At 40.3% G+C, this 115,343-nt stretch carries 98 protein-coding genes, 2 tRNA genes, 2 pseudogenes and 1 riboswitch (1 of these 103 running past the window's edge); of the genes and pseudogenes, 50 read left to right on the plus strand and 52 right to left on the minus strand.

Translation table 11 applies throughout. The features are described from left to right. Positions 1–236 precede the first annotated feature (236 nt). The 3 genes from M1381_01355 to M1381_01365 are packed head-to-tail and all read left to right on the plus strand — an operon-like array spanning position 237 to position 7,353. Positions 237–2,261, plus strand: a complete 2,025-nt coding sequence (locus tag M1381_01355) for an NAD(P)/FAD-dependent oxidoreductase (GenBank protein MCL4477736.1) — start codon at positions 237–239, stop codon at positions 2,259–2,261. A gap of 22 nt (positions 2,262–2,283) precedes the next feature. After that, positions 2,284–6,024, plus strand: coding sequence for a S8 family serine peptidase (locus M1381_01360; GenBank protein MCL4477737.1), 3,741 nt, complete (start codon positions 2,284–2,286; stop codon positions 6,022–6,024). Further along, positions 6,025–7,353, plus strand: a complete 1,329-nt coding sequence (locus tag M1381_01365; protein MCL4477738.1) for a glycosyltransferase family 39 protein — start codon at positions 6,025–6,027, stop codon at positions 7,351–7,353. A gap of 133 nt (positions 7,354–7,486) precedes the next feature. On the opposite strand, the gene M1381_01370 is transcribed toward M1381_01365, so the two are convergent. Next, positions 7,487–7,633: a hypothetical protein gene (locus tag M1381_01370; GenBank protein ID MCL4477739.1), complete on the minus strand. Its 147-nt coding sequence runs from the start codon at positions 7,631–7,633 to the stop codon at positions 7,487–7,489. Beyond that, positions 7,630–7,746: pseudogene (locus M1381_01375) on the minus strand (four helix bundle suffix domain-containing protein). Before M1381_01375 ends, M1381_01370 begins: the two are co-directional and overlap by 4 nt. Positions 7,747–7,905: 159 nt before the next feature. Here M1381_01375 and M1381_01380 point away from each other — a divergent pair. From M1381_01380 to M1381_01430, 11 genes are all read left to right on the plus strand, one after another. After that, positions 7,906–8,688 carry an AAA family ATPase gene (locus M1381_01380; protein MCL4477740.1) on the plus strand — a complete coding sequence of 261 codons (783 nt, stop codon included), beginning with the start codon at positions 7,906–7,908 and terminating at the stop codon, positions 8,686–8,688. 1 nt (position 8,689) lies between these two features. Further along, positions 8,690–9,544, plus strand: a complete 855-nt coding sequence (locus tag M1381_01385; protein ID MCL4477741.1) for a ParB/RepB/Spo0J family partition protein — start codon at positions 8,690–8,692, stop codon at positions 9,542–9,544. Between the two features lie 8 nt (positions 9,545–9,552). Continuing rightward, positions 9,553–9,927 (plus strand): polymer-forming cytoskeletal protein, encoded by a 375-nt coding sequence (locus M1381_01390; protein MCL4477742.1) that lies wholly within the window; start codon positions 9,553–9,555, stop codon positions 9,925–9,927. A 14-nt stretch (positions 9,928–9,941) separates the two neighbouring features. Continuing rightward, the gene (gene ispE / locus M1381_01395; GenBank protein ID MCL4477743.1) at positions 9,942–10,784 is read left to right on the plus strand and encodes a 4-(cytidine 5'-diphospho)-2-C-methyl-D-erythritol kinase; all 843 of its coding nucleotides are present in this window, start codon (positions 9,942–9,944) and stop codon (positions 10,782–10,784) included. Between the two features lie 18 nt (positions 10,785–10,802). Next, on the plus strand, positions 10,803–11,090 hold the full coding sequence (gene spoVG, locus M1381_01400) for a septation regulator SpoVG (GenBank protein ID MCL4477744.1): 288 nt from the start codon (positions 10,803–10,805) through the stop codon (positions 11,088–11,090). Positions 11,091–11,106: 16 nt separating this feature from the next. Continuing rightward, positions 11,107–11,178: transfer RNA gene (locus M1381_01405), tRNA-Gln, on the plus strand. Positions 11,179–11,193: 15 nt separating this feature from the next. Continuing rightward, the gene (locus tag M1381_01410; protein MCL4477745.1) at positions 11,194–12,135 is read left to right on the plus strand and encodes a ribose-phosphate pyrophosphokinase; all 942 of its coding nucleotides are present in this window, start codon (positions 11,194–11,196) and stop codon (positions 12,133–12,135) included. Between the two features lie 54 nt (positions 12,136–12,189). Then, on the plus strand, positions 12,190–12,903 hold the full coding sequence (locus tag M1381_01415; protein MCL4477746.1) for a 50S ribosomal protein L25: 714 nt from the start codon (positions 12,190–12,192) through the stop codon (positions 12,901–12,903). 9 nt (positions 12,904–12,912) lie between these two features. Further along, positions 12,913–13,515, plus strand: a complete 603-nt coding sequence (pth, locus tag M1381_01420) for an aminoacyl-tRNA hydrolase (protein MCL4477747.1) — start codon at positions 12,913–12,915, stop codon at positions 13,513–13,515. Between the two features lies 1 nt (position 13,516). Further along, a complete protein-coding gene (ychF, locus tag M1381_01425) occupies positions 13,517–14,626 on the plus strand; it encodes a redox-regulated ATPase YchF (GenBank protein MCL4477748.1) in 1,110 nt (369 codons plus the stop codon). Between the two features lie 134 nt (positions 14,627–14,760). Then, entirely contained in the window at positions 14,761–15,633 is an 873-nt protein-coding gene (locus tag M1381_01430; GenBank protein ID MCL4477749.1) for a CPBP family glutamic-type intramembrane protease, read from the plus strand. Here M1381_01430 and M1381_01435 read toward each other — a convergent pair. From M1381_01435 to M1381_01480, 10 genes are all read right to left on the minus strand, one after another. Continuing rightward, positions 15,630–16,301, minus strand: a complete 672-nt coding sequence (locus M1381_01435; GenBank protein MCL4477750.1) for a hypothetical protein — start codon at positions 16,299–16,301, stop codon at positions 15,630–15,632. The genes M1381_01430 and M1381_01435 overlap by 4 nt on opposite strands. A 6-nt stretch (positions 16,302–16,307) precedes the next feature. Further along, entirely contained in the window at positions 16,308–17,240 is a 933-nt protein-coding gene (locus tag M1381_01440) for a diacylglycerol kinase family lipid kinase (protein MCL4477751.1), read from the minus strand. Between the two features lie 11 nt (positions 17,241–17,251). Next, the gene (locus M1381_01445) at positions 17,252–18,484 is read right to left on the minus strand and encodes an MFS transporter (protein ID MCL4477752.1); all 1,233 of its coding nucleotides are present in this window, start codon (positions 18,482–18,484) and stop codon (positions 17,252–17,254) included. 97 nt (positions 18,485–18,581) lie between these two features. Further along, complete coding sequence (locus M1381_01450; protein MCL4477753.1) at positions 18,582–21,206, minus strand: insulinase family protein; 2,625 nt, start codon at positions 21,204–21,206, stop codon at positions 18,582–18,584. A 140-nt stretch (positions 21,207–21,346) separates the two neighbouring features. Then, positions 21,347–22,078 (minus strand): hypothetical protein, encoded by a 732-nt coding sequence (locus M1381_01455; protein ID MCL4477754.1) that lies wholly within the window; start codon positions 22,076–22,078, stop codon positions 21,347–21,349. 3 nt (positions 22,079–22,081) lie between these two features. Continuing rightward, complete coding sequence (locus M1381_01460; protein ID MCL4477755.1) at positions 22,082–22,750, minus strand: ABC transporter ATP-binding protein; 669 nt, start codon at positions 22,748–22,750, stop codon at positions 22,082–22,084. Positions 22,751–22,817: 67 nt separating this feature from the next. Further along, positions 22,818–23,843, minus strand: coding sequence for an iron ABC transporter permease (locus tag M1381_01465; GenBank protein ID MCL4477756.1), 1,026 nt, complete (start codon positions 23,841–23,843; stop codon positions 22,818–22,820). Positions 23,844–23,963: 120 nt separating this feature from the next. Continuing rightward, complete coding sequence (locus tag M1381_01470; protein MCL4477757.1) at positions 23,964–25,214, minus strand: MFS transporter; 1,251 nt, start codon at positions 25,212–25,214, stop codon at positions 23,964–23,966. Positions 25,215–25,231: 17 nt separating this feature from the next. Then, a complete protein-coding gene (locus M1381_01475) occupies positions 25,232–27,613 on the minus strand; it encodes a glucan 1,4-alpha-glucosidase (GenBank protein MCL4477758.1) in 2,382 nt (793 codons plus the stop codon). Continuing rightward, positions 27,610–28,716, minus strand: a complete 1,107-nt coding sequence (locus M1381_01480) for a glucose 1-dehydrogenase (GenBank protein ID MCL4477759.1) — start codon at positions 28,714–28,716, stop codon at positions 27,610–27,612. The genes M1381_01475 and M1381_01480 overlap by 4 nt, the downstream gene beginning before the upstream one ends. 264 nt (positions 28,717–28,980) lie before the next feature. Here M1381_01480 and M1381_01485 point away from each other — a divergent pair, with 264 nt between their 5' ends. The 5 genes from M1381_01485 (at position 28,981) to bioD (ending at position 34,486) form a co-directional block, all read left to right on the plus strand. Further along, positions 28,981–29,571 carry a TetR/AcrR family transcriptional regulator gene (locus M1381_01485; protein MCL4477760.1) on the plus strand — a complete coding sequence of 197 codons (591 nt, stop codon included), beginning with the start codon at positions 28,981–28,983 and terminating at the stop codon, positions 29,569–29,571. A gap of 116 nt (positions 29,572–29,687) precedes the next feature. Beyond that, positions 29,688–31,067, plus strand: coding sequence for a TolC family protein (locus M1381_01490; protein MCL4477761.1), 1,380 nt, complete (start codon positions 29,688–29,690; stop codon positions 31,065–31,067). Beyond that, positions 31,057–32,145 carry an HlyD family secretion protein gene (locus M1381_01495; protein MCL4477762.1) on the plus strand — a complete coding sequence of 363 codons (1,089 nt, stop codon included), beginning with the start codon at positions 31,057–31,059 and terminating at the stop codon, positions 32,143–32,145. The genes M1381_01490 and M1381_01495 overlap by 11 nt, the downstream gene beginning before the upstream one ends. A gap of 12 nt (positions 32,146–32,157) precedes the next feature. After that, positions 32,158–33,714: a DHA2 family efflux MFS transporter permease subunit gene (locus M1381_01500; protein MCL4477763.1), complete on the plus strand. Its 1,557-nt coding sequence runs from the start codon at positions 32,158–32,160 to the stop codon at positions 33,712–33,714. A gap of 103 nt (positions 33,715–33,817) precedes the next feature. Then, positions 33,818–34,486 (plus strand): dethiobiotin synthase, encoded by a 669-nt coding sequence (gene bioD, locus M1381_01505; GenBank protein MCL4477764.1) that lies wholly within the window; start codon positions 33,818–33,820, stop codon positions 34,484–34,486. 139 nt (positions 34,487–34,625) lie between these two features. Here the strand turns inward: bioD and M1381_01510 are convergent, their stop codons facing one another. From M1381_01510 to M1381_01540, 7 genes are all read right to left on the minus strand, one after another. Further along, positions 34,626–36,509 (minus strand): GNAT family N-acetyltransferase, encoded by a 1,884-nt coding sequence (locus tag M1381_01510; GenBank protein ID MCL4477765.1) that lies wholly within the window; start codon positions 36,507–36,509, stop codon positions 34,626–34,628. After that, positions 36,506–37,849: a sigma-54 dependent transcriptional regulator gene (locus M1381_01515; GenBank protein ID MCL4477766.1), complete on the minus strand. Its 1,344-nt coding sequence runs from the start codon at positions 37,847–37,849 to the stop codon at positions 36,506–36,508. Before M1381_01515 ends, M1381_01510 begins: the two co-directional genes overlap by 4 nt. A 3-nt stretch (positions 37,850–37,852) precedes the next feature. Next, complete coding sequence (locus M1381_01520) at positions 37,853–40,822, minus strand: ATP-binding protein (protein ID MCL4477767.1); 2,970 nt, start codon at positions 40,820–40,822, stop codon at positions 37,853–37,855. An 8-nt stretch (positions 40,823–40,830) separates the two neighbouring features. Next, positions 40,831–40,989 carry a hypothetical protein gene (locus M1381_01525; GenBank protein MCL4477768.1) on the minus strand — a complete coding sequence of 53 codons (159 nt, stop codon included), beginning with the start codon at positions 40,987–40,989 and terminating at the stop codon, positions 40,831–40,833. 229 nt (positions 40,990–41,218) lie between these two features. Next, the gene (locus tag M1381_01530; protein MCL4477769.1) at positions 41,219–42,445 is read right to left on the minus strand and encodes an OprO/OprP family phosphate-selective porin; all 1,227 of its coding nucleotides are present in this window, start codon (positions 42,443–42,445) and stop codon (positions 41,219–41,221) included. Positions 42,446–42,458: 13 nt separating this feature from the next. Further along, positions 42,459–44,564: an acetate--CoA ligase gene (gene acs / locus M1381_01535; protein ID MCL4477770.1), complete on the minus strand. Its 2,106-nt coding sequence runs from the start codon at positions 44,562–44,564 to the stop codon at positions 42,459–42,461. A gap of 103 nt (positions 44,565–44,667) precedes the next feature. Then, on the minus strand, positions 44,668–45,264 hold the full coding sequence (locus M1381_01540; protein ID MCL4477771.1) for an acetate uptake transporter: 597 nt from the start codon (positions 45,262–45,264) through the stop codon (positions 44,668–44,670). A 1,293-nt stretch (positions 45,265–46,557) separates the two neighbouring features. On the opposite strand from M1381_01540, the gene M1381_01545 reads away from it, so the two are divergent. Further along, positions 46,558–48,051: an NAD(P)/FAD-dependent oxidoreductase gene (locus M1381_01545; protein ID MCL4477772.1), complete on the plus strand. Its 1,494-nt coding sequence runs from the start codon at positions 46,558–46,560 to the stop codon at positions 48,049–48,051. Between the two features lie 48 nt (positions 48,052–48,099). Here M1381_01545 and M1381_01550 read toward each other — a convergent pair whose 3' ends face one another. The 5 genes from M1381_01550 to aroD form a co-directional block, all read right to left on the minus strand. Then, positions 48,100–49,512 carry a glycosyltransferase gene (locus tag M1381_01550; protein MCL4477773.1) on the minus strand — a complete coding sequence of 471 codons (1,413 nt, stop codon included), beginning with the start codon at positions 49,510–49,512 and terminating at the stop codon, positions 48,100–48,102. A 272-nt stretch (positions 49,513–49,784) separates the two neighbouring features. Continuing rightward, complete coding sequence (locus M1381_01555; protein MCL4477774.1) at positions 49,785–50,861, minus strand: NAD(P)-dependent oxidoreductase; 1,077 nt, start codon at positions 50,859–50,861, stop codon at positions 49,785–49,787. Positions 50,862–50,953: 92 nt separating this feature from the next. Beyond that, on the minus strand, positions 50,954–51,349 hold the full coding sequence (locus tag M1381_01560; GenBank protein MCL4477775.1) for a hypothetical protein: 396 nt from the start codon (positions 51,347–51,349) through the stop codon (positions 50,954–50,956). Beyond that, positions 51,346–52,422, minus strand: a complete 1,077-nt coding sequence (locus tag M1381_01565) for an NAD(P)-dependent oxidoreductase (protein MCL4477776.1) — start codon at positions 52,420–52,422, stop codon at positions 51,346–51,348. The genes M1381_01560 and M1381_01565 overlap by 4 nt, the downstream gene beginning before the upstream one ends. A gap of 119 nt (positions 52,423–52,541) precedes the next feature. After that, the gene (gene aroD / locus M1381_01570) at positions 52,542–53,264 is read right to left on the minus strand and encodes a type I 3-dehydroquinate dehydratase (protein MCL4477777.1); all 723 of its coding nucleotides are present in this window, start codon (positions 53,262–53,264) and stop codon (positions 52,542–52,544) included. Between the two features lie 253 nt (positions 53,265–53,517). On the opposite strand from aroD, the gene M1381_01575 reads away from it, so the two are divergent. The 3 genes from M1381_01575 (at position 53,518) to M1381_01585 (ending at position 58,623) form a co-directional block, all read left to right on the plus strand. Continuing rightward, positions 53,518–54,786, plus strand: coding sequence for an outer membrane protein transport protein (locus M1381_01575; protein ID MCL4477778.1), 1,269 nt, complete (start codon positions 53,518–53,520; stop codon positions 54,784–54,786). After that, complete coding sequence (locus tag M1381_01580; protein MCL4477779.1) at positions 54,783–56,054, plus strand: outer membrane protein transport protein; 1,272 nt, start codon at positions 54,783–54,785, stop codon at positions 56,052–56,054. The genes M1381_01575 and M1381_01580 overlap by 4 nt, the downstream gene beginning before the upstream one ends. A gap of 154 nt (positions 56,055–56,208) precedes the next feature. After that, on the plus strand, positions 56,209–58,623 hold the full coding sequence (locus M1381_01585) for a carboxypeptidase regulatory-like domain-containing protein (GenBank protein MCL4477780.1): 2,415 nt from the start codon (positions 56,209–56,211) through the stop codon (positions 58,621–58,623). A gap of 71 nt (positions 58,624–58,694) precedes the next feature. Here the strand turns inward: M1381_01585 and M1381_01590 are convergent, their stop codons facing one another. The 14 genes and pseudogenes from M1381_01590 to M1381_01655 form a co-directional block, all read right to left on the minus strand. Then, complete coding sequence (locus tag M1381_01590) at positions 58,695–59,624, minus strand: lysophospholipid acyltransferase family protein (GenBank protein MCL4477781.1); 930 nt, start codon at positions 59,622–59,624, stop codon at positions 58,695–58,697. After that, complete coding sequence (lpxK, locus tag M1381_01595) at positions 59,621–60,679, minus strand: tetraacyldisaccharide 4'-kinase (protein ID MCL4477782.1); 1,059 nt, start codon at positions 60,677–60,679, stop codon at positions 59,621–59,623. Before lpxK ends, M1381_01590 begins: the two co-directional genes overlap by 4 nt. Positions 60,680–60,768: 89 nt before the next feature. Beyond that, on the minus strand, positions 60,769–62,163 hold the full coding sequence (locus tag M1381_01600; GenBank protein ID MCL4477783.1) for a M20/M25/M40 family metallo-hydrolase: 1,395 nt from the start codon (positions 62,161–62,163) through the stop codon (positions 60,769–60,771). Continuing rightward, the gene (locus M1381_01605) at positions 62,145–63,737 is read right to left on the minus strand and encodes a D-aminoacylase (protein MCL4477784.1); all 1,593 of its coding nucleotides are present in this window, start codon (positions 63,735–63,737) and stop codon (positions 62,145–62,147) included. Before M1381_01605 ends, M1381_01600 begins: the two co-directional genes overlap by 19 nt. Beyond that, the gene (locus M1381_01610) at positions 63,727–64,311 is read right to left on the minus strand and encodes a class I SAM-dependent methyltransferase (protein MCL4477785.1); all 585 of its coding nucleotides are present in this window, start codon (positions 64,309–64,311) and stop codon (positions 63,727–63,729) included. The genes M1381_01605 and M1381_01610 overlap by 11 nt, the downstream gene beginning before the upstream one ends. 176 nt (positions 64,312–64,487) lie before the next feature. Continuing rightward, positions 64,488–64,691 (minus strand): dodecin family protein, encoded by a 204-nt coding sequence (locus M1381_01615; GenBank protein MCL4477786.1) that lies wholly within the window; start codon positions 64,689–64,691, stop codon positions 64,488–64,490. Next, positions 64,648–65,292, minus strand: a complete 645-nt coding sequence (gene pgsA / locus M1381_01620; GenBank protein ID MCL4477787.1) for a CDP-diacylglycerol--glycerol-3-phosphate 3-phosphatidyltransferase — start codon at positions 65,290–65,292, stop codon at positions 64,648–64,650. The genes M1381_01615 and pgsA overlap by 44 nt, the downstream gene beginning before the upstream one ends. Beyond that, entirely contained in the window at positions 65,285–66,835 is a 1,551-nt protein-coding gene (locus M1381_01625) for a tetratricopeptide repeat protein (protein ID MCL4477788.1), read from the minus strand. The genes pgsA and M1381_01625 overlap by 8 nt, the downstream gene beginning before the upstream one ends. A 3-nt stretch (positions 66,836–66,838) precedes the next feature. Then, positions 66,839–67,417 carry a lytic transglycosylase domain-containing protein gene (locus tag M1381_01630; protein MCL4477789.1) on the minus strand — a complete coding sequence of 193 codons (579 nt, stop codon included), beginning with the start codon at positions 67,415–67,417 and terminating at the stop codon, positions 66,839–66,841. 8 nt (positions 67,418–67,425) lie between these two features. Continuing rightward, positions 67,426–68,613 (minus strand): bifunctional glutamate N-acetyltransferase/amino-acid acetyltransferase ArgJ, encoded by a 1,188-nt coding sequence (gene argJ / locus M1381_01635; protein ID MCL4477790.1) that lies wholly within the window; start codon positions 68,611–68,613, stop codon positions 67,426–67,428. Between the two features lie 166 nt (positions 68,614–68,779). Next, entirely contained in the window at positions 68,780–69,328 is a 549-nt protein-coding gene (locus M1381_01640; GenBank protein ID MCL4477791.1) for a Zn-ribbon domain-containing OB-fold protein, read from the minus strand. Beyond that, the gene (locus M1381_01645; GenBank protein ID MCL4477792.1) at positions 69,325–70,758 is read right to left on the minus strand and encodes a thiolase family protein; all 1,434 of its coding nucleotides are present in this window, start codon (positions 70,756–70,758) and stop codon (positions 69,325–69,327) included. The genes M1381_01640 and M1381_01645 overlap by 4 nt, the downstream gene beginning before the upstream one ends. Continuing rightward, positions 70,748–71,002: a hypothetical protein gene (locus tag M1381_01650; protein ID MCL4477793.1), complete on the minus strand. Its 255-nt coding sequence runs from the start codon at positions 71,000–71,002 to the stop codon at positions 70,748–70,750. The genes M1381_01645 and M1381_01650 overlap by 11 nt, the downstream gene beginning before the upstream one ends. 59 nt (positions 71,003–71,061) lie before the next feature. After that, positions 71,062–71,196 (minus strand): annotated as a pseudogene (locus M1381_01655) (NADP-dependent oxidoreductase). A gap of 317 nt (positions 71,197–71,513) precedes the next feature. Beyond that, positions 71,514–71,702: riboswitch (cobalamin riboswitch) on the plus strand. Positions 71,703–71,730: 28 nt separating this feature from the next. Here M1381_01655 and M1381_01660 point away from each other — a divergent pair. The 13 genes from M1381_01660 (at position 71,731) to M1381_01720 (ending at position 85,614) form a co-directional block, all read left to right on the plus strand. Next, complete coding sequence (locus tag M1381_01660) at positions 71,731–73,632, plus strand: TonB-dependent receptor (GenBank protein MCL4477794.1); 1,902 nt, start codon at positions 71,731–71,733, stop codon at positions 73,630–73,632. 34 nt (positions 73,633–73,666) lie between these two features. Next, the gene (locus tag M1381_01665) at positions 73,667–74,785 is read left to right on the plus strand and encodes a hypothetical protein (protein MCL4477795.1); all 1,119 of its coding nucleotides are present in this window, start codon (positions 73,667–73,669) and stop codon (positions 74,783–74,785) included. 6 nt (positions 74,786–74,791) lie between these two features. Continuing rightward, on the plus strand, positions 74,792–75,421 hold the full coding sequence (cobU, locus tag M1381_01670; protein MCL4477796.1) for a bifunctional adenosylcobinamide kinase/adenosylcobinamide-phosphate guanylyltransferase: 630 nt from the start codon (positions 74,792–74,794) through the stop codon (positions 75,419–75,421). A 28-nt stretch (positions 75,422–75,449) separates the two neighbouring features. Continuing rightward, on the plus strand, positions 75,450–76,532 hold the full coding sequence (cobT, locus tag M1381_01675; GenBank protein MCL4477797.1) for a nicotinate-nucleotide--dimethylbenzimidazole phosphoribosyltransferase: 1,083 nt from the start codon (positions 75,450–75,452) through the stop codon (positions 76,530–76,532). 4 nt (positions 76,533–76,536) lie between these two features. Then, on the plus strand, positions 76,537–77,370 hold the full coding sequence (locus tag M1381_01680) for an adenosylcobinamide-GDP ribazoletransferase (protein MCL4477798.1): 834 nt from the start codon (positions 76,537–76,539) through the stop codon (positions 77,368–77,370). Further along, a complete protein-coding gene (locus tag M1381_01685) occupies positions 77,355–78,992 on the plus strand; it encodes a cobyric acid synthase (GenBank protein MCL4477799.1) in 1,638 nt (545 codons plus the stop codon). Before M1381_01680 ends, M1381_01685 begins: the two co-directional genes overlap by 16 nt. A 51-nt stretch (positions 78,993–79,043) precedes the next feature. Next, on the plus strand, positions 79,044–79,175 hold the full coding sequence (gene cbpA, locus M1381_01690) for a modified peptide precursor CbpA (GenBank protein MCL4477800.1): 132 nt from the start codon (positions 79,044–79,046) through the stop codon (positions 79,173–79,175). Positions 79,176–79,193: 18 nt separating this feature from the next. Then, a complete protein-coding gene (cbpB, locus tag M1381_01695; protein MCL4477801.1) occupies positions 79,194–80,600 on the plus strand; it encodes a peptide-modifying radical SAM enzyme CbpB in 1,407 nt (468 codons plus the stop codon). A 30-nt stretch (positions 80,601–80,630) separates the two neighbouring features. Further along, positions 80,631–81,590: an adenosylcobinamide-phosphate synthase CbiB gene (gene cbiB, locus M1381_01700; protein MCL4477802.1), complete on the plus strand. Its 960-nt coding sequence runs from the start codon at positions 80,631–80,633 to the stop codon at positions 81,588–81,590. Further along, positions 81,587–82,678 (plus strand): threonine-phosphate decarboxylase CobD, encoded by a 1,092-nt coding sequence (gene cobD, locus M1381_01705; protein MCL4477803.1) that lies wholly within the window; start codon positions 81,587–81,589, stop codon positions 82,676–82,678. Before cbiB ends, cobD begins: the two co-directional genes overlap by 4 nt. Positions 82,679–82,730: 52 nt before the next feature. Continuing rightward, positions 82,731–84,143, plus strand: coding sequence for a cobyrinate a,c-diamide synthase (locus M1381_01710; protein ID MCL4477804.1), 1,413 nt, complete (start codon positions 82,731–82,733; stop codon positions 84,141–84,143). A 1-nt stretch (position 84,144) separates the two neighbouring features. Continuing rightward, on the plus strand, positions 84,145–85,038 hold the full coding sequence (locus M1381_01715) for an ABC transporter substrate-binding protein (protein MCL4477805.1): 894 nt from the start codon (positions 84,145–84,147) through the stop codon (positions 85,036–85,038). A 147-nt stretch (positions 85,039–85,185) separates the two neighbouring features. Beyond that, entirely contained in the window at positions 85,186–85,614 is a 429-nt protein-coding gene (locus M1381_01720; protein ID MCL4477806.1) for a response regulator, read from the plus strand. Positions 85,615–85,773: 159 nt separating this feature from the next. On the opposite strand, the gene M1381_01725 is transcribed toward M1381_01720, so the two are convergent. The 6 genes from M1381_01725 to mnmE all read right to left on the minus strand — a co-directional run bounded on the left by M1381_01725 (position 85,774) and on the right by mnmE (position 93,150). Next, the gene (locus M1381_01725) at positions 85,774–86,487 is read right to left on the minus strand and encodes a histidine phosphatase family protein (protein MCL4477807.1); all 714 of its coding nucleotides are present in this window, start codon (positions 86,485–86,487) and stop codon (positions 85,774–85,776) included. Positions 86,488–86,521: 34 nt separating this feature from the next. Continuing rightward, positions 86,522–88,420: a tRNA uridine-5-carboxymethylaminomethyl(34) synthesis enzyme MnmG gene (gene mnmG / locus M1381_01730; protein ID MCL4477808.1), complete on the minus strand. Its 1,899-nt coding sequence runs from the start codon at positions 88,418–88,420 to the stop codon at positions 86,522–86,524. A gap of 187 nt (positions 88,421–88,607) precedes the next feature. Continuing rightward, complete coding sequence (locus M1381_01735; GenBank protein MCL4477809.1) at positions 88,608–89,411, minus strand: alpha/beta hydrolase; 804 nt, start codon at positions 89,409–89,411, stop codon at positions 88,608–88,610. Positions 89,412–89,459: 48 nt separating this feature from the next. Further along, positions 89,460–89,966: a peroxiredoxin gene (locus M1381_01740; GenBank protein ID MCL4477810.1), complete on the minus strand. Its 507-nt coding sequence runs from the start codon at positions 89,964–89,966 to the stop codon at positions 89,460–89,462. Between the two features lie 194 nt (positions 89,967–90,160). Next, positions 90,161–91,723, minus strand: a complete 1,563-nt coding sequence (locus M1381_01745) for an AAA family ATPase (protein ID MCL4477811.1) — start codon at positions 91,721–91,723, stop codon at positions 90,161–90,163. A 35-nt stretch (positions 91,724–91,758) separates the two neighbouring features. Further along, on the minus strand, positions 91,759–93,150 hold the full coding sequence (gene mnmE / locus M1381_01750; GenBank protein MCL4477812.1) for a tRNA uridine-5-carboxymethylaminomethyl(34) synthesis GTPase MnmE: 1,392 nt from the start codon (positions 93,148–93,150) through the stop codon (positions 91,759–91,761). 392 nt (positions 93,151–93,542) lie between these two features. Here mnmE and dnaA point away from each other — a divergent pair, with 392 nt between their 5' ends. Both dnaA and dnaN read left to right on the plus strand, forming a co-directional pair. Next, the gene (gene dnaA, locus M1381_01755) at positions 93,543–94,847 is read left to right on the plus strand and encodes a chromosomal replication initiator protein DnaA (protein ID MCL4477813.1); all 1,305 of its coding nucleotides are present in this window, start codon (positions 93,543–93,545) and stop codon (positions 94,845–94,847) included. A 194-nt stretch (positions 94,848–95,041) separates the two neighbouring features. After that, complete coding sequence (gene dnaN / locus M1381_01760; GenBank protein ID MCL4477814.1) at positions 95,042–96,139, plus strand: DNA polymerase III subunit beta; 1,098 nt, start codon at positions 95,042–95,044, stop codon at positions 96,137–96,139. A gap of 162 nt (positions 96,140–96,301) precedes the next feature. On the opposite strand, the gene M1381_01765 is transcribed toward dnaN, so the two are convergent. Further along, the gene (locus M1381_01765; GenBank protein ID MCL4477815.1) at positions 96,302–96,520 is read right to left on the minus strand and encodes a DUF2892 domain-containing protein; all 219 of its coding nucleotides are present in this window, start codon (positions 96,518–96,520) and stop codon (positions 96,302–96,304) included. A 240-nt stretch (positions 96,521–96,760) separates the two neighbouring features. On the opposite strand from M1381_01765, the gene mtnP reads away from it, so the two are divergent. Together mtnP and M1381_01775 are read left to right on the plus strand one after the other, a co-directional pair. Then, positions 96,761–97,636, plus strand: a complete 876-nt coding sequence (mtnP, locus tag M1381_01770) for an S-methyl-5'-thioadenosine phosphorylase (GenBank protein ID MCL4477816.1) — start codon at positions 96,761–96,763, stop codon at positions 97,634–97,636. After that, entirely contained in the window at positions 97,633–98,076 is a 444-nt protein-coding gene (locus M1381_01775) for a hypothetical protein (GenBank protein MCL4477817.1), read from the plus strand. The genes mtnP and M1381_01775 overlap by 4 nt, the downstream gene beginning before the upstream one ends. A 98-nt stretch (positions 98,077–98,174) precedes the next feature. Here M1381_01775 and M1381_01780 read toward each other — a convergent pair whose 3' ends face one another. Both M1381_01780 and M1381_01785 read right to left on the minus strand, forming a co-directional pair. After that, positions 98,175–98,573, minus strand: a complete 399-nt coding sequence (locus M1381_01780; protein MCL4477818.1) for a cytochrome c — start codon at positions 98,571–98,573, stop codon at positions 98,175–98,177. 81 nt (positions 98,574–98,654) lie between these two features. Then, on the minus strand, positions 98,655–100,100 hold the full coding sequence (locus tag M1381_01785) for a hypothetical protein (GenBank protein MCL4477819.1): 1,446 nt from the start codon (positions 100,098–100,100) through the stop codon (positions 98,655–98,657). A 289-nt stretch (positions 100,101–100,389) separates the two neighbouring features. Between M1381_01785 and M1381_01790 the strand changes: the two genes are divergently transcribed. From M1381_01790 to M1381_01835, 10 genes are all read left to right on the plus strand, one after another. Continuing rightward, positions 100,390–101,097, plus strand: a complete 708-nt coding sequence (locus M1381_01790; GenBank protein ID MCL4477820.1) for a cytochrome c3 family protein — start codon at positions 100,390–100,392, stop codon at positions 101,095–101,097. 1 nt (position 101,098) lies between these two features. After that, positions 101,099–101,362, plus strand: coding sequence for a hypothetical protein (locus M1381_01795; protein ID MCL4477821.1), 264 nt, complete (start codon positions 101,099–101,101; stop codon positions 101,360–101,362). After that, positions 101,356–101,976: a ubiquinol-cytochrome c reductase iron-sulfur subunit gene (locus M1381_01800; protein ID MCL4477822.1), complete on the plus strand. Its 621-nt coding sequence runs from the start codon at positions 101,356–101,358 to the stop codon at positions 101,974–101,976. Before M1381_01795 ends, M1381_01800 begins: the two co-directional genes overlap by 7 nt. 21 nt (positions 101,977–101,997) lie before the next feature. Further along, a complete protein-coding gene (locus M1381_01805) occupies positions 101,998–103,257 on the plus strand; it encodes a cytochrome b N-terminal domain-containing protein (GenBank protein ID MCL4477823.1) in 1,260 nt (419 codons plus the stop codon). Continuing rightward, entirely contained in the window at positions 103,247–104,026 is a 780-nt protein-coding gene (locus M1381_01810) for a hypothetical protein (protein MCL4477824.1), read from the plus strand. The genes M1381_01805 and M1381_01810 overlap by 11 nt, the downstream gene beginning before the upstream one ends. 250 nt (positions 104,027–104,276) lie before the next feature. Continuing rightward, positions 104,277–104,366 (plus strand) — tRNA-Ser (locus tag M1381_01815). A gap of 144 nt (positions 104,367–104,510) precedes the next feature. Next, positions 104,511–104,936, plus strand: coding sequence for an amino acid-binding protein (locus M1381_01820; GenBank protein ID MCL4477825.1), 426 nt, complete (start codon positions 104,511–104,513; stop codon positions 104,934–104,936). 71 nt (positions 104,937–105,007) lie between these two features. Continuing rightward, positions 105,008–105,838 carry a lysophospholipase gene (locus M1381_01825; GenBank protein MCL4477826.1) on the plus strand — a complete coding sequence of 277 codons (831 nt, stop codon included), beginning with the start codon at positions 105,008–105,010 and terminating at the stop codon, positions 105,836–105,838. A gap of 2 nt (positions 105,839–105,840) precedes the next feature. After that, positions 105,841–107,406, plus strand: coding sequence for a long-chain-fatty-acid--CoA ligase (locus tag M1381_01830; protein ID MCL4477827.1), 1,566 nt, complete (start codon positions 105,841–105,843; stop codon positions 107,404–107,406). A 44-nt stretch (positions 107,407–107,450) separates the two neighbouring features. Beyond that, positions 107,451–108,101: a class I SAM-dependent methyltransferase gene (locus M1381_01835; GenBank protein ID MCL4477828.1), complete on the plus strand. Its 651-nt coding sequence runs from the start codon at positions 107,451–107,453 to the stop codon at positions 108,099–108,101. 1,115 nt (positions 108,102–109,216) lie between these two features. Here the strand turns inward: M1381_01835 and merA are convergent. The 5 genes from merA to M1381_01860 form a co-directional block, all read right to left on the minus strand. Next, entirely contained in the window at positions 109,217–110,617 is a 1,401-nt protein-coding gene (gene merA, locus M1381_01840; GenBank protein ID MCL4477829.1) for a mercury(II) reductase, read from the minus strand. Positions 110,618–110,945: 328 nt separating this feature from the next. Then, complete coding sequence (locus tag M1381_01845) at positions 110,946–111,218, minus strand: hypothetical protein (protein ID MCL4477830.1); 273 nt, start codon at positions 111,216–111,218, stop codon at positions 110,946–110,948. A 191-nt stretch (positions 111,219–111,409) separates the two neighbouring features. Then, positions 111,410–114,190, minus strand: a complete 2,781-nt coding sequence (locus tag M1381_01850) for a S8 family serine peptidase (GenBank protein ID MCL4477831.1) — start codon at positions 114,188–114,190, stop codon at positions 111,410–111,412. A gap of 18 nt (positions 114,191–114,208) precedes the next feature. After that, positions 114,209–114,886, minus strand: coding sequence for a Stp1/IreP family PP2C-type Ser/Thr phosphatase (locus tag M1381_01855; GenBank protein ID MCL4477832.1), 678 nt, complete (start codon positions 114,884–114,886; stop codon positions 114,209–114,211). Between the two features lie 35 nt (positions 114,887–114,921). After that, positions 114,922–115,343, minus strand: the end of a protein-coding gene (locus tag M1381_01860) for a TldD/PmbA family protein (protein ID MCL4477833.1). Its footprint extends 928 nt past the window's final position; 422 of the gene's 1,350 nt are visible here — the last part of the coding sequence; its start codon lies off the right edge, out of view; it ends in the stop codon at positions 114,922–114,924.

Consider the following 115,343-nt stretch of genomic DNA (forward strand, 5'->3'; position numbering starts at 1 on the left):
AGCCGTAAATGTCTTAAACAGTTGTAAAGAACCAGAAGCGATCACAAAAGCGATCACACCTGAGTTATAAAGATGTGTAACATATTAAAAAATAAGGTAAAAATGATGTCTGATGACGGGTTTTAAATCCGCACTTGTTCGTTTCCTGTTTTTTCAAATGCATTGATTGTATCAATAAATTGATGGACACCATTTATTTAATAGTGTATAGAAAAAAAATAATTTCCGGAGGAAGGATGAATAAAAAATATTTTGCTTCTTTGTTTTCACCGATAAAAATAAATAAGACAAAAATAAAAAACCGGATTGTTTTTCCTGCAATGCATCTCAACTACACACCCGACGGCTATATCACGGACCAAATGACCGCTTTTTTTGAAAGAAGGGCAAAAGGCGGCGTTGGTTTGATAGTTATCGGTGGATGCACAATCGATAAGATCGGTGCGGGACCTTTTATGATCAGGCTTGATGCAGATACCTTTATACCGGGTTTAAAGGGATTTACGGATAAGATGCACAAGTATGACACGAAAGTTTTTGCGCAGCTCTATCACGCAGGCAGGTATGTTACTTCATGGATGATAGGGGGTGAGACGCCGGTTTCAGCCTCTGAAGTTGCATCACGATTAACAGGGGAAACACCGAGGGCTTTAACGATAGATGAGATCAAGAGGATACAGCAGGCTTATGTGAGTGCATCACTGCGCGCTAAAAAAGCAGGCATCGACGGTATTGAAATCCTTGCCTCTGCGGGCTACCTCATCTGCCAGTTTCTCTCCCCTCTCACAAATCAAAGGACGGATGAATACGGCGGTTCTATGGAAAACAGGATGCGGTTTGGCATTGAAGTGTATAGAAAAGTAAGAGACGCCGTAGGAAATGATTTTCCTGTTATATTCAGATTATCGGGCAGTGATTTTGTTCACGGAAGCAATACGATCAATGAAACCGTTGAGTTCGCAAAGGTGCTGGACAAGGAAGGTGCAGATGCGTTCAATATAACTGGAGGCTGGCACGAGACGCATGTACCGCAGCTTACCTTCTCTGTCCCTGAAGGTGCCTTCTCCTATCTATCAATGAAGGTTAAACAGGCTGTTCGTGCGCCCGTTATTGCATCAAACAGGATAAACAATCCTGAAGCCGCGGACAGGATAATAAACGATGCATGGGCAGACATGGTTATCATGGGCAGGGCACTGATAGCTGATCCCGATTTCCCGAAAAAGGTAATTAACGGACATCTCGACAATATCAGATTTTGCATAGGCTGTAATCAGGGATGCTTTGACAATGTATTTAACGGCATGCCTGTAACATGCCTGTTAAATCCGATAACAGGAAGAGAGCATGAGATAAAAATCGGTAAGGCAAAAAAATACAAAAAAATTGCTGTAATAGGTGCAGGGCCTGCCGGTCTCGAGGCCTCTTTAACACTTGCCTTAAGGGGTCATAAGGTGAAACTGTACGATAAAGAGCCGTGGATCGGCGGTCAGCTTAATCTTGCAAGTGCAGTACCCGATAAAGAGGAATTCGCCGGACCTCTCAATTATTATGCCTGGCAACTTGAGCAGGCTGATGTGGAGAGCCATCTTGGAAATTCTATCACAAAGTCTGACATCAAAAAGCTAAAGGCGGATGAAATCATTATAGCAACGGGCGCCCAGCCTGCTGTCCCCGATATTAAAGGTTTGAAGGACGGGCTTAAGAAAGGTTATGTTAAAACAGCATGGGAGGTCCTGTCAGAAGGATTTAACGGGGTAAGGGATAATGATGATATTGTTATACTTGGCGGCGGAGCGGTTGGATGTGATGCTGCACTTTTTTTAGCGGAGGGAGGGACCATGGATGCAAGGACAGCCAGATTCCTTCTTGAGAACGATGCAGAAGATCCATTGCTTGTTAAAGAGCTGCTGAAAAAATCGACAAGAAAAATAACCATAATCGAAATGATCGATAAGATAGGAAAAGATATCGGCAGGTCCACGAGATGGACAATCCTTCAGCAATTGAGAAGGAGAGGGATAAGAACGGCAACCTCTACAAAGGTTACAAGCATAGAACCTAATAAGGTGTATGCTGAGAAAGATGGAAAAGAAACCGTATTTGAGGCAGGTATGATTGTGCTTGCAGCAGGGGCCAGGCCAAATAATCCGTTTTCAGATTTGAAAGATAAAAGGATTCATGTTATTGGAGATGCACATTCCGTTGGAAAGGCAATTGATGCAATAAGACAGGGATTTGATCTTGCACTTAAAATATAGTTATTAAAAAGAGGAGAAGTATATGAAGAGATTTCTAATAGCACTTTCGTTAGCTCTGGTTATGGGAAGTTTTATAGCTGTAGTAGCATGGTCTCAGGGAGGAAACCCGCAATGGCCTGGTACAATAGGTGTGCCGCCAGCAAAAGACATTAACAGCTCTGACTGGGTTCCTTATCTTCCATGGGATCCAAGTTATGCACAGGCAGAACCGGGATTTAAATATTATAACTCAAGTGCAGGTGTAGGTGATGAGGATTGGAATTACTTTAGTTTCAGGCCATATCTCGCAACATCATCAAATCTTAACACACCGGAACAGTTTTACGGCGTAAGCGGGTTTAGCGCTGATAAGGCATGGCAATACTCAACAGGTAATCCGCATATTTTTATAGCTGTACTTGATTGCGGCATAAAATGGAATGATAAAGAGCTGCAGGATAAGTTTCATCTTAATTATAGGGAATTACCGCCTCCTTATAATCCTACTCTTATACCAAGTAATGGTGGTTTCATAACCGGATGTGTCTGTACGACTGCTAATGGAACAACAACCACCTCCTTAACTGCACTCACATCCTGTGTTTCCAACAACGGCCATTATAATTGGTCATGCTATGACTGGAATAAGGACGGCGCTTTCAATATAGCTGATTACGATGCATCACAGGGTGGTGCCGGATACGCATGGTTTACCGATCCTTTATATCCAACCGGTAAAGAAATACAAATAACTGATCAGAACGGCAACAATTTTATAGACCCCGAGGATTTAATTATACTCTTCGGCCAGGACGGGGTTGATGAGGATCATGATGGCTATGCAAGGGATATATGCGGTTGGAACTTCAGGGATAATAACAATGATCCATGGGATCTAAACGGTTATGGTCACGGAACAGGAGAGGCAGAGGATTCAACAGCACCGGGCAATGATACGCAAGTAGGCAGCCCAGGTGTATGCCCGCAATGTCAGGTTATGCCTGTAAGGGTAGGAGACAGCTTTGTTGCTGACGGAAACCATTTTGCAGAAGGCGTATTGTTTGCAGTGGACAGCGGTGCATCTGTAATCCAAGAAGCACTCGGAACCATCGATATGCCGGCTTTTGCACAAGAGGCAATGGATTATGCTTACGATCATAATGTTCCTATTATTGCGTCGGCAGCAGATGAGGATAGTATGCATCATAATTATCCTGCCAGCGGCAACCATACAATCATGGTTCATGCCATAGCAACCAACAACCTTGGTGCAGCATCGAACCAGCCAATAACAACATTTCTTGCATTCAATAACTGTACTAACTATGGGGCACACCTTGTTTTATCGGTTCCAGGCGACTCGTGTTCATCCGAGGCAACCGGTAAATCATCGGGCATGAGCGGGATACTTGAGTCCATGGCTTTTACAGAGGGCATCCAGCTGACCGCAAATGATATTAAGCAGATACTCACTTTAACAGCAGATGATATTAATATACCAAACTCAGTACCGGGCTCAACAAACTATGACCCTACCCTTTATGAATCTCTGCCCGGATGGGATCAATACTTTGGCTACGGGAGAAGTAACCTTTATAAGGCGGTATTATCGGTTACGACCACAGCAATCCCGCCTGACGTTGACATTACATACCCGAGATGGTTCCAGACTGTAGATCCCGTTACTTCCTCAACATTAAATGTATATGGAACAGTAAGCGCGAGATGGGCAAGCTCTTATGATTATGAAGTGCAGTATGGAATAGGTGTTACGCCGGCAACATTTGTTACAGCATGCCAGCAGTCTGGCTTAACCGTCACAAAGAGCGGGCTGCTGTGTTCTATAAATTTATCAGGTATTTCCATATATAAGGGTGTGATAAATAAGGTAGAAACATGGACGGAAGGCGGTGCTAATGACTACGCACTTACAATAAGGGTCAGGGTTTTCGATAACAGTCATAAAAATGTATATGAGTTACCAACAAGCGACGCTCAGAACAGGCTTTACGGCGAGGACAGAAGACAGATTTTTGTTCATCACGATCCGGATCTTTTCCCAAACTATCCGATATACATCGGCTCTTCCATGGAATCTTCACCGGTGCTTGTTGATCTTTACGGTACCGGCAAGGATGTGCTTTTGGTAGGCGGCTCTGATGGAAAGGTATACGGGTTTGATGATAACGGAAATCCGTTACCGGGCTTCCCTCTGTCAACCGATGTACTTGATGTGTTTAATCCATCCAATCCGGCCAATACGATAAATCATTTAAACTCTCCTGCTTACGCAGGCGGTACAATCACCCCGGCATCTCCGGCGATTTTGGCAACCATTGCGGTCGGAGATCTGCTCGGCAACGGCATAACGGATATTGTAGCAGCTACAATGGATGGACATGTATATGCCTGGGATTATCACGGCAACAGGCTGCCCGGCTTCCCTGTTCATATAAACTATGCTTATTCGGATCTTGTAAATCCTCCGAATACCAATACATTAACTACAAATGTTTTGCAGTCATTAAACTGCTTAAGCTCTGATCCAAAATGCGAACCAAATCCAAAAATGGATATACCGGATCATGCTATATTTGCATCTCCGGTACTGTACCCATTAAGCGGCAAGGGGCTTGATATTATTGTTGCGGCACAGGATCAGCACATCTATATATGGGACGGCACAGGCGCGCTCATCTCGGATTTCGCTGTTTATGATCCCGACCCCTCTCATTATAGACAGTATACAAGGATATTATCTACACCGGCAGTCGGGGACATTCTCGGGAATGGGAAGGTTCAGATAGCGGTAGGAACAAACGAACTCTACAATATGGGTGGAAGGGCTTATGTCTTAAACCTTGACGGTACCATTGCAGCCGGTTGGCCGCAGGCACTATACGGTCCTCAATCAGACATATTACCGTATGTAGGTGTTGGTATTCCTGATTCCCCTGTTGTATTTAAAGATGGAACAGCACCTGGGCTGAAAGTTGCCTTTAACGTGATCTCCGGCGACCCTGTTATATTTAATCCGGACGGAACGGTTTTTCAAAACGTCGGTGGAAAAAAGTTCCCCTCAGATGTTATAACAAAAGAGACAGGGGAATTAACACTTTTATCAAATATGTCCGTAGGCTCTTTACTCGGTACAGGCGATATTAACATAGTTTATGGTGCGGTAGGACTGAATGTCCTTAATATGGCTGCATTCGGAGGCTTACGCGAACCGTTTGATCATCTTGTAGCTGCATGGAGTGTTGATAATGATGGTTATGTTGATCACTTCCCGATGCCTATAGAAGACTGGCAGATGTTTAATGACCCTATTATTGCCGATATATCGGGTAATGGTATGCCGGATATTATAGAAGGCAGCGCAGGTTATCAGTTATGGGCATGGGATGCAAATGGAGATATACCTCAGGGCTGGCCCAAGTTTACGGGCGGCTGGATGCTTGCATCGGCAGCAGTTGGAGACGTACAGGGCAATGGGTACCTCGCTGTTGCAGCGGCAACCAGGGAAGGTAACCTATATCTGTGGAAAACAAAAGGTCCTGCAAATGATGTACAGTGGCCCAAGTTCCATCATGATCTATGGAATACGGGTAATTATGAGACCGCCCTGCCTTCACAGCATGGCCCTGCTTCAAGTTCAAGTTCGGGCTGCTCTTGTAACACAACAAGTAAGACGTCAGGGACAGATGCGATGTTGGCGTTTCTCATTGCCTTGATGCCGCTTGCTTTTGTGCTTGTTATGAAAAAGAGAAAGGCAATCCATTAAGTGAATAAGGGGACAGGCTTTTTATTTTTTGTTTTTTTGTTTTATGTAGCAATAAGGCTTGTCCCCTTTTTTTTTGTTTTTGATCACACAAACAGGTTCTTTCAATTTGATTCGTACGACTATAACGAACTTGGTCAAAACATAGCTTTACACGGTTATTATGTACCAAAACCGGTAGAGCCCGGTTTAAGAAGGTCTCCGGGATACCCGGTTTACCTTGCGATAATATACAGGCTTTTTGGTGTTAATCCTGCTATTGCATTGTTTTTTCAGATTATCTTATCCGGTTTTATACCCATTTTTTTGTATTTGAATGCGAGGTTGCTCTTTTCCAAGAGCATAGGAGCGATTGCCTCGGTCATATCCATCTTTGAACCTGTAAGCATTATCTATTCAAACATGTTATTGGCAGAAACGCTGTTTGTCTTGTTCCTGCTGATGAGTACCTATTTTTTTATCAGGTCGTTAAAATCATACAATCTAACGTTTATTGCAATTTCATCCATGTGCGCTGTCATAACTGCCTATTTGAGAGCCATTGATATGTACATAATATTTGTTTTTGCATTTCTGTATTTAATTAATCAACACCTAACCCTGGGTGAACGGATAAAGAGCATGGGGTTTTTTATTATAATATTCATAGCACTCATAATTCCATGGTTTGTAAGAAATTATGAGGTGTACGGGTATAAGGGCTTCTGTTCAATTCAGGATACCAATCTTTATAACTATAGAGCTGCCGGCGTTGTTTCCGAGATTCAGGGTATATCATTAAAAGATGCACAGTCACAACTTGAAAAAGAAGTACCCGAGGGGCTTTCTCTTGCACAAACCTATCAGTTCTACAGGGATCATGCTTTGCGGATTATTCTGCATCATCCTTATGCTTATCTTGTTGTAATGCTTAAGGGCAGCATAAATATGTTGCTATCACCCGAACGTTACACGCTGTTCAAACTGTCCGGAATAAAGCCGCGGCTACTCAATTTTATGTGGCAGGGGCATAGCATGACGAAGGCTTTAAAAATGATACTGGCAGATCCGCCCTTAATAGTTGCTATGATAAGCTATCAGATTATGTTTAACGGACTTTTACTGCTGTTTGTGTTTATAGGCATTATAGTGCTTGCAGGTGAAGGATATTATAAAGAACTCCTTTTCTTGCTTACGATTATGTCATATTTTGTTGTATTATCCGCAGGCCCCGAGGCAGAGCCAAGATTCAGACTAACCACACTACCCTATGAAATTATTACCGCTTCTGTAGCAATAGCATCCATGTATGGCAGCTTTTCAAGAAGGCACTATAAAAAGACCCTGAAGTAATCTCCCAAATAGGCTGTCATCAGACTTTTCCAGAGCTTAACGTGATTTGGTACGCTGAAGTGCAGGAGTTCATGGTTATCCCACTTACGCTTTTTGGATTATAGCATTTGATAAAATCTTTAAGGTCATCATACTATAAGGCATTTCCGCAGGCCGTTGGGAAAAAGTATGATATCAGGGCGCCTGCTGCTATCTCAGTCCCAAATTTAATTCCATATCCAAGTTCTCTTAACCAATCCAGAGCAGCCTGTTTTACCGTTGATTCAGCAACCGCACTCACTGATACTTCCTTGCCTCTGTGCGCTTTTTATACAGCCGCTCTGTAAATCCGACTTCCAGCTCAAAGGCTTTCGCCTGGGCGTCAAGCTGGCGGTCCAGCAAATAACAGCACATTTTTTGACAATTTTACACTTATTGTATGATATACTCAATGTCGTATTTTCTGATCAACCCAAATAAGCATTTGAAAAGATACTGCATTATTGGGTTGATAATGCTTACACCCTCACTAAAATTGACATATTCGGCATGTTCTGTTTAAACATAATATAAATGGGCAAAATAATCTCTATTGCAAATCAAAAGGGCGGTGTAGGAAAAACTACAACGGCGGTAAACTTATCTGCAAGTATTGCTGCTGCAGAAAAGAAGGTCCTCCTTATAGATTTTGATCCGCAGGCAAATGCGACAAGCGGGCTAAGCATTGATAAAGCAGGTCTTGATAAGACCATATACGATGTGATCATAGGTAAAGACAAATTAAAAAATATCATAAAAAAAACAGAGCTTGAATATCTTTACATCGCACCGTCCAATCAAAATCTTATTGGTGCAGAGCTTGAGCTTATAAACATAATCTCACGTGAAACGAGGCTCAAAAATGCCATTAAAGATTTAAGCGATGAATATGATTATGTCATAATAGACTGCCCGCCTTCACTCGGACTGCTGACGATCAATGCTTTGACTGCTTCTGACAGCATTATCATACCGCTTCAATGCGAGTACTATGCAATGGAAGGGCTTGGTCAGCTTATGAACACGGTAGAGCTTATTACAGAGAACATAAACAATACTTTAAAAATAGAAGGTATTTTGTTGACTATGTTTGATCCAAGGAATAATCTGTCCTATCAGGTAAAGGATGAGATTGATGAACACTTTGCTTCTTTAAGATTTAAAACAATAATACCAAGAAGTGTAAGGCTCAGTGAAGCCCCGAGTTTCGGCAAGCCTATTATACTTTACGATATCACATCAAAGGGCGCAAAAAGTTATATCGATATGGCAAAAGAGCTGCTTCAAAAACATAACAGTAAAGGTTTAAAGGTGTAATATGGCAAGCAAACACAGGGCCCTCGGTAAAGGGCTGTCTGCATTAATACCGTCAAGGACGAAAGAACTTATAACAAAAGAGGGATATTTTTTATGTCCGGTATCAAAGATTAACGTAAATGAGCATCAACCAAGAAGGACATTTTATGACAACACCATAGAAGAGCTTGCACAATCCATAAAAGAGAACGGCATACTACAGCCTCTCGTTGTAAAGCCTCACGGTACAGATTATCAGCTTATCGCAGGCGAGCGAAGATTAAGGGCGGCCAAAAGGGCGGGATTAAAAGAGGTCCCGGTTATTGTAAAAGATGTTGACGGCAAGGGGCAATTACTCTTTTCGCTAATCGAAAATCTACAAAGGGAGGACATAAACCCTATTGATGAGGCAGATGGTTTTAGAAGACTCGTAGATGATTTCGGTTTAAGTCAGGTGGATGTTGCGAAAAAGGTTGGTAAAGACAGGGCAACTATAGCGAATTCCATACGATTGCTGAGGTTACCCGGCGATGTTCAAACTGCATTAAAAAACGGGAGTATATCACCAGGGCATGCAAGGGCAATACTGTCCATTGAAAACATTGACGAACAAATAAAGTTATTCAAAAAGATTATCGGTGAGAAACTAACAGTAAGGGCTGCAGAGAGCTATGCAAAACTGAAGAAGGTAAAACACAGCCATGATGAACAATCAAGCGAGGTTAAAATTCAGATAGATGCAATTGAAGATGAATTAAGAAGGCTTTTTACTACAAAGATAAAACTTCATTTCTCAAATAAAAAAGGCAGGCTTGAAATTCATTACAACTCACTTGACGATCTGGATAGAATACTGAATATTATACGAAACAAATAGGAGGCAATATGTTTGATAAAAAAGAAACCAATATAAAGCAGGAAGAGATTCACACAATAATAGGCAAGGAAAGTGCTTTTGAAGGTAAGCTGGTATTTGACGGCATTGTTAGAATAGATGGTAATTTTAAAGGAAACATAAATGCAAAAGGTAAGCTCATTGTAGGAGAAACAGCAATGATTGAAGCCGACATTGAGGCAGTTTCCATAATACTGAGCGGTGAAATCAAAGGTAATATAACGGCGTCCGATAAGATAGAGGTAAGAAGCAAAGGAAGGTTCACGGGCAATATCTCAACTCCATCGCTTGTGATAGAAGAAGGTGCTTCGTTTAACGGCAGTTCTACAATGGGTAAAAACAATACGGCACCGCTTGCACAGTAACAGCCATCCTATTGATGAATCATAAGATCATTTTTGCCCCTGCAAAGGTAAATCTATTTCTTTACGTTCTGGGTAACATGCCGGACGGTTATCATGAAATTTTTACACTGATGCTAAAAGTTTCATTGTTTGATAAGCTCACGCTTTCCGTTTTAAAAGGCGATTCCGTTTCTATTGAAACAAACATGCCCGGTCTACCCAAAGACAGCAGAAATACCGTCTATAAAGCTATAGAATGTTTTTTTCGTAACAAACCCATTGAAAAAAAACAGGTTAATATATATATAGAAAAAAACATCCCGGTTGAAGCAGGTATGGGCGGAGGCAGCAGTGATGCATCGGCAGTGCTTAAAACCTTAAATGAGATCATGCATGCTTATTCTGAAAAAGAGCTTTTCGAGATTGCAAAACATATAGGTTCCGATGTTCCATTCTTTATGGTTGATGGGCCGGCTATTGCAACGGGTAAAGGCGGCCAAATCGATAAAGTTCAAATTAAGGATCTTATATACTTCATTGTTATCAAACCGGACTTTGGGATATCCACGCAATGGGCTTATTCACATATAAATTTATTGACAAACCATGATGTAAAGCATAAGTGTTATCATAATGTGTATACAAATAAAGAGATAGCAATGTGCCTTCATAACGACCTTGAAATTGTAGCTGAGGAATACAATCCACAGATTAAGCTGATAAAGGAAAGGATTTTATTTTATGGAGCAGACGGTGCAATGATGACAGGTAGCGGCTCAGCAGTATTTGGGCTTTTTTTTGAAAAAAAAGCTGCAGAGAATGCATACCTTAAAATTTCTAAAGAGTTTACAACTGTTTATAAATTAACAAGTATATAACATAAGGAGGTAGTGGGTATGGAAATTACAGAGGTAAAAGTATTCCCGGTGAATGAGGAAAGGTTAAAGGCTTTTGCTACAATAATTTTGGATAATTGCTTTGTAGTAAGGGACCTGCGTATAATCAATGGAAACAATGGATTATTTGTAGCAATGCCGAGCAAGAAGATGAAAGACGGCAGATATAAAGATACTGCACATCCACTTAACAATGAAACAAGGCAAAAAATAGAGGATCTTGTAATAGGTGCGTACAAAAAAGAAGTTGATAAAGATAACAGTGTACCTGCAATAGAACAGGCATAAACTATACATTTTCCCTTGGGGTGTAGACAAGTGGTAAGTCAGCAGACTTTGGATCTGCCATTCGGAGGTTCGAATCCTCCCGCCCCAGATAAAAACAATTGATATGGACAGAACATTAAAAATATTTAGCGGTAATTCCAATATTAAACTTGCGGAAAATATATGCAGCCACCTTTCCACGAAACCGGGGAAGGCGATGGTTACAACTTTCAGTGATGGAGAGAGCAGAGTCGACATCAATGAAAATGTAAGAGGGATGGATGTCTTTGTGGTTCAATCACTGTCAATGCCTGGTAATCATAACATTATGGAATTACTTATTATGATAGATGCCCTAAAAAGGGCATCAGCCCAAAGGATAACCGCTGTTATTCCATACTATGGATACGCGAGGCAGGATCGGAAAGTCAGCCCGAGAACGCCCATTTCTGCAAAGCTTGTAGCAGATCTTCTTACTACGGCCGGTACACAAAGGATATTGACAGTAGATCTGCACGCCGGTCAAATACAGGGATTTTTTAATATACCGGTTGATAACCTCTATGCTCTGCCCGTTTTACTTGAATATATTAAATCAAATATTAAAGATAATATAGTTGTTGTGTCGCCTGACGCGGGCGGCGTAGAAAGGGCAAGGGCATTTGCAAAGAGATTGGATGCAACTATAGCTATAATAGACAAAAGAAGGCCAAGCCCGAACGTATCAGAGGTAATGAACATTGTAGGTGATGTGAAAGGTAAGTCGGCACTAATCGTAGATGATATGGTAGATACGGCAGGTACGATAACACAGGCTGCAGAGGCACTGTTAAAACAGGGTGCTTCACAAGTTTATGGCTGTACAACGCATGCCGTACTATCTGGAAATGCGGTTGAAAGGATAGATAAGTCATTTATAACAGAGCTGATCGTGACGGATACCATAAAGCCCGCAGAGCGTACTTTACAATGCAAAAAAATTATCGTAATCGAGATAGCGCATCTGCTGGCAGAAGCTATACAACGTATACATGAGGAGACATCGGTAAGTTCTCTTTTTATTTAGAAGAAAAATATGTTTAAAACCTATTTATAATAAAGGTTCATGCGAGGAGAAAAAATGGAAGAGTTTACAATTGAAGCAGAGTTAAGAACAGGGTTGGGCAAAAAACCTGTCAAGGCTATAAGGAAGCAAAATAATATCCCCGGCATTTTATACAGTGCCGGCAAACAGACTATGCACATAACGGTACCTCTGGCGTCTGTAAAATCCATGCTAAAACTTGGAACAAATGAGCTTGTGAAAATCAATATCAAAACGGATTCGCAGGTTGTACAAAAAATTGCTCTTATTAAAGATGTCCAGAAGCATGTAGTAACTTATGAGCCTTTGCATATAGATTTTTACGAGATAGCAAAGGATAAGCCTATAAAGATCAACGTACCTGTTATGGTTTCCGGCAGGTCAAAGGGTGTGGAACTCGGCGGTATATTACAGATACTCGCAAGAGCACTAACTGTGAAATGCCTTCCCACAGCAATACCAAAGCATATAGAGATTGATGTAACAGAGCTTGCAATAGGTCATACACTGCATGTCAGAAACCTTACACCGATAGAGGGTTTAGAGTTTATAGACAACGCCGATATGCCTGTTGTACACGTACTTGTTCCTGCTAAAGAAGAAGTGGTTGCCACCGTCACAGCAGAGGTTGCGCCAACCGCCGCAGAGCCGGAGGTGATAAAGAAAGGCAAAGAAGCCAAGGAAGGTGCAGAACCTGAAAAGACGGCTCCGGAAGAGCATAAGGCAAGGCAGGAAAAAGAAAAGAAGTAATAGGCACTTTTGTTTAAACATTTTAAAAAAATACATAAGCCGGCTTTTCTTGTAGCAGGGCTTGGTAACCCTGAAAAAAGGTATGAACATACAAGACATAATGTTGGTTTTTTATTCGTATCCTTTTTTGCGAAAAATTCCGGCATAAAGATCAAAAAAAAAGAATTCAATGCTTTTACGGGTTATGGTGAGGTTGAGGGAAACAGTTTGCTTATTATGAAACCTTTAACCTATATGAATCAGAGCGGCATATCTATCAAAGCTTCCATATCGGCATACAAAATAAAGTATGAGGATGTTATAATAATTCACGATGATATGGATATCGATAAGGGAAGGGTAAAACTACAATACAAAAAAGGCAGTGCCGGGCATAAAGGGATCCAATCCATCGTAAATAACATTGGACAGGACGGCTTTTATAGAATAAGAATAGGCATAGGTAAACCGGATAATAATGATGATCCTTCTGATTATGTGCTTGATGCCTTTTCAGACCGGGAAATGGAAAAACTTGATGTGCTTTTTGAACAAATATCTCAAGGATTGATTATGTTCATTAAAGGAGATAGGCAAAAAGCAATAGAATTTATAAATAACATAAGGGCTTAGTATGGGTTTTAGCTGCGGTCTAATAGGACTTCCGAATGTTGGGAAATCAACCATTTTTAATGCATTAACTTCAACAAGAGTTTCTGCGGAGAACTATCCTTTTACAACCATCGAACCTAATATAGGTATAGTCGATGTTCCGGACAAAAGGCTTGAGGTTCTCGCAAATATAGATCACTCGGAGAAAAAGGTTCCCACCACGCTAAAATTTATTGATATTGCAGGACTTGTAAAAGGTGCTTCAAAAGGTGAGGGGCTCGGTAACAAATTTTTAAGCCACATCCGTGAGGCTGATGCAATTGCGTATGTTGTCAGATGCTTTGTAAATAAGGATATCATTCATGTAGAAGGCAGTGTGGATCCTGTCCGGGATATTGATATCATAAATACGGAACTTCTCCTTGCTGATCTTGAAGCTGTAGAGAAAAGACTTGATAAAGCGTCCAAATCAGCCAAGAGCGGCGACAGAAAATTAAAAGAACAGGCAGATTTTTTTCAAAGGCTTTCCAGCCATCTTGCAGAAGGAAAAAAAGCCATAACGCTCAACATGGATCCTGAGGAAACAAAGATTCTGTCGGAAATAACGCTGCTAACTGCAAAGCCCTCAATGTACATTGCAAATGTTGGAGAGGATGGACTTTCAGGCAATGGGAAAGAGGCTGATTATATAAAACTGGTTGAAGCAGAGGCAAAAAAAGAAGATGCTGGGATAATCGTTATATCAGGAAAACTCGAAACAGAGCTTGCAGAACTAACCTCTGCAGAGCGTATAGATTATTTAAAGGCGATTGGAATAGAGAGATCGGGGCTTGATGTTATGATAGAGAATGGATACAGACTATTAAACCTTTTAACCTTTTTCACATCAGGACCAAAAGAAGCCCGCGCTTGGACTATTGTAAATGGAACAAAAGCGCCACAGGCAGCGGGTAAAATACATTCGGACTTTGAAAGAGGCTTTATAAAAGCAGAGATTATTTCTTATGATGATTATGTTAGAGCAGGCTCAGATGTAAAGGCAAGAGAACTTGGGCTTTTGAGAATAGAAGGCAAAGATTACATCATGCAGGAAGGTGATATATCTCACTTCAGGTTTAACATTTCCAAATAATAGTTCAGAGAATGTAGATTATAAAGCAGACATGCAGGGGCGATTCCACGAATCACCTCTGCAATAAAATACGCATTTTGCCCTATGTAAGTTTATGTGCATGCAGTATGCATTATTTTTTAAAGGAGGAGACTATGCATAAAAAATTTGGGGTTTTTATCTTTATCACAATTTGTTTCGTGAGCACATACGTGATAGAGCTGATAATGATCCTGAAAGGCTTCAGCATGACTATAGAACACGGGTTTACCGTTTTACATTCGTTATCCGGCATGTTCATGCTGGCGGTTATCACCTGGATTCCCGCGATATCCGCCTTTGCCACCGGAGAAGGACTCAGCAGTATGGATATCAGGATCGGCAGACTTTCCACGTACATTTACTCAATGTTTTTGATCCCGGCATGTTTCATCCTTATATACCTCGTAACGTGGTTTCTGGGCATCGGACACCCTGACTGGCAGCTTACACATTTCTGGCATCTGAGCATCAATATCAATCATGGTACCTTAAATATCCCTCCGCCCAAATTTATCCTGCCGGTACTTTTCCTGTTTACGATATTTATTTCTCCATTCATCTTCAGCCTGTTTGCTTTTGGTGAGGAGCTCGGGTGGCGCGGATATCTCCTGCCAAAACTCATGCCCCTGGGAAAAAAGAAGGCTTACATCATCATCGGGATCATCTGGGGACTATGGAATGCACCCATGATTTTTATGGGGCTTGATTATCCGGGACACCCGGTTCTTGGAATCCTGATGATGATTCTTTTAACTACTTCACTGGGCATATATCTCAACGAGATGAGGCTCAAACATCGCAGTTCTGTACTTGCGTCATGGATTCATGGACTTATAAACAGTCAGGTGTACGGTGTATGGCTCCTGTTATTCCCTAAAGTCAATCCTCTAATCGGAGGGATTACAGGGATCGTGGGGATCGTTATCTTTTTCTTGCTCGGGATACTCGTGGTGAAACGGTTTTCAATATCGCATTTTCCGGGTTAATACCTTATAAAAATACCTGCTGATATATTGTTAAGTGTGTTTATATCCTGATAGTTTGATGTTGCTAATTGTAAAGGGAAGGGATAGTAAGTAAATCTTGAGTATAAAATCAACTTCCATAACCTACAATCAATCTCTGCAAACAGAACGGGATAATTATTCGGCATGGATGTAAAATAGTACATGGCTCCTGCCTCAATGCCAAGCTTATTAAGCAGTGTAAAATATAAAGAGTCATACAGTTTGAAAAAATCGTACGCATAATTATCGCTATAATAATAAAACCTTGTATTAAACGAGATTAATCTTGATATATAAACTATACCCCCAATGCTCCCAATGCCTGCATTATAACTATTGTTAAGCCCTGAAGAGCCGTTTATTGAAAGCTGCAATATAAACGGATTTGATACAGGTATGTAAAATTGCAAACCAATTGAACCAACCCGATCTCCTAAACTATCTGAATAATATGATAGATTACCAAGCAGGCTTAACCTTTCTAACGGATTCCAAAACATGCCTGCAAATACCGTGTTGAACGTATGTTTTTGAGAATCAATATTAAGATCGTATCCTGCTATACTATATATCCTCGCGTACGAAATCGAAGGGCTGAGGGACATAATAATACTGAGCAGCAGTAATTTACTTTTTTTGACAATCATAACCCATTAAGGGACTATCACATTTATGCTCTTTGGCAGTATGTCAAATGTTGCAGGCAGCATACCGGGCTGTTCACCGTCAACATCAAGCAATACCCTGTCTTTGGATGTAAGTTCCACACGAATCGCATGTGTATAGCCAACCATAGGACCGTTTATGTGCGTGCCTTTATATATTTTTGAAGAGTTTCTTATAAAATCTATGAACCCTGCCTTGCCGATTGTAACAATATCAAACATGCCGTCGTCCGGTACTGCCTTTGGAGCAATGTGCATGCCCCCGCCGAAAAACTGACAATTAGCAATGGCAAGCATACTGATCTCGGTATTATAAGGTTTGTTGTTATCAAGCGTTATTGTGATATTTTTATTCTTGTAGGTGATAAGCGTCATGATAGTTCCCCATAAAAAGGAAATAAAACCGCCGAATACCTTTGTTGTTCTGTTTACCCTGTCCACCGTTTCACCCCCAATACCAGCGTCTGCTATATTGATGAAATACCTTATTGTTTCATGTCCGTCGTGTGATACGAATTTAATTTTACCGGTATCCATGTCCATTGTTTTTGCATTTTTTATAACCTTCACTGCATCCCGATACGGTTTTGGTATACCCATTGTTTTTATAAAATCAGCCCCTGTTCCCATTGAGATTACTCCAAGGACTGCCTGCCGGTTTATCGGTTTATCATTTTCAAAAAATCCATTTAAAACTTCGTTCAGTGTTCCATCACCGCCAACGGCTATAATACGGTTAAAGCCCGATTTTATGGCCTTCTTTGTAATATCTGGTGCTGTGTACCGTCCTGTTGTAAATGCAAATTCTAAATCGCCTATGGCCACTGATAATGCCCGTTCTATATCAGGCCAGAGTTTTTCTGTTCTTCCATTTGCGGACCTGAGATTGACAACGGCAAATGTTTTTAAATGCTCATTCATTGCAGGTATGCTTATTGTTTTGCCGGCACGATATTGTGCTGCCGCCCGTAGGTTTCTTTTAAGATAAGAGACAGCAGAAAGGCAATAACAAACATTGCCATGAGCAGCCACATGCCATTACGGAAATCGGATGTTTTTTCCCCGATAAACTCCATGGTATAAATGGTTGCTATTGCCCCGGTTGCGCCAAAGACCCATAACATGCCGGTTGCGCTGCCTGTTAACTTTTCTCCAACAACCTCTATGGTCATCTGGAATATTATAGGTAAGAGGGATATTACTAAAAACCCGAGGATTGCCGCAAGCACGATTGCCGTTGTGTAGCTTGTTGTTTGCATCAGAGGATACATAAAAACACCGGCGGCTATTGTTCCAGTAACAAGGAATGGCTTTCTTCTTTTAATCAGATCGGACAGGATGGGGATAACAACTGCACCAACAATGCCGCCTGCAACAAGGATACCAACTATGATACCGCTTTGCTCTTCTGTGAACCCCTGAGGGCCTAAGAGCTTATCCAGCCAGTTTGTAATGCCGTTAAAAAAACCAACTCCTATAAACATGATCAGTGCAAGTATAATCATATCCTTAATTTTAAAAAGTTTTTTGTATGCTTCTATAGGATGGTATGCCTGTCTCTCCTTCTGTAACGATATACTCATAGATGGGTTATCCTTTGCCAGCAGTAGGAATAATAGAGATCCCGATACGGTAACACCGTCGTATATAGCAATTACATGGAATAGACTTATGGATTTAATAATTATTGGGGTAATGACAAGAGCAGCTATCATGCCGATAAACATAGCCATGGAAGCAAAACCGTTTGCAATGGCCTCTTCATTCTTATTAAACCATACGGATGCGAGCTTTGCGCCACTGTTCACAATAAAAGGCTGGGCAATTGCAATACCAATTTGACCCGCAAGGATCCATGCATAACTATCCGATCTAAGCCTGAGCAGCACGGCAACAGCCATGATGACCGATCCAACTCCCACGGTAAATTTAAATCCTTTTGAATCGAGAATAGCACCTACAGGCAGTGAAAGCAGCAAGTTGAATATATTGAAAACCGACAGGAGCAGGACAAATTTAAAATCGGTTATATTCAGCAGTTTTTCGATGGTAGGCTGTATTGGGGCAAAATTGAGCCACAAAAATTGTGTAAGAATGACCTGAAACATGAATAATAAAAGTACAACCCATCTGTATGAGCTATAAGCGGATTTACTGTTTTCCATATACCCTCCTTATGCTATTTTTTTAGCATAGGTACAAACAAATGCAAACGATTTAGACGGTTTAATGGTTTAAGTCGTTCAATGTCCTATGTACGTATTATTTTTTTGCCGGGATGAGTACAAGTGTAGTAAAACTATCGGGTGAAAAATACTTTTTTATTATATTATTCATATCCTGTCTTGTTACAGCTTTTATATGAGAAGGGAATTCCGTAAAATAATCAATACCCTGTTCGAACAGCTCATCATAAGCAAGCATGCTTGCTACTGTTAGAGCAACCTGCTTACGATTATCATAGTCAGAGAGTACATACCTTTTACTATATTCTATTTCATCATCATTAACCCCATAATCATACAGCTTTGCGAGCTCTTCTTTGATCACTTCCAATGATGCCTCTACTTTTTCTGCGGATGTAGCTGTATGAATACCAAACCAGCCTTTGTTTTTATATTTCGTTTCTCCTGTTGTGTTGACCGCATAACACAATCCACGTTTATCCCTTAATTCCAAAAAAAGCCTTCCACTCTGGCTACCCAGTATCTGATCAAGCAGTATCAACGGGAATCTATCCTCGTGATTAACGGGCATGGTAAGTACACCGGTTATTATGTGTGCCTGTTTTTTTTCCATATCATATCTAACGGTTTTGGACTTATGAAGAACCGCATCCACTGTATGGGTATCTGGAATATGCATCTTGCCGGTCTTGATTTCTGATAGATAGCTGCTAATCTGTTTAAGAATTTTAAATTTATCAACCGCACCGGCAATTGCAATAACACCGTTTTTACCGGCTACCAGGTTCTCATGGCTGGTAATCAAAGACTTCCTATCGATAGACTTGAGTGTATGCTCATCACCCTTTTCCTGGATACTTAAACGAGTGCCTTTATATATAAGTTTTATAAATTCATTTCTCGCCTGAAGGGCTATATTATCTTTATCTATTTTTAAACCCGATATTATATCTTTTTTTGTCTTCGCCAGCTCTTCCTCTTTAAAAACAGGGTTCAAGAGCATGTCCGAAAATATGCTTAACCCATCCGGGATATAGGTGTTCAGAAATTCACCGATTATGCCGAACGATTGTTTTGTCCGTAATGTCGTAAACATGCCCGATATATTGTCGCTCTCCCTTTCTATATCACTTTCACTTCTGTAATGCGTGCCCTTCCTAAGCATCATTGACATAACATTAATAAGACCTATCTGATCCTTTGGTTCTGATAAGCTGTCTGCCAAGAATACACCCGATACTGCAACTGCGGGTATTGTATACTTTTCTTTTACAATTATCCTGAGTCCGCTATCCAATGCAGCTATAACGGTATCTTCAGAACGCTTTATCTCATAATGAGGTTCTCCTGATTTAACACTATGTTTATTTAAAATCCTCAGATTTGATTTTAACAGATCAGTTTTTTGTGGAACAATCGTTACAACATTAAGATGTTCCGGCTTAAAATATAAATCAACAACCTCGGCAATACTCGCGGCATCGACTTTATCAATTTTCGTGGGATAATCAACAATATAATCAAGCCCCCCCATCTCTACAATAGCTTCACCGATTTTCATGCCCCGTTGTTTAACCGTTTCCATATCATATATGAACATGCTTTTTAACATCTGTTTTGCTCTTTTGATTTCTTCATCTGTTGGTATGCGTTTTGCAACTTCTGTGATGGTGTTTACGATTTTATTTATAGCAGCCCCAAGTTTATCCGGTTCTGTGGTACCGCTTATTGTAAAAAATCCTGTATACTTGTTTGAGAAGCTTGACACATTTATACTATCAACAAGCTTGCTTTCATCCTTAACAATGCCAGGCAGCATTGAGGTATCATTACCTCCAAGTATGTATGCCAATACATCCAGTGTATAAGCATGCTGATGGGATATCGGTTTTGAAACAGCACCAATAGCATAGTATGTGTCCTTTGTATCCATATTTTTGATAAGTATACGCTGGTTTGTCTGCCTTAAAATAATGGGCCTTATTCTGTTTATCTCGCCTGCGCTTTTTACCCATGAAAATTCATTATAGGCAAGCCGTTCAACCTGATTAAAAGGAACATCTCCCACTATAACAAGGTTAATATTGGATGGTATGTACCCTTTTTTGTAATAATTTAAAATCGTATCTCTTGTAAATGACTTTACAGTATGCTCATACCCGATAACAGGCCTGCTGTAAGGATGTGATTTATAACTGGCTTCATAAAGGTTTAAAAATAATAATTGATAGAGGTCATCCTGACCGCGCTTTATTTCATCAAGTATGACCTCTTTTTCTTTTATAAGTTCGTTATCATCAAAAGCTGGCGTTAACAGGGTTTGTGCAAGAATGTTCATTGCGTTTGAAAGATATTCACTTCTTATAGTGATGTAAAAAACCGTTTCTTCAAAAGATGTAAATGCATTGATATAACCGCCGAGTGATTCGATTTCTTTTGCTATTTCTTTAATCCTCTTATCAATGGTGCCTTTAAAAAACATATGTTCTATAACATGAGAGATACCTGCAAGCTTTGGGGTTTCATCTGCACTGCCCATACTTACCCATGCCTGTATTGATACAAGTGGTACGTCAGGTACATGTTCATAAAATACCTTTAATCCATTTTGTAAGATAAAGGTTTCTATCTTTTGTTCTTTATTGTTTCTAAAAGACACATTATCTAGTTTCATTGTGTAAGATTTTGTATGAAACCGCATAAACACTCCTTAAATGATATATAATGAATATGTATACGCAAGATGTCAAGTCAACCAAAGATATTAAAAGCATTTATAATTCAACAGGTTATAGCGTGGGGATAGAACAAGTTCAAAAATTGTTAAATTACAGCCTCTTATCAATGTAAAAGAGCAATTGTAATAAGTCCAACAATCTCTGATAATTCGCAGAATGTCATGATTATTCCATCACTTACAGTAAATTTACGTTTTTTTATATAAAGATATGAAGTGTATATAAATCCATACATCATTATAAGCAACACAATGCCCTTCCATAACAGCAATAATCCTAAAATTATTGCCATTATACCTGTTATGTATACCTCTTTTTTATCTGTTTTTTGTATAAGTTGTTGATTGTTATCTATCTGAACCGGTGTAAAACGTAATAAATAATTCATAAATACAATACCTGCCCTTGATATAACCGGAACAGCAAGCAATACGCCGCCTTTTATGAGAAAAGAAACCCTGTAAAAGGCAACCGCTTTTAAGCTCAGCAGCGCAATAATTATAACAGCCATATTTACACCAATGCGGTACTGCCCTGCATTATGTACAATGCCACCATTCATCTTAAATCCATCCGTTATCTGCTTCATGCTGTTAGAAAATCTCTTTGGATCGATTCCTTCTGCGATAAAGAACCACACAAAAATAATTATAAAATCTTTTATACCCTCCGGAAGAAATCTCCTTAGCATAAGGTTCAACACATAAAGTACCATACCGATAAAAAAGCCTGTAACAGGGAACATGATAATGGCTTTTTCTGTATCTACCTTTTCATTTATCTTCAATGGTACGCCGGTCAGAAGTTTAACAGCATAGAAAAAATTTTTAAACATATCTCAGCCTATAAATCTATCGTCCGATAGCTTAAAAACGGTTTTTATTCCATTAATGAGATCCGGATGCTTTGGCTTTTGTATCATTATAACATTTCCGTTATCCATAAGGCATAACCTGTCAAAGAATGCCGCCGCTATGTTTAGTTCATGCATTGCAGAAATAATTGTTATACCATTCTTGTTAAGTTTTTTTAATGTAGACATAAAGCTCAGCTGATGTCCTATGTCAAGATGCGATATCGGCTCATCAAGCAACAGAAACTCGGGCTGTTGAGCAATCGCCATTGCGAGCATTACCCTTTGTTTTTCTCCCATTGAGAGTGTAAAAAACCTTCTATGATATAATATTTTTATATCGGTTAGCTCTATTGCATCTAATATAGCCTTTTCATCCAAATCCGATGTATGCGAAAATATGTTCAAATGAGGATACCTTCCGAGTCTGACCATCTCGTGAACAAGATAGTCGAACGGCATATCTATAGATTCCGGTACGTACGCACGTATACAGGCAAGCTTTTTTATTGGTATCTCGTTCAACGCTTTATTTCCAATCTTTATATTACCCGTTTTGGGTTTTATAATACCGGCAATAAGCCTGAGTAATGTCGTTTTACCGGAGCCGTTAGGTCCAATGACACCTATCATCTCTCCCTTATCAATATGCATGCTAAGGCCTTCTATCTTAAAGGTGCTGTTTAATGACACGCACAGATTATCGATACTTAGATACATATTAGAACCTGTAACCCTTTTTTGCCTTTAAAAGCAGAAATAGAAAAAATGGCGCCCCTATCAATGATGTTATGATTCCAACGGGTACATCAACGGGTTTTAAAATGATCCTTGCGATTAGATCTGATAAAAGCAGAAATACGGCACCAATAAGAAAGCTCATTATTATAAGCCTCTTATGCGAAGGACCTATTAATAATCTTGTTATATGCGGAATCACAAGTCCTACAAAACCTACAAGTCCGCTAAGATACACGGCTATACCGGTAAGAATTGCGCCAATAGCCATTGCACCTATCCTCGTATATTCAACATGCATACCAAGGCTTAATGCCTTTTCATCCCCGAGTGCCAGGATATCAAGCTTATCTGTTATACCTACAGCAAGGAATACAAGCACTGCAAACACCACACTGATAAACATAAGCTCGTGCCATGTTGTTTCCCTTAGCCCACCCATAAGCCAAAGCATTATTGAGTAGATCTTTATTTGAAGTGAGTTACTCACTATTATGACAAATGCCATTATAGAACCGAGTAGAGCGCTTATAGCAAATCCTGCAAGCACCAGATATAGAGGCATCGAAGAGCCTGAAGAACGCGATAAACCGTATACAAGCAGCATTGCACACATTGCACCGACAAATGCAGAGATTGAAACAGGTACATAAGTAAATAGGAGTGTTTGTGCAATTGTGGCCCCGAGTGCAGCACCCGAAGAGATGCCAAGTATGTACGGATCCGCAAGAGGATTGCGGAGTATGCCTTGAAAAATCACACCGCTTATTCCCAGTGCACCGCCCACAATAACACCTGCAATGGCCCTGGGTAACCGCAAAGATAATATAATGGTGCTGTCCACATTTGTGGAATGATGAAAAATCGCTTTAACCACATCAGAGAACGGGATGTTAACAGGCCCTATAACTACGGCAAATATAAATGTTATAACAAGGCATAGAATAATTAATACCCATATAAATGTTTGTCCTGTACTATTTTTGCTTTTTTTTATAGAATGATCCATGATCTTCTTATACTTGCAAAAAGGAAAAATTCAATAATTTGAGTAAATAAATTCATTTCTTAAAATATGACGATATATTAAAAGGTAAAACACCTCTGTCCCTTTGATAAGATGGGATTGTTATTTTACAATAGCCGCTTTTTTAGCGGCACTTAAGACCAATAATCCTACGCTCAATAGAACGGCTGCTAACAGAGGAACTGCTCCGTAACCAAAAAATGATGCAAGCAACCCTCCTGCTAATGAACCAATGACACCTGCCAGGTTACTTACGGTGTTATAAATACCCATTGCCTCACCTTCGCCTATAGTACTTATAGAGGCTGTATAAGCCAGACTGCTCACGCTTAACGGCGACCATGCAAGTACAATAATACCGAATAGCAGTAGAGAAGGTATTCCCGGGTTCAGCGAAGGTATAAAAGGCAGTATCGCCATAAAGAGAAACGCTATAATCCTTATACCTATAGAAAAGCCAAATACCTTTTTCGCACCCATACGGTTTGAAAGCATTCCGGAAGGTGCATATAAGAATAAGCCCGTTGCCACTGCTGCAGCGAATGCAGCGGAAGACAGCCCTGGTGGAACATGATAAAAAGTTTTGTACAATACAGGGTATAAAGAAAAAACACCTGCAGCCCCTGTGTAAACCAGTAACCATGCAATCATAAAAATGCCGAATTCTGTTTTAAACATATTCTTCATACTCTTTAAAACCCTTATATTGATACTATGATGTGCCTTGTTAGGTCCACTTACGCTCCATTCTCCATGTTTTATCTCTTTTATCTTTACCTGTTTTATACTTGATATCGGTTCATCCGGGGTGTGGATTGTGAAAAAGGATACCATAATACCCATAATCGCCAACATGGACGATACAAAAAACCCGGCCAAGATATCCTTTGTAAAAAGTATGACAAGAACAAGACCCATTACCTGTCCAATGCCATAAAATGACTGCAGCCATCCAATGCGGTCATCCCATTCTGTTTCAGGATACTTTTCAACGATCAACAAATTAGCTACCGTAGAAACCCCTGAAATCCCTATACCCATGAGTATTGACAGGAATAACATCCATATTAACGAATGAGAAAATCTGAAGATACCAAGAGATATGCCGAGCAAAAACAGCCCGCCCATTATAATCGTTTTATGTAACCTATACTTATCGCATAGATAACCGGCGATAGACGCTGATATACCCCCAAGATAAAAACCGGCCATAATTATACCCACATTGCCGGCTCCTTTTGAACTAACGGCAAGAGGTAATAAAATGGGTACCAATCCAAGACTTACAATCCCAAGCAAGGCATAAACAATGTACCATGTGGATACCCATTTATACCATCTCTTTATATTCATGCAGATCTATACTTTAGTTATTCCTGAACCGATACCGTGTAATCTTTGCCTTCCCATCTGTTTTCTATTGACCAGTAGAAGGTAAATAAAATAACCTTGCCGGGCTCAAGGTATCTTGTCTCGAGATCCGTTACATACATGTCAAATCCCGTATCCTTCGATTCGGTATCGCGGGTTGTTTTCCACCTATCGGTGCTCCAGTGAACCATTACGGGTGATGCGGTTTCTATCCTTAAATTGAATCCTTTTTTAATTAACCTGCATTTATGATTGTGCTTCCATGACCATACAGTAGAACCCTGAGACTTGACTGCATATCTTGTATACACCTTTTGGCTCATATCAAAAACCATTTTGTCCTGAATAGAACGTAAAAGTTTTATGTATTCAGCATGCGCCCATACCAGGGGCATAGCTGACCCGGAGGGCCTTCCAAAAAACAGCTCTTTCTCCGCTATGTCCTTAGAATCCCATACCTGTTCTGAAATAAGCCCTGTTTCACTACTAAATTTTTCCATATCGGACAATAATTTTTTTGCCGCATCTATATTACCTTTCTGTAATTCATAGTGTGCCCGTTCACCTGTAAGAAGCGGCCAAAGTCTTCCTCTGCCTGTACCATTAAAAGGCGAACCATCCGTATGCTCACCATACCCATCATCGTTATACCTGTGCCATGATGTGCCATAAGGCGTATCGAGCTTGAGCATGGCGTCCACCGCCTTTAGTGTATTTAGGATATGAGGATCATCCGGTGCTCTTAAGCCGAATCTTACAAGCGCAAGAAAATCCGGGCTTACAATATGAACAGCGGGCTCTACATTATAACCGGCTGGTCTGTTCTTTATTGGAACAAATCCCTTTAAGGGTGAGCCGGCATCCGCAACATCCGGCGGAGCAATTCTCACATAATAGCCTTCTATGCCCAACCGCTTTGCCATGTTTGTGCCGGTTACATATATCCATCTTTCTATAGATGCATTCCACATATCTGCTGTTTCTCTCAAATATAGAGCCTTTTGATATTCCCCCTTTTCATCTGCAAAGTCGGATGCCACGATTAAAGCGGATATTTCTACTGCAAGGGTAAACGGTGAATACCCGGGATCCTCTTCCCACCTGTCCTGCTGCGTTACTGGCCCGTTATGCAAAATAAACTTCGCCGCTCTTTGTACCATCGGCCACGGATCTATATTGTTAAGCGCCTTTTCCCGTTTCAGCATGCCGGCGAGCAGTATAGGAAAGGCAGTTTCATCAAGCTGTATCCCATTCCAGAATGGTGTACCGTCTATCCACATATTCTGCGGCCAGTGGCCGTCCTGCTCCTGCGTAGCCATCAAGTAGAACAGGATTTCCCTTGCAGTATCCCGATCCCCTGCAGCTAAAAATCCGCCAGCTGTTTCTACGAGATCACGCGGCCAGACAAGATGGTAGCCGCTAATATCATCATCTCCCATCGCCTGTCCCCATGGGATAGATAACGATGCAAGGACAGCACCCATGGTATGCTTTGCTTCATGGGTTTTTAAAACGGATAAACTTGCGAGATACATATCTACCGGCTTTGCAAAACCCGCATGTTTTATGCCGTGCAGCCTGCTGTGATAATTACTCCAGCTCTCGATATATTCGATCCTGGCATTATCAAAACCTTTCAGTAAAGAAGATACAGCAGCCTGTCCAGACTCCGCAGTAGTCCTTCCAAATCCAATAGCAAGGACAAACTCTCCATTGTTTTTCTTCCAATCTACCTCGCCGATGAGTGCAACATTACCGTCCATTGCCGATGCATATTCCCATTCCATGCTTTTGTGCCTGTACACATCCTGCCATCCATCCGAGAAACCGACATAACCGGCAGAACGTTTTAAAAACCCGTTAGAGCATGCAAGCGAAATCGCAACGTTCTCATGATAAGCAAAAAGCATTTGTGCGCCTTTGTACTCACCTACAACGGCATTATTGCCGTATCCCATGTTTGATATATGAGGAGCAAGCAGCACATAAACATGATAATTTTTATTATCCAGAGGTTCAAAACGCGTACGCTGCAGCAAAGTGTTTCTTTCGGGATCTGTCAAAATCTCTTTGTACGTTTTAAATCTTGAATGTATGCATGAATTAACAAGGCTAAATGCAGGAACCCCGTCTTTAAGATATTTTATGTCGTTATAGGTATTCCTTTTTTCTTCTGAGAAAAAAGAATCACCGTCTGTAATAATGAGCCCTACATCCCTTGTGCATGCCTGATCAATGCGCGGATAATATATCTCATTTATTATACCATGACTTAATGTAAACCAGAGACTGCTGTTATTGCTCAGTGCCGTCCCAACGCCGCTCTTTGCACTTGAAGTCCACTTAGGGACAATCCCGGGTTTACCGGGCGCATCTTTCATTGCATCCACTCCACTGCGATTTTAATCTGATTTTGATCATCGTGAGATATCGCGTCTTTAATATTATTATAATCAATGCGTGATGTAATAATTTTATCAATTTCATTCTTATACGTCTTTTTAAATTTTAACAGATCATCAGCCGCCATTTGAAAATGTGCATGGCTTGCGTTAACACTGCCAATCAGCACCTGATTGTTCAAAACCAGGCTCCTTATAATCTCAGCACCGTCTATTCGTATTGGTCTGTTCCCTGAAGGAATTCCTGTTAAAACATAAATCCCGTTTATGCCGAGAGTATCAAGCAGATTAAACTCAAGTGAAGAAATGCCTGTTGCTTCAAAGATCATATCCATCTTGCCTACGTTTTTCTGAATCTGTACTGGAGTATTTACTCTGCCATCAATGTATTTACCGCCTATACTTTCGAGCAGCATTGCCCTTATACTATGTTTATCCACTATATCAAGGCCGTACACGTTAGCACCCTTTAAACACAGGATAAAACTTGCAAGCAAGCCTATGGGACCAAGTCCGGCCACCAGGACATTTTTCCCCCCTATGACATTCTCCTTGCTGTTGTAATAAGGAAGACGTGCACTCTGTATCTTGATCGCTTCATCTATTGCTTTTTCGGCTACAGATAACGGCTCTATTAAAACACCCGTATCTTGAATCTCATCTGGTATTTTAACCGCGTATTGCTCTTTATCCACAACAAATTCTGTCTGATAACCGTCTCTACCCCAGATGCCGCGTTCCGTATAATCACCCGTAGTGCACATGTCCGGCCTGTTCATATTACAGCTTACGCAATGTCCGCAGCCCCGTCTTACCGTAAAAACGGTGTAATCGCCTTTTTTAAATTTTTTAACGGCAGTGCCTACATCCTCAACAACACCAAACATCTCATGGCCTATAACGAGATTCTGTTCGTCCTGGGACAGCTTGAATCTGTTACCCTTTATCTCTTCTTTATCGGTTCCGCATATGCCAACGAGCATAATCCTTACCTTTATATCATCCGGTGCCTGTATAACCGGCTCCTGTCTATCTACTATAATCATACCCGGATTACCCGGTGTAACAGCAATTGCTTTCATAAGCACCTCTCATTAAAAAGTTCATTGAATCTATAATAATACAACATGAAGCATTTTTAAAGCAGAAGCCGCAACAAAATGTCATTCCACCGCAACAATCGGATTAATCTGTTCTCAAATACATATGCCTAAAGCGTATCAGCGAAAAGAAAAGCTTGTCCTATTCAGTAGAGCGGTACCGTTTTGAAAATGTTTTTAATAGCGGATGTCTTAAAAACCAAAAATAACTTGACAACATGTAAGTAAGTGATTATATATAGAGCTATGAAAAGACAGACGACTGAGATCCGACAGGGACAGATTAAAAAGGCGGTCCTCGATATTATCTTCAAGGACGGATTGGATCAGTTATCAACAAGGAACCTGGCCCAAAGGGTCGGCATAACAGAAGGTGCGATATTCCGCCATTTTAAAACCAAACGAGATATAATGCTGAGCATTATGCAGGATGTAAAGTCCAACCTTATTGGTGAATTGAGGCGGATTACACTGAGTGCCGAAGGATCAGAAAAAAGGTTGTCCTCCTTTCTTTGCATGCATGTTAACTATCTTCTTGAAAACAAAGGCATTACAATTCTTCTCTTTTCAGAGGCCGCACACATGAACGATAATGAACTGAAGAGTAACCTACATGAGATTCTTTCAGAGCAGAAGTCGCTGATCAGCAAGATCATAAAGGATGGGATGGCGGAAGGTTTCTGGAACAAGAAACTCGATGTGGATGATATTGCAACTATCTACATGGGTATTCCCATAACCCTTAATATCGAGCTTATTTTAAACCCGGATATGTTCAACATAAACAACTTCTGCAAAAGAATGTTCTTTTTGATGCAGCGCATGATGTCGAAATAGATTTTATGAAAACACTTAAAAAAATTTAATGAACTAAATTGTAAGTAAGTGATTACACATATAGGAGAAAAAATGATGTACAGAAAAAACATGCATTTCAGGATTAAGGTGGGATCATGCTGTTAAAAAAATCATATATAACATTTTTATTTGTGCCATTCACTGTATTACTACTCTGTGCTACTGTAATGTCTGGTGATGTCTATACGCTTGATTCAGCCATAAAAGAGGCCATCCAAAACAATTATTTGATTCAGAGTACTGTGGATCAGATCAAGGCGGCTGAGGCACAGAAGCGCGGTGCCACTGCAAGTATGTTACCGGAGCTTTCATTCGATTACAGTGCTATAGGTTTAAAGAATCAACCTTATCTCAGCATACCTCACAGGCCCTTGCCGGTTTTTAACGCAGGTAAACCCAATGGAGCTTATGTCTATCTCCCGCCACGCATGTATATGAACGGGACCGCCCTCATAAACTGGGAGATTGAGTTGAAGCAGCCGATCTTTACCGGGTTTGCACTCATTAACGAAAGGAAGCTTGCGGAGCTAGGCATAAATATAACGAAGGTGCAGCGCGAAGAGGCTATTTTGAACATCGAGGAAGAGGTAAAGATTGCGTACTTCAATGTTCTTCGAGCACAGAAACAAGTGCAGGTTGCCGATGAGCGGGTAGAACAACTGACATCACACGAGTACGAGGCACAGCATTTTTATCACAGAGGTATCGTAGCGTACAATGACCTGTTAAAATCACAGGTGGCATTGGCGGACGCAGTTCAATACAAGACTCAGGCAGGAGCCAATCTGGATATTGCCAGAGCAAACTTTAACACGATTTTGAATAGAGACTTAGCAAAAAATTTACAGTTGGAAAATATTACATCGGTAACTTTTTCGGACTATGATCCGGCATCCTTGACGGATGAAGCACTGCAGGACAGACCTGAGCTCAAGGCACTGGGTATACGGGTAAAACAGGCGGATACACACGTCAAGCTTGCAGAAAGTGAATATTATCCGCATATCTTTGCCTTTGCCGCATATACACAGGCCGGTCAGGATGGGCTTGCAGCAAGAAATGAATTCCAGAATCAATATAATCAGATGGTGGGGATTGGTATCAAATGGACGATATTTAACTGGTTAAAAACAACCAATAATGCCCAACAGGCAAATTATACGAAATCGGCAATAAAGAACCAGCTTAATTCTTTTATGAATGCGGTAAAACTTCAGGTTAAAAGTGACATCATAGAACTGAATACCGCTGCTGAGGATATAAGCACCTCTCAGACAGCACTTGAGCAGGCAAAAGAAAACTACCGCATAACAAACCTTCAGTACGGGCAGCAACTGGTTACATCCACAGAGGTTTTAGACGCACAAACGTATCTTACACAGGCTGAACTCAATTATTACAATGCACTGTATGGTTATGAAATAAGCCTGGCAAAACTGGAAAGGAGCATAGGGAGGAATGACTATGGAAAATAAAAACTTAGAAAATAACTCAAAAGAACCTGCTAAAAAACCGAAAAATAAGTTTAAAAGAAGAGTAATATTTATAGTCTCTGCAATAGTGGTTCTGATAGGCTTGATAGCGGAGATTCCCAATATAAGGTTCATGTTTACACATGTGGATACGGATGACGCCTTTGTAGAGGGGAGCAGTGCCATTGTTCCAGTAGCACCACAGGTAAAAGGTCAGGTTGTTAAGGTCTTCGTTCACGACAATCAATATGTTAAGATCGGGGATCCGTTATTCACTATTGATTCGTCCGATTACTCTGAGGATACAAACAGGGCGGATGCCCAGTACCGGGCAAATAAAAACGAACTGAAGCAAATATCTTTATCCATTGTGATTCAAAAAGAAATACTGGTGAAAGCAGGCTATGAATTAAAGGCTGATTCTGCAATGAATAAATTGAACAAAGAAAACGCAGAGAGATACTCCAATCTATGGAAGGATAATGCGGTATCCAGACTTTCTTATGATGAGATGAAAACCAGGTATGAGGTCAGTTCGGCAAAAGTGAATGTGGATCGGACGAACATAGTCCAGATCCAGACAAGCATTAGAAATTTAAAACAAGAATTGAAAACTAAGATGTTTGTCACACAGGCATTGAAAGCCGGATATAAATTGGCCGTTATAAATTTACAGAGGACTACCGTATATGCCCCATGTGATGGTTATGTTACGAAAAAGAATGTCAATAAAGGTGCTTATGTTATGCCGGGTATTCCCTACCTCGCTATTGTGAATCTTGATAATGTATGGATCGCAGCAAATTTTAAAGAGACTGATATTCATAAGATAAAGATCGGAGCGCCGGTTACTATCAAGGTTGATGCGTATCCGGGAAAGATATTTAAGGGACATGTTGCAAGCTTCCAATCCGGCAGCGGTTCCGCCTTCAGTCTGCTGCCGCCGGAGAACGCAACTGGCAACTTTATCAAGGTGGTCCAAAGAGTTCCTGTGAAAATTCTTCTTGATAAAGCCTCTTATTCAGATACACCGCTTTATCCGGGTTTGTCGGTTTACCCATATGTACTGATAGAACATTGATAAGGAAATAAAATGACTAAAACCAATAAATGGCTTGTAACCTTAGCGGTTATACCGAGTACAACCCTTTTCAGTATAGATATGAGCGTTGTCAACGTTGCATTACCCTACATCAAAGGGTCCATGTCGGCGTCTATCGAAGAGATAACATGGGTAATAACCGGTTATATGTTGTCCGGCGTGATATTGATGCCTCTGGTCGGTTTTTTCAGTTCCGTTTTCGGAAGAAAAAACTATTATATACTTTCGGTCCTTCTGTTCACGGTCAGTTCGTTACTGTGCGGCATTGCATGGGACCTGCCTTCCATTGTCGTGTTCCGGCTTTTGCAGGGCATGGGCGGGGGTGCGTTGATCCCCCTTGCGCAGGCAATTCTTGCGGAGACGTTCCCCCGGGAAGAGCAGGGCATAGCAATGGCTATATTCAGCCTTGCCATTGTGCTTGGCCCGGCAATAGGGCCTTATCTTGGCGGCTGGATCGTTACCAACTATTCATGGCCATGGGTCTTCTTTGTTAATCTGCCTATCGGTCTGCTCAACCTTGTTCTGCTGTACATGTTTATCGAGGATCCCCCATTTATTCAGAAGCTAAAGGGAGGCGTGGATTGGTGGGGTATCATCTTTCTGACCATTGGACTGGGTGCAATGCAGATCGTCTTAACGGATGGAGAATATAAGGACTGGTTTTCCTCAAACTATATCGTAACATTAACAATCATTTCAGCACTTGCCATAACCCTTTTCACTGTAAAAGAACTTTTTTCGGAATACCCAGCGGTTAATTTAAAAATTTTAAAAGATATAAACCTCTCCGCAAACTCCTTCCTCTCAATGGTTTTTAGTCTGGGCATGTTTGGCAGCCTTTTTCTTTTACCCATGTTTCTACAGAATATAATGGGGTATTCAGCCTATGACGCAGGTCTGGCAATAATGTCACGTGGACTTGCAATGGCTTTCGCAATGCCACTGGCCGGGAGGCTATTCAATAAACTAGGGCCAAAACTTCTGGTCGGTACCGGATTTGTATTGGCAATAATCTCATCTATACAGCTCGGAAGCCTTAGCCTGGACATGGGGTTCTGGGAAATATTCTGGCCGCAGTTTATTCAAGGTATAGGTTTTGGTTTCATTATTGTCTCATTGAATGTGTCTTCACTGTCAACGATAGAAAATAGATTTAAAACGGATGCATCTGGGTTGTATAACTTAATCAGGCAGGTAGCAGGCTCCATCGGAATCGCCATGCTTGCCACAATGATGGACAATAATGTTCAACTTAATCACGAGGTGCTCGGGAGAAATGTGAGCGTTTATAATACCCCGAGCCTCATGCTTTTGAAGCACGCCGCTGCGATAACGCATTCTCCAGTTGTGTATCTTCCAACTAAAAAGGCTTTGACTTTAATTAACGGACTTATAACAAAACAGGCGTTCATGATTGCATCCAACCATGCATTTTTGTTTATGGCACTTGCTTTTCTTATAACACTGCCGGTTGTATTTGTATTAAAAGGTATCAAAGCCTCAAAGAACTCATCTGATAAAAATGTAAGCCCGACGATGGAAATATAAGTAAGTACAGGATAATGTAAGATCGTAGACATCATCAAATCAGCAGTAGGTTGATATATTGTCCGGGTTAACTTCCTCAAAATTATATGTTAATATGTAGTTAATGAAAAAACTATTTGTAACAGGTACGGACACAGCCGTTGGGAAAACGTACACGATTTTAGGAATACTAAATACAGCTGCGGGTCTTGGTTATAAAACCGTAGCAATGAAACCTTTTGAGACTGGTTGCAGGATCCGTAATAAAATGCTCGTTCCACACGATGCTGCATTAATAAAAAAGGCCATAGGCATTGGCGATCTTGACGCAATAAATCCGTACAGATTTGTTGCACCTGTCGCACCCTACGTTGCTGCAAAAATCGAAAAAAAAAGAATAAAATTAAACGTTGTCTTTGATACATATAAACATCTGATAAAAGGGCATCATCTCATAGTTGTAGAAGGTGCAGGCGGCTTGCTTGTGCCTATAACCAGGGATTTTTTTTATGCGGATCTTGCGAAGACACTTTCTTTACCAATACTTGTTGTCGCAGCAAATAAACTTGGTGTAATCAACCACACGCTGCTCACGGTTAGTTATATCATGGAAAACAAACTTAAACTCACCGGTGTGGTATTAAACGATATTGATCAGAAAAACGATCCTGCAAAAAAAACAAACCCAAAAATATTAAAAGAACTGCTTGGTAATAAATTCATAGGAGAAATACGGTTCGGCAGGTTTGAAAAAAACGTGGATCTGTTCAAAAAAATATTAAATCTGCTGTAGCTTTGTTTCAAAACAAAAAATTTTGAATTGCCAACCGATCGCCCTCCACGTTTAACCCAAAAATGCATTTGAAAAATAGGAGGTTTGCGAAATGAGAGATAAGTATCTTTTTCTATGCGCATTATTTAGAGGCATCATTCTAATCCCTGAATGACATCTTGAGTTCGTACATACCGCCTTCCGATTTCTTTTCTATATTGAACCCTGCATTCTCCAGCAGATGGAGCATGTGTTTGTTTTCCATAAGAAGAGCGGCTGTAAAACCGTGAAGCCCATTTTTCTTTGCAATATAGGTTATATAAGAAAGCAGCTCAGTGCCTATTCCGTGATTCTGATAATCATCCCTTACAACAAATGCAACCTCGGCGGTATGCCTTGTTGTATCTATAAGATACTGTGCCATGCCAATGATCATCTCCTTTTCTTCTTTCCCGGTTATTGCAAGTATTATCATTTCTTTTGTGTAATCGATCGCCACAAACTGCTGCAATCTGTTGTGGGGCATGTCTGTCCTGGTTGAGATAAAACGACGGTACATAGAATCGTCTGAAAGTGCGTAGAAAAAATCCTTTAACAGAGGCTCGTCGCTGATTTTTACAGGACGTAATAAAATCTCAAATTCTCTGTTCGTTGTTCTGTACGTTTCAAGTGCCTCGGGATATTCACCTTTTATACCCTTGATAAAGGTTTGATCCCTGTATATAAGATTATTTGCCTTTGCCGCCTCTATAAGCCATCCTCTGAAGCTTGGATGCGCTATTGATATTAAGTCCATTGCACGTTCTCTCAGGTTCTTGCCGTGCAGATATGCTATGCCGTACTCTGTTACTACATAGTGTATGTCACCCGGCGTTAATGTTATCTTCGCCCCCTCGCTCAGAAATGGGACGATACGGGAAACTCCTCCGTTTTTCGCTGTTGACTGCAGCACAAGTATGGTTTTACCGCCCTGCGATAATATCGCTCCGCGCATAAAATCAGCCTGCCCACCGATTCCGCTGTAAAATGATCTGCCTATTGTCTCTGCCGTCGCCTGTCCTGAAAGATCGATCTCGAGTGCACTATTTATGGCCGTCATGTTCTTCTGACGGGCAATCAAAGCGGGATTATTCGTATAATTTACAGGGCGGAATTCTATTGCCGGATTATCATGCAGGAATTCATAAGTTTCTTTTTTCCCCATACAGAAAGCTGCCACTGTTTTCCAGCGGTTGAGTTCTTTTTTACTGTTATCTATTACTCCCTTTTTCATAAGAGATACAATACCGTCGGATAAAAGTTCCGTATGAACACCGATGTTTTTTTTGTTTGAGAGCTGGCATAGGATCGCATTCGGTAAACTTCCATATCCAACCTGGATAGTATCTCCGTCCTGTACGATCTGAGAAACGTATGTACCAATCCTGTTCGCAATATCATTGGGGACATTGAAGCCGAACTCAAGCAAAGGTTCATTGTAAGGTATTATAAAGTTTATATCCTTCGCATGTATAAACGTTTCTCCAAGAACCCTTGGCATATAACTGTTGACCTGTGCAACAACCATATATGCGTTCTCCACAGCAGATTTAACAATGTCAACACTTATGCCCAGACTAAAATATCCATGCTCATCCGGCATGGAAGTTTGTATAAAAGCCATGTCTATAGGTATGAATTTTTTACGAAACAGCTCGGGAACCTGCCACAGAAACACAGGTGAATAATCTGCTATGCCTTTGTTGATCGTATCCCTGGTATTTGCACCTATGAAGAAAAAGTTGTGACGAAAATTGTCCTTGAATTTCTCGTCAAGATACGGGGTAACGCCAAGGGTCCAGACCTGGAGCAGCTCCGCATCCACAAAGCTTTTGGGATGTGATTGAACATAATTTATCAAAGCGCCTACAAGATACTGAGGCTCCCCGCAGCCTGTACCGATAAATATTCTGTTGCCCGGGTGTATCTGACCGAACACCCTGCTCTCTGAAACAAATTTATCGGGATAACGCTTTTTGAGACTGTCCAAATTATTATCCGTCATTTTCTAAGCCCCCATCTCTTTCTTTTTTCCCACAATGCCTTTCTCGTTATACCAAGCATGTCTGCAAGCTGTGTTTCATTGTAGCTGTCCTGATATTTAACAATAAAAGCCTTTGTATAATCCTCGATAGATAATTTATTGGATATTGCATCATTAATTGGAGAATCCCCTGATCTGATATTCTCCGGCAGATGTTCCGGCTTTATGGTGCCGTCTTCTGTTATGAGGATTGACCTTTCCATAACGTTTTGAAGCTCCCTTACATTACCATTCCAGTAATAGGATTTTAAATAATCCATAGTCCTTTCATCTATACCGGTAATAGGTTTACCAAGTTCTTTTGAATACTTGTTAACAATGTACTTTACAAGAGGTTCTATATCTTCCCTTCTCTCTCTGAGCGGCGGAAGTTTTATTGTGATAACATTTATTCTGTAAAAAAGATCAGCCCTGAATGTGCCTTCCTTTACCATACTTTCTATATCTCTATTTGTGGCAAAAAGAAACCTTACATCGATCTTTATACTCTGTGTACTGCCTACAGGCCTTATATCGCGATCTTCAAGAACCCTTAACAGCTTTGACTGCAATCCAATACCAATATCACCTATTTCATCAAGGAACACCGTCCCTTTGTCCGCCTGGACAAATAGTCCGTTCTTGGAATTTAATGCCCCTGTAAAAGCACCCTTAACGTATCCAAACAGCTCCGATTCAAGAAGGTTTTCAGGAATTGCGCTGCAGTTTATAGGTACAAACGGGTTATCCGCCCTCCTTCCGTTGAAGTGCATTGCCCTTGCTATAAGTTCCTTGCCGGTACCGGTTTCCCCGAGAATCAAGACGTTACTCTTTGTATCCGCAACCTTCTTTATATGATTTATTACATCATTCATTAAAGAGCTGCTGGCAATTATGTCTGTAAAGGCATACTGCCTCTCTATCTGTTTCTTTAGTATCATATTTTCACTTTGAAGTGTATGCTGCTTTACGGCATTCTTTACCGTTTGTTTTATCTCTTCGTGGATTATTGGTTTTACAATATAATCGTATGCTCCAAGCCTGATCGCCCTGATGGCCGTATCTATGGACGCATAAGCAGTTATAATGATAACTATCTGTTCGGGCAGCCTTTCTTTTATCTGTTTGAGTAAATCTATACCGTCGATGCCCGGCAGTATAATATCTGTTATAACAACATGATAAACATTCATGTTGAGCATCTCGAGGGCGGATTCCGCACTATTAGTAACATCCACATCGTAGCCTTCTTTTGAGAATACTCTCTGTATGGACTCGCTAAGGGTCTGTTCATCATCAACAATAAGTAATCTTTCTGCCATTGCTTAACCTGCTTTAATATTATCTCTTATGGGAAGCGTTATAACAAATACCGTTCCCTCACCTTTTTTACTGTTAACCGAAATGTTACCATTATATTCTTTTATAATATTATAGCATATATTTAATCCCAATCCTGTACCTCTGCTTAATGGCTTTGTTGTAAAAAAAGGATCGAATATTTTGTCTACAACAGATGGATCAATACCTGTACCTGTATCCCTGAACCGTATTTCAACAAAACCATCATTTACCGTCGTACTAATATCAAGCCTTCCACCTCCAGGCATGGCATCAAGTGCATTTAGAATAAGGTTTAAAAAAACTTGCTGCATTTGATCCGCATTGACAAGTAACTCGGGAATGCCATCGGCATATTTGTTGAACTCTATGTGCTTAAATCTTTTATCGTATTTTACCAGACTAATAGTGCGATCAATTATTTCTGATATATTAGAAACCGTTTTACCAGATGAATATACTCTTGCGAAATCTCCGAGACTCCTGACTATTTTGGCTATCCTTTCTATATGATTGTTTATTGTATTCAATGACTCAACTGTAAATGATATATCCTTCCTGGTATTAAACCTCAATATCCTCAGCTCCTGAACGAGGGAAAAAATGGATGCAAGAGGATTACCTATTTCATGGGCAATACCAGCCGTTAATTTTCCTATGTTTGCTAACTTAGATGCCTGAAATAGCTGTTCCTCCATTTTCTTTTTCTCGGATATATCTTCAATAATGATAACAAAACCGCCAAGCGGGTCATTAAACAGGCTTGTTTTCACCCTAAATGTTTTCCCACCCTGATCTCTCAGGGTTAATTCGTTTTCTACGTTTTGCATGAAGACCCTGTTTGGGAGCCATGGCAGTAAGAGCAGTATAGATCTGCTCAGTGCTTCGGCTTTCTTAATGCCGCTTAATTGTTCCATCTCCCTGTTCCAGTAGTTTACCTTTAAAAACCCGTTCACCGTAATAATACCAACAAGTGCACTATCTATAATGTTCTCGCTGAACTTTTTAAGATACATCAATTCTCTGTTCCTCTCTGTGAGTTCCTGACGTGATGTCCTAAGGCTTCTTGTTATGTACTTAATGGATTCGGAGAGCTCCTCTCTTTCATTCTCTGTTAATACAAGCTTGTCCTCAAAGATGATCGACGACATGGGTATTCCTATTGCACTTGCAAGGACCATTTCTGCATCATTGCGCAGTTCAAAAAGTTCTCTCGGTGTGAGCTGCTCTCTGGTGGTATCCTTTCTGGTCAGAAAACGTTGAACAGCTTCGTATGCCTCTGAATGCCCTATATATTGTGCAAGCAGGTCTTCTATATCTGTTACATTATAAGAACTGCCAACGGTAAGCTCCTTTATTTTTTCATACGACTCAACGAATACGAGTGCCTGTATCTCTTCCTCTTTTGATCTTTTTGTAAACACTGATACCCCGATATAAAGCATTACATTAAACAACATACTCCATACGAGCGGGCCTGCCCATCTGCCAAGTCCATGTACACCGAACATCGTATCCGGATTTAATAACTTTGAGTCCATCATACGCCCGACTACACCGGTACGGGATATTATACCTGCTTTAACCATACCTGGCATCATAAGCATATAGAACCACACTAAAAAACCTGCGATGAGCCCTGTTAAGGCGCCAGCCTTGTTTCCCCTTCTCCAGTAAAGCCCGAGAAAGAATGCAGGTGCGAAAAGGGATACGGCCTCGAACGACCTTAACCCTATATCTACGAGGCTATAAAACTCACCGATGTATGCGGCAAAAAGGTAGCCTAAAAATATGATCATAAGGATTACCAGTCTTTTTATGTTGAGCACCCAATCATGGAACTGAGGCATGTTATGAAAGTTTACGAGACCGGGCATGACAATACTGTTCATGATCATAGTACTGAGTGCGATGGACGATACGATCATCATGCTCATCGCAGCAGAGAATCCTCCGATAAAGGCGAACAAGGAGAGAAAATGACTGCCATACTTTAATGGCAGAGTAAGGACAAAGTAATCAGCCCTATGTTCTGTCACGCCTTTAAGCAACCCTGCAAATGCAATGGGTAATACAAATATGTTAATCAAAAAAAGATAAAGAGGAAAAAGCCACATAGCCTTTGTAATATGCGATTCGTCATAATTCTCCACAACGGACATTTGGAATTGCCTCGGCAGGAATACGATTGCCATCATGGACAGAAAATTAAGGGCAAACCACTCGCCGTAGCTCGTTCCTGAACCATTACCGATTAAAAGAAGTTTTGAATATCCTGCATGCTTGATCTGTGAAAAGATATCGCCGAATCCATGAAACAAAAAATAGGTTACAAAGATACCTACCGATATAAATGCAATCAATTTAATAATGGATTCAAATGCTATAGCAAAAACAATACCACTGTGCCTTTCTGATGAATCAAGATGTCTTGCACCAAAGATAATGGCGAATATACTCACTCCAAATGTAATGCCCAGACCAACGATACCTGTGCTCGTCGATTCACCTGTTATAATGGTAAAGGTGCTCATTATGGCATTGATCTGCAGACCAAGATAAGGAATAACCCCTATAACTGCTATAATGGTAACCACAGCGGAAAGTGTGAGAGATTTTCCGTACCTTGAACCTATGAAATCCGATATAGTTGTAATCCTATTTGCTTTCGTGATCCTGATAACCTTCTTCAGCACAACGGGCCAGAGCACAGCCATAAGGGTTGGACCTATGTAAATAGTCAGGAATGCAAGCCCTGAAGTAGCCGCCTTTCCAACACTTCCATAAAACGTCCATGAACTGCAGTATACTGCAAGAGATAACGAGTAAATGTACGGATTGTTTACTATGCTGCTGCCTGCTTTTTCTTTTCTCTCGGCATGGTATGCTATGATAAAAAGTATTACCAGATAAGCCAGTGCGATAAAAAGGAGATATACGGAGTGGATATTCATCTTTGTCCTTAACTTATACGCAATATCAATGCAACAATGCCTATAAATAACGCCCAGAATATGAAAAGATACATACTAACCCATGTTTGCACAATCTCAATAACAGGCCAGCTAAAGCCCAATAATCCAACTAAGAATATGAATATCCAGAGATCTCTACCCTTCATATAATACACAACCCCTTTTTACATAATCAGTTTAACCCTCTAACCCCGGATTTGCAATAATTGAATTTATGAGTTTCTCCATTCTGTTTCGCTTCATTCATGATGCCGTCGAGCGAGTTCCGTGGATACAGGAACAGACTGTTTGTGACTGGGGATAATATGATAATTCGTAAATTTTTATAAAAAAGGACATAGTATAAAACCATGTCCTTTCCAACCTGTTTTACTTTTAAAAGAGTATTTGAAATTGCACTGTAGCTATATCCTGACCATGTGTGTCCACACCGGCGATCTTGCTGCTTTCACTGTCAACCAAATACTCTGCTTTTATATTTGCCTCGTGTTCTTTTATCCAGTAATTCACGCCAAAGTGGTATCTTGTAAAATTAAGATATGTACCGCTGGCGGGTGTCTGTGAACTTGTAAAACTGTCAATCTTGATAACAGGCTCAAGCCTTCCCCATCCTATAACCCATGGAAACAGGTAACCCAGTTCTACATAATAAGCTGTCCCATCGTCATAATTAAGGTTATCATAATTATATCTCAGGTATGCTGCCTGTGCTGTAATGACCCCGCTGTCTATGGAGGGATAGGCAATAGGATAATCAAGGAACACATCCACATCGTAGGCGCTGTAATTACCGACCTTTGTAAAATTAACGTTGCTTGGGTCATCAGATATTGAATTTGGTTCTTCATCATAACTTGCACCGACCGAAAGAATCTTCTTTGCGCCCAGGTATGTGCCGGCATAGAAAAAACCAAGTACATCATCCGTGTCAAACACATTGTACTGTACCCTTCCGGTAAACCTCTTACTGTCACTCGGATTTAATACTGCCGCGGGTTCACCTGTGGTGGTTGTTGTTACCCTGGAGGTCTGCGCATCTACACCGTTCGATACAAGTGCTATGTAATTCAGGTGTCCATTGATCAGAAAACCGCTCAGTTCAGCACCAAAAACCCTTCCCACTACACTGCCGTTTACCGGGTACCTTCCGAATACAGAAGATATGTCATAATCCACCGGGAGCAATGAACTCGCTGCCTGCCTGCCGTTATGAGAGAATGGGAGCAGCAGCATGCCAGTGTCAAGCTTTACATCATTCCTGTAAAGGTGCAGCGTGATGTAAGCATCCTGAATAAAGAAACTCGGATTGGTGTTACCCCTTTTGCCGTAATCCGGCTCATCGGTCTCGACAAAATAATTTACAAACGGTGTTACATTACCGAAAAGAAGAATCCTTGCCCTCCTGACAAAGAAGTCCCCTGCCCAGCCTTGCCTGTTATTAGTTGCGTCCTGTTCTGCCTGAGACTGTATCTGTAATAGGAACTTTACGGTAGTTGATGCGTCTTTACTTTCTGTAATTGTTACAGCGTATGAACTTCGTATACCACTAAACGCCAATAACAATGCAACTACGATTGTTAAAACCCATAAACCATGTTTCATATATCCTCCTTTATTATTTTTCTTCCCCGAAATGCTCAAGGTCTTCCGGTGCTTTTTCCTCGGTTACCTTGTCCTTGCCCTGAACAAGTACGCGGATCTTTTCGACAATATCTGCATTGGCAAGTGTGGTAACATCACCCACATTAAACCTGTTTGAAATGGCTGAAAGCACCCTGCGCATGATCTTACCAGAACGTGTCTTCGGCATGTCCGGCACTATGTATATGTTTTTAGGCCTTGCAATCTTGCCGATCACACTCTCAATGGTTGCCACTATTTTTTGTGCTATCTTTTCTCCCTGATTTTCATAACCTGGCTTTAAAGCTATATAAACAACAGGTACTCTTCCTTTCACCTCGTCCACCACCGGCACAACAGCTGCTTCTGCAACCTCAGGGACTGTCAGACAGGCTGATTCCAATTCCTTTGTTCCAAGACGGTGGCCTGCTACATTGATTACGTCGTCAATCCTGCCGAGTATCCTGAAATACCCGTCTTCAGCCTCCATGGCACCATCACCGGCAAAGTACGGCCAGTCTCTCCAATCCGTGCTGTTTTTATTCTTGCAGTACTTCTCGTAATAGGTTTTTACAAAACGATCCGGATCCCCCCATATTGTCTGGAAAATACCGGGCCATGGGTTCCTGATACAAATGTTCCCTGCCCTGCCCGAGCCCTTTTCGATCTCTTTGGCATTCTCGTCATAAATAACAGGGTATATGCCGGGCATGCCAGGGCCCGCACTGCCTGGTTTCATTGGTTTGATCGCCGGAATAGTACTGCATAAAAACCCGCCGTTCTCAGTCTGCCACCATGTGTCGACTATAGCGGCCTCTTTCTTTCCTACTTCATAGTAGTACCATCTCCAGACATCGGGCTCTATCGGTTCTCCAACGGTTGTCATGTGCTTGAAATGATAATTGTACTTAGCCGGCTCGTTCGGGCCTGCCTTCCTTAACATGCGTATGGATGTCGGTGCCGTATGAAAGATGTTTACGTTAAGACGCTCGGCGATCCTCCATGGCCGTCCGGCATCGGGATACGTCGGAACACCTTCGTACATAACGCTTGTTGCCGCAAGCGCAAGAGGTCCATACACGATGTACGAATGTCCGGTAATCCATCCTATATCCGCCATACACCAGTACACGTCTTCCGGATGAATATCCTGTATATATTTGGACGTTCCTGCTACGTACGAAAGATACCCTCCTGTGCTGTGCTGGGCACCCTTCGGCTTGCCTGTGGTGCCGCTTGTATACATGATAAACAGCGGTGCCTCCGCAGGCATTGATATCGGTTCCACCCGTGCGCCCTTGAATTCTTTAAGCAGATCGTCGATAAAGAAATCTCTGCCCTTTATCATGGGAGACTTCGATGCATATTGTCCTTTGTGTCTTCTCCATACGAGTACCTTGTCAACCTTCTGACCAAGTTCTTCTGCCCTTTTCACCGCTATGTCCGCATTAGCTTTATGATCTATAAGATTGCCGGACCGATAATAACCGTCTATTGTCACAAGAACCGTACTCTGTGAATCCTGAATCCTGTCACCGCATGCCTGTCCGCTGAAGCCACCGTACACCTCGGAATGGATGATACCTAGCCGTGCACTTGCAAGCATTGATATCGGCAATTCCGGCACCATGGGCAGGTGAAATGTTATTCTATCACCGGTTTTTAGGCCTGCAAAATCTCTCAGCAGTGCGGCAAATTCATTAACCCTTACAAAAAGCTCCTGATAGGTAATAACGGCATCCGATTCCTCTTCTGTCTCCGGTACCCAGATAAGAGCCGCTTTGTTTTTATACTTCTGAAGATGCCGGTCCACACAGTTATAACTCGCATTCAATTTGCCGCCTACAAACCATTTCCAGAATGGAGGGTTGCTTGTATCAAGGGTTGTATGCCAGTAGTGGTCCCACGTGAGCATGTCCGCATATTCTTTAAAACATTCTGGAAAATGCTTCTCGCTAAAACGTTCGTATATATCAGGATCTGCCATGTTTGCCTGGGCAACAAAGGTTGTAGGCGGATAGATAAGCTCTTCCTCCTTCCAGTGTACGGCAATCTCTGCCTCGCTAAATCCCCTTCCGTTCTGCTTGATTTCGTTTGCCATAGATTTATTATCCTCCTTTTTGGATGTTTTATTTTGTACTGCTCTTTTAACACTTCCAGCATGCTTAGCCGGCTTCATAAAAGACGTATGTCCTGCCTTGTACCTATTTAACAGGACCAACCGGCCATACTACGCTGCCATAAACTTCATTCAAAACCTGAGCAAGACCCGTATAAATTGCGGATAACCCGCAAATGATCCCTTCATACCCTGCTATTACATGGATTATCTTACTGCCGGTTGCATCACCGGCCGCAAGTAAGAAAAACAAAACGAACAATGTGAAAAATACGAATTGAAGAGCTTTGTTCAGTCTCAATGTTCCGATGTACATGACCAGCGTAAAAATACCCCATAGGATCAAATAAGCAACCATCCCGCCTGTATCCTGACCTCCAATCCAACCCCATTTTCCGAAGAAAATGAGCGCAACAAGGGTCAGCCAGAAAAGTCCGAAAGATGTAAATGCAGTGGCACCAAAGGTATTTTTTTTCTTCCATTCTTCAATACCTGCAATAACCTGGGCTATGCCCCCGTAGAAAACACCCATCGCCATGATCATGCTTCCAAGAGAAATGATCCCGGCATTCGCAAGATTCAAAAGTACTGTTGTCATGCCAAAACCCAATAAGCCCAATGGTGCCGGATTTCCTGTTGTGTCCTGAATTGCGGTTAAAACTACCTGTTTTTCTTCTGACATAAACTACCTCCTTTAAAAATATTATTTTTTTCTGATATCAATCATATTCCCCTAAACAGGAAATAAAGCATGATAAGTGCCAGAGTGTGATAGTTTATTTTAATTTATATTTTATAATAAGTTGCATGGGTATAAAGGATCTAATAGACATTTATAGTGTAACTTTAAGTAATCCATTAATATACTTTATTACTTTAGGTAACAACAATATAGAAAACCGGAAACAGCGGCCTCTGCTTTCAATGCAATTCACACATAACATGTTAGCTACGGAAATCAAAAGAATGCATTTCTGAGATTAGACAAAGGTTTGACTTAACAGGCTGTTGAAAAACTAAGTATTCTCAAAGCAATTTAATCCCTCAAATTGCGTTCTGTTAATATTTTGGGTTAACCGGCAAAATAATTCCGATAATCCAGTCATTTGAGGCCATCTCTTTGAGAGCCTTTTAACCACCACAAGCCGTGCATCAGTATATGTATACGATCGGTCAGTATCGTTTATTGTGGGTGCATGTCGAGGTTTACATGGGATATGCTTCGGGGAGGGAATTTTTAAGGGAAATATGCTCTGCCAGTGCTGCAAACCTCGAAAGTTTAGTAAAGGGTCATGTATCAAAAAGCTCTACAATTATAACTGATAGCTGGGTGAGTATAATGGCTTAAAAAGACTCGGATATAACCATAAACCCGTAAAATTAAATACTCCAGAGGACGCAAGCAAACAACTTCCGAAGATACATATTGCATTCGCAAATCTGAAAGCATGGATCACTGGTACATATAGGTTTGTATCGAAAAAGCATTTACAGAACCGGAAAAGCCGTACTATCCGAATCTTGTAAGGCGAACATCTATCGTTAAAACGGCGTTCTTAGGATCGGTCGTTTTTGTCAGTGGTTTAGTGTTGATCGGAGTTGTGCCAGATCTTATCAAAAAATATAGAACGGAGGTCAGGAAATGATTTACAGTATAAAAATAATAATATACCCTCTTAAAAATGAAGTCCGTTATAGCTATTTCTATCATTTATATTTTTATAGAAATAATACAAATAATGAAAAGTGAAAGTTCAGACAAGAGATTGCAAAATCAACGAACACAAAAGAAGCCATTGGACTGGATTCTTTTAAAATGACAACTTTCCTAAGTAGTATAAAAAGTCATGTGGAAAAAGGTGGATAGGTGTTATATTCTTTTTTAAGAGGAGTTTTTCAACAGCCTGTCAAAATGTGAAATAAAACAGACTCGATAAGTGTTAAATGCACAAATTAAAAAGGTAGTCGAATGCAAATGGAGAATAAGTCTATAATCATTATCGGCGGCGGGCTTGCCGGGCTTTCAGCAGGCTGTTATGCACTTATGAACGGATACGATGTGCAGATCTATGAACACGCTGCAATTCCAGGCGGTGTATGTACATCATGGAAAACCGGCAATTATCTGATTGATGGTTGCATACACTGGCTTGCTGGGCACAGACCAGGTGCATCTGTTTATGAGATATACAGAGAACTCGGCATTGTGGATACAGCAAAATTCCTTAATGTAAAATCGTATATAAATTTTGTTGATGCAAAAACGGGCAAACATTTTGAGCTTACCTCGGATTATGAAAATGTGAAAAGTCAGCTGATACGCATATCTCCCGAGGATAAAGGTACAATAGAAAAATTCCTTCAGGCGTGTCTTGTAATGGCTGAGCTGCAAATGCCCACAGGCGGTTCTTCTGAAAAGAAAAAACTGCTCTATAGACTGGCAGAACTCCGGAAGAAGGGAAAAATATTAAAATATTTCTTTAAGTACAATCTGTCGCTGAAGGATTATGCTAAAAAAATAAAAAATAAATGGGTTAAGGACATTATGGTAAACCTGTTCCTGCAGGATATGACTACATTATTCTCAATGCTGATGCTTGGATACCTCTTTAACAATCAGCTCGGCATGGTTGAGGGAGGGTCTATCAGGTTTGTCCTTCCAATAGAGAAACGGTTCAAGAAGCTCGGGGGTAAGATCACATACAATATGGCGGTAGATAAAATCCTCGTGGAGAACGATGCTGCTGTAGGCGTAAAGCTCTCCGATGGCTCTGTGCACAAATCAGATATTGTGATTTCCGCTGCGGATCTGCACTCAACGCTTTTTGATATGCTTGACGGGAAATATGTTGGAAAGAGATTTGAATACATGTTTAAAAACTGGAAGATGTTCAGCCCGCTTATGCTCATAAGTTTCGGAGTAACTGGTGATATAAAAAGGTATCCGCCCGTTAATGTTTTTTTCCTGAAAGAACCGTTTAAAATCGGGAATACCGGAATAGACAGGCTTCTTGTCCGTGATTACAGCTATGATAAAGTAATGAATCCTGGAGATAAAACGGTTATTCAGGCTGAGATTGAGACAGAGTATGATTATTGGATGGAGCTAAGAAAAAACAAAGAAGAATATTATAAGGAAAAAGATAATGTTGCTCAGAACATCCTTAATAAGCTTGAAGAATTTTATCCCGGCATAAAATCAAAGGTTGAGATGATCGATGTTGTAACGCCCTGCACATTCCTAAGATATACACGCAATTACAGGGGTGCGTTTGAGGGCTGGCTTATGACTGGTGAAACCCTTAGGATGCCTGTCCCTAAAACGCTGAATGGCTTGAAAAACTTCTATCTGACAGGACAGTGGGTGGAGCCCGGCGGAGGTGTGCCGACTGCAGTCGCCTCCGGCAGACGCATTATCAGAAATATTTGTTACGACGCTAAAAGGGAATTTGTAACAAAACTGCCTTAGGTCCTTTTCTTCTCCTTTAGTCCGGGAATGGCCTTCGGTTCTAACATATCACCTTGTCATCCAGGATTTACTTCTCAATGTAAGGAATGCATAAGGAAATATCCATTGCAGCAAGAATATGGAGAAATACGAATATAGTACGCCATAAATGAAATCGGAATCCTTCTCTGACCGCAGATAATATATTGTATAAATAAGTGATATTACTCCCACAACAGCAAGGTATCTAAATACATTCATTGGATAAAAAATAAGATGTATAAATAAAAATACAATAGCATAATACTGGAAAGGATATCTCATATTGACAATAAAAAAATTCAATACTGGAAGAAATCTATTTTTTTCTCTGTATTTCTTAAAAATAAAAGTTGACAATATTATTGATTCTCTTATATTGCTTCTTTCCCATCTTATATACATTTTTGCGAGTTTACTATACGTGTCAGGTACCATTGTATAAATAACAGCATTGTTCTGATAAACGGTGTAATACCCTTTATGCAATATCATGTTTGTAAGTGCCCTATCCTCTCCGTAGGTACATACAGCATTTAAAAATCGTTCGTTAAGCCATTGCTCCATAACCTGCTTAACAGCGCTACCGGAATAAGCAGAGAATGCCCCGGGACAACACAATACTGCACCATAAGTTGATTGGCATGCCCTTGTAAAATCGAACGAAAGTATGTAGCTTACACCAAGCATCCTTGGAATCAAACCTCGATCTTTATTTAATACCTTTACATTTCCTGCAACCGCACCTATGCGTTTGTCCTTGGCAAATGGCGTTACAATGTCTTGTATTGCCCATTTTCTTATAACACTATCTGAATCCATCGTTATGAAGATACTGCCCTTTGCATTAACAAATCCATTGTATAACCCATGCCTTTTCCCCATGTTTTTTGGATGTTTTATCAGTTTTACAGTATCAGGATACCGTGCTTTAGCTTTTTGCATATAAAGATATGTATCATCTTTTGAGCCGTCATCTATACATATTACCTCAAGCTTATTTAAAGGATATCCTGACTCAATGGCTGAGACAATTGATTTTTCTACAAATGCGCCTTCATTGTATGCGGGGATTATAACACTTACAGACGGTAATGGTTCATTTTTAAGTATATATGGTTTATACCTTAGCCATAAAAGTGTTCTAAAAACTAAATATAAAGAAGTTATTGTGGCATATATAATAGATGCATACATAAAAAATATAAAAATCTTACCCTGCGCGATTGTCGTGTCCCATAATCTAACAAAAGATCCATAATAAATAGATGCTATTACAAATACCATTACTATACTAAATATACCGGCTTTCAAAACAACATCAAAAAACTTAACCTTTAAAGATCGAGGCATTTTATTAATTTTAAGAATGTTCTCTACTGACGGGTTATTAGATTCCTGCGTATCTTTTAGATTTTCTTTTGTTGCATCTTCATCATGCATAATCTGTTCTTTTATATCAATGTCTTGTAAAAGCAAGCTTTAAAATAGAAACAAAATAACATAAAAATCCGCGCAGCATAACTAACCCGGTCTTTATGGAGTAGGACACAGTATATGTTAATCAGAGAATGTATTTAAAAAATTGAATATGCATATTTTCCTATCACGTATTTTGGGTTGAACGGCTTATACATAGGTACGTATGGTGCGGACCGAACGTGATCGTTACTGTCGTATTAATAAGGTTTATAATGTAAGTGTCTCTAAAATATTCATACCAGCCATTTGTGTTCTCTATACCAGTCTACAGTAGTCTTCATACCTTCTCTGAACAATGGATACTTGAATTTATAACCGAGTTCCTTGAGTTCTGAGGTATCATAGATGTGATCACCCTTGAAGTAGCCAAGCCAGTCTTTATCAAATCTTGGTCTCAATGCCTGTTCTATGCCATATTTTGAACAGAGCCATGACCAATGTTTATAAATCCTATCGTTTATGCGCTTGAACAAAAAATCTGGAACATGCATCGAAAAGCCAATGACTATATCCCATAATCTCTGTGATATCTTAAAAGATTTGCCATATTCAAAATTCAGTGCATCTGCAAGACTTTTACAGAACTCCTCAATGTTAACCGGCGATTCATCTGCTATATTAAACACTTTGTCTTTAACTCTATCCGGATGTTGTGCTATACACAGTACAGCCTCAACAACATCATCAACATGAACATGATGGTTCTTGTATGAACCAATTATCAGAGGCAATTTTCTTTTCTTTATGCCAATTAATTCAAGGATGGATAGAAACATTGCATGTCCGTATCTGCTTCCAGGTCCATAAACAAGGGTCGGTCTTACAGCAGAGGCACATACAGCTTTACCTTTCATAAGACTCCAGAATAACTGTTCGCCTTCCCATTTTGTTTTTTCATAATTATTTCTTGGATTCTTTGGTGAATCAGATTTGCACGGGACTTCGGCAGGCCTGCCATACACGCCTACGGTTGAAAAATGGATATACTGTTCCACATCGTGCATCAACGAGGCTTCAGCAAGGTTTCTTACGCCGTCCACATTTGCCGATCTCATAACAGAAATGGGTGCAGCAAGATCAAAAACCGCACCGGCAGCTATAACAGTATCAACCCCTGCTACCGCCTTCGATATTGCATCCTTATCCTCAAGCCTGGCAATCACAGGCTCTGCCCCAAAATTAATCGGTTCTTTTAAAGGCTCCGGCGATATGTCCATTGCCCTTACAGAAAATCCGGCCTCTACAAAAGCCTTTGCGAGTTTTTTACCTATAAACCCACCAGCCCCTGTTATTAAAATTCTCTTTGTCATACATCATCCCCTCTTCTTATTGTGTACTTAATGCACCTTTATCAAATATAACCTTATTAACGACCGATAAAAATCCTTTATATGAATTTATTCTATATTTTATCTTCAGTACCCTCTACCGACCATGCCGGTTTAAATGGTTCGGTCTTATCGCTTAATGTAAGAGGCCAGAGTAATCCCCCTTGAGTTTTTGATCTGCCGAACAAACCAAATATTCTTTCACCGCCCCAGATAAACCACAGCGGGTATGAAAGCACATAGAATATGCCGATAGTGGTATTAACATAAACAACCATATGCTGCGTGAACCATGGCTCGATGATATGCAGGTTGGACAAAATCACATTAAGCCAGCTTATTAAGAGCAGAGATAATCCTGTAAAAGTATAGGCATCAGGGTGTCTCTCGCGCAGGTATTTTGCATAGACGTAAGCTGAAATTGAGCCCGCAATGATCATAAATGGAACATCAAGTATAAATAATCTCATAACCATCCCCTTTCCTTACACCATGTTATATAATCCCACAGCCCCTTTTTGGGGTCCTGATATGCAAATTTAAACCCGAGTTTTTTTATCTTCTCATTTGAAAACCAGTACTGATGCGTCATGTACTCCACCATTGGCACGTCCACCTTTGGCCTTTTCCCTTTACTCCTTGCATGGGCATCAATACCTTTTATGAGTTTCAATCCTATCCTTGCTAAACCTTTATACATGGGCCACCACACTGGTATCCTGATCACCTTTTCCATGCCGAGAGCTCTATAAATAAATTCTATCATCTCTGTCTGACTTATACTATCGCTAAGTACATTGTATGCTTGACCAATAGACTCGGGCTTTTCTGCTGTGAACAATGCGGCATTGACAAGGTCCTTTACATGGACCGATGGGAACATGAGCGTGTGTTTCTTAGGAAACCATGATATAACAAAACCTGTGCCCATCTTCTCTACGCCGTAAAGTATATGGTATACACCGTACCTGTGTCTTGGACCATATATAGGGGCAGGCCTGAGTACGGTCAATGGCAGTTTTTTAGTTTTGTACAGATCCCATAACAGTATTTCCTGTTCTGTTTTTGATTTAGAGTACAGATTAGGAGGGTTATAGGGCTCATCCTCATCACCAGGTAGTTTTTTTGTTTCCCCATATACCCCGTCGGTACTCCAATGTATAAACCTCCTTACATTATTGGATAATGCAAGTTCTGCAAGGTTACGTACCCCGTTTACATTTACATTATAAAGCACATCCCATGTAGCAAAATAATCATACAGTGATGCAATATGAAACACGGCATCATATACCTTCCCTTTAAAAAGAGGCTCTAGTGTATTTTTTTTCGTGAGATCCGCGGCTATGAATTCAACACCAAGTCGTGAAATATATTCTTCGTAATGAACAGGATGCAGGTCCCCTTCTTCACAATAATACTGGGCATGTTCTGCTTTTTTAAGATCCGTTGCAATTACATTCCAACCACTCTCTTTTAGAAGTTCCACCATGTGTGTACCTGTAAACCCACATGCCCCAGTAACAAGAGCTAACTTTGACATAACGCCCTCCTAAATATTTTTGACATTTTTATCAATAATATTTAAAACTTAATATGTCAAGTTCTTGCTGTCTATTTTCCCTGCTGTTACAAGATGCTATACTTTAATTCCCGAATCTGTCATTTCATAATACTTTCAGGATTAATCATCTGTAACAGTTTAACAAGTTCTGCAATATGCAGCTGGCCGGGTGCAGTTGATCTTCTCATATGTGTGTACGCGATGAGAGATCCAAATAAGGGATTTATGACCCTTGAGATACCTCCGAACCTACCCATTGAAATGGTAATAATGTTTTCTGTCTTATGACCTATTGTAAAGCCCAATAACCTTGCAACGTCATCCTTGTTCTTTGCATACAAAGCAAGCTTTATTATATCTGCCGATGTATCTTTCCCCTTTGCTAAAACTATTTCTAAAAATGCATTATCTGGCGTTTCTTTAAAATTATGATAAGACCCTATAATTATCTTTTTATACACTTTACCGAGCTTTACAATTTCACGGGATATCCTGGAATTGATTTCTATATCAATCGCATCTGCATACGGAATAATGTTTTTGAATAATCTGTACCTTTCATAATCGCGTATTTTTATTTTTCCGCCTTCTTCGCCTGTTCTTATCGTCACTATTACAGGCTTGCCCGTTTTTTGTTTTACCCTTTCATATACATTTAAGACATGAGCAGGGGATATGTTTTTAAACATATCAACCCTTAACTCAATCATATCGGCAAGAGAAAGCAGATTACTTCGCAAATTGTTTATATCCCTGTCGGTCAATGAAACAGCAACAACAGGCTTTGTACCTAGTTTTATATTCCCTATTCTCAGGTTCATGTACGGTTTATATCACAACATTAACATATGATAAACCGAAAACACTTTTGTACCTTCACAATTGATAATTCCCCGCGGCTTTCACGGGGACAAGTTTCGCAGGAATGACTGCCAATAAACGTATTACTCTCTTTCTTTGCTACATCACAGCCTGCCGCGAGGTGGTTCATTTACCTTATCAAGAAAAAATGGAAGTGCATGTGCATTGTTGCACTTGACATATGTATTTTTATAAGTTATCAAAATATTGATTATGGAATCAGGAGGGGCCGGACCCATAAAAAAGCGAATATTTTGTTTTTCTTTTTTCTTAATATCAGTACTTACCCATATAACAACATCTTACGCAAACACCGGTAGCGTTTACGGACTTGGAACAATTGCACCTGCTATGGGGAATGCGTACACAGCACACCCTGATGACCCGTCAGCATTATATTATAACCCAGCCGGGCTTGCGCTTGAAAAAAAAGATCAATTGTTAATAGGTTTAACATATTTTAGCCCTCTCATCTGGGTCAAAGGTACCTTTGGTGCAAAAAATTATATCGATAACGATAGGGTAATTGGTTTGACTGTCGGACTTGCTACCAACCTTGGCCATATGACAGGTTACAGGCAGCTTTCACGAATTTCAACAGGATTTTTTTTGTTTACACCGCCTGATAGGGCTTACACCGTGCATGCAATCCCCACGAGTACACTTTCGTTTCCTCTATATAAAGATACCGCATCGCAATTAATGCTTTTATTCGGACTTGGCTATAGGGTATCCAGGTACCTTCAATTAGGCGCGTCCATTTTACTTGTAATGCCAGGTCAAATGACAACAAGCTATTACATAAATCCATCATCCACATCTCAATCATTAAATCCTATAGTCCTTATAAACAGATCCCTGATTATATCTGCAGCGCCAGAATTTGGCTTTATAGTAAAACCTTTAAAAAAATTTGCCTTCGGCGCCGTATACAGGCAAAAAAATAGCTCGGGTCTCCATGGCTCAACAGGTTTTATAATAAACGGACAGCCGTATATTTCAGAAATAGATTATGAAAAGGTTTTTACAACCCCTGATCAAATAGCAGGCGGGGTATCTATAACACCTGTAAATAACTTACGAATAAATGCAGACGTTACGTACAGCGTGTGGTCTGATAAATCTGTAACCGATACTCAGGGGAATTCATTTACCGCAAATGATACTATCTCTGCATCCGTCGGTGTAGAATACAAACCAACCCAAGAATGGGCAGTCAGAGGAGGCTATACATATTCACCATCCCCATTCCCTCCGCAAACCGGTACTACAAACTATATGGATTCAGATAAAAGCATATACTCTATCGGAGGCGGTTATAATTTTGGCTGGTTTAAAACGGGCATAAAATCATGTATAAATGTGTTTATACAGATGCAGCAATTAAAGGAAAGAAACAACAATAGCCAACTTCTCTCCCTTGGCTATTCTGATGGAGGTGACGTATGGAGTTCGGGCATTTCAATTTCTTTTAGATTATGAACCATAAATTCATTTTCACAATATTATTATTTACGAGTTTTTGCATATTCGCCGGGACAGCAAGGGCTGATATTGTTTCAAATTTCGGTCTTGGTTCAAATGCAATGGCAATGAGTGGCGCGTATACGGCAATCGCAGACGATTTTTCTGCATGCTATTACAATCCGGCAGGCCTTGCGTATCAAAAAACGCCTGTGCCTGGGCACATTAAAAAGGGTACCGCTCTTTATCTTGGAACAGGTTATATGTATCCACAATTATGGACTAAGGATCCGTCAACCAATCCATCTTCTGCTAATATCGCACCGTTATCTTTTATGCAGATTGGTTTAACTCTTGGACCTTCTGCTTTGGGATTTTTACCACAAAGAAGGGTATACTTCGGCTTTGCATTTTATTTACCTACCGATGTACTGATTGGTTATACGATGCGTAACACATCTTCTGACAGGTATTTTGTATTCTATGATAACGAAAACAGGATATTCGGGTTTCTTGCAGATGCTGCGTACAGGTTCGACCGCAATGTGGCTATTGGTATTGGAGCAGACTTCCTTGCAGGTACCAATACACAAACCAACGTGAGTTTTGTTCAGTCGGGTTTTATTCATTCAGAATACAATTATATCCTGATACAGGCTGCCCCTATAGCAGGCATCATGATAAACCTTAACAACGGTGCCAAATTAGGCTTTACGTACAGAGGGGAATTAAAATTTAACGACTACGGCAACATCAATTTGTACGCTGCGGATACTCCCATTGTCTATCAATCCTATGATTGGATGAAATTTTTCATACCACAGCAGTTTGCCGCCGGTTTCTCTTACCATTTTACGCACAGATTGCTTGGAACCGCTGATCTGACATACATAAACTGGTCAAACTTTGTTGATGAACAGGGGGACGGTAGGCCAGAAACAAAACTTTTTGATACAGTAGTTCCAAAAACAGGCATAAGGTACTCAATAAATGATCAACTAAACATCTCTGCCGGATACGCATTTTTAAGAAGCCCTGTAAGGGACCAGACAGGGGTTACAAACTGGCTTGACAGTAATAAAAACCTTATATCATTAGGAACGAGTTATACCTTCGGGAAAATAGGATTCTGGCGATCCCCCATCACACTTAGTGCATACTTACAGGATACATTGTTTGAAACAAGATATACATATAAAACACAACCGGTAAGCCGGTATCAAAATGGCTATTCTGCCGGCGGTTCTGTACTTGACTGCGGCGTTCAGATTACTTTAAGATGGTAGTTTTTAAAGTACAGATGTCAAATCATTGCTATCAATAAATGGTTAACCTCAAAAATGCATTTGAAAAACTAAAAGAATAAAATCCTTTGCCTTAAATTTATTTTTAGTTTAATAGTCCTATAGTTGACTTTATTTTAATAAAAAGGATGAGTATATGAAAAAATACATATGGATGCTTGGCTTTGTTATCCTTACGATGATTGCCGGATGCGCTTCAAGTAAAACAACTCTATCATCTCCTTTTATATCGGGTTATGTTTTAGAGCTTGGAACGAACCTACCTATTCCGGATGCAAAGGTTACAGCATATCCGCTTGGCATTACATCAACAACGAATGCAGACGGCTCTTTCATAATCAGTCCTTTGTCCGCCGGCAATTATAAATTAACAGATCAGGCACAAGGTTACATATCTCAAACAACAGATTATATTACCGTAACATCGGAAGGCGTAAGTAATCTTAACCTGCACTTAAGCAAATATCCTGCAACCTCAGAGATAATAGCAGACGCCGGGAATCAACAGATCAGTGTTGGATATGATCGTCGTATTTCATTAAATGGTCAGGCAAGTTCCTCAAGCAGTAACGCTCAAATTACATATCAATGGATCCAAACATCAGGACCTCAGGTAACATTGTTCTCTGCAACAACATCAAAAGCTGTTTTTACAACGCTTCCGGTAAACCGGCTTGTTTATATCCCTGATAGATTCGGATTACTCGGTATAACTCCGACCGAAACGGGCACATACGTATTTACGTTGTACGCTTTTGCAAATGATTTTTCTGACAGTTCAACGGTGACAATAACTTCAGCCCAGCCAGAACCTGTTATAACAAATGAAGTTGGCTATTTGTTCGGGAACGAATCAGCAGAAACTTCAATCGTTCCTGTCGGATCACTTACGTATCTTAATGGCGGCTTCAGCATACCTGCCGGGAGCCCTAACACGATTACTGGTTATCAGTGGTCTTTTGTATCAACACCGTCGGGCTCTCTTGCATATATCGATCATCCTGCATCTCAGACGCCTTCAATCGTTACAGATATTCCCGGTACCTATACGATATCTCTCACAGCATCTACCTTAAATGGATTTTCTACAGAAACATTTACACTTACTGCAAGCAGTTATGTTTCTGCATTAAGATGCGAGCAATGTCATAACGGCTCATCTGTGCCGGATGTAACAACAGGTTACTTAACAACAGCCCACGCATACGCGTTTAATGCTTTTACCGACGTATCTTCTGTATCCCAGGATTGCCTGAAGTGTCATACAACAGGCTATGATAAAACATCCACAGCAATAAATGGTGGTTTTGATGATATTGCAAGCAATCTCGGATGGGTCCTTGTATTGCCGCTTTCTTACCAAACATTGCCGGCTGGGTTACAAACAATGGCAAACGTAGGATGTGAAAGCTGTCATGGCCCTGGCAGTATGCATACGGGTTCATATTCATTTAATACAAGCGTGTGCGCACAGTGTCATGACAATGCACCATTCAATCCTGAATATACACAATGGCTGAATTCCCCGCATGCACAGTCGGTCTCACCGGCAGGCATAAATCTGGGTGGCCAGGGATTCACATCCTGCAGAGAGTGCCACTGGTCTTTAAATATCGTTTACACAAATATGCAAGGCAATGGAATTGTTCCCTTTGTCACATCGGACGAACAGCCTGTTAACTGTATGGCGTGTCATACGCCTCACAACGGCACAAATCCATATTCATTAAGGGTGTTTAACAATGTTACAATAGCAGGCGGTTCATTTACAGTAAGCGGAGTCGGTGAAGGGGCACTTTGTATGAAGTGCCATACAGATCAAGTACTAAACCCTACATTAGCCGCACAAAATTTTACAGAACCATTCAACACGACAGCAGAGGTATTTGCAGGCATTGCAGGAGCCGGCAGTTATGCTGCTTCAATAACTGCAAGTTCATATCATGCAATACCCGGGAATGTCCCTGATCTGTGTGTTACATGCCACATGGCACAAACAACTGCACAGGGACAGCCGGGGTTTGACACAACCGGAGAGCACACATTCATGATGACGGATGCAAACGGTAATGATCATACTGCCGTATGCAACTCATGTCATGCAGGTATTTACGCAGTATCTGGATTTGACACTGTTGACCCGGTATATCCAACAGCTAACTGGGATGGGGATCCAACAGGGGCTACAGAAGGCGTTCAGGATCAGGTTAAGGGATTATTAAGTGTGCTTGCCTGTGCAATAACAACAAATGCAAACCAGAAATGCACTGTTAACACAACCGATGTTGATGGCAAGCCGGTATCATGGACAATTCTAATACCGGCAACAAGAATGACTACAACATCCTATGTTTCAATAACAGGGACTACTTTTGCGTTCATGCCTACGGCAACAACACAGGAAAGAAATGCTGTTTATAACTGGTATATTGTCAACAACGAAGGCAGCTATGGCATACACAATACGGCTTATGATGTAATGCTTTTGCAAAAGGCATTCTATGACTTAACAAGAGCCAACATACCTGGTGCAACGATCAGAACAAATTAGGCATACTCAAAAAATACATTAACTAAAAAATGCAATAAATGGGTTAAAACAATATTGGAACGCCTGTGTCATTACCTGTTTTCAAGAGCTTCTAAACGTTTTATATCTTCTTCTACGGGTTCTGTCTTGAACCTATTATGTACCCAAAACCATTGTTCTGGCGATGCTTTAATATGTCTTTCTATAAGGGTTGTGAAATACTGTGTCCATTTTAACACAGCGAGCTCTTTATCGTCTTCATTTTTAAGTATAATGGGCTCTTCATATCTTATTGTATAACCAGAGCCGTCAGGATTTTTTATAACATAGCCGGGGACAACAGCAGCTCCGGTTTTTAAAGCCATAAGAGCCATTGCGTATTGCGTTGCAGCAGGCTTGCCAAAAAATTTTACAAATACAGCCTCATGTCTGAGTGTGTTTTGATCAATAAGCATGGCTATTGTTTTTCCATGTTTGATAGCTCTTAGCAACCGAAAAACAGAATTCCTTGGCTTTACTATATCTATGCCGGCATGATTCCTCATAGACTTGATATATCTATCTATATAGGGATTATGAATGTCCTTGGCTACGGCAATCAGACCATCGTAACGTATGCTTTGAGCTGCAGCAGCCAGTTCCCAGTTGCCAAGATGGCTTGTAAGAATAAATACCCCTTTACCTCTTTTTTTCGCAATCTCATAGTTTTCTGTCCCCTCAAATGTAACGATCTCATTTATATTTGTCTTATTAAGTTTTGATATGCGCGGGAAGTTTGCAAGTGTCGTGCCAAGTACTTTGAAGTTTTCTTTTATAATCAGCTTTCTTTCCTTTTCTCTCATCTCTGGAAATGCAAAACCGATGTTCGTCATTGCTATGTTTTTATGCTTAGGATCGACCATATACCATATCGAGCCAAGAAACCGTCCCATATGATCAGCAGATGCCTGCGATATATGATTAAAGATAAATGCAACGGACAAAAATGCCCAATACTCAATCATATATCTTATCTTTTTCATTGTATCTCCATTCCTTTATTGTGCAGCATATCTTTTAACAACACGTCGTCTGTATCTATATCCATGTCTGTATATAACCACATTACCCGTTCATTTTTATGGAGTTGATGTATCTTTACAGCATCCTTTTGTGTTACAATAACCACATCAGGTTGATGATCGTGGACAACCTTTTCGAGTTCGCCAACTTTGTAATTGTGGTGATCAGGTTTTGATATGGTTTTATATAGTCCGAGCCCAACAGCCATAAGCATACCGAAAAAACTCTCCGGTAAAGCAATCCCTGCCATAGCTACAACCCTTTTCTGCATGATATTTGTGATATCTATTACCTGATTATCGTTTATATTTTTAAAACCTTTAAACTTGTAACTAAAATAAAAGATCGGACAATCGGCATTATACTTTCTGATTATCTTTATCAAGTTTTCGTTACTACCTTTTATACCTATAATATCGGCGTATTGTAATGTCTTCAAAGGCTCTCTTAAGGGTCCGGCAGGCAATAAATGTCCATTACCAAAACCGCTTTCACCATCAATAAGCAGTATCTCTATATCTCTTTTCACCTTTAGATGTGAAAATCCATCATCGAGTATGATAATTGAAGGATCGTATGTCTCTCTGATATGCTTTATTGTGCGCACCCTGTTTTTCCCAGCTGCCACAATCGCATTTTCTGTACAAACCGATATTAGATACGGTTCATCTCCGCAAAGCTCAGGGGGGCAGAGTATCTTATTGCCGTCCGATACGTCAATCATAATTCTTGCATGCCCTTTATATCCTCTTGATACAATCCCAGGCCTATTACTTTTTACAAGATTAGACAGGTGTATAACCATTGGGGTTTTACCCGTTCCACCAACAGTGATGTTCCCGATGGATATTACAGGTATGCCTGCATCATAACTCTTGATAAAACCTTTAATATAAAGGTATCTTCTTATAACGACAATCAATCCGAAGACATACGATAATAGTATAAACGGGGAAAGAAGGATATCCAACAATTTATTTTTTTTATAAAAAAAATCCATATAAGATTTTAGCATAACTTTTTTGTAAAACCAAACATCGTACGTTGCAGATGCATTGGAAACAAGTGCATGTAACGCATTTGAAATGTTTTTCAGCCCATTACTTATGATAACTGCTGTACGTTCTTCGGTAATTTTTTATGCATACCTATATTATAAAAGAATTTTACAAAAGTCTTTACACCTGTAGCAAACTGCTTATACTCAAAATTTTCATCGGGTGAATGATAGCCGTTTTCCGGTATGCTCAATCCTATGAAAGTAATCGGACATTTCAGATATTTTTTTATTGTCACAACAGTTCCAATCGAGCCGCCTTCTCTTATAAAAACGGGTTTTTTGCCGGTTGCGAATTTAAGTGCATCAAAAACCGCTCTTGTATAATGTCCTGTTATATCTGTACTAAAAGGATCGAGTGAACCTTCCGGCTTTACAACAACATCAGGATTTAAGCTTCTTACATAATTTTTCAATAATTTTAATATTGCATCAGGCTTTTGCGCAGGTACAAGCCTCATTGTTATTTTTGCCTCTGCATTTGGAGGAATAATGGTTTTGACCCCGGACCCGGTATAGCCGCCAACAATACCGTGCACCTCAAAGGTAGGCATCACCCAGAGTCTTTTTAAAATCTCCCGCACATCATTTGTTCGCAGACTTTTAAATCCATTAACATGCATGAATTTTTTTACGCTAAACCCGCTTCTAATAAAACCATCAAGCTCTGTCTTTTTTACGGGCAAAATCTTATCGTAAAAATGAGGGATATTTACCCTGCCTGTCTCGGCATCATAAAGCCGGGAAACAAGATGGACAATCTCTCCGACCGGATTACGGGCTGCACCACCTGTTACACCAGAATGCACATCTTTTTTCCCTGTCTCAAGATAGAGTGTTGCAGCTTGAAGCCCGCGCAAACCGTATGTGATCGACGGTATGTCTCTATCAAGCCATAGCGTATCAGATATAACTGCTACGTCTGATCTCAGGGTATCCTTTTTTGTTTTTAAAAATCCTTCAAAACTTGGACTGCCGATCTCCTCTTCAAATTCCCAGACAAGGTTTATATTTACGGGAAGATTATGTCTGTGTGCATACAACGCAGAGAATAACGCTGTTAAGGCAGGCCCTTTATCGTCCGTGGTGCCTCTTCCAAAATATTTATCCCCAACCTTCTCAAGATGGAATGGCTTATGTGTCCACCGCGATTCATCAGCAGGCTGTACATCAAGATGATTATAGATCAAAACCGATTTACTACCATGCGATGATTCAAACCGGCCAATAACAACAGGATTGCCTTTTGTCCGCACAATCTCCGCAACCCCCCCAAAGCCTGCTATCAGGTCTGAAACGGATTGTACCGCATGCATTATATCGTTCTTATGAGATTGATCCGTAGATACTGTGGGGATATCAACGATCTGTTTTAAGGTATCTCCGAATCTTTTTTTTGATTCTTTTATAAACTTATCAAGCTCTAAAAGGTATTCATCCATTTAAGTATTTTTCCCGGAAGCTGTTTTGTATGAATTCCCTTATTTATAACTACATCTCCATTAACGATTACGGTATGAATGCCTTGAGGGTATACGTGGGGTTCTTTGTACGTAGCATCATCCTGCATCCGCTCGGGTGAAAAGATAACAATGTCTGCATACCAGCCTTCTTTTATCTGCCCTCTTTTTTTAAGTTTCATCTTTTCTGCCGGCATTGATGTCATCTTGTAAACCGCCTGCTCAAGTGTAAGCAAGCCTGTTTTTACAAAATCACTGAACACCCTAGGATATGTGCCGTAAGACCTTGGGTGCGGTTTGCCTTCGTATAATGGACCATAATCCGCTCTTAATCCTGCATCAGAGCCTATGGAAACGTAAGGTTTTGTTATGATCCGTTTTAGATTATCCTCGCTCATTGCAAAGTATATAGCTGTCGTCATTAGACCTTCTTTTATAAGCAGTTGATAAACAACTTCAATCGGCTCGATGTTAAGTTTCTTTGCTATGTCGGTGATGTACATGCCTTCAAATCTTTTATCCTCTTCAACAAAACATTGCGAAAGCATGATCCTTGAAAAATAATCTTTCATATCTTCATGCCTTTGTTTTAGCTCATTTTCAATCCTGTTTCTTACCGATCTATCCCCGAGTCTCCGTAATGCCATTTCTGTAGAGTCCGCGTACACCCAGTCCGGCATGACCGATGCAAGTCCTGTATATGCCGAGATATATGGGTACCTGTCTGCATCAACATCAATACCCGATTTTTTTGCATTCTCTATAATCTCAAATGCCCTGTCAATTTTTTTCCAGTTCTCCGGATACATTGTTTTTAAATGACTGATCTCGACAGGTAAACCGGCTTCTCTGCCAATGGTAACGGCCTCTTCAATACTTTCTAATAAAGCACTGCCTTCTGATCTCATATGGGTTGCATAAATACCGTTATACTCTTTAACAACCTTTGCAAGTTCTATTACCTCGTCTGTTTTAGCGTAAGCACCCGGTGTATATGCGAGTCCCGTTGATATTCCGGAGGCACCCTGTTCCATCGATTGCCTTACAAGAGATTTCATGGTTTGCATGTCCTTATCTGTTGGCTGCTCAGCCTTCCTGCCCATTACAGAACCTCTGAGTGTTCCATGACCGATAAGCATAAGAATATTTAAAGAAGTGCCCTGGCTGTTAACCAACTCAACGTAATCAGAAATACTCTTAATATTGAGTTTTAAGCCATAGCTCGTATAATATTGCTCCTGACGTTCTTTCATTATTATGCCGTCAACAGGTGTTATAGAGTAACCGCAGTTGCCATTCACCTCTGTTGTAACACCCTGTCTTACCTTGCTCTCTGCATAAGGATTTAAAAGGATATGGTAATCGGAATGTGAATGTACATCTATAAAGCCAGGCGCTACCACCATGCCGGACGCATCAATAAACTCATCTACACTCAAAGAAGTCTTCGATAAATGTACAATCTTATCACCTGTTATTTCTATATCTGCGTAATAACCTTTATCGCCGGTTCCATCCACTACAAAACCATTTTTAATAATTATATTATTTGCCATCTTTTGCCTTCATTGCGATCAACCCGTACTGATACTCTCCCGACGGCCCTTTAACAACTATATCAAACCATTGTTCAAGCAATGACTTTACTTCTTCATAAGAAATTCTATCGCGAACCGGCGGGCCCGACGGGGTTTGTTCTTTTTTATGATCTATAATAAGTAATCTGCCATCTTTCTTCATGACCCTGCTTAGCTCTACCATGAAAGCGTTTTTATCTTCAACTTCATGAAGCATATTCACATTAATAATCATATCGGCAATATGGGCAGGAATGGGTATTCTCGTTTCCTCTGAAAGTAAAGGCTTTATTATATCATGACCCTGTTTGGTTATAATATTCTGTTTCAATACATCAAGCATCCTTTCCGATACGTCAACTGCGTACACAACGCCATTACTCCCTACGATCTTTGATAAAGGTATTGTATAAAAGCCTGCACCACTGCCGATCTCTACAACAAACATATCCTGCCTTACTCCGGCAGCAGTGAGTATCAATTCAGGATTCTCGTGTTCTAACCTTTGCGGATTATTCAATGTATGTGCATGTGATGGGTCAAATTTATGCATTGTGGATAATGTATAAAGAGTGAGGCTGTCCAGATAGTACGATTACAATGTTATTTTTCATTCTTATTGAAATGAAGAATCTAATAAATTCAACATAAGAAATCTGAGATTATTCGTCCACCGTATCAAAATGATGTCCTGGACAGCCTGGCTCATTTACAAGGATTGGGCCTCTGTTAATCCTCAAGAATGAATGTTATGTTAATGGTTACCCTGAATTCTTTTATCTTCCCATTCTGTATCTTCGCCTTCTGAGAAACGATTTCCATACCAGTAAGATTTCTCAATGTCTTATTTGCCCTTTTTAATGCCTCCTGAACTGCATCATCCCAGCTCTTAGTGGATGATGCTACCACCTGTGTTACTCTTGCTACTGCCATAGTTTTCCTCCTTCCCAAATATATTGGAAAAATTTATAAAATATTTCGTTCCCGACCATAAGGTTACGATCAATGCAATCCACACATACAGCATTCCTATTTTTTGAAAATCAATGCCAAAGTATGTATAATGAATTAATAACCCGATAATCCCCGTTATCTGAAAAACCGTCTTATATTTACCCTCCAGAGACGCGGGGATAACAATACCTTCTGAAGAGGCTATCGATCTTAATCCCGTTACTGCGAATTCCCTTCCTATTATGAGAACAACTACCCATCCATAAATTCGATTGATGGATATAAGCATAATTAAAGAAGTAGCTACCAGTACTTTGTCTGCTACAGGATCTATCAATTTACCTATTGTTGTTATGTCTTTATACTTTCTCGCGAAATACCCGTCAAAAAAATCGGTAAGCCCACCAAAACCAAACACAACAGCAGAGGCAAAACTTATCCATTTTAACCTATACATGTTGTCCGCGGGCATATACTTTATAATCTCCATTAAAACTATAAGAACCGGAACCATCAAGATTCGAGACAGAGAGAGTAAATTGGGCAGTTTAAGCATATCCCTTACAAGCTTATTATGCATCAAGCAGCACCACACCTTCTCCGTGAAAAGATATAAACAAACCGGAAAGCTGCGTCTGATTTGATACAAGTCTTGGTATCAATTTACCATACCATCCGAGCAGTGATTCTATGCGCAATATCATGGGATTATTTGATGTTATTTCAACGCTGTGCAACCCGTTATTCAAACCGAGAAATATGTCGCCAGTGCCTTTGAATTGTGTCACATTTTTACTTTTATCTGCCTGCAACTCAAGCCGTCCGTTTTCCCATTCAAGATCCCCATAAAAAGCCTCGAGTCTTTCATCATTAACGAATATGTGTTCATTTTTTATATTAAAAACTTTTACCGATAAAAGCTGCGATTTATATACGATCATTCCCGTACCGTAAAAAAGAATTATAGGATCGTCTTTTTTTTCTGCGAATATGGCTTTTGTATCTTTTCCCCTGTACCTTTTGTACGCTTGTTCTACTGTTAGGCCTTCCGTTTGCATGTCAACGCCTTTAGACTTTACATAAACAATATTTCCATTCAACCGAAAGGCTAAAAGTGCATCACTTATAAAAACGGCGTGCTTATCATAAATCCGTATTGCTGATTCTTTTTCCATTGCCTCAAGCTCTTTACCAACCAGGACTAAAGGCTCTTTATGCACTGTCTTATTATATGATCCAGACGTTATTTCATCTTCACTTGCTGTATTCCCTCTGGCAATTATATGGCTTTTTTCATACCCGGCATCCTGTTCTTCTTCCTTTTCGGAATGAGGCTCTAATGTTGATCTCCGGACATCTTGCTGGGTTTGTTCATCTGCATCATCTGATCTTTCTTTTACACTATCCGGAAAGACTTTTTCTGTTTCTTGTTCTGCCAATTCATTTTCTTCTATAATCTGCTGTTCACTGAATTCTTCCCGCTTTTTGATAATCTCTTCTTCGGGCGTATCATCATTTATAATCACATCCCCTGCCAATACGTCTTGCTCTATAACGGAAGCTGTGCGTTTACTGAAAATCTCTCCAATAATTTTATTCTTATTAATTTCTTCGTGCGCGATATCTTCTCCGGAGAGTTCAGACACCACCGAATCAGTGGCACCGTGCTGCTTTAACTTGTTTGCATACTCATGCATTCCTGCCCTTTCAAAAGATTCAATCGCGTCCTGCACTTTATCAAGTTTTAATAATGCCCTGCCAAGGAGCTTGTTTGCTGTTTTATTGCCTGACTCTTTATTTATCACAAACTCAAATTCTTTGATCGCTTTTTCTGCCTGGTTATTCTTGAGATACGCGACACCAAGGTTTGTATGTAATGTCGTTGTTTGAGGATAACGTGTTATGAGTTCTTCATATAGTTTAACTGCTTTATCATATTGTTCAAGTTTAAGCATAACTATTGCAAGCAGGTTTAAAGCCCTATCATCCATTGGACTCGCATCAAGTACATGCTCAATTTCATCTTTCGCATCAACGTAATTACCTTCTGCTATATACCTCTTTGCATTGGTAAGCTGACTATCCGTTGAATTGTTAGTAGAAATCTTTTTTATTTTTGCCATTCATCACCTTTTTATATATCCCTTCATTTTAAAGAAGGTTTTTAAAACCTTTGCTACGTACCACTGGGTTTCAGGGTATGGAGGAATGCCTTTATATTTAAGTACAGCCTGTTCGCCTGCATTATATGCTGCTATTGCCTTTACATAATCTCCATTAAATATGGTATAGAGATACTTAAAATATTCTACCCCTGCTTCTATGTTGTCTTTGGGTGAGTAAAGATTTTTTACATAAAACAATTCTGCTGTTGATGGTAATACCTGCATTAATCCAACAGCACCGGCAGAGGAAACAGCATCAGGCATATAATCACTTTCCACTTTTATCATTGCCATAATAAGCAAGGGATCTATATTGTACTTATCTGCTATAATCATAACCTCGTGCTTCAATTTATTCTCTGCTATTTGTTCATGATTATAGGAAGATAAATCCCTGAAAAGGAGTTTATACTTATTGTTGGTGGGAACATTTGTGAAATGCATAACGCCATTTCTGTCAACATAGCTGTATACAGCTGCCTTTGCATACCCTGTATATGGTATGATAGACAAAATAATTAAGAATAGTATTTTTTTCACACCATCTCCTAACTTGTGTATATTGAATTTATCCTGATATAATCATAAGTAAGGTCACACGTTTTTACATCAAACTCTTTATCTCCATAGCCTAAATCCACTATAAGCTGTATAGCTCTATTCTTCATTATATTTCTTGCTTTCATAAGTGCCTCATTATCAGCACCTCTTCCGCTATTAAAGACTATCTGCTTGCCAATCCATACCCTTAATTTATCCTCTGTTACATAATGGCATGAGGCTCCTACCGTGGCTATAATCCTGCCCCAGTTAGGGTCTTCACCAAAAAAAGCGGTTTTTATAAGAGGCGAATTGGCAAGTTTGTATGCTACATTTTTTGCATCATCTATTGTTTTCGCACCTTTTACATAAATCTCTATTACCTTTTTTGCGCCCTCTCCGTCTCTTACCATTTTGTCTGAAAGTTCTTTTGATAGATCTATAAATGCCTGTTCAAATGCTGTATAATTCTTACCGTCTTCGATTACCTCGTTTTCTGCAAGCCCATTTGCAAGAATCAATACAGAATCATTCGTACTCATTTCTCCATCTATCGTTATTCTATTAAACGATAGATCCACGGCACTCTGTAATGCACGCTTTAGTGCTGTTGAAGAAATGTTTGCATCCGATGTGAAAAATGTAAGCATAGTTGCAAGATGAGGTTGAATCATGCCTGATCCTTTTACAAACCCTGTCAGCGTAACATCTTTACCCGATATTCTTAACTTTCTTGAACCATATTTTGGAACAGTGTCTGTTGTCATTACTGCCTTAACAGCATCCATGAATCCTTGCCTGGATAGATCGTTAATAAGTATACTTACCTGAGCCTTAACCTTATCCACCGGCATCCTTTTACCTATCACACCTGTTGATGCGGCGAGAAGTTCATCCGGTTTTATCTTCAAACCGTTTGCATATGTATTTATAATATCGTTTACATCCTTTAAACCATCCTCACCTGTGGCAGCATTTGCAACACCACTGTTGGCGAGTATAGCCCTTTTCTTACCCTTTTTCAGCTGATTTATCGAGTAGATTACAGGAGCTGCTTTTATTGCATTAGTAGTAAAAAGTCCTGCAGCAATTGCCGGAACCTCAGAATATATAAGGGCTAAATCCTTTTTACCCTCTGGTTTTATTCCGCAGCTTACACCTGAATACAAAAAACCTTTTGGTAATGACAGTGCCATATCTATCCTTCCTTAATAACTATACATGTATTTTTTTAATAAGGCATAATCCATGCTGTCCGTTCCTGTTCAGTTTGAGATCTCTGCTTAGCACATACACCATAGCATGCCTGTATCTGTATTAGCACAGATACATCAAATCTCATAGCACTTTGTAAGCTCTTCACTATGCCTCCTCAACAGGTACAAACCAAAAATCACCTGTGTCACCGTTGCGATTATCTTTAAACTTTATTTTAAGCTTCATACCTACCCTTGCATTGTTAATATCTTTAAAAAAAATATTCTGCATCAACAGGGTATCTGCACCATCTACTCTAACGAACGCACACACATAAGGTGTTTTATCAAAGAAGATTGATGTGCCATAGTAAACAACCGTATACGTTGCGATTTCTGCCGTATCTCCAAGCTCAACCCATTCTGTAGATGCATAGCATTCATTACAATGTACCCTCGGCGGAAGCCATACCTTGCCGCATTTTGTGCATTTTGATCCAAATAATTTTTGATTATCCCTTATTTCTCTAAAAAACCTTGATATCCCGCCATAGCTGTATTTGTATGTTATGTCCATAATATCAGGGACTTCAAGAGGCGTATCTATAGACGGATTCCCGTCTATCTCTTCTTTAAAAGCTTTTTCAATAAGCTCTTTTGGAACTTTAATCTTTTTTGACGCCTCTTCTACCCATTTTTCTTTATTTTTTATCATCTTACTACCTTCTCATTGTTCTTTTTTGTAACAGGTGTTTGACTCTTGGAATCCTTCTTTGCCTTGACCTTAATTTTATCAATCCTTTCTACAATAAGAGCCGCTGTCCATGCTGTTGCAGGACCGCCAATACTTTGCACAATCCCTTTGCGCGCATTTTTTACCTGTCTTTTTTCTGCCCTGCCCTGAACCTGCAATGCCGCTTCCCCTGTCTGCATAACGCCTGTTGCCCCGACCGCGTGCCCGCATCCAATCAACCCGCCGCTTGGATTTACAGGCAGTTCCCCACCCATTTCAACAACCCCGTCTTCGATTAATTTTCCACCCTCACCTGGTTTACAAAAATTGAATGCCTCATAAGAGAGTATCTCTGCACCCGTGAATGCATCATGAAGTTCAGCAAAATCCAGGTCCTTTCTCGGGTTCCTTATGCCGGCCATCTTATAAGCATCTTTCCCGGCATATACGCTTGATGTGAATACGGTGATGTCATGCCGTTCCCCGGCATAAGCCTTATCAAGTGAAAGCCCTACGCCTGTTATCCATGCAGGATTATCTGTTAATTCTTTAGCCTTGTCCTCTGAGGCAAGAATAACGGCTGATGCACCTTCTGAGTACAGACAGTTATCATAAAACTTGAACGGATATGTGATCATCTTTGAATTAAGAACATCATCTATTGTAAGCAGCTTTGGACTTTGAGCTATTGAGTTGTTCATTGCATTCTTATGATTTTTAACAGAAACCATTGCCATCTGCTTTTCTGTTGGTGTGCCATACTTATTCATATGCGCAACAAGAGGCAGAGCATAAGATGCCGCAGCCGTTATGCCCATCGGTGTTTCAAATGTCATATCCCCTGAAAATAATATTGCTTTCAATACCTCCGGCGTTGAATGTCCTAGAACATAGTTATAGTTGTCCGTTGCCTTTTCTACGCCAAGGACCATGACGCTATCATACAAACCGGATGCTATCCACGACCATGCAACAAACACAGCTGCTCCGCCTGTTGCCCCGCCTGTTGCTACCCTTACCGATGGTTTAAGCCCCATGCCTATGTAGTTATGTATATACACATCAGGCATTAACTGTCTTTCAAAAAACTCGTTATAAATACCATACACCACACCGCCGATCTCTTTTTTGTCTATACCGGCGTCCTCAAGTGCCAGCTTTGCCGCATCATAGGCAAGCTCATAGTATGTTTTCTCAATCCATCTTGCCCTGAACTGCGTGGTCCCGAATCCAACAATAGCAACCTTCTTCATATAGACACCTCTATAGGTTTTCTTTATAGCATATTTATATATTTTATCCAGTTTTTTATTTTCCACATTACTGTGACAAAGGCATACGCGGAATGCGGAATCCGGTTTCATAATACGATAAAATGTGGTATTCGTTCTATCAATAAGTTCACCGGTCACTTATCTTTAATGTTTGCTCATGCCTTAATGAATCCAGGCAGCTGTCATGGCAGAGCAACAAATTGTTGCTCCCTTTTTTAAATGTATGACAGCCTTGTGAGTGAACTGAAATGTTAATCAAGCCGTTTACTGTTATGCCCTCGCACCTGAGGACACCAATGCCCGCTTTTCTCGTAAACGCCATCGCATGCTCGATGTCTGCATAAAATTCGTGGCTGCCCATGATCGCAAACTTTCCGTACACCGGATTGATTGATTTTTATCATGCCGGCAATTTGGACGTTTTTATCTTGATCTTCTCGGGACCAATACCATTTCGTCCTGCCCGGGCTTGCCTATATCAATAAGGCCGAAATACACTGTAAGACCCGGCATACCAAGTATTCCGAGTGCAAAGGTGATCGGGGCCGCATCAGATTCGAGCTTCCTCAGCTCCCTGATGCCATCTTCTTGTAAGAATGCATAATCATTCTATCAAATTACCCGGGAGTTTTCTATAAAAAAGTTCTTTTTGTTTAGTAGCCTAGTGAATATGTCAGTCTGTCATATGTGCTTAACTACAAAACGAAGTCAACAGCTCTGCCTGTCCGTTACCGGGAAGTCCATACTTGACGGGACAGATTATTCAAGTAATTTTCCGGTTAATGAGAAAAGAATGGCTTTGTTTTCGATACAGATACCATTATGGACCGGCGAATAAGAGCGGGAGCATGTGGTTTTTTAAAATTAACTTGACAAAATACTCATATCACCATAAATGGTAATCACTTTTTAGTGTCAGGGAATCCGGTGAAATGCCGGAGCGGCCCCGCCACTGTAAGGGTGTTTTTGAAACTACATGCCACTGTTCCGCATGAGCGGTATGGGAAGGCAGTAGGGGCGTACCACAGTACGCCGTGCAATGAACCCGAGCCAGGAAACCTGCTAAAAAGAATTTTATAGACCTCTCTTCGTGGGAGAGACGAGGCAAACGTGAAAAGGTATTTTTACAGGCCCGTCCTTAAGAGAGGAGGGCTTTTTCTTTGTGCCTTTCTCTTTTTCGGACCAACATACGCAGCTGGCGAGTCGTTAACAATGCAGGAGGTTGTTGTTACAGGCGAAAGGGTACCGTCTGAATATGAACTTACCCCTTCATCCGTCTCCGTTATAACATCCACAGCCATGCAAAACAGTGCCACGCTGACGGACGCACTCTCGCATGTGCCGGATGTGACCATACCCCCGTACGGCTGGATGGGCGCACTATCCGGTATATCCATTCGCGGTGCGGACACGTCCCAGTCTGAGATCCTGCTCGACGGTATACGGCTGAACAACGTCGAATTGTCCGGGTTTGACCTGTCCACCTTTCCAATTTCCGGTATCTCTTCCATCGAGATCGTCAGGGGCGGTATGTCCAGCCTGTACGGGGAATCGGCAATGGGCGGCGTTGTCAATATTATGCCTGATGTGTTCCCCAAAAAAAACACCGTGGACCTAAAGGCCATGGCAGGCAGTTTCGACAGCTACCATATCGATGCAACCGCAAGGGTGAAATCCTGCGGCTGGACTATGCTCATTTCTCCGGGATATGAATCATCGAAGGGCGATTATCCGTATATTGACGATAACGGCATTTCCCACATCCGGCAGAACAATGACTACAGGGGTATATGGGTGCTTGCCGGGCTGGGGTTCAGCAAAGACAATAACAGGGCTTATTTCATAACGCACCTGTACGAAAGCGATAAGGGCGTACCCGGTGCGCTCGGCATGCCTTCGCCTCAGGCAAGGGAGTACGACAGCCATGGTATATATATCATGAGATACAGGTACGCCTCGGAGGCGGTGGCAGTGAAAGCCTCTTTGAGTCATGTGAATGAGGATTCAAGATATTTTGACAATGTTTATGTGCTGGAATCCAATCCGTCCAAATCAAATGATACGGACAACGAGGCAGGTGCAACGCTTATACTGCATCGCATACCGTTCAACACCCTCAGTATCAATGGAGACGGGCTGTTCCAGCAGGCGGTGTCATCGAACATCGGCAGACATACAAGGTATACAGGCAGTCTTGGCATTGAGGATATAGCAAAGCCGTTGGAATGGCTTGCAATAGTCGGCGACACCGCTTATCAGTCCATCTCCGATATCGGGGATGTCGCAACATACGGTATCGGCACGGCATTAAAGCCCGTATCATGGATGGCTGTTAAGATGCGCGTATCAACGGCATTTCAAGCCCCTTCGCTCGATGATCTTTATTGGCCGAATGCTGCCGGTGCGCAGGGCAATCCGGCGCTAAAGCCTGAAACAAAAATCGGCTACGAACTCGGGCTGCTTGTGTCTCCGCTCACAAACACAACGGTTGAGATAAACGGGTTTTATGACCGGTATCACAATCTGATCCAGTGGTCACCATCCATAAACAATGTTTGGATGCCTCAGAATATCTCGGGTGCCTTCATTAAAGGTATTGAACTGTCTTTTCATACAAGGCCTCTGCGACTACTGGCTGTGTCAGGTAACATGAGCGCGATGGACACGATCAATCTTTCAAACAGTCCGCCCGGATCGTACGGCAAGGAGCTGACATACAGGCCTGCCCTTCTTGCAAATGGGTCCGTAAAGATTGGCGAGGATAACAGATACATATCGGCTGGCATCGGTTATACCGGTGAACGCCAGGTAACGCCATCGAACAGCCAGCCGCTGCCCGGGTTCTACGATATCAATGCAATGCTGAGCTATAAGATAGGATACGTAAGGCCGTTTATAACATTTACCCAGTATTTCTCAGATTCATTCAATACACTGACGAGCTATCAGTATATTTCCGGCTATCCATTGCCGGGAAGGTACGTATGGGCGGGGATAGAATTCAAAATATAAAACTCAAAACTAAAGATTAAAAAAAGGAGAAAAAATGAAGAAATTGGAAGTCAAACTGGTTTTAGCGCTTGCATTCGGGGTAGTACTGCTCGGATTCACGGGGTGCGGGAAAACGAACTCAGGTTCGGGTAAGACAGTTGGTCTAATACCAAACAGCATGCTGCTTGATGGCAGCACTCTTTATGTTGTTAATAGCGGCGATTCCACAATTTCCGTGGATACTGTTACTGTGTCAGATAAAGAGCCTCATGTAATTGCTTTATCACAACCGGCAGGCAGTGTATACGGTTCACTTTATGCAATCTCTGTTACAGGGGGGACTGTTAATTCTCTATCATCCGGTGGAAACTCCTCAATCAATATAACGAACAAAGGGATTATTGCCTTACCTGTTGGCAGTTACCCGGAATATATGACGGTAACAACAGTGAGTGGTGTTAAAAAAGGCTATGTATCGTTGAATGGAACAAATCAGGTTGCTGTATTGAATTTGGATAAGAACACCGTGTCAGGGTACATAACCATTACCTCATACACAACATGGCCGTCTTCATTTCAGGCACACCCTTGGGGGATAGCAATGGTAAACGGCAAGGTTATGGTTGCGAACAATGGTGCTGATTATGCGGCTTACTCATACACGCAGCCTGCCATGGTAAGTGTTATAGAGCCATCTTCGGATACCTTGTTAACACCCGTCACCACAACAACCGGTATTAACCTGCAAGCAGTCGAGCCACTGGGGCAAACCGGCTTTGCCGTTATATCGAGCGGCAATTACAGTTCAATCGGCGGTTATGCGGAATTGTTCGATAAAGCCTTTACGGAAAAGGCAGCCGTACCGCTCAGCGGCAGCGGCGCGGGTATTGCCATCAGTACGACAGGTATGGGGTATGTGGCATCCGGGAGCATGGTTGGGTATGATGAGATCAATACCAATACAGGCATATTTATTACAACGACAGATCTGAGCAAGCAGATTTCCGGACTGACCGGGTTCAATTTAACGAGTATAGAATTTGCACCGGACGGTACCCTATGGGCAACGGACTGGCAGGACAATATGGTCTTTGAGATTGATCCAACAACAAACAAGATAATCAAAACATTCAAACTGACCGAACCTGCGCAGGATGTGGTGTTTGTGTATTGATTGATCATGCATGGTATTTTAATAATAGGCGGGGCACGAAGCGGTAAGAGCGCCTTTGCGATTTCTCAGGCACAGATGCTGCCTGGAAAAAAGGCGTTTATAGCAACGGCACTGGTAATTGATGATGAAATGAAGGAACGTATAGAGGCGCACAAAAGGCAGCGGAACAGCGTATGGGATACCTATGAAGAGCCTATAAGGGTTGCAAGGCTGGTCGAAGATTTGCAACATACGTATGATGTTCTATTGATCGACTGCCTCACCGTATGGCTTTCAAATGCGATGCATGAAGGTTTGGATGTTCTGCAAGAGATCGAAAAACTTGTAGGAGCCATCATCATCCACCGACAGGGCAAAGCCCTGCCGGTGCAGTATGCAGGAGATCCAGTACGTTTGGTGCAAAGGCTGGATAACAAGGACATTCATAGAGAAGAGGGGCAGGGTTACCCCGTGGCAGGTACAAGCCCTTCTCCAGCAGTATTTATCGTTTCCAATGAAGTCGGTATGGGTATAGTGCCGGCGAATACACTCGCACGCGCGTTCAGAGATTATCAAGGTCTGTTAAACCAGCGCATAGCGGGCATAGCGGACGAGGTGTATTTTATGGTTGCTGGAATACCGATGAAGATTAAATAAAATATAATAAAGGGAAGGAGATATTTTGATGTTTGACGAGACTTTAATAAATATTCAGAACATGGATACTTCACCTGTGCAACAGGCGCAGTCAAGGCTTGATAATCTTACAAAGCCTAAGGATAGCCTCGGAAGGCTTGAGGAGTTTGCAAAAAGGCTTGTAGCTATAACAGGAAACACAATGCCTGACGTAAACAAAAAAGTGATATTTACCTTTGCAGGTGATCACGGTGTTGCAGGAGAGGGTGTATCCGCTTTTCCAAAAGAGGTTACGCGGGAGATGGTTTTGAATTTTGTAAATGGCGGGGCTGCAATCAATGTACTCGCCCGGCATGCAGGGGCTGATGTGGTTGTCGTTGATATAGGGGTTGATTATGATTTTAACCCTGCCCTTACAAAGGGTGGAATAAAAGGGGGATTATTCATCTCGAACAAGGTCATGCATGGCACTAAGAACATTGCCAAAGGTCCTGCAATGACAAAAGAGCAAGCAGAACAATGTATCCAGGTCGGCATCGATCTTGCCAATGCTTATGCACAACAGGGTTACAAAATGTTTGGAACAGGTGACATGGGTATTGCAAATACAACACCGTCATCGGCTATTGCAGCGGTATTAACAGGAAGGTCTGTAACGGAAGTCACCGGCAGGGGCACGGGCATAGATGACAATGCGTTGAAACATAAGATTGATGTTATTGAGCAAGCTATTGCCATCAATAGGCCCGATCCAAAGGATCCGATTAATGTGCTTGCGAAGGTTGGTGGTGCTGAGATCGGCGGCATTGCTGGCTTAATACTTGGTTGTGCATCTCAAAAGAAGCCTGTTGTTATTGATGGTTTTATATCCACTGCAGGGGCATTAATAGCCTACTCAATTGAGCCAAAAACAAAGGATTATATGTTTGCAGCGCACAACTCGGTTGAAATCGGACATAAAGCAATGCTTGATAAAATGGGGCTACAACCCATTCTGGATCTTAACCTTCGACTTGGAGAGGGCACAGGCGCAGTGCTTGCCATGCCCCTCATAGAGGCAGGGCTGAACATATATAAAGAGATGGCAACCTTTGAACAAGCAGGGGTGTCTGAAAAGGAAGAAAAGATTTAAGACCATGCGTAAGCTCCTGATCGCATTCCAGTTTCTCACGATTTTACCGGTAAAAATAAGCGAGCATATCAGTGAGTATGATATTGCCGGCTCATCTATGTTCTTTCCTGTTGTTGGAGCATTTCAGGGGGCAGTCGCCGTTTTGCTTGCCGCCTTATTAAGGGATGTCTTTTGCGGTGACGTGGCATGCCATGCCACCGTTGAGATTATAAGCGTATTGGTGATTATGATCCTCATCATCACCAATAAAGGCTTACATTTTGACGGACTGGCAGACACCTTTGATGCGCTTGGTGTAGCACCAACCGGCACTATCACATCAGACATTGAGAAAAGATTATCTGCAATGAAGGACAGCAGGATAGGTTCAATCGGAGCAATCGGTATCGTGTTTACGATCCTGATTAAATTTGTTTTGTTGAACGCTTTATTTTTGACCGTTCCATGGGGTACGGTATATTTGCTACTTTTTATAATGCCCGTATTCTCAAAATGGGCAATGGTCCCTGCTCTGTATTATGGCACATCCGCACGGCAGGAAGGCATTGGCAGGATATTTATTGATTATGCAACATTAGCTCACCTTATAGCCTCAACAGTATTAGCAATGGGTTTGGCAGGTGTCGCATTGTACACGTACTCGATTTTTGACGATAGCTTGTTAAATAGGTTCCTGTTGTTCTTTGTTCTGTTCCTTATACTGTATGGATTCAGTATTGTGTCCATGCGACTATCCAAGAAACGATTTGGCGGGATAACCGGTGATATCTTAGGTGCAATAAGTGAATTATCAGAGGTGGTGTTCTTAATGGTGGTGGTATTATGGCTCAATCACTGATGATTCAAGGCACTGGCTCAGGTGTTGGAAAAAGTCTTCTTGTTACTGCACTGTGCAGGATTTTTAAGGATATGGGTATAGATGTGGCACCATTTAAGGCACAGAACATGGCATTGAATGCATATGTAACAAAAGAAGGCGGAGAGATAGGTGTTGCCCAGGCGCTTCAGGCTAGAGCAGCAAGGATAGAGCCTGAGATTGATATGAACCCAATATTATTAAAGCCTTCAGGTGAGGCAGGTGTTCAGATAGTTATTCATGGAAAGGTCCATTCAATAATGCAGGCAAAAGGGTATTATGGATTTAAAAATTATGCATTGGAAGCAGTCAGAAGCTCCTTTCAGAGGCTTTCTAAGAGCCACGAGCTAATCATTATAGAGGGTGCTGGCAGCCCTGCCGAGATAAATCTTATGAAGAATGATATAGTAAATATGGCAATGGCAAAATATGCAAATGCACCTGTTTTGTTAGTAGGGGACATTGATAAAGGCGGTGTATTTGCCTCATTTTATGGTACCATAAAGCTTCTTTGCAGAGATAGCAGGTATATAAAGGCATTCATCATAAACAAATTCAGGGGTGATTTAGGCTTACTCAAACCCGGTCTGAAAATGATAAAAACAAAAACCGGCAGGCCTGTTATCGGTGTAATCCCTTATGTAAGGGACCTGTATCTCCCTGAAGAGGATGGGACATCTATTAAAGAAATTTATGCAGGGGCGAGGACACATCGCACATTCCAAACAAAAGGGCAGGGAAATCCTGCCCCTACAAAATTCATTTCAAACATGGGCGTTCATGTTGCCGAGCATAAACCCCGCGCTTACGAGAAATTTGAGATACAAGATTCAATCAAGATCGTTGTGGTAAAGCTTTTATACATCTCAAACTTCACGGATTTCGAGCCCTTTTACTATGAACCCGATGTTGAGCTTATATATTCGAATAATCCATCGGATATATCGCAGGCGGATATAGTGATAATCCCGGGCACTAAAAATACAATGGATGATCTTACATTTTTGAAGCGCACAGGACTTACGGAAAGTATAAAGAAAGCTTATAAAAAAGATATTCAGATCATCGGTATATGCGGTGGATATCAGATGCTTGGGAAAAGGCTTCTGAACCCTTATAGTGTGGAAGGCAGGATTAAAACATTAGACGGGATTGGCATGCTGAATATCAAAACAGTGTTTCAAAAAGAGAAGATAACATCACAAGTGGAAGTTAAGATAGTTCAGGGGTCAGCGCTTGGAATCAAGGGTTTGGAAGATACAGGATTAAAGGGCTACGAAATCCATCATGGAGTAAGCAAAGGGGATATAGGGTTGTTCAGGTTAAAGAGGGTTTCGGGCGAGAACACAAAATCTATGGGGGGATTTGATACCCCGGACGGATCAAAAAATAAAAACTGTTTTGGCACTTACATCCATGGCATTTTTGATAATGATAAATTTAGAAGGGTAATCCTGAATAGCATAAGGACCAAAAAGGGCTTAAAGCCATTAAAACATATCTATAGCTATACTAAGACTCAAGATGAGACCATCGATCGTTTTACAGATACTGTAAAAATGCATCTTGATATGGAATTTATAAAAAGTCTCATACGGGTATGAATTCAGCCGCATAAAATTTGGGATGAATCAAATTAAAAAAGGAGGATAAACATGAAAACATTTAAAAAAGGTAAGAAGCAAATCCATAAAAAGGGTAAACCCGCCAAGGGTTTAATATCATATCGTAAGTCTTGCAATGTCAGTGGCACTGGTTTGTCACACTATATTTTAAAGTCCAACTGAGAACAGAGTTTTTACTAAATGATATTTAATTCAAAGGGCCATTTTATCAATACCGGTAATGGTCCCTCACTTTTGCCTGTTGATATCGGGCATAAAAACTATCTTGCTCTGGTAGATCCTGATACGGCGTTCTGGTTACTGGTAAAACGCAATAGGCTTGCAGATGTCCTGAGTGATGCCAGCTATAGAAAGGCGTATATCGGGAAGTTGGACGAGTTTAGAAAAGAAATGGAAGCCCTGCGTTTTACCCGGAGGCCGTCTGCCGTATACTTTAACCCGACTGAAAAATGCAATCTCAATTGTTCATACTGCTATATTCCTGGAAACATGAGACGCAATGGGCACAGCATGTCGTCAAAAGAGCTTTTTGAGGCTTTAGAACAACTTAAAAGCTATTTCAGCAGAACTCTGCCAACAGGAACCTTTCCACAGATTATCTTTCATGGTGCTGAACCACTGCTCAACCGTGAGGCTGTTTTTGCCGGTATAGATAAGTACGGTAAAGACTTCCAGTTTGGCATCCAAACCAATGCAACATTTTTGGATGAGCAGACCGTAGAATTTTTAACCTCCAGGAATGTAAGTATTGGTATGTCTCTTGATGGCCCAACATCTGCCGTCGACAGCCGCACGCGACATAACTGGAGTGGAGAGAGCACCTATAAAAAGACAGCCGAAGCAATGGAGCGTTTAAAGGGGTACACCAGCTGGAATATTATAAGTACCATTACCCGTGAAAATATGCATCACCTGGTAAGTCTCGCGGAATTTTTTCATAGCCATGAGGTGCCGGGCTGCATGCTGAACATCGTGCGCGGTACTATGCCGTCGTCAAGGGAAGTCAAACCTTCCGATGCCGATGCTGTGAAGCATTATCTTGCTGCGATGGATCGCACATACAAGCTTTATCAGAAGACCGGCAAAAAACTTGTAGTTTCCAACTTTGCAAATGTCCTGCTTGCGATTATTGCGCCTACCGCACGGCGTCTTATGTGCGATATTTCCCCCTGTGGTGGTGGAAGGTTTTTTTTCGCCCTTTCGGCAAATGGAGATCTGTTTCCGTGCAGTGAATTCGTCGGATTGCCGGCATTTAAAGGCGGTAATATTTTTAAAGACGATATTGAGGATGTACTCGTGAGCAGTCCTTTTAGTATAGTTGCCGGCCGGAAAGTAGAAGATATAGAGCCGTGCAGCCGTTGTGCAATACGCAATTTCTGTGGTGCGCCGTGTCCTGCAGAGGTCCATGCAATGCATGGTAGAATGGATAAAACCGGGGCTTTTTGCGAGTTCTATGAAGAACAAACCCGCTACGCCTTCAGGGTTATTGCAGATGGCAGACAGGATGCTTTCCTCTGGGATGATTGGGATAAAGGAACAAAAGATACATTTACTCTCAATCATTCTCATAAACCTCATTACTTGTAAACCTCTATGTTTAGCATTTCACCTTTCATAATGATGCTTGCATATCTCCTTGACCTTGTGATTGGGGACCCGGTATGGCTGCCGCATCCAGTGAGAATGATTGGGAAGACAATCCTAAAGGTAGAAACCCTATTGAGGAGGTATGCCAAGACACCGTTTGCACAAAAGCTCGCGGGCATAGTTCTTGTTATCATAATAGTCCTGCCTGCATCCATCATAACAGCCTTTATAACCAGCCTTGTATATCATCTCCACAATAAGTCCCTGATAGTTATGTGTAATATTTCGCTTGTGTATCTCATATCCGCTACGATTGCAGGAAAAGAATTAATAAATGAAGGTAAAAAGGTTATCGGAGCTGTTAAAGATGGTAAACTTGATACAGCAAGAAGCAGATTAAGCAGGCTTGTTGCCAGGGATACTGAAACACTATCTCAGAGAAAGATACTTATGGCAACAATAGAAACCCTATCAGAGAACTTGTCGGACGGAATCATAGCACCTATGTTTTATCTTGCTATGGGAGGCTTGCCCTTTGCAATTGGATACAAGGCAATAAATACACTTGACTCCATGGTCGGGTATAAAAACGAAAGGTACATCCATTTCGGACATGCCTCTGCAAGAATAGATGACATAGCAAACTTCATACCTGCAAGAATAACAGGCATGCTTATTGTTATTACATCGATGATCGTGTATGGCTGGTCGACAGCGGTTAACGCTTTTCGTACAATGCTCCATGATGGGAAAAAGCATCCAAGTCCGAATGCAGGCATACCGGAGTCTGCAATAGCAGGCGCACTTGGTGTAATGCTTGGTGGTACATCCGCATACAATGGTATATCTGTTGAAAAGCCTTATATTGGAACGGATACAAACAATGATTACCTGCTGCAATCCGGAAAGGCTATAAGCATTGTCAGGTTCGCCTATTTTATTGGTTTCTGCATAACAACAGCCGGTTTATTTATAAGGAAGCTTTTATGAAACCCTCGGCATTACATGGTGGTAATATATTCAGGGCAAGTGAAGAATTGGGGGTTCCTGAAGACAAAATAATGGATTTTAGTGCATCTATAAATCCACTTGGAATGCCAAAGGGTGTTATCATAGAGATTGATCGCAACCTTAAATATCTTTCTCATTATCCTGATACCGATGCAAAGGCACTCAGGCTTGAGATTGCAAAATACCACAATATAGATCCAAAACATATTATCTGTGGTAATGGCAGCACAGAACTTATATACCTTATCATAAGGGCACTACAGCCTAAGAGGGTACTTATTCCGGTGCCGACATTCTCTGAGTATGATAGGGCATGCAAGAGTTATGGGGCAAGTGTTTTAAACTATGGGTTAAAAAAAGAGAATAACTTTGATATAAACGTGGATGAATTTATAGACGTAATGAGTGGAAAAGGTGAATTATGCGACATGGTATTTTTATGCAATCCCAATAACCCAACAGGAAGGCTTATTCAAAAAAAAGATGTTTTGAGGATTGCTGCTGCTGCAAAGGCATTAAAGTCTTATCTGATTGTTGATGAGGCATTTATTGATTTTGTCCCGGATGCATCTGTAATCCATGAGGTTGAGAAAAATCCTTATCTGATCATGATAAGATCCATGACAAAGTTTTATGCATTGGCTGGTTTAAGGCTTGGTTATGGCATATTCCCATTAAAGATTATAGATGTTATCAAGCAACATAAAGAACCTTGGACAATAAATACACTTGCACAAATGGCAGGTATAGCCGCACTGAGGGATTCTTTATATAAAAATGCCACTTATATATTGATTGATATTGAAAAGCAATTCCTTGTAAGCAATTTTAGTAAGTCTGGTATAAGGTTTTTACATTCTTATGCCAATTTTTATCTGTTGAAACTATCAAATGCAGATCAACTATATGATGATTTAAGGGAGAAAGGAATGCTTGTCAGGCTATGCTCTGATTTCAAAGGACTTGATAAGACTTACATTAGGGTTGCAGTAAGAACAAGGGAAGAGAACGTGCGTCTGCTATCTGCCTTAGTGCCGCACAGAAATATCTCTTTAGATAGAGACTGATCATACATATGCAAACGACATTTTATACTATCTTTTTACAGAAGGGAATTTTATGCACGGCATGGTAATAGCAGGTACACATAGTGGTTGTGGCAAAACAACAGTAACACTTGGGCTGCTGTGTGCATTAAAGAAAAAAGGGCTAAAAATTCAATCGTTCAAGGTTGGACCTGATTTTATAGATACCGGTTTACATACATTTGTTACAGGCATACCATCACGGAATCTTGATCTCTGGATGTGCGGTGAGCAGGGTATCAAAGAATGTTTTTCTAAACATACTGCAGATGTTGATATTGCAGTAGTGGAAGGCGTTATGGGCATGTATGACGGGGATTTCAATACGGCAGATCTTGCAGTGCTTCTTAACCTGCCTGTTGTATTGGTTGTCGATGCTTATGGAATGGCCGAGAGCGCCGGTGCAATTGTAAGTGGGTTTGCAGAATATAGTAGAGTAAAGACCGTTGAATTGAAAAAAACTGCAATAGCAGGTGTAATATTTAATCGTGTATCATCTGAGATGCATTTCAACATGCTCAAACATGCTGTAAGGGATGTACCTGTTTTAGGTTATCTGCCAAAAAATGATGACTTTAAAATCCATGAGAGACACCTCGGGCTTATACCGGCACAGGAAAATCCCATTACACAGCAAAACATAGATAAACTTGGGGAGACTGTGCTGGAATATATTGATATAGATGGTATAATTCAAGCTTCTGTTGTAGGAGCCGGGTTATCCCGCCACTACTCAAGTCACAAGATTCACCAGATAAAAGACAGGGGGGTTGAATCTTTATTGCCGCAATTCGAATCTCCCAATGCAAGTATTGAACCTAAAATCCGTATTGCCCTTGCGTATGATAAGGCATTTTGTTTTTACTATGCAGACAATCTAGATCTTTTAAGAGATGCCGGTGCAGAGATTATAAGATTCAGTCCCATGGTTGACGAACAAGTACCCGATGCTGATGTCCTGTATATAGGAGGCGGTTATCCGGAGGTGCACGCACATACACTATCAGAAAACAAATCAATGTTTGAATCCATAAGAGCATGGGTAGATGCTGATAAACCTGTTTATGCAGAGTGCGGCGGGATGATGTACCTATCAAAGGGAATCTACGATTTTGACAATAGGTTTCACAGGATGGTTGATGTAATGCCATTCGAGACTAAAATGGAAAGATCAAGGTTGCACCTGGGTTATAGAGAAATAATCCTGAAAGAAGATTGTATACTTGGCAAAAAGGACGATAGATTAAAAGGACAAGAGTTTCATTATTCTGAACGCATAAACATCACGCCGGGCGTATTAATCAGTACCTGTTATAAACTGGAACCAAATCATACCGAGGAAGGCTATTGTGTAAAGTGCATACTCGCAAGCTATATACATGTACATTTTTACTCTAACCCGAACATTGCATTACAGTTTATAAACTTTATAAAGAGAAGGATATGATATGTTAAAAAGGTTTATAGTTCTTACATTGTTCATTATTGCAGTTGTATGGCATGCCATACAACTGCATGCACAGGTTGTTACAAACATAGCCATCACTGATGATGCGGGTCGAAAGGTATTTATACGTATCCCTGTAAAAAGGGTCGTTACACTTGCTCCGTCAAACACGGATATTGTTTCTGCACTTGGCATGACATCCACTATTGTCGGTGCAAGCAATACGGATGATAATCCCCTTCCCAAAGACGTGAAAAGGGTTGGATTTATAAATCCATCAGTAGAAGAAATTGTTTCTTTGAACCCGCAGTTGGTTGTGGGAATTTACGGGGAGAATATGATATGTAACAGGCTTGAGCATTTAAATATCCCTTGCATAATTCTATCACCCGATACCATTGATGGGGTAATGCACGATATAAGACTTGCCGGCAGAATCTTTTCAACAAATGCTGCTGCATCCGTTATTGTAAATCAAATGAAACAACAAATAGACTGGATAGTTTCAAAGTTAAGCAGTTGCAAAACAACACCTCTTGTGTATTTTGAGATTGACGCATCTGATCCATCAAGGCCGTTTTCAGCAGGCAGTGGTAGTTTGATAGATACCCTTATAACAATGGCGCACGCAAAAAACATTGCACATAATACAATAGATCAGTGGCCCCAACTTTCAACAGAATATATTATATCGAAAAATCCCGATATCATCATACTTGCAGATGGACTTAATATAAATGCATTAAAACGGAGGCCAGGATGGCCAGAGATAAAGGCAATAAGGGAAAAAAGGGTTTATCATGTTAATCAAAACATTGTCTCAAGGCCGGGACCTAACATTATAAAGGGATTTTTAGATATTGCGAAGATAATACATCCGGGGGTTTTTAAGTAAAATATAATATATGCAAATTCTGCATAGCGTGTAAATATTTACAAATATACATTCCTGTACATTTACTAACTTATTGAAATCATTAATATTTTTTTTGTTTAAGTTGGCATATTTCGTGCTTTATTTGTATGTAAAAGGGATATTCAGATGATAAGAATACTAATAATTGATCATGATACAGCATTTGTTGATAAGATGGTATATTTGCTTAAATCAAGCAATGATGATCTTGAGCTATCGGTTGCTTATAATATAGAAGATGCGTTATCTGCGTCTGAAAAACAGATATTTGATATTGTTGTTATTGATATCAGATTGCCTGAAATGAAGGAGCTTTCAATCATTGATATTATTAAGAAAAATTGCGATACAACAGCAGTTATTGCAACCTCATCTTGTGGAGCGACAAAAGATTGTATGGGAGTTGCTTTTAATCATGGTTCTATTTTCTATATTGAAAAACCATACAGTATGGAAAAGCTTGAGTATATGATTAATCTATCAAGTAAGAAAAGAAGGGCTACTCCAAATAAACCGGAACGATTTACAGCAAACAGTACTGATCTATTGCACTAATGTTCACTCATTATAAAACAATACAAAAGATGTAACGGAGCAGTGCGATCTCTTTAACAATTTTAACAGTATAAACGGTTTAAAACAAGCGGTCCATCCCCTGGAGGGGTACACCTTCCTCTTACAGGTTTCCATGTTTTTTTAGATGCACTATTTTAGTTAAATTTGTTTAATCTTGTTATATATAAAATCTGGTCTTATATTTAATGCTTTTATTACAGGGTAGCTTTCCCAGAATTCTATTATATTCACACACGCGTAATCTTGCTCTATCCTGAATAAATGTTCATAAGGTATACCTGTTAAATGGCACAGTATCACCCTGTTAACTCCGCCATGAGCAACAATAGCTATGTTACCAGAGCTATGCTGAGAAAGCACCTGATGCAGTACATTGATTACCCGTTCGCTAACCTCTTTTATGCTCTCCCCGCCAACAGGTCTATTCTTAAAAGGATTATTGGTCCATGCATTGAATGCCTCTGGATATTGCTGTTTAATACTATCAAATGTCATACCTTCCCACTTACCAAAGCTCATCTCCCTTAATTCTTTAAAAATAAAAGGCTTTATCCTGTAAGGTGCTGCAATAATCTCTGCACTATCAAATGCCCTTTTTAATGGAGATACATATATAGCATCCAGCAAAAGCCCTGATTCCATCTGCTGTTGTGTATCTTTTTCAGTATCAACAGATATCTTTGGCCGAAGAGTTTCTGGTTTATGTAACAATATCTTATTAAAAAATCTTGATACCACTTTTATCTGTTCAATACCATTTTTTGATAAAACAACGTCTATGCTGCCGGTATATTTCCGGAATTCGCTTCCTTCGATCTCTCCATGTCTTATCAAGTATAATGTTAATGGCATATAATATCTTTGTGTTGATCCGTTTACATATTTTTTATTTGCTGTCTGATTTAATGTTTATTGTTTTAAATCTTTTTATATAGACATCAAGTATTGTAATAGCAGATGGAGTAATCCCGGAGATTCTTGATGCCTGACCAAGTGTTAATGGCTTGAATTTATTCAACTTTTCTTTAACTTCTGCTGATAAGCCCGGAATAATACTAAAATTAAATTCCTCTGGTATTTTTATATCTTCTATCTTTTTAAATCGTTCCATATACTCCAGCTCTCTTTTTATATAGCCGTCGTATTTTATAGCCACTTCTATGGAATCCTTTAATATCCAGCTTGCACCCGCTAATGATGGTTCTAATCCTTCAATATGTTTCATTGTAACATTAGGCATTTTAAGCAATTGATATAAGGTTATGGCCTCTCCCTTATCATTATACCCGGTTTGTTCAAATATAGCTTTTAATGGTTTTCCTGTTATCTTTTTTTGCTGTAGTGAGGTCATCGCTTCATTATATTGTTCCCTTTTTTCTACAAAATGCTTATAATCTGCGTCGCTTAAAAGCCCTATGTTTTTACCCATATCACTAAGCCGCATGTCCGCATTATCTTCTCTTAAAATAAGCCTGTACTCCGCCCTTGATGTAAACATCCTGTACGGCTCACTTGTTCCTTTTGTAACGAGATCATCTATAAGTACGCCAATATAAGCTTGCTGCCTTGTGATGATCAAAGGTTCTTTATCTAAAACCTGCAAACCCGCATTAATACCTGCAACAATACCCTGCGCAGCAGCTTCCTCATAACCTGAGGTGCCATTGATCTGTCCTGCATGATAAAGCCCTTTTACAAGTTTTGTTTCGAGTGTTGGATATAGCTGTGTAGGGTTAACAAAGTCATACTCTATTGCATACCCCGGCCTCATAATTTCTACCTGTTCAAGTCCTTTTATAGATCTGAGCATTTTTAATTGAATATCATAAGGCAGGCTTGTTGCCAGACCATTTGGATAGATTTCTTTTGTTTGGTAGCCCTCTGGCTCAAGAAATATCTGATGTCGTGGTTTGTCTTTAAATTTTACAACCTTATCTTCAACTGAAGGACAATACCTTGCCCCGGTACCCTTTATAATGCCCGTATATAGAGGAGAGCGATCCAGGCCGGATAAAATAAACGTATGCGTTTGTGCATTTGTGTACGTCATATAACATGAAACCTGCGGGTTTGTAATATACGCAGTTTTAAACGAAAACGGAATAGGCGGTTCATCCCCGGGCTGTTTTTCGAGCACTGAGAAATCTATGTTTTTTGCATCCAGTCTTGGGGTTGTTCCTGTTTTTAGTCTGCCTACCTCAAATCCAAGCTGTCTCAAACTGTCAGATATTCCTATTGAAGGAGGCTCTCCTGCCCTGCCTGCCGGGAAGCTTGTAAGCCCGATATGGATCAATCCATTTAAGAATGTTCCCGTTGTCAAGATAACTGTTTTTCCATAAAACACAAGCCCAATGGATGTTTCAACCCCTTTTATTCTACCCTGCTCTGTTATAAGCGAGATTACTGTTGCCTGTTTTAGATCAATGCCTTCCTGCTGTTCTATAATCGTTTTCATGTATGTTCTGTACATTACCCTGTCACACTGGCAGCGGTTCCCCCTTACTGCCGGGCCTTTGTTTGTGTTTAATCTTCTGAAGTGTATGCCGGCGTAATCCGATGCTATTGCCATCTCTCCACCAATCGCATCAATCTCACGAACAAGGTGACCCTTGGCCAATCCACCTATTGCAGGGTTGCAAGACATATAACCAACAGTATCAAGATTACCTGTAAGCAGTAACACCTTGCAGCCCATTTTTGCACCTGCCAGGGACGCCTCTATGCCTGCGTGGCCTGCGCCAACAACAATAACATCATAATATGTATCATAAATGATTTTTTTCATAAGTGTTTCACATGAAACATTTTAACCGTTGAATATGATTATAGATTATAGCACAGACCGTTTAATAATCAATCTTAAACTCAAAAATACAATAGGGAACCTTTTTATCCGTTTTTTTTAAATGTATTGTTTGGATTAACGAATATTACGCCCCTGTCATTACCACGAGAAGTTACATACAAACGCGTTAAATCTTTGACAAAAATGATAACATCAGGCTGTTTACCTTTTCTGGCGCTTCAAGACAGGTAAGATGAGCCGCATCCTTTACAACCTCTACCCTTGCCCCTTTTATCTTCGCTGCCATTTTTTTTGCCTCTTCAACCGTTGTAAAAATATCTTTCTCTCCTACTATGATCAAAACCGGACAGTCTATATTATGAAGCATTGACGTGGAATCCGATCTTTCCATCATACCCAGCGAGGCATTTGCTATTGCCCCTGGAGAAGTACGGGATATTCCATCTCTTACAGTATGCACAATATCGGGTCTTATCTTTATGGTCGATGGCGCAAACAACTTTTCTGTCCATTCATCTGCAATCTTATCCATCTCTCCGTTGCGCGCCCTTTGAGCCAGATTAATCCTTCCTTGTTTGCCTTGCTCAGAATCCACACCTGACCTTGTACCAAGCAGTATCATTGCCTTTACATATGACGGGAACATCCTGTAGAATGTAAAAATAATGTACCCGCCCATTGAAATACCTGCAAACACGGCATTTTCAATGCCGAGAGTATAAAGCAGTTCCTTCAGGTCATGAGCGAACAGTTCCATAAAGTATGTACCTTCGGTGATCCCCGACTTACCGAATCCTCTCAGGTCAGGGGCTATGACTCTTGCCTTCGTACTAAGGGTCTCTATCTGCAAATCCCAGATATCCCCTGACAGGGGAAAACCATGAATAAGCATTACAGGCACACCCCTGCCTTGATCCCGATAAAACATACTGAAGCCGTTTATCTCTTTATAGGTCTCACTGCTATGCATGCCACGTCATTCAAAATTCCGTATAATTCAATATCCGGAATTTTATTTTTATACCGCTTTCTTTAGTCCTTCTTCTCCAATATCCCTAAGTATTCTCAGTGCATCATCAATGTGCTTCTTAGGCATGAACTGGGATGAAAATATGTGTCTGATGATCCCTTTCTGGTCTATTATGTAAGTTACTCTGCCGGGTAACAAACCAAGGGTCTTTGGCACACCATAAAGCTTTCTTACTTTGCCTTCATTGTCGCTCAACAGAGTAAATGGCAGTTTGTAATGGGATGCGAAGCTTGTATGTGATTCTTTTGTGTCTGAACTGATACCGATCACCTCTGCACCTTCCTGCTTGAAAGCCTCGTAGCTGTCTCTGAAAGCACATGCCTCGGAAGTACACCCTGTTGTATAATCCCTGGGGTAGAAGTACAGCACAATGTTCTTTTTTCCGATGAGATCTTTAAGGTTAACCTTTTCGCCTGACTGTGACACAAGGGTGAAATCGGGGGCAGTATCGCCTATTTTTAGTTCCTTCTTTCCACTCGGTTTTTTTGAAGTCATATAGCACCTCTTTTTACCATAATTATATTATAATCATTGACAGGAAGATTTTGTACATTGTTGAGGCTGTGCCGCCATCTTTTTTCCCCACATGAAGAGTGAGAAGCAATTTTGCACATTGTGTCAAAACCTCTATACAATGGGGACAATACCTTGATTAATCTTATTGCCCCAGTCTTAATAGTATTTTTGGATCAATTCACATCGGAGATTTCAAGTATCCTGTCAATACGAAACGTTCTTGTTTCGTTACGCTCGTGGCAAAACGCCTCGATGCCCACATACTTCTTATCGAGATATGCCATCTCTCCTACAAAATGCGGCGTAATAACTCTTATGGATTTAATATCGTTATTTTTGAGGTAAACAATCTTAAGTTTTTTACCATCTTTAATGGCATTTTTTATTAGAGCTATCTTATCATCCATGGAGCAGAGGTTATCGGACAGCCTATACTGAAAATCCGTTACAAACTTTACCACCCTCCAGTCTATAAAGATGTGCTTCTTTTCTACAGGTTTTTTTAAAACTATTCCATCAAGGCTGGTACACCTGCTAAGTGCAACATATATCTGGCCTGTGCTAAAAGTTCCCCTTCCAATATCTATGACAACCCTTTCAAATGTCTTGCCCTGACTCTTATGAATAGTAACTGCCCATGCGAGCCTGAGAGGGTACTGTGTAAAAGATCCGACAACTTCGGATTCGATCTGTTTCTTATCCATATCGTACTGATAATTAAAAAGCTCCCACTTGTGAGGAACAACATCGACAATGTCCCCTGTTGAAAGCTCTACAGTTATAACATCGATGTTTTCAGGATCCACGGTTATATCAGTTATCTTACCAATGCTGCCGTTTACCCACATGCCGGATGGCTCGTTGTTGAGGAGCATTACCTGAGCTCCTGCCTTTAACCGGAGTTCCATCTGAGTTGGAAGGGTTTCATCTTTAAAGTCCCCTGTTAATTCTCCCAGGTAGGTTACGGGCTCATTTTTGAGCAGCGTAAGATGATCAAGATTGATCTTATTGGCTGCTTCATTTGTTGATGTAAGCCAGATGAAAAAATCCTTCATGCTGGGATCGAAATCGGGTTTATATCTGCGGTTTAATATTTTTAATCCTTCCTCCGTTATTGAGTTATTACGAATAGTATTAAGCAGGTTGATGAAAGACTCGTCCCTCTGGCGGTAAACCTTTTCAAGCTCTATAAACTCCATATCAATCTCTTTCATTGCCCGTGCCTCGAAGAAGAAGGGGCTGTCGTACTGATGTTTAAAAACCTCTTTCTCCCCCTCTTTTACAACAGGCGGAAGCTGGTATAAATCACCGATCAATATCATCTGAACGCCGCCAAACGGCTGGTTATGCTTGTTACCGTTGAACATAAGAAACTGAGCTATGCAATCCATAAGATCGGCGCGTACCATTGAAACCTCATCAATGACAATTGCATCCAATTCCCTGTAAATATTATTATGTGCTTTTTTAATTTTCTTTACGGATTGAAGAGTAACCCCGGGTTTGAACCTAAAAAATGAGTGTATCGTCTGTCCTTTTACATTCAGTGCAGCCACGCCTGTAGGAGCAAGTACTACAATGTTTTTCTTTGTATTGTTACGAAAATAATCGAGAAGTGTTGATTTGCCCGTACCTGCCCTGCCTGTTATAAAGGCGTGCTTCGAGGTATTTTCCATTATATCTAAAGCTTTTTGAAACTGTTCATTTAGCTCAATGGGCTTTTTATATATTGTCATTTTGCAATATTATTCTCTGTATTTTTTTGTTAAAATCACTTTCCAATACAAAATTCGGAAAAGATCTTATCAAGTATATCTTCCGGCGTAATCTCACCGGTTAGCTCACTAATTGCCATTATAGCACTATCAACCTCTTCTGCTATAATTTCAGGAAAAGCCTGTTGAGCAAGTAATTCAATTGCATTTCTTAGTGCCAATTCAGTGTGTTCCATTGCTTGTTTATGTCTTTCTCTGCTTATAACAAGATTACCCTCTATATCTGATTTTGTCTGATACAAAGAGATAGCACGTTCTAATTCATCCAGCCCCTGCTTTGTCTTTGCTGATATTGTAAATACCTGGTAAGGGCTGAATAGTGTTCTAATCCTTTTTATTTCTTCTATATCTTTACATACATCTATCTTATTAATAAGCACAATCACCTTCTGCATATCAATTCCTTGTATAACTAAAAGCTCTTCTTCTAAGGATACTTTTTTTAAAGGATCTATTACTATTGCATTAATATCTGCCTGTTTTATCAATGTTTTTGTCATCTCAATCCCCAACTTTTCAACAAGTTCCTCACTTTTTCTTAACCCGGCTGTATCTATCAATACAATCTTTTTACCCTGATAATTTATTGATTCCTGAATATAATCCCTTGTAGTGCCTGGATGTTCCGTGACAATCGCCCTACTCTCTCCTAACATAGCATTAAAGATACTGGATTTACCAACATTTGGCTTACCTATAAAAGCGACCTTTATTCCTTCTTTTATTATTTTTGCGTGTTCATAACTATTTAATATATAAGCAGTCTCGTCATGAGCTGCCTGTAATATGATGCCTAATTCTAAAACCCCTTTTGGCTTTACATCTTCTTCTGGAAAATCAATCATTACTTCAAGATGTGATTTTACCTGTAAAAGCTTTTCTTTAATCCCTAGAATATACTCTGATAAAAGCCCTTTCAGATGACTCATTGCCTGCTGTCTTGAAGCTTCTGTATCAGACTTTATAAGATCCAGTACTGCCTCTGCTTGTAAAAGGTCCATCTTGCCGTTTAAAAATGCCCTTCTTGTAAATTCACCTTTTTGGGCAGGTCTTGCTCCGGCTTGTATTACCTGTTTTAAAACTGCCTGCATAACGCCGGAACTGCCGTGCGTATATATTTCAGCCATGTTTTCACCGGTATAGGTCTTCGGGCTTTTCATATATGCAAGCATTACGTTATCTATTGTTTTGCCTGATGTATCATTTATATCACCATAATATAGTGAATGACTTTTAAAAGCTTTTACATGTTTTCTGGATTTAAATAAATTTTTTATAATGTGTAATGTAAGTTCCCCACTGATTCTAATTATACCGATTGCCCCTTCTCCAGATGGCGTAGCAATGGCTGTAATTGTATCGCTATTAAAAAAGTCTTTTTTTTTCATTAAAAAACAAAGCGGCCTTTCATATTTTTTATAATCTTCATTAATAAAAACTCATAATATTGACAATGTCAATATTTGGATAAAAATTGCTTGACAATGCCTATAAGGGGCATAATATAATTTATGTATAATTTATGATTATCTTTATTTTTCAATAAGTTATATGGCTTTCTACAAGTTGTGGTTATGGATAATACTTATACTATATATTGGTTTTAAAAAGATGAATTATAAATGTTTAAAAACACATAATACAGCTATATATCTAATTAAAAGATATAGCTTTTTTAGTTTTCCACAGGTGTGGAAAAAGTTGTGTGTAACATTTTTTGATTTATTCTTTGATCTCAATAAGTTACAAACTGAATTATATGTTAATGATAGGTGAACGTATGAAAACATGGGAAACTATAAAACAAACGCTTATAAATTTTTATAATGATTCAAGTGTTGATCCGTGGCTAAACACCTTAAATGTAATAAGTTTTGATAATAATTCTCTTATCATTAGTGTTCCTGATCAATTTTCTTATGATTGGATTAAAAACCATTTTTTAAATGATATAATCCGCGTAGTAAGAGATATTAATGGTAATGAAATAGAGGTATCTCTTATTTTAGAGGATGGAAAGACCGATGAAATAATTAATATTGCACCTATCAAAGATAATAAGTTTATAGACAAAGCAGCAGAGTTACGTGAAAAATATTCCTTGGAAAATTTTGTAGAAGGTGAATGCAATAAGTTTGCATTTGCTGCTGCACAGGCGGTGGCTAAGGGGCCGGGGCATACATACAATCCTCTGTTTATCTATGGTGGCGTTGGCCTTGGTAAAACTCATCTTGTGAATGCAATAGGGAATCACATAAAAAAAGAATATAAACTTTATGTTATATATGTATCTGCAGAAGCTTTTGTAAACGATCTCGTGCACCACTTAAAAACTAACAAGATGGATAGTTTTAGGGAAACATATAGAAATTGTGATGTACTGCTGATAGATGATATAGAGTTTATATCAAATAAAGAAAAAACGCAGGAGGAAATTTTTCATACATTTAATAAGCTCTATGAAGAAAAAAAACAAATCGTATTTACATCAGACAGATTGCCTAAAGAGATACCCGGTATAGAGGAAAGGCTTAGAAGTAGATTTGAAATGGGACTTATCGCCGATATCCAGGCTCCCGATGTTGAAACAAAGGTAGCTATAGTGAAGAAAAAAGCAGAACAAAATAACATTGATATAGATGATGATATAGCATTCTTTCTTGCTTATAACACATTATCCAACATTCGAGAACTTGAAGGATATTTAACAAGGCTGTCAGCTTATGCCTACCTTACTAAAACAAAATTAAATATAAACGTAGCCAAAGAGGTACTGGCAAGTGTTATTAAAAAGAAAGATAAATGGGTTACGATAGAAGATATACAAAAAGCTATATCTATATATTTTAAGATTAAAGTGTCTGATCTGAATTCCCAAAAGAGGATGAGATATATAGCGTATCCAAGACAAATAGCCATGTATTTGGCTAGAACTCTAACAAATGCATCATTTCCTGAGATAGGTACACAATTCGGGAATAAAGACCATTCTACAGTTATTCATTCTGTAAATAAAATAGATAACCTGTATAAAACTGATCAAAGTGTTAAAGATGTTATTGAAAAGATCAAAAAAGGACTTTAATAAAGTTATTTAAAACTTGTTGATAAGTATATTGTAATTATATATATGTAATTACAAACAGAAGTGTTAACACATTTTAAACTGAATTGTTTTAAAAATTTTTTATAAAAATTAAATAGATAAAAAATATGAGTAGATTTTTAACAAACTTACTACTATGATTATTATATATTATCAAATACTAGGAGATAGTTATGGAGTTTAGTATATTAAAAAAAGATTTTGTTTCCGCAATAAGTAAAGTGATCGGTGCAACAGAAAAAAAAGCAAGTATGCCGATATTATCCAATATTTTAATAAAAATAGAAAAAGATATTCTGACAATTATAGGAACAGATCTTGAAGTTACAATTATCACTAAAATTAAGTGTAATAATATAGTTTCAGAAGGAAAAACGGTAGTACCAGCTAAAAAAATATTTGATTTTGTAAAAGAACTGCCCGAGAGTGAAATTAATATAAAAATAGAAGATGGATTGATAAATATGGTTATAGGAAAGATATCAGGTAAATTAAAAGTTTTACAAGCAGAGGACTTTCCTATGATAGAAGAGTACAAAGACGGTTTTACAAAAATTGATAACAACACTATTATGAAGACCATAGATAAAACGATATATGCTGCCTCTACTGATGAGGTTAGATACAGTTTGAACGGTATATTTTTAGAAAAATATATAAATAAATTAAGATTTGTGGCTACGGATAGTCATAGAATGGCTTTGTGTGATTTAAAAGAAGTAAATAGTATAGAAGGTTTAACAAAAGGGGTTATAATACCAAGAAAAGGCTTATATGAAATGAGAAAAATAAACAGCGATAATGACGTTGAAATTGCTATTGATAAAAATAAAAATTTTATAGTAAGAATAGGTGATACTACAATACAGATGAGACTGTTGGATTATGATTTTCCTGATTATAAACCTGTTATACCAAAAGAAACAAAGGTTAATATAAAAATAAATAAAAATATTTTAGCATCAGCAATAAAGAGGGCTCAATCTATATATCAGGATAAAATAACAAGAATCATATTCAATGTTAATAATAAGACTCTTACCATAGAAAGTAGTGAGTCTGATACGGGTGAGGCAAAAGAAGAAATAGAGATAGACTACAATGGTGAACCTTTAACAATAGGCTTTAATGGAAGATATGTATTAGACTGCTTAAACACAATAGAAAGTGATTTTATAATAATTGGTTTGAATAATGATCAAAGTGTTGCAACAATTATACCGGAAGAAGATAAATTACATTATAACCTTATTATGCCTATGAGAATATAGGATAGTTTTATGTAAAAATAGAGTACAGCATTACTGAATATATCTAAGGTCCGGTTTTAGATGATTATGAGATTATATTAAGATACGCAATTTAAAAAAGTAACAAAAACCATCATCCACCCCAAAAGCGAAGCAGCCAAAAAATCCAAAAATTTAATGTGGTTACTTCTTCTCTTCCTGTTTTGGTACCTTGGATTTTGCAGTGGAGATACCAACGACTTTATATAACGGACAAAAGCTTATACTGGATGTTAAAATCGGTACAAACCCTATCAATCCGAGCCATCTCCACGAGCCATGTACCCAGAAGATCATTGAAAGAAGAAATAACCCGATTATCCATCTCACAACCTTGTCAACAGAACCAACATTTTGTTCCATATATATACCTCCTCGTTACTAATAGTATAGTGACAAATAAAAATGATTTCAAGTATTGACTGCGAAAATGCATTTTAAAATATAGAAGAATATGTTGTAAACAATAAAAATAGTTATGGCATGCCATTCGCGCAGAATTGATTATCTGACAAAGATAAAAGTGTTGATAGGCAAGAATAAAAATATAGTTGAAAATATAACCATTTATAATAAATATAGTAATTAACAGGAGGCCAAAAAATGGCAGAAAATAAAAAAAGTAAAATAATCGGCATTATAGGAGGGAGCGGTATGTATGAGATGGAGGGTATAAAAGGTGTTAAAGAAATACGATTAGAAACACCTTATGGGGATCCATCGGATGCCTACATTATAGGTGAATACAATGATGCAGAGTTTATATTTCTACCGCGTCACGGCAAAGGACATCGTATACTTCCATCAGAGATAAACTTCAGAGCAAATATTTATGGTATGAAGATGCTTGGAGTAGAATGGATAATATCTGTAAGTGCGGTAGGGAGTATGAAAGAGGATATAAAGCCGGGAGATATTGTTATACCGGATCAGTTTATAGATTTAACAAAAAAGAGAGAATCAACCTTTTTTGGTAATGGCATTGTCTCGAGTATTTCTATGGCAGACCCTGTATGCCCTGTTTTGTCGGGAGAGCTGTATAGCGCAGGCAAAAAGCTTGGTATAACAACACACAAGGGAGGTACATATGTATGTATTGAAGGACCGCAGTTTTCTTCAAGGGCGGAATCAAAGTTATACAGACAATGGGGTGTGGATATAATAGGAATGACAAATATGCCGGAGGCAAAACTCGCACGAGAGGCGGAGATTTGCTATGCAACGATCGCACTTGCAACAGACTATGATTGCTGGTATCAAGGTATGAAGGATGTTGAAGTGAATGAGATTGTTAAAACGATGCAAGAAAATATAGAAAAGGCGAAAAGTATTATAAAGGCAGTTATCCCTATAATTGATCATTCAAGGGTATGCTCATGTTCTCATGCACTCCGGGATAGCTTTATGACATCAACTTCACTCATCTCCGAAAAGATCAAAAAAGATTTAAAACCCATCATAGGAGATTATATAAAATGAAAAAAAATTTCATAAGAATATGTATATGGGCAAGTTTTATACTAACTTCATGTGCAGTTAACAGTACTACAGGCACAGTAGTAACGATTAATCAAAACAATCAAGATAGGTTTGAAGAGCAAAAGATGTTTACCGTAAACCTGATTCCGCCGGAAGGAGGTAAGTCTATCTGGGAAGGTAAGAAGTTAGAACCCCCTTACAGCAAACAGGTTTTACCTGGTAAGACATATAATGTTCAAGTAGAAACAGCGGATGGAGTTATATATGATGGCAGTATTAAGGTACTTGCAGATGGGGGTAGTATAGGGAAATATCCTGGTTATGATGTAAGACTTTTAAAATATATCAGAGGGATCATTAAACAAGAAAAACATATTTCTTTTTATCTAAACTCTCCGGCAGGCAGGCAGGTACTTTTGGTAACTTTTATATCGCATTAAATCAAAATAATACATATTAAACCGTAAATGGAAACACGGAATTATGAGCAGGGGCGGGTTAAATCCGTCCCTGCCAGCTAGTCAAATTCTACAGATACTCACTTCAGACTTTTGATATAAGCAATAATATCGTCGATCTCTATAGGACTGAGCTTACCTTTAAAAGAAGGCATGACATGTGCGGGAAAACCTTTTACATTATAATCGTCCGGATCAAGGATCTTGTTCTTTATAAATTTATCATCAACAACTATCTTTTCTTCTTTTCCACCTATGTTAACGAATTCTTTTTTACCATACAAACCCTTGTAAGATGGTCCCACAAGTGTAGTACCATTGGCAGTATGGCATGCTGTACAACCTTTTTCTTGAACAATCTGTAAACCTTTTGCAGCACTACCTTCTGCTACCTTTGCTCCCATAGCCTGAGAAACAACCGAAATTCCTGCTATAATCATTATAGCCATAAGCACTGTAAACTTTATTCTTTTTACCATATCATCCTCCTGATAACTAAAATATATGTGCTTCTTAAACCAACAGAGGTACATATAAAATTATTGTTCTTATAATACAAACTAAAACAAATATTCAAGTTTTATTGCAGTTACATCAAAATCAGACGGTGATATATTTGATGTTGGGACTTGAGCAAGTGCTGCATATTGTGCAACCCCTGGGTTATACTTCATAAAGAATGAATGTTCCAACAGTAAATTGACATTCTGGTATGGATACCATGATAGTCCTGCAACAAGAGATTGGACATCCATATCACTTACCTGAGAGGAGCTTGTTGAAAGATACTTTACATATGCCCCATAAGTTCTCTTGTAATAATAATCTGCCATAACACCCAGGCCGTTCCTGCTCACAGAGGTACCACTGTTCGAAAAACTGGTTCCGGAGTACTGATCTACTCCATAAAACTTACTATCATTCTCTGATTGATAAAGTACATAAAGTTCTGCAAGATTGTTGTTGGCAAGATACTGTGCCTGCAGGTCAACGCCATAGTTCGTATAATTATCAAGATAATTTGGATTTACCAGAGATGAAATAGGCTGAGTCATCCTCTCATTGCCAAAATATCCGAATCCGCCGATTTCTACATATACATTATTAAACTCAGGTAAGTAATAAGACACGCGAACACCGGGATCAACAGTGCTTGAGCCATTGAATACCCCGGTTCCAGCCACTCCTCCCTGAACATATCCGGTCAAGGTTTGATTTTTTGTAGGATGATATGCCCCTACACACGCGTAAAGGCCGCCATCAGTAAAGTCACCCCACATACCATATAATTCACCACCTTCTACAAATGCCGTGTTTGTATCAAGTAAGGTATTGTGTGTGCTCATGCCCATAAGTGTAGATGTTAATCCCCACATGCCAAATGTATTTGAAGGATCTGCCATACCAACCGTATCAACAGCTCTGAATCCATAGCTTAAAGTTTTCCCTGCAAATGTTGTATCTGATCCTACAAATGCAAGATCAAAGATACCTAAACCAAGGGTTCCGCCTTCATCATTAATACCTGTTAATTCAATTAATGTACCAATATGAGGACCAATCTTTCCTCCTACATATATACTGGAGTCAGCAAGCAGGTTAAGAACATCCGTATCTCCATACCCTGAAGGATATGAAACAAAGCCCTGTCCTCCTGTCGCGATACCTCTTGGAACAATGCCGTTGTTCCCGCCCTGCTGATTATTCCATCTGGCAACCAGTCTTGCCGACAGCATTGGAACCTTGTTGATTGCAAGTCCAGGCATGGATTTATCATCAGACTTTATCTGATCTACATAGTCTATCGTATAACCATGAAGTTTAAAATTCCTGCCAAATGGTGTTAGATGAGGGAAAACAGTGTGACACACATCACAGGCAAGACCTGTTTGTCTTGCAAAACTCGGTACTGCTTTGGCGTTTTTCGGTAAGCCGATCGTCATAACAAAGACCAACCCTGATAACACTATAACCGTTCCTAATTTACTTAAAACATTCTTTTTCATTAGCTCCTCCTTCTTAAGTTAAAAGATGACTGTTTTTATATGCTATTCAAAATTTGTGTCAACAATTTGGTTTACAATATGCTTCGTATCCGTGGCCGATATACAGGAGAGGTTATTTGTAGAAGAATATATAAAAAACAAAGTAATCAATTATATAATATTCAAATATCTATTGCTTAAAAATTCAAACAAGAATAAAAAAACAAAAGATAAAGAAAAACTTGACTTAATAGATTATATATAGACTTTACAATATAATATAAAAACTAATAAAGGAAGATTTTTTGTTATGAATATTAAAAGGTATATAATTGCAGGATTGTTTACTACACTTATTACAACGACAGTACACGCCGGGCAAAATGCCTGTATTACCTGCCACGAGTCTCTTGGTGGAACGATCGCCGCACCTGTTATACACTGGAAGGGCTCTATACACTCGCAAAACGGCGTAACATGTAATTCATGTCACGGTGGTAATCCTGATGTTAAAACAGGGAATATAAAATTTTTATCACCTGCTGAATTTAGTAATATACAGGCTCATGCAATGTCAAAAGCAAGCGGGTTTATTGGTATACCATCAGGCAAAACGATGTTTGATATGTGTGGGAAATGTCATACGGATTCAGTAAATATGTATGCCAACAGTATAATGGGTGTCGCATATTTAGAAAATAAAGGCGGTCCATCATGCGCAACCTGTCATAATAGCCATGATAATGTTATTCCTGCTGTGCCGAAGGTATGTGAGCAATGCCATAAAGATATAACGGGTTTTGATCAGATATCCCCTATGAATGTTTCCGATGCAACAATTCATGACCTTTCTATGCTAAGGATACATATCGAACAAAAGAAGGTGGAGGGTAATAAGCTGCCCATATTCAGCAAGGAGCTCGCTTCATTTCAGATCGGATTTGTAGCATGGGGAGCAGTGCTTTTACTGTTGATAGTCTCGTTCATCATCTATATCGTACTCGAGAAGAGGAGTTAATATGTCATTTGAGATCATTCACGAAAATAAACCATCATACTCTAAACCGGCAGGTGTTGTAATTGTATTCTTATCCCTCCTGCTTCTTGTTATGGCTGTTTTTTTTGCTTATCTGTTTATATCGGGCAAGGGTACCGACTATATAATGGGTACTATTCTTGCTTTTGAATTCTTAATCTCGGGTATACTGCTGATTCTTTTTGCTAAATATTTTATTTCATTTAGGCACGTGGCAGAAGATCGTAAGGAGGAATTCTTATGGTAGATAACCATACAAATGATCCATTTGGCGACGGTAACAAAGGAATAACACGCAGGAAGTTTATTCTTAGTATAATACTTGTAGCAATAGCCGGTGCATTCGGATCCATATTATCATTGCTTAAGGTTTTGTCACCTTCAAAAAAAGGTGCCGGATATGTATCAACCATAGTTTCGGGTGATAAGCTTTTATACGCGTCCGGGAATCAAGTTGGTTCTGTAATAAAAGCTTCTGCCATGGGGGTTGGGGACGCTGTGCTTGCATATCCTATTGGTAAAACATCTAACCCGGCAAACCTTGTGCAGCTGATTAAATTAGAGGAAAAAGATTTTCAGCCTCCAACGGATATTAAGTTTACAGACAAGGGGTTTGTCGCGTACAGTGCAATATGTACACATCTTGGATGCACAGTTTCATGGGTTAACAATAAAAATGCGCCTACGCACTCTTACTCAGAGTGTTTTTGTCATAACAGTATTTTTAATCCGGAAAAGGGTGCAAAGGTTATTGGCGGTCCTGCACCTGTGCCGCTTGCACAAATAGGCATAAGGGTTGATAGCGATGATTCTTTAGTTTTTACTAGCGGTTTTAATGGTCCAATAGGACCACAGGTATAAAAAAATAATGAGGTAACTGATATGCTTTTTGATTGGTTTGAACAAAGACTGGAACTTAAAAAATTTAAAGAAAAATATTTAACAAAAACTTTTCCAACGCATCCTACATTTCTATTGGGAGAGATAGCTCTTTTTTCTTTTATAACCCTGGTTATAACAGGCATATTTCTCGGGTTCCTTTATGAGCCATCAACGAAGCTTACACCGCTTTTTAGTGCCATGGTTCCGGCAGCATATGCGAGTGTTGTTAAAATAGATCTTATTCCTCTCGGCATGATCATAAGGCGCATACATCACTGGTCTGCAATGATTATGATAGCCTCTATTTTAGCACACTTATTAAGGGTTTATTTTACTTCCGCTTATAGGAAACCGCGAGAGATAAACTGGTTTATAGGACTTGCATTATTTGGTCTTTCGCTCTTTGCTGCATTTACAGGCTATCTCCTGCCATACAGCAATTTCTCTGTAACGGCTACATCTATTGGCTATTATATAGCCAAGTCGGTACCATGGATTGGAGGCTGGGTATCAAGATTGGTATTTGCAGGAGAATTCCCTTCTGATGCAACTGTCCCAAGGTTCTTCTTTTTACACGTCATGCTTATCCCCATACTTCTTTTAAGCCTTATAGGTTTGCACATGATGATCCTCGTAAAACAAAAGCATACAGAACCTCTTGCAAATAAATCCAAGAAAGAGGCAGAAAACGGTAAAAGACTTATTGGTATCCCAATCTGGCCTGAGCAAACCATCATCAGTGTATCTTTTTATTTCTTTTTACTGTTTATAATTATACTGATTGCGACCAACATACCTCTTAATCCTATAGAGGCATACGGCCCTCCTTCACCGGGAACGCCGGTTATGAGACCAGATTGGTATTTCTTAATGATCTATGGATTTTTAAAACTGATTCCGGGAGATTTGTCTTTTAGTATTCTCGGCGGCAAGTTCACACCGGAAACGATCGGCGGTGTACTATTTCCTTCTGTGCTAATATTGGCCATTATCCTTATTCCTTTTCTTGACAGAGCTAAAGAGCCTGTAAGCTACATAGAAAATCCATTACATAGGCCATTTATGACTTCAATAGGACTTACAGGAATTACTTTTACATCAATGCTTGTAGTTGCAGGTTATATCGATGTGCTTCATATAAAGCCAAAAGCTATGCTTATATTGTTAGCAGTTACAAGTGTTTCAATGTGGGTAATCTCTTATTTCCTTTTAAGGTTTTACAATAATAGAAGAAATAACGGAGGGAACAATGTTAAATAAACCCAATATAGGTCTATTTGTTCTATTAAGTATATGTGTGTCTTTATCAAACGCGGGCTACGCTTCACAGAACAATAATGCTCATGTAAAAAATACATGCGTTATATGCCACTCTAAAATATCGGGCGAAACCTTTGTAGGAATCAAATCGCACTCATGGGAGAATTCTATTCATCAAGAACACGGTATAACCTGTAATCAATGCCATGGTGGAAACCCGAAGGCAATTACAACCGCAAAGGCACATATTGGTGTATTAGGTTCAAGCAATCCGGATAGCGGTGTGTATTATAAGAATATCCCAAAGACATGCGGCAGATGTCATAATAAAGAACTTTACAAGTATACGGAAAGCAATCATTTTAAAAAGCTTGAAGCAACTGGACAGGGGCCTAATTGTGTAACATGTCATGGTTCTATGGTAACAACAATATTAACGCCGGACGATATGGCAAACGTATGTGATAAATGTCATAACACAAGGATTGGTGTTTTTCCCTATATCCCCGAGAAGGCAAAGGCTGTCCTGATGTTGCTTGATACAGAAGGATCCCTTATCGCCGCAGATGAAAAGATATACAGCAGCAGTAAAGAAGATATGCAGATATTGCAAAAAGCGAAGAGCCAGTTTTCTAATGCGAAACTCGAATGGCATGCATTTGACCTGGATAAAATAACAAAATATCTTCAAAATACAGAAGAAATCCTAAAAGAGTTAAGCAAGCCTCCGGTACAAACAAGCCCGGTAAGCAAACAGCATAATAAATAATTTATTACGATTTCGGCGATGTTCGTGCATATATGCTTATGATAGAATAGTTTACTATCCTGCAGTATAGTTGATTTTGTGTGTAAAACAAAAATTGCAGTTCAATACAGTACCTCAGGGTAATATGTAACGATAGTTTCAAGTATCATAGGCTGGGCCCGGTGTTGAAAGAACAAAAAGGTTGCTCTATTGTATATGCGGATTGGCAACCGGGTTGACTTATACGCAATGTGCTATCATAATGCATTGCGGAGAGGTACCGAAGTGGTCATAACGGGCCCGCCTCGAAAGCGGGTATCCTGGGCAACCGGGAACGTGGGTTCGAATCCCACCCTCTCCGTTAATGAGGGATGGCACTGTTTAATCCAAAAAAAGTGCAGCAGGAAAGTTTGCCTTTTAATTTTTCAAATACATTATTCCGGCTGGCTTATTTTTACTTGAATTATCGGTGTTTTTATTCTATCCTCCTTAAAAGAGGTATTCTATGGCAGAACAGATTTCCGTATTTATAGAAAATATTGCAGGCAGACTGAAAGAGATTACCGCTTTACTGAAAAATGCTAACATTGATATAAAGGCTATAACAATAGCGGATGCGCCGGATTTTGGGGTTGTGAGGATGATCGTTGATAACACAAAAAAGGCATTGAGTCTGCTCAGAAGCGCAAAGTTTATAACAAGAACAACGGACGTTGTTGCAGTAAAGATCGAAAACAAGCCGGGCAGCCTGTTCAATGTGCTGAAAGTGCTTGAAAAATCGAACATCGATATAGAGTATCTTTACTCTTATACTGCAAGCCCACGTGAACATGCCATTCTCGTGTTCCGGTTTGATAATAATGAATCTGCCCAAAAGGCACTGTCGAATTCACAAATATCGATTTTATCTACAGAAGAACTGTTAAAATAAAAAGAGGAGGACTCTATGAAAAAATCCTTTCAAGATCGGGTCAGAGATCCTGAACCGGCAGGAAGCGTATTATGACTACAAACAAAGAGGGCATGATAAAATCCAAAGACGGTACAGAGATATTTTACAAATACATACTTACGGATAAGCCAAAGGCGTCCGTTTTCATTGTCCACGGACTTGGAGAGCACCTCGGCAGGTATGATAACGTAACAAACACACTGAAAGAGTATAACCTTTTCCTCCTGGATCTCAGGGGCCACGGCAAGTCTGGAGGCAAAAGGGGGCATGCTATGCGTTTTGATGAGTACCTCGATGATGTGGATGCACTCAGGAACGAGGTGAAGGGGCTTGTCCAGGGGAAAACATTCATTCTTGGCCACAGTATGGGAGGGCTCATCGTTTTGCGGTATGCCATCTACAGGCCGGAAGGCATTTCAGGCGTTGTATCTTCGGGACCGCTGCTCGGGGTAAACGTGAAGGTACCGAAGATTAAAGATGTGATCGGCAGGCTTGTCGCCAATCTTGCTCCGGGCCTGTCCATGAGCAACGAGATAGATACGAGTAAACTGTCTCACGATAAGGCTGTGGTCGATGCATACAACAACGACCCCCTTGTCCATGCAAAGGTCAGTGCACGATGGTATGTTGAAATGGTAAAGGCAATGGAGGATACAAACGCGAATGCAGGCAGATTGTCCATACCGTGCCTGATACTGCATGGCAGTGCCGATGCGCTCACAAACCCTGGATCGTCAAAGGAGTTTTTTGAAAAGGCCGGTTCCAAAGACAAAACGTACAAACTGTACGAGGGTTATTATCACGAGGTATATAACGAAGTCGAAAAGCAGAAGCCGCTTTCCGATATGGCGGAATGGCTGAACAAGAGAGCCCAGGAGTAACCATGTACAAATACAAAACCATTAAAGAACTGATATCTGGTCAGGCAAAAGCAAAGCCGGACAAGGTATTCATGTATTATAAGGATATGACAAAAACCCTGCGGGAGCTCGATGATATATCGAATAGAATAGGCAATGGCTTGCTTTCGCTCGGCGTTAAAAAGGGTGACAGGGTAACAATGCTTATACCGAACAGGCCCGAGTTTATCTATGCATGGTTCTCATTGATGAAGACAGGGGCTGTTATGGTACCGATCAATATCCAGTTCAAACCGGACGAAATAAAATACATTATCAATAATTCCGAAGCCGGCACGCTTATAACGACCGGTGCATTCCAGGATACGGTCACAAAGATACGGGGCGAACTGCCGCAGCTGCAGCATATCATCGTCATCGATCCAAAAGATAAGACAGGCATAATTCCCTTTGAAGATGTAGTATCGGCGAATCCGTCTGAGCCGGCCGTTGCTGTCGGTGAGTATGATTATGCATCATTCATCTATACCTCGGGCACCACGGGTTATCCCAAGGGAGTGATAGATACAAACCGCAATTACATCGCGAATGCCCACCAGATTGCCGAGGCCGCTGATTTTACCGAGAAAGACAGGGCTATGCTCATACTGCCATTGTTCCACTGCAATGCACAGGTCGTTACCGTGCTTGCACCGATGTACGCAGGTGCAAGTTTTGTTCTGATGGAAGGGTTCTCTCCAAAGGATTTTCTGCCGGCAATCGATAAGTACAGGCCCTCGACATTCAGCGGGGTGCCGACTGTCTATGCAATTCTAAACAGTCTGCCCGATGCCGGGAAGTACGACCTTTCCTCCCTGAGGTTTGTTATATGCGGAGCGGCGCCCATGCCGGTCGAGGTATTCAACACGTTCGAGGAAAAGTACAAGGCGTTTATACTCGAAGGCTACGGTCTTTCAGAGGCAACCTGTGCCAGCATCATTAACCCGTTAAAGGGTAAGAGGAAAATAGGCTCTATCGGCAAGCCTCTCAACGGCCAGGATGCAAGGATCCTCGATGAAAACAACAAAGAACTGCCGCAGGGACAGATTGGAGAGATCTGCATCAAGGGCGATGTGGTCATGGCAGGTTATTACAAAAACCCCGAGGCAACGGCAGCCACGATAAAGGACGGATGGCTGCATACCGGTGATCTCGGTTACATGGACGAGGAAGGATACATCTACATCATAGGCAGAAAAAAAGAGATGATCATACGCGGCGGGGAAAACATCTATCCCAAAGAGATAGAAGAGGTTTTGTACAAGTATCAGAAAGTACAGGATGCGGCTGTCGTCGGCATACCTGATCCCAAATGGGGAGAAGAGGTGTTCGGGTTTATAGTGCCGAAACAGGGCATGCAAATAGCAGAGCAGGATCTTGTGGACTTTTTAAAAGAAAAGATAGCCAATTACAAGATACCGAAGAAGTTTGTTATTACGGATGCCTTTCCCAAGACAGCAACAGGCAAGATACAAAAGAATAAGATCATCGGGCAGTATGCACAAGAACACGGGATCGATCTTTCAAAGAAGTTTGCCGCAAAAAAATAAGCATACAGCTACTTTCAATACGCAAGAGAAAATTGAGAAGTAAGATGTCGTGGAATAAGGATTATGAAAAGTCGGGTAGGATATGGGGAGAAAATCCAGGAGAACTTGCAAAAGCCGCAGTCCGATATCTGAAAAAAAACAAGTCCGCCAGCGAAAGCCTTAATCTTCTGGACATTGGTTGCGGCTACGGAAGGGACGCATTCTATCTTTCGGACAATCTTCAATGCAATACTCTTGGAATAGATGTCTCGGAAAAGGCAACAGAGATTGCAATGAGTACGGTCATAAAAACAAAAAAAAACAATATCATGTTTCAATCCATTGATTTTGCATCACTGGGAGGAGACAAATATGATATTGTGTTTGCCTCGAACGTATATCAGATCCTGCATCCGCATGAAAGGGAGGCATTCAGGGTTGCGGCAAAAAAAGCATTAAGGCCGGAAGGTCTGCTGTTCCTTGCTACCCTTTCCACAAGGGATCCAGAGCATTACGGTAAAGGCATGAAGGTTGAAGGAGAAGAAAACTCTTTTAAAGACGAGAAGTACCTCCATTTTTGTACGAAGGAAGAGCTCATGCAAGACTTCGGATTTCTGAACATAAAAGAGCTCTATGAGCAGCAGTACACCGAGCCCCGCTCAACCGGAGAAACCCACCACCACGTATCATGGATACTGATAGGGTTTGCATCTTAACCAATGTCCAGACTTTGTCATCAAAAAACGCAATAGAAAGTTGACCATAGGATGAACAGTTCCTTGGTGAACGATCTTGCCGTATACCTTGCAATAGTATATGAATAAAACGATGCATCTGTCCCGGTCTTCGAAATGAGCCTCGATTACAGCTTCAACGACTGGCATCCGATCTGATTCCGGGAAACGACCTTTACCTCATCTGATATAAGAGCATGGGCCGTACCCATTCCCCTGCTGTACCGACCCTTGACCACTACCTCCCCATGATTTACACAATGGCACTGCGGGAGAAGCATGAACCCCTCACGTTCATATATGAAGGATTCCAGCACGCCTCGATCTAAAGAGGTCCTTCAAGATCGATGTATAAACCAGCATAGGTACAGCAGCAAATATTATCTCCTAATGCAGCTATTATACCGGACAGATTGATGAAAGAACTTAAAACTATTACTCCGGAGAAATCAAAGACCGCCTTGATTTCCGAAGCTCTGGAAGAATATATTAATAAAAAACGCAGAGAGAAATTAGTGTCCCTCAAGGGATAAATCAATATAGAATACGACTGGAAAATCGAAGAGGGAAGGGAACTAATGACTGCGAAAGAAAAAGAGAAGGGATATGGCAGAAAGCATAATCGCTGACACGTGTGTCTGGATCGCATATTTCAGGGGAGAGCCGGCACTATCCAGAAAACTGGAGACCTTGAAAAAAGGGATGCCGTCTCTATTTGTGGAATTGTTTTATACTAGTTGCTCCAAGGGTTAAAGGACGAAAATGAAAAGAGAGTAATAGGTGACGCTTTCAAAGGACTCCGCTATATTGAAATGCACGAGGATACATGGAAGGGGCTGGCGTATTGACGAAAGATATGAAGAGAACCGGTATCACACTGCCGCCATCGGATATTTTTCTCGCTCAGCTTTCAATAGAAAACAACTGCAAGATTTTCACAATAGACAGTTATTTTAAGAGAATTCCGGGAATAAATCTCTTATAAGTCAATGGCCACCTTGACATCGGAACAGTACGTTCCTATTCAGTGTTTCAAAAGGTATAAAGCGTATATACAACCCATACTCTTTCTCCTGTTAGAATGTCCCTTTTACCGTTTACACGCAGCAGGAAAGCCCGGATATGTCCTTGACAAACGAGAGAGCGCAGGTCTTGATCGCCTCTGAAAGTGTTGGGAATACGGGCGTTGAGTCGATCACATCGTAGATAGTGTTCTTGTTCTTTATAAGTATCATAGCCTGTGCAATCAGTTCGCCTGCATTGGGTGCGAGTATGTGGACACCGAGGATCTGGCCTGACTTCGGATGAACAGCCATCTTGATCAAACCTTCTGTTCTATTGAGGATAATCGCCTTGGGAATATTCTTTAACTCAACGCTTCTGCATGCACAGGTGTTCATCCTGTTCATCTGCTCCTGTTCTATAAGCCCCGCACCTGCAAGCTGCGGATCGGTAAAGATGGTATACGGCACGGCATCGTAATCCATCGTGAGCTTTGAGCCTGCCAATGCATTCTCAGCGGCAATACTGCCTTCCCTGCCGGCTGTTGTCTCAAGTCTGGATGGCTGGTTTATCACATCCCCAGCTGCAAACACATTTTCATTCTTTGTTGTGAGATATTGATTCACGATAACCGCATGACGCCTGTCTGTTTCGACGCCTGATTTATCAAGATCAAGGTCTTTTGTGTTTGGTGTCTTGCCGGTTGCAAGCAGTATCTCGTCACCGCTGACCTCATATTCTGTTTTGTCAATACGATACATTACGACCTTCTTCTTGCCCTTTTTGTATGCCCTTTTCACCTTTGCGCGGGTTTTCATTGTTATGCCTTCTTCTGTAAGCAATGATTCAAGCCTGTTGACGACCTCTTCTTCACCGGGCTGGAATATCGATGGTTGAAATTCGAGGATCGTTACCTTCGAGCCAAAGCGTGCATACATCTGGGCAAACTCAAGTCCGAGAGGGCCCGCGCCGACAATGATCAATTCCAATGGCAACACCTTTAACTTCAGGGCCCTTGTGTGTGTGATAAACCCTGTCTCTTTTATACCTTCTATAGGCGGGACGCTCGCGGTAGAGCCTGTCGCTATAATGATCTTTTTTGCACGGAAGGTTTTACCATCAGCCCTGACCTCGTCTTTTGACGTAAAAGATGCCCTTCCCTGAAGAACGGTTACATGCTCGAGACGCTTCAGCACCTTGTCATACTTTTCTTTCCGCATGATCGCAACAAGGTCCAGCTCATGCTGGATGACCTCCTTAAAATCAAAGGATTTCACGTTAAGCTCAATCCCCGGAATACCATGATGCCGTGCAAGATGCAATAATTCGCCTGCATACAGCAGTGCCTTCGAAGGCACGCAGCCGACATTTACACACGTGCCGCCGAGCGGCATACCGTCGTTTATCATGAGCGTTTTAGCATTAAGCTCATTTGCCCTGATTGCCGCTGCAAAACCGCCTGCACCCGCGCCTATTACAATTAAATCATAATCCATATTGCCTCCTTTTAAAGAGTAGAAAGTGCTCTTCAGAGCGCTCTCGACTTGTAGTATGTATTAATACTTTAGCTGTTTTTCAGTAACTATGCAAATCTCGTCGATATGCAGTACACTTATCATTTTTGTCTTCTTTCAAAATTCTTTGTCTCTGTATAGTCCTCATTGTTTTTATTCATCGCTCTTCACCCTCCATTGCCTCAAGGATGTGGCATTCGCTTACAGGACCCTTTCCTATGCATGCCAGGATCAACTTTGCCAGCGCCTTCTTCATCCTCTGGAGCGTCCGGATCTTTGCTTCGATGTCTTCTATTTTTGCTTCCGTGAGTCAGTGTACTGTGCCAAAGAGAGCCCTGTAACCTACAGAAGCCCTGCCTATCCCCATACTCCATAAAAATGCATAGATGACGGCAAAGACAATGCCCAACATGAAATGCATCATTAAGCCAAGTGGTATAACTCCTTCCTTCTTGAATATGGAACCGGGTAATCCCACAATTTCCATCTTCGTCATACCCATCTTGGATGCCGCAACCATTACCATAGACATTACAATTGTTTTGACTATGCCGGCAACAACTGCTCCTATTATGTTTATCATATGCTACCTCTTTATCGCCGTGCAGTTCCTTTATCTCTTCAGGATACCCCATCCTGAACAGGTTTCCCATATACAACCATTGAAGTTGCAGCTCCGGCGGACATTGAACCCGCGGCCTCGCCGTTTTCCTTTACACCCTGTTTGTGCCGCACAAGCATGTTGATCAAAGATTGTAGTGAATTAACTGGTCTCTATTTCTTAACAACCTTGGATAGGCAAGATTTCTTATGCAGTTTTTTGCAGCATATTGGAACAGCAAGAAAGAGCAGCAGGAAGAGTGCATCCCATGGATCATAGTTCTGAGTATAAGATATACTACAAGAAAAGCCCCTGTCAGGATAGAGCTTGCCTTGAACAGGGTTTCTAAATACACCGCCCGAGATCACAAGTGCATAAGGTTGATCATTAAGCGGAGTCATGCCTTTTGGTATATTGTAGCCTTTCACTATAGCTTTATATATGCCAACCTGCGGATGCGCAATTTCTATTTGTTGTATATTGTTTGTGTGATCGGGTTGATTAAGGCCATTTGGATAATAAATCCGGCTATCAGGTGATGCAATGGTAACATCCAATTGATTAACAATATCTCTGCTGCTTCCAGGAGAAGCAGGATAATCGCTCCATACAAGTGTCGTAATAAGGGGATCACCGTTAAGCACCTCAAATTGAAGTACTCGGTGTGCCCCTGTTGCTAAACCATTACCTTCTTTATAGTCGAATACGTGTATATGCCAGTTTTGTGAAGGTATTAAAAGTCTTGTTAGATCAATCCTTCCCCAGCCTTCAATATTGTTTGGCCTATACGGAACTTCAAGGTATTTGCCTGTTCCGTACTGCCCCGGATAAATATCCTTTGCAGTGTTTATCATCACGGCCTTAACAAGTGCGGCAGAAGGGGATGCATACCCGTTTTTTAATAACCACTGTCTTACAATGGCAGCACTACCAGCTGCAACCGGAGTTGCCATACTTGTTCCACCAAGAAACATGTACCTTTGATCCTCTAATGTTGTAGAGGATATACCCCAGAATGATTGCGAGCCCCAGCCACCTGTAACCGTATCGATTGATATATCATCAATCATAACATAATCAGATTTATTGCCGGAATCGGACACAGTAAGTCTTAACCCAAACCCATTAAGATTATCTGAGCCTGTATCGGTAAAATATGATAAAATGGGGTAGCTTGCATTATACCATCCTGCTGTTGATGTAAAAGTATCAAGGAGAATCCATGCACTCCGTGAAGGATCAAAGACCTCAAAACTCAATACCCCGGATAAAAGCCTTGTATTAACATAAAAATTAAGTTGTGCATGATGTGTTATGCTTGCAATGGAAAGTGATGTAAAAAACTGTGCATAAGATAAAACGGGAGATGTCATTGAGGTGATACCCAGCGCATAAGTGCTTTTATACCCATTAGGATAAATCATAAATCCTTGAACTGTACCTGTTATTGAAAATCCCTGAAGTCCGTTTTCAAAATCATCGGTATAGAAAATAGATTGAGACTTTGCCGACAGGATAAAAGTTCCAGGTGCTACAAGATCGGGTTTTATTCTGCCGTCATTAGCAGGACCCCTGCTTGAAAATGCCGCCATTCCATCCGGATTGTTGGCAAGCAAATCAGTGCTTATCGGCGGGACAGGAAAACTATTGGGCCATGCAATGCCGTATGTTAAAGGTATGGAAGGCCTGAAGCTCTCCGTCGCACCAATGGTAAGACAATCCTTTGCCAGTGCAGGTGAAGAAATGCTTGATAGATCCACCACGCCGTCATTGTCAGCATCCGTTCCGTCATTGCCGGATGCAAATAAAATTAGCATGTCGGGGTGTTCCCATATAAATTTATCAAGACTCCATGCAAGAATATCATAGGATATGATATTGGAGGTGCCCCAGCTGTCGCTGTGTATACGTGGTGCGAGAGTGTCGTTGTATGCCTGATTAAATAAATTACCGATTACTGCAGGAATACCGTTAAAAATTCCCTGCCTATTCATTACATCTTGAAAAACAAGTTTATTGACTCCGTATGCGATCCCGTTATGGGAGATTCCAGCAAAGGGTGTTTGCTGATCATAACCGAGTATAGTATCAGCTACGTGTGTTCCATGCCCTACATCATCCTGGAAACTACCCGTATCGGGATAACCATCTGCATATATGCTTACTTCTTTATTTAAAAACGCGGGATGAAAGTCTGTACCTGTTATATAACCGTAAAATCTATTATCCGCAGAATCATAATTTAAGCCCGCATTACCCGTATCAAGACCGGTATCAGCTATTGCAACCGCCTGACCCGCGCCGTTATAACCGTTGATGTTTTGCTGTATAACGTCTGTAGAGAGTCTTACACCGGCAATCCATGATGCTACATCGTTAAACAATACAAAATGCGGATACGGTTGAATCCATCTAATATCGTTTGATCCTGCAAGGCTTATTATCTCATTACGTGTTAGTTTTGCATGTATAATACTATTATTTTTAGAGTGTTCAGTACTAATTACTGTCCCGCCTTCAATCATAATATCATTTACGAGCTTCTCTCCCGATATTTGAGGGAAGCCAAGTATAAGCACATTGTAAGGAGTAGAAATATCATGGATGCGCATCATTGCAGATAATGTTGATTCGATTTTATATGGAGGTAAATATTGCCATACTCCTGTTAACCGGTTTTTTATAGAATTTAAAGTTTCCCTATTAGCTAACACCAAAAAGCTGTTTTCAGGAATATAACCTGCAATGATATTACCGTTCTGCTTTAGAATGGTAATATCATTAGCGTATACGTGATCTTTAAATTGAATAATATACGGTTGCTTTTGATCAGACAGTGTAACATAATTTTTGTAATTCACAAGATATTTGTTGAATATAACCGGCTTTGCTTCAGCCCCGCAGCCTGTAAGGAGAAATGAAAACAAAAACCATAAACCTACACGTATTAACATGCTGCCAGGTATATCATTTTATTCTATTACATCAATAATGATTACCGTAATATTGTCGTCCCCGCCGTTTGCATTTGCAACATCTATCAATGTGCTTGCTGCATGATAGATATCGGGCATACTTACAAGTTCTGATATTATATCATCTTTTACCATGTGAGTTAAACCGTCGCTGCAAAGTATAAATCTGTTCCCTGGATGTATAACTATTTTTTGTGAATCCACTTTCACATATTCTGAGAACCCAATGGATCTTGTAAGAACATTGCGCATCGTGTGAGTTCCCATTTGCTCATAAGAGATAAAACCGTTTCTGAACTGTTCATTTACATACGTATGATCCTCTGTAAGCTGAACAAGTTTGCCTTCCGAAAGTAAATAAGCCCTTGAATCCCCGACATGACACAGTGTTGCACTGGCATTTTTTATGAGCATTGAGGTAACCGTTGTTCCCATGCCGGAATACTGAGTATTTCGCTTTGCCTGTTTAAAGATGTTGCCATTGGCAATATATATGGCATCACTTAAAGATGACTCGTTTAAAACTTCTTGCTTTATTATGTGTTCTTTAATGCTTTTTACCGCGATATTACTTGCCACTTCACCTGCGTTATGTCCCCCCATACCGTCTGCTACAATATAAAGTCCGATAGTATCGTCATGATAAAAGCTATCCTCGTTGCCAGTCCTTTTCATACCGACGCTAGTTTTACCGTGGGATGCCAGCTTCATCAATTACTTCCTGCTATTTTTAGTTTTTTAACAAGTACGGATGGCGTGTATATGTTGCCATAAAATACAGGGGAAGGACCAAGTAATTCTATACTATTAAAAAGATCAAAAATGTTTCCCGCTACGGTTATATCCTTGAGCCCGGATGCAAACCTGCCTGATTTGATCAGGTGTCCCCTTGCACCCAGAGAGAATTCACCCGTTACAGGATTTGCAGTATGAAGTCCCATCAGCTCGGTTATAACGGGTCCGCTGTCTAAAATCTTTTCTAAATCCCGATTAGCCTTTTTCTCGGAGTTAAGCATGATATTTGTTGTCCCGATTACCGGCGGCTGTGATATGGCATACCTTACGGTATTTCCTGTAGAAACGGTATTCATAAGATTTGCATAATATGTATCATAAAGAAATGTTTTTACAA

It is taken from the genome of Deltaproteobacteria bacterium, assembly GCA_023382265.1.
Taxonomy (GTDB): Bacteria; JAMCPX01; JAMCPX01; order JAMCPX01; family JAMCPX01; genus JAMCPX01.

Coding starts and splice junctions, on each gene's coding strand:
- M1381_01495 (MCL4477762.1), top strand. CDS start 31,057: ATGGAAAATAAAAACTTAGAAAATAACTCAAAAGAACCTGCTAAAAAA.
- M1381_01445 (MCL4477752.1), bottom strand. CDS start 18,484: ATGGAAAACAGTAAATCCGCTTATAGCTCATACAGATGGGTTGTACTT.
- M1381_01845 (MCL4477830.1), bottom strand. CDS start 111,218: ATGATAAACATAATAGGAGCAGTTGTTGCCGGCATAGTCAAAACAATT.
- M1381_01765 (MCL4477815.1), bottom strand. CDS start 96,520: ATGGAACAAAATGTTGGTTCTGTTGACAAGGTTGTGAGATGGATAATC.
- M1381_01550 (MCL4477773.1), bottom strand. CDS start 49,512: ATGCATGATGAAGATGCAACAAAAGAAAATCTAAAAGATACGCAGGAA.
- cbiB (MCL4477802.1), top strand. CDS start 80,631: ATGATGCTTGCATATCTCCTTGACCTTGTGATTGGGGACCCGGTATGG.
- lpxK (MCL4477782.1), bottom strand. CDS start 60,679: ATGCTAAAATCTTATATGGATTTTTTTTATAAAAAAAATAAATTGTTG.
- M1381_01615 (MCL4477786.1), bottom strand. CDS start 64,691: ATGGCAGTAGCAAGAGTAACACAGGTGGTAGCATCATCCACTAAGAGC.
- M1381_01470 (MCL4477757.1), bottom strand. CDS start 25,214: ATGAATATAAAGAGATGGTATAAATGGGTATCCACATGGTACATTGTT.
- M1381_01795 (MCL4477821.1), top strand. CDS start 101,099: ATGTCATTTGAGATCATTCACGAAAATAAACCATCATACTCTAAACCG.
- M1381_01790 (MCL4477820.1), top strand. CDS start 100,390: ATGAATATTAAAAGGTATATAATTGCAGGATTGTTTACTACACTTATT.
- M1381_01515 (MCL4477766.1), bottom strand. CDS start 37,849: ATGGCAGAAAGATTACTTATTGTTGATGATGAACAGACCCTTAGCGAG.
- M1381_01480 (MCL4477759.1), bottom strand. CDS start 28,716: ATGAAAGCAATTGCTGTTACACCGGGTAATCCGGGTATGATTATAGTA.
- M1381_01830 (MCL4477827.1), top strand. CDS start 105,841: ATGTACAAATACAAAACCATTAAAGAACTGATATCTGGTCAGGCAAAA.
- M1381_01465 (MCL4477756.1), bottom strand. CDS start 23,843: ATGGATCATTCTATAAAAAAAAGCAAAAATAGTACAGGACAAACATTT.
- argJ (MCL4477790.1), bottom strand. CDS start 68,613: ATGGCACTGTCATTACCAAAAGGTTTTTTGTATTCAGGTGTAAGCTGC.
- M1381_01785 (MCL4477819.1), bottom strand. CDS start 100,100: ATGAAAAAGAATGTTTTAAGTAAATTAGGAACGGTTATAGTGTTATCA.
- M1381_01740 (MCL4477810.1), bottom strand. CDS start 89,966: ATGACTTCAAAAAAACCGAGTGGAAAGAAGGAACTAAAAATAGGCGAT.
- M1381_01715 (MCL4477805.1), top strand. CDS start 84,145: ATGTTAAAAAGGTTTATAGTTCTTACATTGTTCATTATTGCAGTTGTA.
- ispE (MCL4477743.1), top strand. CDS start 9,942: ATGAATCATAAGATCATTTTTGCCCCTGCAAAGGTAAATCTATTTCTT.
- cbpA (MCL4477800.1), top strand. CDS start 79,044: ATGAAAACATTTAAAAAAGGTAAGAAGCAAATCCATAAAAAGGGTAAA.
- ychF (MCL4477748.1), top strand. CDS start 13,517: ATGGGTTTTAGCTGCGGTCTAATAGGACTTCCGAATGTTGGGAAATCA.
- cobD (MCL4477803.1), top strand. CDS start 81,587: ATGAAACCCTCGGCATTACATGGTGGTAATATATTCAGGGCAAGTGAA.
- M1381_01485 (MCL4477760.1), top strand. CDS start 28,981: ATGAAAAGACAGACGACTGAGATCCGACAGGGACAGATTAAAAAGGCG.
- M1381_01820 (MCL4477825.1), top strand. CDS start 104,511: ATGGCAGAACAGATTTCCGTATTTATAGAAAATATTGCAGGCAGACTG.
- M1381_01455 (MCL4477754.1), bottom strand. CDS start 22,078: ATGTTTAAAAATTTTTTCTATGCTGTTAAACTTCTGACCGGCGTACCA.
- M1381_01610 (MCL4477785.1), bottom strand. CDS start 64,311: ATGCATAAATTTGACCCATCACATGCACATACATTGAATAATCCGCAA.
- cobU (MCL4477796.1), top strand. CDS start 74,792: ATGCATGGTATTTTAATAATAGGCGGGGCACGAAGCGGTAAGAGCGCC.
- cobT (MCL4477797.1), top strand. CDS start 75,450: ATGTTTGACGAGACTTTAATAAATATTCAGAACATGGATACTTCACCT.
- M1381_01575 (MCL4477778.1), top strand. CDS start 53,518: ATGGAATCAGGAGGGGCCGGACCCATAAAAAAGCGAATATTTTGTTTT.
- M1381_01385 (MCL4477741.1), top strand. CDS start 8,690: ATGGCAAGCAAACACAGGGCCCTCGGTAAAGGGCTGTCTGCATTAATA.
- M1381_01685 (MCL4477799.1), top strand. CDS start 77,355: ATGGCTCAATCACTGATGATTCAAGGCACTGGCTCAGGTGTTGGAAAA.
- cbpB (MCL4477801.1), top strand. CDS start 79,194: ATGATATTTAATTCAAAGGGCCATTTTATCAATACCGGTAATGGTCCC.
- aroD (MCL4477777.1), bottom strand. CDS start 53,264: ATGAACCTGAGAATAGGGAATATAAAACTAGGTACAAAGCCTGTTGTT.
- M1381_01555 (MCL4477774.1), bottom strand. CDS start 50,861: ATGACAAAGAGAATTTTAATAACAGGGGCTGGTGGGTTTATAGGTAAA.
- M1381_01415 (MCL4477746.1), top strand. CDS start 12,190: ATGGAAGAGTTTACAATTGAAGCAGAGTTAAGAACAGGGTTGGGCAAA.
- M1381_01560 (MCL4477775.1), bottom strand. CDS start 51,349: ATGAGATTATTTATACTTGATGTTCCATTTATGATCATTGCGGGCTCA.
- M1381_01710 (MCL4477804.1), top strand. CDS start 82,731: ATGCACGGCATGGTAATAGCAGGTACACATAGTGGTTGTGGCAAAACA.
- M1381_01520 (MCL4477767.1), bottom strand. CDS start 40,822: ATGAATATCCACTCCGTATATCTCCTTTTTATCGCACTGGCTTATCTG.
- M1381_01530 (MCL4477769.1), bottom strand. CDS start 42,445: ATGAAACATGGTTTATGGGTTTTAACAATCGTAGTTGCATTGTTATTG.
- M1381_01440 (MCL4477751.1), bottom strand. CDS start 17,240: ATGAATGAGCATTTAAAAACATTTGCCGTTGTCAATCTCAGGTCCGCA.
- M1381_01510 (MCL4477765.1), bottom strand. CDS start 36,509: ATGACGGATAATAATTTGGACAGTCTCAAAAAGCGTTATCCCGATAAA.
- M1381_01525 (MCL4477768.1), bottom strand. CDS start 40,989: ATGAAGGGTAGAGATCTCTGGATATTCATATTCTTAGTTGGATTATTG.
- mnmG (MCL4477808.1), bottom strand. CDS start 88,420: ATGAAAAAAATCATTTATGATACATATTATGATGTTATTGTTGTTGGC.
- M1381_01360 (MCL4477737.1), top strand. CDS start 2,284: ATGAAGAGATTTCTAATAGCACTTTCGTTAGCTCTGGTTATGGGAAGT.
- M1381_01545 (MCL4477772.1), top strand. CDS start 46,558: ATGGAGAATAAGTCTATAATCATTATCGGCGGCGGGCTTGCCGGGCTT.
- M1381_01430 (MCL4477749.1), top strand. CDS start 14,761: ATGCATAAAAAATTTGGGGTTTTTATCTTTATCACAATTTGTTTCGTG.
- M1381_01500 (MCL4477763.1), top strand. CDS start 32,158: ATGACTAAAACCAATAAATGGCTTGTAACCTTAGCGGTTATACCGAGT.
- M1381_01855 (MCL4477832.1), bottom strand. CDS start 114,886: ATGAAAAGGACTGGCAACGAGGATAGCTTTTATCATGACGATACTATC.
- M1381_01665 (MCL4477795.1), top strand. CDS start 73,667: ATGAAGAAATTGGAAGTCAAACTGGTTTTAGCGCTTGCATTCGGGGTA.
- M1381_01720 (MCL4477806.1), top strand. CDS start 85,186: ATGATAAGAATACTAATAATTGATCATGATACAGCATTTGTTGATAAG.
- M1381_01450 (MCL4477753.1), bottom strand. CDS start 21,206: ATGCGGTTTCATACAAAATCTTACACAATGAAACTAGATAATGTGTCT.
- M1381_01585 (MCL4477780.1), top strand. CDS start 56,209: ATGAAAAAATACATATGGATGCTTGGCTTTGTTATCCTTACGATGATT.
- M1381_01780 (MCL4477818.1), bottom strand. CDS start 98,573: ATGGTAAAAAGAATAAAGTTTACAGTGCTTATGGCTATAATGATTATA.
- bioD (MCL4477764.1), top strand. CDS start 33,818: ATGAAAAAACTATTTGTAACAGGTACGGACACAGCCGTTGGGAAAACG.
- M1381_01475 (MCL4477758.1), bottom strand. CDS start 27,613: ATGAAAGATGCGCCCGGTAAACCCGGGATTGTCCCTAAGTGGACTTCA.
- M1381_01775 (MCL4477817.1), top strand. CDS start 97,633: ATGAAAAAAAATTTCATAAGAATATGTATATGGGCAAGTTTTATACTA.
- M1381_01390 (MCL4477742.1), top strand. CDS start 9,553: ATGTTTGATAAAAAAGAAACCAATATAAAGCAGGAAGAGATTCACACA.
- M1381_01600 (MCL4477783.1), bottom strand. CDS start 62,163: ATGGATGAATACCTTTTAGAGCTTGATAAGTTTATAAAAGAATCAAAA.
- M1381_01565 (MCL4477776.1), bottom strand. CDS start 52,422: ATGTCAAAGTTAGCTCTTGTTACTGGGGCATGTGGGTTTACAGGTACA.
- M1381_01835 (MCL4477828.1), top strand. CDS start 107,451: ATGTCGTGGAATAAGGATTATGAAAAGTCGGGTAGGATATGGGGAGAA.
- M1381_01850 (MCL4477831.1), bottom strand. CDS start 114,190: ATGTTAATACGTGTAGGTTTATGGTTTTTGTTTTCATTTCTCCTTACA.
- M1381_01745 (MCL4477811.1), bottom strand. CDS start 91,723: ATGACAATATATAAAAAGCCCATTGAGCTAAATGAACAGTTTCAAAAA.
- M1381_01410 (MCL4477745.1), top strand. CDS start 11,194: ATGGACAGAACATTAAAAATATTTAGCGGTAATTCCAATATTAAACTT.
- mnmE (MCL4477812.1), bottom strand. CDS start 93,150: ATGAAAAAAAAAGACTTTTTTAATAGCGATACAATTACAGCCATTGCT.
- pgsA (MCL4477787.1), bottom strand. CDS start 65,292: ATGCATAATAAGCTTGTAAGGGATATGCTTAAACTGCCCAATTTACTC.
- M1381_01735 (MCL4477809.1), bottom strand. CDS start 89,411: ATGCATAGCAGTGAGACCTATAAAGAGATAAACGGCTTCAGTATGTTT.
- M1381_01640 (MCL4477791.1), bottom strand. CDS start 69,328: ATGATAAAAAATAAAGAAAAATGGGTAGAAGAGGCGTCAAAAAAGATT.
- spoVG (MCL4477744.1), top strand. CDS start 10,803: ATGGAAATTACAGAGGTAAAAGTATTCCCGGTGAATGAGGAAAGGTTA.
- merA (MCL4477829.1), bottom strand. CDS start 110,617: ATGGATTATGATTTAATTGTAATAGGCGCGGGTGCAGGCGGTTTTGCA.
- acs (MCL4477770.1), bottom strand. CDS start 44,564: ATGGCAAACGAAATCAAGCAGAACGGAAGGGGATTTAGCGAGGCAGAG.
- M1381_01825 (MCL4477826.1), top strand. CDS start 105,008: ATGACTACAAACAAAGAGGGCATGATAAAATCCAAAGACGGTACAGAG.
- M1381_01810 (MCL4477824.1), top strand. CDS start 103,247: ATGTTAAATAAACCCAATATAGGTCTATTTGTTCTATTAAGTATATGT.
- M1381_01435 (MCL4477750.1), bottom strand. CDS start 16,301: ATGATTGTCAAAAAAAGTAAATTACTGCTGCTCAGTATTATTATGTCC.
- M1381_01380 (MCL4477740.1), top strand. CDS start 7,906: ATGGGCAAAATAATCTCTATTGCAAATCAAAAGGGCGGTGTAGGAAAA.
- M1381_01355 (MCL4477736.1), top strand. CDS start 237: ATGAATAAAAAATATTTTGCTTCTTTGTTTTCACCGATAAAAATAAAT.
- M1381_01490 (MCL4477761.1), top strand. CDS start 29,688: ATGCTGTTAAAAAAATCATATATAACATTTTTATTTGTGCCATTCACT.
- M1381_01590 (MCL4477781.1), bottom strand. CDS start 59,624: ATGAAAAAGATAAGATATATGATTGAGTATTGGGCATTTTTGTCCGTT.
- M1381_01580 (MCL4477779.1), top strand. CDS start 54,783: ATGAACCATAAATTCATTTTCACAATATTATTATTTACGAGTTTTTGC.
- M1381_01540 (MCL4477771.1), bottom strand. CDS start 45,264: ATGTCAGAAGAAAAACAGGTAGTTTTAACCGCAATTCAGGACACAACA.
- mtnP (MCL4477816.1), top strand. CDS start 96,761: ATGGCAGAAAATAAAAAAAGTAAAATAATCGGCATTATAGGAGGGAGC.
- M1381_01625 (MCL4477788.1), bottom strand. CDS start 66,835: ATGGCAAAAATAAAAAAGATTTCTACTAACAATTCAACGGATAGTCAG.
- M1381_01460 (MCL4477755.1), bottom strand. CDS start 22,750: ATGCATATTGATAAGGGAGAGATGATAGGTGTCATTGGACCTAACGGC.
- dnaA (MCL4477813.1), top strand. CDS start 93,543: ATGAAAACATGGGAAACTATAAAACAAACGCTTATAAATTTTTATAAT.
- M1381_01800 (MCL4477822.1), top strand. CDS start 101,356: ATGGTAGATAACCATACAAATGATCCATTTGGCGACGGTAACAAAGGA.
- dnaN (MCL4477814.1), top strand. CDS start 95,042: ATGGAGTTTAGTATATTAAAAAAAGATTTTGTTTCCGCAATAAGTAAA.
- M1381_01605 (MCL4477784.1), bottom strand. CDS start 63,737: ATGGCAAATAATATAATTATTAAAAATGGTTTTGTAGTGGATGGAACC.
- M1381_01805 (MCL4477823.1), top strand. CDS start 101,998: ATGCTTTTTGATTGGTTTGAACAAAGACTGGAACTTAAAAAATTTAAA.
- M1381_01725 (MCL4477807.1), bottom strand. CDS start 86,487: ATGCCATTAACATTATACTTGATAAGACATGGAGAGATCGAAGGAAGC.
- M1381_01680 (MCL4477798.1), top strand. CDS start 76,537: ATGCGTAAGCTCCTGATCGCATTCCAGTTTCTCACGATTTTACCGGTA.